The organism is Streptococcus cristatus ATCC 51100 (assembly GCF_011612585.1).
Classification (GTDB): Bacteria; Bacillota; Bacilli; order Lactobacillales; family Streptococcaceae; genus Streptococcus; species Streptococcus cristatus_H.
The window spans coordinates 978,582-1,093,924 of sequence record NZ_CP050133.1; the positions used below are offsets into that span (position 1 = coordinate 978,582).

Annotated in this window: 114 protein-coding genes, 1 tRNA gene and 1 pseudogene (2 of these 116 cut by a window edge); 66 read left to right on the forward strand and 50 right to left on the reverse strand. The window is 41.5% G+C overall.

From position 1 onward, the window contains the following. The 29 genes from HBA50_RS04815 to HBA50_RS04955 form a co-directional block, all read left to right on the forward strand. A protein-coding gene (locus tag HBA50_RS04815) for a galactokinase (RefSeq protein WP_045497214.1) crosses the window boundary here: on the forward strand, nucleotides 1-33 show its end. The gene continues 1,146 nt to the left of window position 1, outside the view; only the last 33 of its 1,179 coding nucleotides appear in the window; its start codon lies off the left edge, out of view; its stop codon occupies nucleotides 31-33. A gap of 11 nt (nucleotides 34-44) precedes the next feature. After that, a complete protein-coding gene (locus HBA50_RS04820; RefSeq protein ID WP_045497216.1) occupies nucleotides 45-704 on the forward strand; it encodes an HAD family hydrolase in 660 nt (219 codons plus the stop codon). After that, a complete protein-coding gene (gene galT, locus HBA50_RS04825; protein ID WP_045497218.1) occupies nucleotides 701-2,185 on the forward strand; it encodes a UDP-glucose--hexose-1-phosphate uridylyltransferase in 1,485 nt (494 codons plus the stop codon). The genes HBA50_RS04820 and galT overlap by 4 nt, the downstream gene beginning before the upstream one ends. Nucleotides 2,186-2,260: 75 nt before the next feature. Beyond that, nucleotides 2,261-3,262 carry a UDP-glucose 4-epimerase GalE gene (gene galE / locus HBA50_RS04830; RefSeq protein ID WP_045497221.1) on the forward strand — a complete coding sequence of 334 codons (1,002 nt, stop codon included), beginning with the start codon at nucleotides 2,261-2,263 and terminating at the stop codon, nucleotides 3,260-3,262. A gap of 133 nt (nucleotides 3,263-3,395) precedes the next feature. Continuing rightward, nucleotides 3,396-4,319 (forward strand): bifunctional riboflavin kinase/FAD synthetase, encoded by a 924-nt coding sequence (locus HBA50_RS04835; RefSeq protein ID WP_306452455.1) that lies wholly within the window; start codon nucleotides 3,396-3,398, stop codon nucleotides 4,317-4,319. A gap of 119 nt (nucleotides 4,320-4,438) precedes the next feature. Further along, nucleotides 4,439-4,837 carry a Spx/MgsR family RNA polymerase-binding regulatory protein gene (locus HBA50_RS04840; protein WP_045497227.1) on the forward strand — a complete coding sequence of 133 codons (399 nt, stop codon included), beginning with the start codon at nucleotides 4,439-4,441 and terminating at the stop codon, nucleotides 4,835-4,837. 3 nt (nucleotides 4,838-4,840) lie between these two features. Beyond that, nucleotides 4,841-5,119, forward strand: a complete 279-nt coding sequence (locus tag HBA50_RS04845) for a UPF0223 family protein (protein WP_045497230.1) — start codon at nucleotides 4,841-4,843, stop codon at nucleotides 5,117-5,119. Then, on the forward strand, nucleotides 5,109-5,879 hold the full coding sequence (locus tag HBA50_RS04850; RefSeq protein WP_045497233.1) for an inositol monophosphatase family protein: 771 nt from the start codon (nucleotides 5,109-5,111) through the stop codon (nucleotides 5,877-5,879). The genes HBA50_RS04845 and HBA50_RS04850 overlap by 11 nt, the downstream gene beginning before the upstream one ends. Before the next feature lies 1 nt (nucleotide 5,880). Beyond that, complete coding sequence (locus HBA50_RS04855) at nucleotides 5,881-7,194, forward strand: RsmF rRNA methyltransferase first C-terminal domain-containing protein (protein WP_045497236.1); 1,314 nt, start codon at nucleotides 5,881-5,883, stop codon at nucleotides 7,192-7,194. Between the two features lie 97 nt (nucleotides 7,195-7,291). After that, the gene (locus HBA50_RS04860; RefSeq protein WP_045497239.1) at nucleotides 7,292-8,176 is read left to right on the forward strand and encodes a phosphate ABC transporter substrate-binding protein PstS family protein; all 885 of its coding nucleotides are present in this window, start codon (nucleotides 7,292-7,294) and stop codon (nucleotides 8,174-8,176) included. Beyond that, on the forward strand, nucleotides 8,173-9,090 hold the full coding sequence (gene pstC / locus HBA50_RS04865) for a phosphate ABC transporter permease subunit PstC (RefSeq protein WP_045497242.1): 918 nt from the start codon (nucleotides 8,173-8,175) through the stop codon (nucleotides 9,088-9,090). The genes HBA50_RS04860 and pstC overlap by 4 nt, the downstream gene beginning before the upstream one ends. Next, on the forward strand, nucleotides 9,080-9,964 hold the full coding sequence (pstA, locus tag HBA50_RS04870) for a phosphate ABC transporter permease PstA (RefSeq protein WP_045497245.1): 885 nt from the start codon (nucleotides 9,080-9,082) through the stop codon (nucleotides 9,962-9,964). The genes pstC and pstA overlap by 11 nt, the downstream gene beginning before the upstream one ends. 10 nt (nucleotides 9,965-9,974) lie before the next feature. After that, nucleotides 9,975-10,778, forward strand: coding sequence for a phosphate ABC transporter ATP-binding protein PstB (gene pstB, locus HBA50_RS04875; RefSeq protein ID WP_045497247.1), 804 nt, complete (start codon nucleotides 9,975-9,977; stop codon nucleotides 10,776-10,778). Between the two features lie 27 nt (nucleotides 10,779-10,805). Then, nucleotides 10,806-11,564: a phosphate ABC transporter ATP-binding protein PstB gene (gene pstB / locus HBA50_RS04880; protein ID WP_045497249.1), complete on the forward strand. Its 759-nt coding sequence runs from the start codon at nucleotides 10,806-10,808 to the stop codon at nucleotides 11,562-11,564. A gap of 11 nt (nucleotides 11,565-11,575) precedes the next feature. Next, nucleotides 11,576-12,229, forward strand: coding sequence for a phosphate signaling complex protein PhoU (phoU, locus tag HBA50_RS04885; RefSeq protein ID WP_045497252.1), 654 nt, complete (start codon nucleotides 11,576-11,578; stop codon nucleotides 12,227-12,229). Nucleotides 12,230-12,451: 222 nt separating this feature from the next. After that, nucleotides 12,452-14,992: a M1 family metallopeptidase gene (locus HBA50_RS04890; protein WP_045497255.1), complete on the forward strand. Its 2,541-nt coding sequence runs from the start codon at nucleotides 12,452-12,454 to the stop codon at nucleotides 14,990-14,992. Between the two features lie 660 nt (nucleotides 14,993-15,652). Continuing rightward, nucleotides 15,653-15,733: a hypothetical protein gene (locus HBA50_RS10530; RefSeq protein ID WP_367302639.1), complete on the forward strand. Its 81-nt coding sequence runs from the start codon at nucleotides 15,653-15,655 to the stop codon at nucleotides 15,731-15,733. Then, entirely contained in the window at nucleotides 15,730-17,253 is a 1,524-nt protein-coding gene (locus tag HBA50_RS04900; protein WP_045497258.1) for a TM1812 family CRISPR-associated protein, read from the forward strand. The genes HBA50_RS10530 and HBA50_RS04900 overlap by 4 nt, the downstream gene beginning before the upstream one ends. Before the next feature lie 12 nt (nucleotides 17,254-17,265). Further along, nucleotides 17,266-18,462, forward strand: coding sequence for an FRG domain-containing protein (locus HBA50_RS04905; RefSeq protein ID WP_045497261.1), 1,197 nt, complete (start codon nucleotides 17,266-17,268; stop codon nucleotides 18,460-18,462). Nucleotide 18,463: 1 nt separating this feature from the next. Then, nucleotides 18,464-20,041 carry a Cas10/Cmr2 second palm domain-containing protein gene (locus HBA50_RS04910; protein ID WP_045497264.1) on the forward strand — a complete coding sequence of 526 codons (1,578 nt, stop codon included), beginning with the start codon at nucleotides 18,464-18,466 and terminating at the stop codon, nucleotides 20,039-20,041. Next, on the forward strand, nucleotides 20,042-22,138 hold the full coding sequence (locus HBA50_RS04915; protein ID WP_045497267.1) for an RAMP superfamily CRISPR-associated protein: 2,097 nt from the start codon (nucleotides 20,042-20,044) through the stop codon (nucleotides 22,136-22,138). It abuts the gene before it with no gap. 1 nt (nucleotide 22,139) lies between these two features. Continuing rightward, nucleotides 22,140-23,504 (forward strand): RAMP superfamily CRISPR-associated protein, encoded by a 1,365-nt coding sequence (locus HBA50_RS04920; RefSeq protein WP_045497270.1) that lies wholly within the window; start codon nucleotides 22,140-22,142, stop codon nucleotides 23,502-23,504. Then, the gene (gene csx19, locus HBA50_RS04925) at nucleotides 23,476-24,021 is read left to right on the forward strand and encodes a type III-D CRISPR-associated protein Csx19 (protein ID WP_045497272.1); all 546 of its coding nucleotides are present in this window, start codon (nucleotides 23,476-23,478) and stop codon (nucleotides 24,019-24,021) included. Before HBA50_RS04920 ends, csx19 begins: the two co-directional genes overlap by 29 nt. Beyond that, nucleotides 24,011-25,807, forward strand: a complete 1,797-nt coding sequence (locus HBA50_RS04930) for an RAMP superfamily CRISPR-associated protein (RefSeq protein WP_166492634.1) — start codon at nucleotides 24,011-24,013, stop codon at nucleotides 25,805-25,807. Before csx19 ends, HBA50_RS04930 begins: the two co-directional genes overlap by 11 nt. A 353-nt stretch (nucleotides 25,808-26,160) precedes the next feature. Beyond that, entirely contained in the window at nucleotides 26,161-26,598 is a 438-nt protein-coding gene (locus HBA50_RS04935; protein WP_045497276.1) for a hypothetical protein, read from the forward strand. 120 nt (nucleotides 26,599-26,718) lie between these two features. Then, on the forward strand, nucleotides 26,719-27,393 hold the full coding sequence (locus HBA50_RS04940; RefSeq protein WP_045497279.1) for a response regulator transcription factor: 675 nt from the start codon (nucleotides 26,719-26,721) through the stop codon (nucleotides 27,391-27,393). Further along, nucleotides 27,383-28,762, forward strand: a complete 1,380-nt coding sequence (locus HBA50_RS04945; protein WP_045497282.1) for a sensor histidine kinase — start codon at nucleotides 27,383-27,385, stop codon at nucleotides 28,760-28,762. The genes HBA50_RS04940 and HBA50_RS04945 overlap by 11 nt, the downstream gene beginning before the upstream one ends. A gap of 74 nt (nucleotides 28,763-28,836) precedes the next feature. Then, nucleotides 28,837-29,223 carry a lactoylglutathione lyase gene (gene gloA, locus HBA50_RS04950; RefSeq protein WP_005590267.1) on the forward strand — a complete coding sequence of 129 codons (387 nt, stop codon included), beginning with the start codon at nucleotides 28,837-28,839 and terminating at the stop codon, nucleotides 29,221-29,223. 89 nt (nucleotides 29,224-29,312) lie between these two features. After that, a complete protein-coding gene (locus tag HBA50_RS04955) occupies nucleotides 29,313-30,710 on the forward strand; it encodes a polysaccharide deacetylase family protein (protein WP_045497284.1) in 1,398 nt (465 codons plus the stop codon). A gap of 82 nt (nucleotides 30,711-30,792) precedes the next feature. Here the strand turns inward: HBA50_RS04955 and HBA50_RS04960 are convergent, their stop codons facing one another. Together HBA50_RS04960 and HBA50_RS04965 are read right to left on the reverse strand one after the other, a co-directional pair. Beyond that, on the reverse strand, nucleotides 30,793-31,881 hold the full coding sequence (locus HBA50_RS04960) for a DEAD/DEAH box helicase (protein WP_306452456.1): 1,089 nt from the start codon (nucleotides 31,879-31,881) through the stop codon (nucleotides 30,793-30,795). Then, the gene (locus tag HBA50_RS04965; protein WP_045497289.1) at nucleotides 31,874-32,854 is read right to left on the reverse strand and encodes a Gfo/Idh/MocA family protein; all 981 of its coding nucleotides are present in this window, start codon (nucleotides 32,852-32,854) and stop codon (nucleotides 31,874-31,876) included. The genes HBA50_RS04960 and HBA50_RS04965 overlap by 8 nt, the downstream gene beginning before the upstream one ends. A 104-nt stretch (nucleotides 32,855-32,958) precedes the next feature. Here HBA50_RS04965 and udk point away from each other — a divergent pair, with 104 nt between their 5' ends. From udk to HBA50_RS05060, 19 genes are all read left to right on the forward strand, one after another. Then, the gene (gene udk / locus HBA50_RS04970) at nucleotides 32,959-33,594 is read left to right on the forward strand and encodes a uridine kinase (protein ID WP_005591973.1); all 636 of its coding nucleotides are present in this window, start codon (nucleotides 32,959-32,961) and stop codon (nucleotides 33,592-33,594) included. Between the two features lie 40 nt (nucleotides 33,595-33,634). After that, on the forward strand, nucleotides 33,635-34,303 hold the full coding sequence (locus HBA50_RS04975; RefSeq protein WP_045497291.1) for a YoaK family protein: 669 nt from the start codon (nucleotides 33,635-33,637) through the stop codon (nucleotides 34,301-34,303). Between the two features lie 510 nt (nucleotides 34,304-34,813). Next, nucleotides 34,814-36,379, forward strand: coding sequence for a 2-isopropylmalate synthase (locus HBA50_RS04980; protein WP_045497293.1), 1,566 nt, complete (start codon nucleotides 34,814-34,816; stop codon nucleotides 36,377-36,379). Nucleotides 36,380-36,391: 12 nt separating this feature from the next. Further along, a complete protein-coding gene (leuB, locus tag HBA50_RS04985; protein WP_045497295.1) occupies nucleotides 36,392-37,429 on the forward strand; it encodes a 3-isopropylmalate dehydrogenase in 1,038 nt (345 codons plus the stop codon). Continuing rightward, on the forward strand, nucleotides 37,426-37,692 hold the full coding sequence (locus tag HBA50_RS04990) for a DUF1294 domain-containing protein (RefSeq protein ID WP_045497298.1): 267 nt from the start codon (nucleotides 37,426-37,428) through the stop codon (nucleotides 37,690-37,692). The genes leuB and HBA50_RS04990 overlap by 4 nt, the downstream gene beginning before the upstream one ends. A gap of 1 nt (nucleotide 37,693) precedes the next feature. Continuing rightward, nucleotides 37,694-39,076, forward strand: coding sequence for a 3-isopropylmalate dehydratase large subunit (gene leuC / locus HBA50_RS04995; RefSeq protein ID WP_045497301.1), 1,383 nt, complete (start codon nucleotides 37,694-37,696; stop codon nucleotides 39,074-39,076). A 9-nt stretch (nucleotides 39,077-39,085) separates the two neighbouring features. Beyond that, nucleotides 39,086-39,676 carry a 3-isopropylmalate dehydratase small subunit gene (gene leuD / locus HBA50_RS05000; protein WP_045497304.1) on the forward strand — a complete coding sequence of 197 codons (591 nt, stop codon included), beginning with the start codon at nucleotides 39,086-39,088 and terminating at the stop codon, nucleotides 39,674-39,676. A 99-nt stretch (nucleotides 39,677-39,775) separates the two neighbouring features. After that, nucleotides 39,776-40,555 (forward strand): L-threonylcarbamoyladenylate synthase, encoded by a 780-nt coding sequence (locus HBA50_RS05005; protein ID WP_005590290.1) that lies wholly within the window; start codon nucleotides 39,776-39,778, stop codon nucleotides 40,553-40,555. 188 nt (nucleotides 40,556-40,743) lie between these two features. Continuing rightward, nucleotides 40,744-41,187: a MarR family winged helix-turn-helix transcriptional regulator gene (locus tag HBA50_RS05010; RefSeq protein WP_045497308.1), complete on the forward strand. Its 444-nt coding sequence runs from the start codon at nucleotides 40,744-40,746 to the stop codon at nucleotides 41,185-41,187. A 3-nt stretch (nucleotides 41,188-41,190) separates the two neighbouring features. Then, a complete protein-coding gene (locus HBA50_RS05015; RefSeq protein ID WP_045497311.1) occupies nucleotides 41,191-41,955 on the forward strand; it encodes a nuclear transport factor 2 family protein in 765 nt (254 codons plus the stop codon). Nucleotides 41,956-41,969: 14 nt separating this feature from the next. After that, a complete protein-coding gene (locus HBA50_RS05020) occupies nucleotides 41,970-42,932 on the forward strand; it encodes a zinc-binding dehydrogenase (RefSeq protein WP_045497314.1) in 963 nt (320 codons plus the stop codon). Then, nucleotides 42,929-43,657, forward strand: coding sequence for an ATP-binding cassette domain-containing protein (locus HBA50_RS05025; RefSeq protein WP_045497316.1), 729 nt, complete (start codon nucleotides 42,929-42,931; stop codon nucleotides 43,655-43,657). Before HBA50_RS05020 ends, HBA50_RS05025 begins: the two co-directional genes overlap by 4 nt. After that, on the forward strand, nucleotides 43,650-45,170 hold the full coding sequence (locus tag HBA50_RS05030; RefSeq protein WP_045497319.1) for an ABC transporter permease/substrate-binding protein: 1,521 nt from the start codon (nucleotides 43,650-43,652) through the stop codon (nucleotides 45,168-45,170). Before HBA50_RS05025 ends, HBA50_RS05030 begins: the two co-directional genes overlap by 8 nt. Before the next feature lie 137 nt (nucleotides 45,171-45,307). Then, entirely contained in the window at nucleotides 45,308-45,625 is a 318-nt protein-coding gene (locus HBA50_RS05035) for a TfoX/Sxy family protein (RefSeq protein WP_045497322.1), read from the forward strand. A 96-nt stretch (nucleotides 45,626-45,721) separates the two neighbouring features. Then, nucleotides 45,722-46,387, forward strand: a complete 666-nt coding sequence (locus tag HBA50_RS05040; RefSeq protein WP_045497326.1) for a SatD family protein — start codon at nucleotides 45,722-45,724, stop codon at nucleotides 46,385-46,387. Next, on the forward strand, nucleotides 46,384-47,121 hold the full coding sequence (locus HBA50_RS05045) for a DUF3307 domain-containing protein (RefSeq protein WP_045497329.1): 738 nt from the start codon (nucleotides 46,384-46,386) through the stop codon (nucleotides 47,119-47,121). The genes HBA50_RS05040 and HBA50_RS05045 overlap by 4 nt, the downstream gene beginning before the upstream one ends. A 73-nt stretch (nucleotides 47,122-47,194) precedes the next feature. Beyond that, nucleotides 47,195-47,776 carry a GrpB family protein gene (locus HBA50_RS05050; protein ID WP_045497332.1) on the forward strand — a complete coding sequence of 194 codons (582 nt, stop codon included), beginning with the start codon at nucleotides 47,195-47,197 and terminating at the stop codon, nucleotides 47,774-47,776. A gap of 180 nt (nucleotides 47,777-47,956) precedes the next feature. After that, nucleotides 47,957-48,808, forward strand: a complete 852-nt coding sequence (locus tag HBA50_RS05055; RefSeq protein WP_045497335.1) for an alpha/beta hydrolase — start codon at nucleotides 47,957-47,959, stop codon at nucleotides 48,806-48,808. Nucleotides 48,809-48,977: 169 nt separating this feature from the next. Continuing rightward, entirely contained in the window at nucleotides 48,978-49,958 is a 981-nt protein-coding gene (locus HBA50_RS05060) for a DUF1002 domain-containing protein (RefSeq protein WP_045497338.1), read from the forward strand. A 60-nt stretch (nucleotides 49,959-50,018) separates the two neighbouring features. On the opposite strand, the gene guaA is transcribed toward HBA50_RS05060, so the two are convergent. Then, nucleotides 50,019-51,578, reverse strand: a complete 1,560-nt coding sequence (gene guaA, locus HBA50_RS05065) for a glutamine-hydrolyzing GMP synthase (protein WP_045497341.1) — start codon at nucleotides 51,576-51,578, stop codon at nucleotides 50,019-50,021. 241 nt (nucleotides 51,579-51,819) lie between these two features. On the opposite strand from guaA, the gene HBA50_RS05070 reads away from it, so the two are divergent. The 6 genes from HBA50_RS05070 to xerS all read left to right on the forward strand — a co-directional run bounded on the left by HBA50_RS05070 (nucleotide 51,820) and on the right by xerS (nucleotide 57,191). Beyond that, complete coding sequence (locus tag HBA50_RS05070; RefSeq protein WP_045497347.1) at nucleotides 51,820-52,518, forward strand: GntR family transcriptional regulator; 699 nt, start codon at nucleotides 51,820-51,822, stop codon at nucleotides 52,516-52,518. A gap of 118 nt (nucleotides 52,519-52,636) precedes the next feature. Continuing rightward, nucleotides 52,637-52,969, forward strand: coding sequence for a putative DNA-binding protein (locus tag HBA50_RS05075; RefSeq protein ID WP_005590307.1), 333 nt, complete (start codon nucleotides 52,637-52,639; stop codon nucleotides 52,967-52,969). Nucleotides 52,970-53,024: 55 nt separating this feature from the next. Then, nucleotides 53,025-54,593: a signal recognition particle protein gene (gene ffh / locus HBA50_RS05080; protein ID WP_045497350.1), complete on the forward strand. Its 1,569-nt coding sequence runs from the start codon at nucleotides 53,025-53,027 to the stop codon at nucleotides 54,591-54,593. 60 nt (nucleotides 54,594-54,653) lie between these two features. Continuing rightward, entirely contained in the window at nucleotides 54,654-55,442 is a 789-nt protein-coding gene (locus tag HBA50_RS05085) for an alpha/beta hydrolase (RefSeq protein WP_045497353.1), read from the forward strand. A gap of 54 nt (nucleotides 55,443-55,496) precedes the next feature. Then, complete coding sequence (locus HBA50_RS05090) at nucleotides 55,497-55,940, forward strand: MepB family protein (protein WP_045497355.1); 444 nt, start codon at nucleotides 55,497-55,499, stop codon at nucleotides 55,938-55,940. 180 nt (nucleotides 55,941-56,120) lie between these two features. Beyond that, nucleotides 56,121-57,191 (forward strand): tyrosine recombinase XerS, encoded by a 1,071-nt coding sequence (xerS, locus tag HBA50_RS05095; protein ID WP_045497357.1) that lies wholly within the window; start codon nucleotides 56,121-56,123, stop codon nucleotides 57,189-57,191. A 75-nt stretch (nucleotides 57,192-57,266) separates the two neighbouring features. Here xerS and HBA50_RS05100 read toward each other — a convergent pair whose 3' ends face one another. The 36 genes and pseudogenes from HBA50_RS05100 to HBA50_RS05275 form a co-directional block, all read right to left on the reverse strand. Beyond that, complete coding sequence (locus HBA50_RS05100; protein WP_045497359.1) at nucleotides 57,267-57,899, reverse strand: ABC transporter ATP-binding protein; 633 nt, start codon at nucleotides 57,897-57,899, stop codon at nucleotides 57,267-57,269. Between the two features lies 1 nt (nucleotide 57,900). After that, nucleotides 57,901-59,910: a DUF1430 domain-containing protein gene (locus HBA50_RS05105; protein WP_045497362.1), complete on the reverse strand. Its 2,010-nt coding sequence runs from the start codon at nucleotides 59,908-59,910 to the stop codon at nucleotides 57,901-57,903. 148 nt (nucleotides 59,911-60,058) lie between these two features. Beyond that, nucleotides 60,059-61,048, reverse strand: a complete 990-nt coding sequence (gene lplA, locus HBA50_RS05110; RefSeq protein ID WP_045497365.1) for a lipoate--protein ligase — start codon at nucleotides 61,046-61,048, stop codon at nucleotides 60,059-60,061. Nucleotides 61,049-61,106: 58 nt separating this feature from the next. After that, the gene (gene lpdA / locus HBA50_RS05115; RefSeq protein WP_045497368.1) at nucleotides 61,107-62,810 is read right to left on the reverse strand and encodes a dihydrolipoyl dehydrogenase; all 1,704 of its coding nucleotides are present in this window, start codon (nucleotides 62,808-62,810) and stop codon (nucleotides 61,107-61,109) included. A 46-nt stretch (nucleotides 62,811-62,856) separates the two neighbouring features. Then, complete coding sequence (locus HBA50_RS05120) at nucleotides 62,857-63,900, reverse strand: dihydrolipoamide acetyltransferase (RefSeq protein ID WP_045497371.1); 1,044 nt, start codon at nucleotides 63,898-63,900, stop codon at nucleotides 62,857-62,859. Between the two features lie 352 nt (nucleotides 63,901-64,252). Beyond that, nucleotides 64,253-65,245, reverse strand: coding sequence for an alpha-ketoacid dehydrogenase subunit beta (locus tag HBA50_RS05125; RefSeq protein WP_005590327.1), 993 nt, complete (start codon nucleotides 65,243-65,245; stop codon nucleotides 64,253-64,255). Nucleotides 65,246-65,265: 20 nt separating this feature from the next. Continuing rightward, nucleotides 65,266-66,234 carry a thiamine pyrophosphate-dependent dehydrogenase E1 component subunit alpha gene (locus HBA50_RS05130; RefSeq protein WP_045497374.1) on the reverse strand — a complete coding sequence of 323 codons (969 nt, stop codon included), beginning with the start codon at nucleotides 66,232-66,234 and terminating at the stop codon, nucleotides 65,266-65,268. Nucleotides 66,235-66,626: 392 nt separating this feature from the next. Then, entirely contained in the window at nucleotides 66,627-67,793 is a 1,167-nt protein-coding gene (locus HBA50_RS05135; protein WP_045497376.1) for an ATP-grasp domain-containing protein, read from the reverse strand. Between the two features lie 27 nt (nucleotides 67,794-67,820). Next, nucleotides 67,821-68,561, reverse strand: a complete 741-nt coding sequence (locus HBA50_RS05140) for an esterase family protein (RefSeq protein WP_045497377.1) — start codon at nucleotides 68,559-68,561, stop codon at nucleotides 67,821-67,823. A gap of 26 nt (nucleotides 68,562-68,587) precedes the next feature. Next, nucleotides 68,588-69,412 (reverse strand): alpha/beta hydrolase, encoded by an 825-nt coding sequence (locus HBA50_RS05145; RefSeq protein WP_045497379.1) that lies wholly within the window; start codon nucleotides 69,410-69,412, stop codon nucleotides 68,588-68,590. Between the two features lie 115 nt (nucleotides 69,413-69,527). Further along, complete coding sequence (gene trmFO, locus HBA50_RS05150; protein WP_045497382.1) at nucleotides 69,528-70,862, reverse strand: methylenetetrahydrofolate--tRNA-(uracil(54)-C(5))-methyltransferase (FADH(2)-oxidizing) TrmFO; 1,335 nt, start codon at nucleotides 70,860-70,862, stop codon at nucleotides 69,528-69,530. Nucleotides 70,863-70,958: 96 nt separating this feature from the next. Next, on the reverse strand, nucleotides 70,959-71,450 hold the full coding sequence (locus HBA50_RS05155; RefSeq protein WP_045497385.1) for a hypothetical protein: 492 nt from the start codon (nucleotides 71,448-71,450) through the stop codon (nucleotides 70,959-70,961). Nucleotides 71,451-71,520: 70 nt separating this feature from the next. Then, nucleotides 71,521-73,614, reverse strand: coding sequence for a type I DNA topoisomerase (gene topA, locus HBA50_RS05160; protein ID WP_125381931.1), 2,094 nt, complete (start codon nucleotides 73,612-73,614; stop codon nucleotides 71,521-71,523). 84 nt (nucleotides 73,615-73,698) lie between these two features. After that, on the reverse strand, nucleotides 73,699-74,541 hold the full coding sequence (gene dprA / locus HBA50_RS05165; RefSeq protein WP_045497389.1) for a DNA-processing protein DprA: 843 nt from the start codon (nucleotides 74,539-74,541) through the stop codon (nucleotides 73,699-73,701). 104 nt (nucleotides 74,542-74,645) lie between these two features. Then, a pseudogene (locus HBA50_RS05170) lies at nucleotides 74,646-75,209 on the reverse strand (sugar O-acetyltransferase). Nucleotides 75,210-75,238: 29 nt separating this feature from the next. After that, a complete protein-coding gene (rnhB, locus tag HBA50_RS05175; protein ID WP_045497392.1) occupies nucleotides 75,239-76,006 on the reverse strand; it encodes a ribonuclease HII in 768 nt (255 codons plus the stop codon). Then, complete coding sequence (ylqF, locus tag HBA50_RS05180) at nucleotides 75,993-76,844, reverse strand: ribosome biogenesis GTPase YlqF (protein ID WP_045497395.1); 852 nt, start codon at nucleotides 76,842-76,844, stop codon at nucleotides 75,993-75,995. The genes rnhB and ylqF overlap by 14 nt, the downstream gene beginning before the upstream one ends. Nucleotides 76,845-76,949: 105 nt before the next feature. Continuing rightward, nucleotides 76,950-77,864, reverse strand: coding sequence for an MBL fold metallo-hydrolase (locus tag HBA50_RS05185; RefSeq protein ID WP_045497398.1), 915 nt, complete (start codon nucleotides 77,862-77,864; stop codon nucleotides 76,950-76,952). A gap of 3 nt (nucleotides 77,865-77,867) precedes the next feature. Further along, entirely contained in the window at nucleotides 77,868-78,980 is a 1,113-nt protein-coding gene (locus HBA50_RS05190; RefSeq protein WP_045497400.1) for an acyl-CoA dehydrogenase family protein, read from the reverse strand. A 12-nt stretch (nucleotides 78,981-78,992) separates the two neighbouring features. Further along, complete coding sequence (locus HBA50_RS05195) at nucleotides 78,993-79,907, reverse strand: LysR family transcriptional regulator (protein ID WP_166492635.1); 915 nt, start codon at nucleotides 79,905-79,907, stop codon at nucleotides 78,993-78,995. Nucleotides 79,908-80,091: 184 nt separating this feature from the next. Continuing rightward, a complete protein-coding gene (locus tag HBA50_RS05200; protein WP_005590348.1) occupies nucleotides 80,092-80,745 on the reverse strand; it encodes a 3-oxoacid CoA-transferase subunit B in 654 nt (217 codons plus the stop codon). Between the two features lies 1 nt (nucleotide 80,746). Then, nucleotides 80,747-81,472 (reverse strand): CoA transferase subunit A, encoded by a 726-nt coding sequence (locus tag HBA50_RS05205; RefSeq protein WP_045497406.1) that lies wholly within the window; start codon nucleotides 81,470-81,472, stop codon nucleotides 80,747-80,749. Nucleotides 81,473-81,488: 16 nt separating this feature from the next. Beyond that, nucleotides 81,489-82,268 carry an enoyl-CoA hydratase/isomerase family protein gene (locus tag HBA50_RS05210; RefSeq protein WP_005590351.1) on the reverse strand — a complete coding sequence of 260 codons (780 nt, stop codon included), beginning with the start codon at nucleotides 82,266-82,268 and terminating at the stop codon, nucleotides 81,489-81,491. Nucleotides 82,269-82,551: 283 nt separating this feature from the next. Next, entirely contained in the window at nucleotides 82,552-83,730 is a 1,179-nt protein-coding gene (locus HBA50_RS05215) for an acetyl-CoA C-acetyltransferase (RefSeq protein ID WP_045497409.1), read from the reverse strand. 18 nt (nucleotides 83,731-83,748) lie between these two features. Further along, nucleotides 83,749-84,597, reverse strand: a complete 849-nt coding sequence (locus HBA50_RS05220; RefSeq protein WP_045497412.1) for a 3-hydroxybutyryl-CoA dehydrogenase — start codon at nucleotides 84,595-84,597, stop codon at nucleotides 83,749-83,751. 94 nt (nucleotides 84,598-84,691) lie between these two features. After that, nucleotides 84,692-85,900, reverse strand: coding sequence for an acyl-CoA dehydrogenase FadE (fadE, locus tag HBA50_RS05225; protein WP_005590354.1), 1,209 nt, complete (start codon nucleotides 85,898-85,900; stop codon nucleotides 84,692-84,694). A 301-nt stretch (nucleotides 85,901-86,201) separates the two neighbouring features. Continuing rightward, entirely contained in the window at nucleotides 86,202-86,540 is a 339-nt protein-coding gene (locus tag HBA50_RS05230) for an ATP cone domain-containing protein (protein WP_015604984.1), read from the reverse strand. A gap of 15 nt (nucleotides 86,541-86,555) precedes the next feature. Further along, a complete protein-coding gene (locus HBA50_RS05235; protein ID WP_045497417.1) occupies nucleotides 86,556-87,056 on the reverse strand; it encodes a GNAT family N-acetyltransferase in 501 nt (166 codons plus the stop codon). Nucleotides 87,057-87,292: 236 nt separating this feature from the next. Beyond that, nucleotides 87,293-87,880, reverse strand: a complete 588-nt coding sequence (locus HBA50_RS05240; RefSeq protein ID WP_045497420.1) for a hypothetical protein — start codon at nucleotides 87,878-87,880, stop codon at nucleotides 87,293-87,295. A 54-nt stretch (nucleotides 87,881-87,934) separates the two neighbouring features. Next, entirely contained in the window at nucleotides 87,935-88,870 is a 936-nt protein-coding gene (gene dapA, locus HBA50_RS05245) for a 4-hydroxy-tetrahydrodipicolinate synthase (RefSeq protein ID WP_045497422.1), read from the reverse strand. A 79-nt stretch (nucleotides 88,871-88,949) separates the two neighbouring features. Further along, a complete protein-coding gene (locus tag HBA50_RS05250) occupies nucleotides 88,950-90,026 on the reverse strand; it encodes an aspartate-semialdehyde dehydrogenase (protein ID WP_045497424.1) in 1,077 nt (358 codons plus the stop codon). A 628-nt stretch (nucleotides 90,027-90,654) separates the two neighbouring features. After that, nucleotides 90,655-91,128, reverse strand: a complete 474-nt coding sequence (locus HBA50_RS05255; protein WP_235285260.1) for a GNAT family N-acetyltransferase — start codon at nucleotides 91,126-91,128, stop codon at nucleotides 90,655-90,657. A 47-nt stretch (nucleotides 91,129-91,175) separates the two neighbouring features. Then, nucleotides 91,176-91,829, reverse strand: coding sequence for a DNA alkylation repair protein (locus HBA50_RS05260; RefSeq protein ID WP_045497427.1), 654 nt, complete (start codon nucleotides 91,827-91,829; stop codon nucleotides 91,176-91,178). Nucleotides 91,830-91,832: 3 nt separating this feature from the next. After that, nucleotides 91,833-92,444: a DUF5052 family protein gene (locus tag HBA50_RS05265; protein WP_142322405.1), complete on the reverse strand. Its 612-nt coding sequence runs from the start codon at nucleotides 92,442-92,444 to the stop codon at nucleotides 91,833-91,835. Continuing rightward, entirely contained in the window at nucleotides 92,441-92,983 is a 543-nt protein-coding gene (locus HBA50_RS05270) for a hypothetical protein (protein ID WP_045497430.1), read from the reverse strand. The genes HBA50_RS05265 and HBA50_RS05270 overlap by 4 nt, the downstream gene beginning before the upstream one ends. 135 nt (nucleotides 92,984-93,118) lie before the next feature. Then, on the reverse strand, nucleotides 93,119-94,789 hold the full coding sequence (locus HBA50_RS05275) for a formate--tetrahydrofolate ligase (protein WP_045497433.1): 1,671 nt from the start codon (nucleotides 94,787-94,789) through the stop codon (nucleotides 93,119-93,121). 207 nt (nucleotides 94,790-94,996) lie between these two features. On the opposite strand from HBA50_RS05275, the gene HBA50_RS05280 reads away from it, so the two are divergent. From HBA50_RS05280 to HBA50_RS05300, 5 genes are all read left to right on the forward strand, one after another. After that, nucleotides 94,997-95,689 carry a phosphopantothenate--cysteine ligase gene (locus HBA50_RS05280; protein ID WP_045497435.1) on the forward strand — a complete coding sequence of 231 codons (693 nt, stop codon included), beginning with the start codon at nucleotides 94,997-94,999 and terminating at the stop codon, nucleotides 95,687-95,689. After that, nucleotides 95,686-96,237, forward strand: coding sequence for a phosphopantothenoylcysteine decarboxylase (gene coaC / locus HBA50_RS05285; RefSeq protein ID WP_045497437.1), 552 nt, complete (start codon nucleotides 95,686-95,688; stop codon nucleotides 96,235-96,237). The genes HBA50_RS05280 and coaC overlap by 4 nt, the downstream gene beginning before the upstream one ends. Further along, the gene (locus HBA50_RS05290; protein WP_045497440.1) at nucleotides 96,221-96,784 is read left to right on the forward strand and encodes an ECF transporter S component; all 564 of its coding nucleotides are present in this window, start codon (nucleotides 96,221-96,223) and stop codon (nucleotides 96,782-96,784) included. The genes coaC and HBA50_RS05290 overlap by 17 nt, the downstream gene beginning before the upstream one ends. A gap of 194 nt (nucleotides 96,785-96,978) precedes the next feature. Beyond that, complete coding sequence (locus HBA50_RS05295; protein WP_045497443.1) at nucleotides 96,979-98,697, forward strand: phospho-sugar mutase; 1,719 nt, start codon at nucleotides 96,979-96,981, stop codon at nucleotides 98,695-98,697. 111 nt (nucleotides 98,698-98,808) lie between these two features. Then, nucleotides 98,809-99,156 (forward strand): DUF6568 family protein, encoded by a 348-nt coding sequence (locus HBA50_RS05300; RefSeq protein ID WP_045497446.1) that lies wholly within the window; start codon nucleotides 98,809-98,811, stop codon nucleotides 99,154-99,156. 43 nt (nucleotides 99,157-99,199) lie between these two features. Here the strand turns inward: HBA50_RS05300 and mutY are convergent, their stop codons facing one another. Genes mutY through yjbM form a run of 5 tightly spaced genes read right to left on the reverse strand, consistent with a single transcriptional unit; the run spans nucleotide 99,200 to nucleotide 103,774 of the window. After that, entirely contained in the window at nucleotides 99,200-100,360 is a 1,161-nt protein-coding gene (mutY, locus tag HBA50_RS05305) for an A/G-specific adenine glycosylase (RefSeq protein WP_045497449.1), read from the reverse strand. Between the two features lie 56 nt (nucleotides 100,361-100,416). After that, the gene (pta, locus tag HBA50_RS05310) at nucleotides 100,417-101,391 is read right to left on the reverse strand and encodes a phosphate acetyltransferase (RefSeq protein WP_045497452.1); all 975 of its coding nucleotides are present in this window, start codon (nucleotides 101,389-101,391) and stop codon (nucleotides 100,417-100,419) included. Between the two features lie 19 nt (nucleotides 101,392-101,410). Then, nucleotides 101,411-102,304 carry an RluA family pseudouridine synthase gene (locus HBA50_RS05315; RefSeq protein WP_045497455.1) on the reverse strand — a complete coding sequence of 298 codons (894 nt, stop codon included), beginning with the start codon at nucleotides 102,302-102,304 and terminating at the stop codon, nucleotides 101,411-101,413. Continuing rightward, nucleotides 102,301-103,119, reverse strand: coding sequence for an NAD kinase (locus HBA50_RS05320; protein WP_005590379.1), 819 nt, complete (start codon nucleotides 103,117-103,119; stop codon nucleotides 102,301-102,303). Before HBA50_RS05320 ends, HBA50_RS05315 begins: the two co-directional genes overlap by 4 nt. Next, entirely contained in the window at nucleotides 103,103-103,774 is a 672-nt protein-coding gene (gene yjbM, locus HBA50_RS05325; RefSeq protein WP_037585978.1) for a GTP diphosphokinase, read from the reverse strand. Before yjbM ends, HBA50_RS05320 begins: the two co-directional genes overlap by 17 nt. A gap of 95 nt (nucleotides 103,775-103,869) precedes the next feature. Between yjbM and HBA50_RS05330 the strand changes: the two genes are divergently transcribed. The 6 genes from HBA50_RS05330 (at nucleotide 103,870) to HBA50_RS05355 (ending at nucleotide 108,436) form a co-directional block, all read left to right on the forward strand. After that, complete coding sequence (locus tag HBA50_RS05330) at nucleotides 103,870-104,430, forward strand: CYTH domain-containing protein (protein WP_045497459.1); 561 nt, start codon at nucleotides 103,870-103,872, stop codon at nucleotides 104,428-104,430. A gap of 78 nt (nucleotides 104,431-104,508) precedes the next feature. Beyond that, on the forward strand, nucleotides 104,509-105,465 hold the full coding sequence (locus tag HBA50_RS05335; protein WP_080940858.1) for a ribose-phosphate diphosphokinase: 957 nt from the start codon (nucleotides 104,509-104,511) through the stop codon (nucleotides 105,463-105,465). Between the two features lie 11 nt (nucleotides 105,466-105,476). Continuing rightward, the gene (locus HBA50_RS05340; protein ID WP_045497463.1) at nucleotides 105,477-106,589 is read left to right on the forward strand and encodes a cysteine desulfurase family protein; all 1,113 of its coding nucleotides are present in this window, start codon (nucleotides 105,477-105,479) and stop codon (nucleotides 106,587-106,589) included. 1 nt (nucleotide 106,590) lies between these two features. Then, complete coding sequence (locus tag HBA50_RS05345; protein WP_045497465.1) at nucleotides 106,591-106,938, forward strand: DUF1831 domain-containing protein; 348 nt, start codon at nucleotides 106,591-106,593, stop codon at nucleotides 106,936-106,938. Between the two features lie 133 nt (nucleotides 106,939-107,071). Further along, nucleotides 107,072-107,719 carry a redox-sensing transcriptional repressor Rex gene (locus HBA50_RS05350; RefSeq protein WP_005590387.1) on the forward strand — a complete coding sequence of 216 codons (648 nt, stop codon included), beginning with the start codon at nucleotides 107,072-107,074 and terminating at the stop codon, nucleotides 107,717-107,719. 24 nt (nucleotides 107,720-107,743) lie between these two features. After that, nucleotides 107,744-108,436: a gamma-glutamyl-gamma-aminobutyrate hydrolase family protein gene (locus HBA50_RS05355; protein WP_045497467.1), complete on the forward strand. Its 693-nt coding sequence runs from the start codon at nucleotides 107,744-107,746 to the stop codon at nucleotides 108,434-108,436. Here HBA50_RS05355 and radC read toward each other — a convergent pair. From radC to gyrA, 3 genes are all read right to left on the reverse strand, one after another. After that, nucleotides 108,433-109,116: a RadC family protein gene (radC, locus tag HBA50_RS05360; RefSeq protein ID WP_045497468.1), complete on the reverse strand. Its 684-nt coding sequence runs from the start codon at nucleotides 109,114-109,116 to the stop codon at nucleotides 108,433-108,435. The genes HBA50_RS05355 and radC overlap by 4 nt on opposite strands. Nucleotides 109,117-109,270: 154 nt before the next feature. Beyond that, on the reverse strand, nucleotides 109,271-110,017 hold the full coding sequence (locus tag HBA50_RS05365; RefSeq protein WP_045497470.1) for a class A sortase: 747 nt from the start codon (nucleotides 110,015-110,017) through the stop codon (nucleotides 109,271-109,273). Between the two features lie 7 nt (nucleotides 110,018-110,024). Next, complete coding sequence (gene gyrA, locus HBA50_RS05370; protein ID WP_045497473.1) at nucleotides 110,025-112,475, reverse strand: DNA gyrase subunit A; 2,451 nt, start codon at nucleotides 112,473-112,475, stop codon at nucleotides 110,025-110,027. Between the two features lie 206 nt (nucleotides 112,476-112,681). Between gyrA and HBA50_RS05375 the strand changes: the two genes are divergently transcribed. Next, nucleotides 112,682-113,668, forward strand: a complete 987-nt coding sequence (locus HBA50_RS05375) for an L-lactate dehydrogenase (protein WP_005591942.1) — start codon at nucleotides 112,682-112,684, stop codon at nucleotides 113,666-113,668. Between the two features lie 89 nt (nucleotides 113,669-113,757). On the opposite strand, the gene HBA50_RS05380 is transcribed toward HBA50_RS05375, so the two are convergent. From HBA50_RS05380 to HBA50_RS05395, 3 genes are all read right to left on the reverse strand, one after another. Continuing rightward, on the reverse strand, nucleotides 113,758-114,126 hold the full coding sequence (locus tag HBA50_RS05380; RefSeq protein ID WP_045497476.1) for an NUDIX hydrolase: 369 nt from the start codon (nucleotides 114,124-114,126) through the stop codon (nucleotides 113,758-113,760). Between the two features lie 57 nt (nucleotides 114,127-114,183). Continuing rightward, nucleotides 114,184-114,255: transfer RNA gene (locus HBA50_RS05385), tRNA-Arg, on the reverse strand. 272 nt (nucleotides 114,256-114,527) lie between these two features. After that, nucleotides 114,528-115,343, reverse strand: partial view of a peptide ABC transporter substrate-binding protein gene (locus HBA50_RS05395; protein WP_045497479.1) — the final stretch only. It continues 1,149 nt past the right edge of the window; only the last 816 of its 1,965 coding nucleotides appear in the window; the start codon falls outside the window, past its right edge — the gene reads right to left on this strand; the stop codon is at nucleotides 114,528-114,530.

Sequence of the window (115,343 nt, forward strand, 5' to 3'; positions counted from 1 at the left end):
GAAGTTGCAGGTGGCAGTCGAGTTTTAGACTAGGAGAGAAGTAAATGGACGCTGTAATATTTGATTTAGATGGCTTATTAGCTGATACTGAGATCATTTCTCTAAAAGTTTATCAAGAATTGCTTAAAGATTTTGGAATTCCTTTCACAGAAGAAACATATTCTAGAGAATACAGTGGACATAGGGAAGAGGAGAATGTTCAACGATTTTTGGCTACCTATGATTTACCTTGGAACTTTGACCAAACCTTGGAAAAAGTTTATGAACTGGAAGCTCGAATATTAGCCAAAGGTGTAAATTTAAAAAAAGGTGCTAAAAATTTGCTTGCTTTTTTGCAAAGAGAAGGTATTCCGATCGCCTTAGCAACTTCAAGTGTTGAATCTCGAGCGAGAATGATCTTGGATAGCAATGGTATACTGTCCCTATTTGACCATCTAGTTTTTGCAAAAGATGTAAAGCGAAGCAAACCTTACCCTGATATATTTTTAAAGGCCTGTAGAGATTTGAACGTTTTACCAGAGAATTGCTTAGTACTAGAGGATAGTGAAGCAGGGATTGAGGCAGCGTATAGAGCTGGGATACCAGCCATTTGTATTCCAGACTTAAAAATACCAGCGCAGTCTTTCTTAAATAAAACAGAACAAGTTTTTCAGGATTTAGACGCTGTCAGAGACTATTTAGAATGTAAGAAGGAGAATCAATGAGTCAGGGAGTTCTAGATGCATTTATCACAGAAGTCATTTCTGAAAGTTCATTTGAGGAAATGGATCGAATCTACCTGACCAATCGTGTTTTGGCACGAGTGGGAGATGGTGTTTTAGAAGTTGAGACTGAGTTGGATGACTTGATTGACCTCAAGGACCAGCTGGTTGAGGAGGCAGTTAGATTAGAGACGATTGAGGATAGTCAGACTGCGCGTGAAATCCTTGGTGCTGAGCTTATGAACTTCATCACACCAGCCCCTAGCCAGCTCAATCGGGACTTTTGGACGACTTATGCCTCCAATCCCGAGCAAGCTGTGGCTGATTTTTACCAGCTTAGTCAAAAGAATGACTATATCAAGGTCAAGGCCATTGCTAAAAACATTGCTTTCAAAGCACCGACTGAATATGGAGATTTGGAAATCACCATCAATCTCTCTAAGCCAGAAAAGGATCCCAAGGAAATTGCGGCAGCTAAAAAGGCTAAGAATAGCCATTATCCAGCCTGCCAGCTTTGCATGGAAAACGAAGGCTACCAAGGTCGCTTGGACCACCCAGCTCGCGCCAATCATCGGATTATCCGCTTTGACTTGGCTGGACAGGAGTGGGGTTTTCAGTATTCGCCCTATGCCTACTTTAATGAGCATTGCATCTTTCTGCACAGTCAGCACCTTCCTATGGCTATCAGCCGGCTGACCTTTGAGCGCCTGCTGGACATCGTTGAGACCTTTCCAGGCTATTTCGCAGGTTCTAACGCCGACCTGCCGATTGTTGGCGGCTCTATCCTGACCCACGACCACTATCAGGGCGGACGTCATACCTTCCCTATGGAAATGGCAGAGCTGGATTGCAGCTTTACTTTTAGCGGATTTGAAGAGGTGGAAGCAGGTATTGTCAAGTGGCCCATGTCTGTCATTCGTCTGAGGTCTGAGAAGAAAGAACTCTTGATTGAGTTGGCTGACAAGATCTTGCAAATTTGGCGAACTTATTCTGACCCAAGTGTGCAGGTGTTGGCAGAGTCTGAGGGTGAGCCGCACCATACCATCACACCGATTGCCCGCAGAAAAGATGGAACTTTTGAGCTGGACTTAGTCTTGCGGGACAATCAAACTTCCCCAGAATATCCGGACGGCATTTACCACCCTCATAGAGATGTTCAGCATATTAAGAAAGAAAATATCGGCCTGATTGAGGTTATGGGGCTGGCTATTCTGCCGCCTCGGCTCAAGGAAGAACTCAAGCAGGTGAAACTTTTCTTGCTGGGAGAAGACTGTCGGGTCGCTGCCTATCATCAGGAGTGGGCCAATCAACTCAAAGACCAGAATCCAGATGTTACCGCTGAGACGGTGGAAGGAATAGTGCAAGCATCGGTTGGACAAATTTTCAGCAGTGTACTGGAAGATGCAGGAGTTTACAAGCGAACAGAGGAGGGCAAGGAAGCTTTCATGCGCTTTGTCCAATCTGTTGGTTTGAATGAGGAATAATTGCAGGAGAGTTTTCATTTGTCCCTATTTTTGATAGAATAGTTAAATAAAAATCAAGACAAGAAAGAGAGAAACATGGCAATTTTAGTATTAGGTGGAGCTGGTTATATCGGCTCGCACATGGTAGACCGTTTGGTAGAAGCAGGTAAGGAAGAGGTAGTCGTCGTTGATAATTTGGTGACTGGCCATCGCGCAGCCGTCCATCCTCAAGCAGTCTTTTATGAGGGGGATTTGGCGGATAAGGACTTCATGCGTGATGTCTTTGCTAAACATCTATCCATCGATGCAGTCATTCACTTTGCTGCCTTTTCACTGGTCGCAGAGTCTATGGTTGATCCGCTCAAATATTTTGACAATAACACAGCCGGTATGGTTTCTCTTTTGGAGGTCATGCAGGAATGCGGCATTAAAAACATTGTCTTTTCTTCGACTGCGGCAACTTATGGCATTCCTGAGGAAGTTCCGATTCTGGAAACGACTCCGCAAAAGCCGATTAATCCTTATGGTGAGAGCAAGCTTATGATGGAGACCATTATGCGCTGGGCAGACCAGGCTTATGGCATTAAGTTTGTAGCCCTGCGTTATTTCAATGTGGCTGGTGCCAAGCCCGACGGATCGATTGGCGAGGACCATGGACCAGAAACCCATCTCCTGCCCATTGTGCTCCAGGTGGCTCAGGGCAAACGTGAGAAGATTGCCGTTTTTGGAGACGATTACGATACTCCAGACGGAACCAATGTCCGCGATTATGTCCATCCTTTCGACTTGGCTGACGCCCATATTCTGGCTGTTGAGCATCTGCGTGCAGGACAGCCTTCAGATGCCTTTAACCTTGGCTCTTCGACTGGTTTTTCCAACCTGCAGATTGTAGAAGCAGCACGCAAAGTGACCGGACATCCTATTCCTTTGGAAATAGCAGAGCGACGCCCAGGGGATCCAGATACGCTGATTGCTTCCTCTGAGAAAGCAAGAGAAGTTTTGGGCTGGCAGCCGAAATTTGACAATATCGAAACCATTATCGAAACTGCTTGGAAATGGCATTCCAGTCATCCAAATGGCTATGATGATCGCCAGTAATCAGTGTAGTTTAAAATATTTACAGAGACACTTTGTTAGAGATAGCAAGGTGTTTCTTTGGAGTGTTAGAAGTTCTTTTCATGAGATTTAATTTGTTGTAAAAAAAGCGGATACATAGTAAAATAGAAAAATGATGAAAATAAGACGAATAAATAATGAATTAGAGATAAATCAGGAAGAAGATACAGTCTTGGTTCTGGGCTATTTTGACGGCCTGCATAAGGGACATCAGACACTTTTTAAGGAAGCTAGGAAAATAGCGGATGAGCAAGGACTGAAGATTGCGGTACTGACCTTTCCTGAGTCACCAAAATTAGCTTTTGTCCGCTATCAGCCAGAGTTGATGTTGCATTTGAATCATCCGGAGGAACGAGCTGCTCACTTAGAAAATTTGGGTGTGGACTACCTTTACTTGATTGACTTTACTAGCCATTTTTCTAAGAACACGGCCCAAGAATTTTTTGATAAGTACGTTGCTGCGCTTAAAGCAAAGGCAGTTGTAGCAGGTTTTGATTACCATTTTGGATCTGACAAGAGAAAGGCAGAGGAGCTTGCAGACTATTTCGGTGGTCAGATTGTCATCGTTTCATCAGTCAATCAAGATGAGGAAAAAATCTCTTCTACTCGGATTAGAGAGACCATCCAAACTGGTGATGTTGCCAAGGCGCATCAGCTATTAGGCTATCCTCTCTCTACGCGGGGCATTGTGGTTCATGGCAATGCTAGAGGGCGTACCATTGGCTATCCAACGGCCAATCTAGCCCCTTTGGATCGCGTGATTTTGCCAGCAGATGGTGTTTATGTAGTAGATGTTGAGCACAATGGCAAGTTTTATCGAGGCATGGCTAGCGTTGGCAAAAATGTGACCTTTGAAGGAGATGAGCTTCGTTTTGAAGCCAATCTATTTGACTTTGCGGAGGAAATCTATGGCGATACGATTCGAATTATCTGGCTGGATAAGATTCGTGATATGGTCAAATTTGATGGTATTGAAGAACTGGTTGCTCAATTAAAGAGTGATGAAGAAGTGGCAAAAAACTGGGAATGTTCGGAATAAATGTCGATTTTTGATATTTTTCTTAGTATTTCGAGCCGATTCTCAAAAATATCTAGTCAAGAGAGATAAAATTTAGTATAATAGAGTTAGTTACTATATAAAAATAAGAAGAGAACAGCATGATTACATTATTTTTATCGCCTAGCTGCACTTCCTGTCGCAAGGCGCGTGCTTGGTTGATTAGTCATGAAGTTCCATTTACGGAGCATAATATCATGACGAGCCCTCTGTCTGCTCCAGAATTGCAACATATTCTTTCATTGACAGAAAATGGCACTGATGACATCATCTCAACCCGCTCAAAAATTTTTCAAAAACTAGATTTAGACGTAGAGGATTTATCGATTTCAACACTCATTAAGCTGATTGAGGAAAATCCTAGTCTTTTGCGTCGCTCAATTATCCTTGATGGTAAACGAATGCAAATCGGCTTCAATGAAGATGAAATCCGTGCTTTCTTGCCTAGAGGATATCGGAAAGAAGAACTCAGAGCCGCAACTATGCGTGCTGATATTTAAAATATGGAAAAAAATTATAGTTACCCACTAGACTTATCGTGGAGCACTGAAGAGCTTGCTTCAGTGCTTTCTTTTTTTAATGATGTAGAGCAAGCCTATGAACAGAAGATTCAAGCGGAGAAACTGCTCCAGTCCTATACAGTCTTCAAGAAAGTTGTTCCCAGCAAGGGAGAAGAGAAGCGACTCGGCCGTGAGTTTGAGACGGTCAGTGGCTACTCTCTTTATCGCGCTGTTCAGGAGGCAAAAAGGAAAGGGAAAGGAATGATTTCTCTTGGAAAATAAATTTCATTTTGCGAAAGAAATAGTTTATCAGGCAGGTGCCTTTTTAAGAGACCATCTCTATGATGACTTGGATGTCCTACAAAAGAGCAGTCCGACTGACTTGGTGACTCAAATGGATCGGATCATCCAGGATGACTTGGTTGGGAAAATTTTAGCTCAGTATCCGAACGACGCGATTTTGGCTGAGGAAAATGACCTGCGACACGACATCGCGGACGGCAATGTCTGGGTGATTGATCCCATTGATGGCACCAATAATTTCATTACCCAGCGGGCTGATTTTGCTATTATGTTGGCTTATTTTGAAAATGGGCAGGGCAAGTTCGGTTTGATCTACGATGTGACAAGGGACCAGCTTTTTCATGGAGGCGGGGCTTTTGATGTTTACTGCAATGACAGAAAGTTGTCTTCTTTTATCGATAAGCCCTTGCAGCAATATTTGATCGCTTCAAATGCATGTATGCTTGAGCATAATCACTGGGGAGTGGCTGACTTATCTCGTACTTGCCTAGGCGTGCGTGTCTATGGCAGCGCTGGGATTAGTTTTGGCAAGGCTCTGGCGGGTGGTTTGGCGGCCTATTTCTCTTATAATTGGCCTTGGGACTACGCTGCTGCCTATGTGATGGCTGACAAACTAGGCTTCGTCATTCAGACTCTAGATGGCAATCATCCAAATTTTCAGACTCAGGAGCCGATTATGATTGCACCAAAGTGTAAGTTAGACGAATTACAAGAGTATTTACGAAAGGGAAAAGGCTAGTATGGACTTTCCAGTAGGTTTTAAGGAAAAGTATGAGGAGCTCTTGGGGAAGGAAGCAGAGGCTTTTTTTGCGACTTTTGAACAAGATCCGATTTCAGCCTTTCGCAGCAATCCTTTAAAAGAAAATCAGAAAGATTTTGTGAATGCTATCCCGAACACAGACTGGGGACATTACGGAAAAGCGTCTGGGAAGTCGGTAGAACATGTCACGGGACTAGTTTATTCTCAGGAGCCAGCTGCGCAAATGGTCGCTCAGGTTGCAGCACCACAAAAAGGCATGAAAGTTCTGGACTTGGCCGCCGCACCAGGTGGAAAATCTACTCATCTACTCTCTTATCTAGATAATACAGGTGTGCTAGTTTCTAACGAAATCAATGCCAAACGCAGTAAAATTTTGGTGGAAAATATTGAGCGTTTTGGAGCGCGAAATGTCCTTGTCACCAACGAATCTGCGGATCGATTGGCTAAGGTTTATCAGGGCTATTTTGACCTCATCGTTCTGGATGCTCCTTGCTCTGGCGAAGGGATGTTCCGCAAGCAGCCAGATGCTACTCAGTATTGGAGTCCGGAATATCCTGCCCAGTGTGCGCGTCTCCAGCGAGAAATTCTAGAGGACGCTGTCAAGATGTTGGCGACAGGCGGGCAGTTGCTTTATTCAACTTGCACTTGGGCACCTGAAGAAAATGAAGAAATTGTTGCTTGGCTTTTAGAGAATTTTCCTTTGGAATTGCTAGAAATAGCAAAAGTCAATGGTATGGTAGCGGGGATTAATTTCCCAGAAACAGCTCGTATGTATCCCCACCATTTCAAGGGAGAAGGGCAATTTGTAGCGAAATTTCGCTTTACAGGAAGTCAGTCTGCTAAAAAAATCAAGGCAGCCAAAAATAAATTGACAGCAGAGCAGAGAAAACTCTGGCAAGATTTCCAGAAAAAGCATCTGAAAATTGAGCTAGAAGGACATTTAGATACTTTTGGGGACAATCTATATCTGCTGCCAGCTGGACTGCCAGATGTCTCCAAGCTGAAAATTGCTCGCAATGGCCTGCATCTGGGTGAATTTAAGAAAAATCGCTTTGAACCGAGCTTTGCCTTAGGTTTAGCCTTGAGGCCTAGTGAAGTCGTCTCAGTCCTTGAGATTGATGATGAGGCCTTTAGTAAATATGTAGCAGGTGAGACGGTTCAACTCTCTCAAAATTGTCCAAATGGCTGGTATCAAGTGCTTGCCCAAGGAAACGGTTTGGGTTTTGCAAAAATTACTGGAAATACCTTGAAAAATTATTTCCCAAAGGGGCTTCGCTTTCGTTCAAAAGACTAGGCAAAGCCCTCTTTCTATGTTATAGTGGATATAGTGGGATTTTCAGTTTCTTTCAAATAGACATTCCACTATCATTCTCAAGATTTCGAGGAGAAAAATGGTAAAGAAAAAATATAAGCTGATTTTGTCAGCGATTCTAGTTCTAGTTGCAGTTAGCCTCTCTGCTTGCTCCAGCTGGATTGACCGAGGGGAGTCCATGACTGCCGTTGGTTCGACAGCTCTTCAGCCGCTCGTTGAAGCTGCAGCGGATGAGTTTGGTTCAGCCAATATTGGAAAAACGGTCAATGTTCAAGGTGGCGGATCAGGTACGGGCTTGTCTCAGGTTCAGTCTGGTGCGGTTGAAATTGGCAACTCAGATGTGTTTGCTGAGGAAAAAGAAGGGATTAATGCTTCAGCCCTTGTTGACCACAAGGTAGCCGTCGCTGGAATTGCCGTGATTGTCAATAAAGAAGTATCCGTCGATAATTTAACAGCGGAGCAGCTGCAGAAGATTTTTACTGGTGAAGTGACCAACTGGAAGCAGCTGGGCGGTAAAAATCTAGAGATTTCCATCATCAACCGTGCGGCAAGCTCTGGTTCTCGAGCAACGTTTGACAGTGTCATCATGAATGGTAAATCAGCCGTTCAAAGTCAGGAGCAGGATTCAAATGGGATGGTTAAGTCCATTGTTTCTCAAACACCGGGAGCCATCTCTTATCTGGCCTTTGCTTATGTGGATGATTCTGTCAAGACTTTGAAGCTCAATGGCTACGAGCCTACGGCTAAGAATGTTGCGACCAATGCTTGGCCACTCTGGTCTTATGAGCATATGTATACATTGGGCAAGCCGACTGGTCTTGCAGCAGAGTTTTTGGACTACATGCTGTCAGACGAAGTTCAGGATGGGATTGTCTCAGGAATGGGCTATATTTCCATCAAGGAAATGCAGGTCAGCAAGGATGCTGATGGAAATGTTACGACTTTAAAAGGAGATAGCAAATGAGAAATGAAGAATTAGCAAAAAAATTACTATCCCCTTCGAAAAACTCTCGTCTGGAAAAATTTGGTAAATATATCACCTTTGCCTGCCTGGCTTTAATCGTCCTGATTGTAGCCATGATTTTAATCTTCGTAGCACAAAAAGGGCTGTCGACCTTCTTTGTCAACGGAATTAATGTATTTGAATTCTTGTTTGGCTCCACTTGGAATCCGTCAGGTAAGGAATTCGGTGCCCTTCCGATGATTTTGGGTTCCTTTATCGTTACCATTCTGTCAGCATTGATTGCAACTCCCTTTGCTATTGGAGCAGCCGTCTTTATGACTGAAGTATCGCCTAAAGGAGCTAAGATTCTTCAGCCTGCGATCGAGCTCTTGGTCGGGATTCCGTCTGTTGTGTACGGATTTATCGGCTTGCAGGTTGTTGTTCCCTTTGTTCGGACTGTTTTTGGTGGTACCGGATTTGGGATTTTGTCTGGTATTTTTGTGCTCTTTGTCATGATTTTGCCGACAGTAACCTTTATGACGACGGACAGTCTTCGTGCTGTGCCGCGTCACTACCGTGAAGCTAGTCTAGCTATGGGCGCAACGCGCTGGCAGACAATTTGGCGGGTAACACTCAAGGCTGCTCGCTCAGGTATTTTTACAGCAGTGGTCTTTGGAATGGCACGTGCCTTCGGTGAAGCCCTAGCTATCCAGATGGTCGTTGGTAACTCTGCGGTGATTCCAACCTCTCTGACAACACCTGCGGCGACCCTGACTTCTGTCTTGACCATGGGTATCGGAAATACCGTTATGGGAACAGTGGATAATAACGTTCTCTGGTCTCTGGCTCTGGTGCTCTTGATGATGAGCTTAGCCTTTAACAGTGTCATTAAACTGATTACAAAAGAAAGAGGTAAGAAGAACTATGCACGCTAAGAAATTAGATAAATTGGCGACTGGTATCCTCTACACGATAGCTGGTATCATTGTTGCCATCCTTGCCTCTCTGATTCTTTATATTCTGGTAAGAGGATTGCCGCATATCTCTTGGTCTTTCCTGACTGGAAAATCTTCTTCTTACCAAGCTGGCGGTGGTATTGGGATTCAGCTCTACAATTCCTTCTTTCTGCTGGTGATTACTCTGATTATCTCTGTTCCTCTCTCTATGGGGGCTGGAGTTTATCTGTCAGAGTATGCTAAGAAAGGCCCAGTGACCAACTTTGTCCGTACCTGTATTGAAATCCTGTCCTCGCTGCCATCCGTAGTAGTCGGACTCTTTGGCTATTTGATTTTCGTTGTCCAGTTTGAGTATGGATTCTCAATCATTTCTGGTGCTTTGGCGCTGACTGTCTTCAATCTGCCTCAGATGACTCGTAACGTCGAGGATAGCTTACGCCATGTTCACCATACACAGCGTGAAGCAGGACTGGCACTCGGAATTTCTCGCTGGGAAACCGTGCTACATGTAGTCATTCCTGAAGCTTTGCCAGGGATTGTGACAGGGATTGTCCTTGCTTCTGGTCGGATTTTCGGTGAAGCAGCTGCCTTGATCTACACTGCGGGTCAATCCGCGCCAGCTCTGGATTGGTCTAATTGGAACATTTTTAGCATTACCAGCCCGATTTCGATTTTCCGGCAGGCGGAGACTCTTGCTGTCCATATCTGGAAGGTCAATAGTGAAGGAACCATTCCTGATGGCACTGTGGTGTCAGCAGGATCAGCAGCGGTGCTTCTGATTTTCATCTTGATTTTCAACTTTGGAGCCCGCAAACTCGGTTCTTACTTGCACAAGAAATTAACCTCTGCATAAAGGAGAAGCAATGACAGAATATAATTGGAATGAAAAACATATCATTACTTTTCCTGAAGAAAAGGTAGCCCTTTCGACCAAGGATTTGCATGTTTACTACGGTAAAAAAGAATCCATCAAGGGCATTGATATGCAGTTTGAAAAGAATAAAATCACAGCTCTGATTGGTCCGTCTGGTTCAGGGAAATCGACCTATCTCCGTAGTCTCAACCGTATGAATGATACGATTGATATTGCCAAGGTAACAGGGCAAATTCTTTACCAAGGAATAGACGTCAATCGTTCTGATATCAACGTTTACGAGATGCGTAAGCACATCGGCATGGTTTTTCAACGGCCTAATCCATTTGCCAAGTCTATTTATCGCAACATTACCTTTGCCCATGAACGTGCTGGTGTAAAAGATAAAAAGATTTTGGATGAGCTTGTTGAAACTTCGCTCAAACAAGCCGCACTTTGGGACCAAGTCAAGGATGATCTTCATAAGTCAGCCTTGACCTTGTCAGGCGGTCAGCAGCAACGGCTCTGTATTGCTCGAGCTATTTCGGTCAAGCCAGATATCTTGCTTATGGACGAGCCAGCTTCTGCGCTGGATCCGATTGCAACCATGCAGCTAGAAGAGACCATGTTTGAGCTCAAAAAGGACTATACGATTATCATCGTGACGCACAATATGCAGCAGGCTGCCCGGGCCAGTGACTACACCGGCTTCTTTTATCTGGGAGATTTGATTGAGTACGACAAGACTGCTAATATCTTCCAAAATGCCAAACTGCAGTCGACCAATGACTATGTTTCTGGTCATTTTGGTTAGAGGTGAAGAAACTAAAGGAATGAATTTATGACAGAACCTATTTTGCAAGTCAAGGACTTGTCGGTTTATTATAATAAAAAGAAAGCACTCAATAGTGTCTCCTTGGACTTTATGCCTAATGAAATCACTGCCTTGATTGGACCGTCCGGTTCAGGGAAATCTACCTTGCTCAAGGCTATCAACCGTATGGGTGATTTGAATCCAGAAGTAACAACGACTGGCACGGTCATCTATAACGGACACAATATCTACAGTCCTCGGACAGATACGGTGGAGTTGCGTAAGGAAATTGGCATGGTCTTCCAGCAGCCTAATCCCTTCCCAATGACCATTTATGAAAATGTTGTCTATGGACTGCGCATCAACGGTGTCAAGGATAAACAAGTCTTAGATGAAGCGGTGGAGCGTTCCTTGATTGGGGCTTCTATTTGGGACGAAGTGAAAGACCGTTTACATGATTCCGCTATCGGTCTCTCTGGTGGTCAACAGCAGCGGATTTGTGTAGCACGCGTTTTGGCTACTAGTCCGAAAATCATCCTCTTGGATGAGCCTACATCGGCTCTAGATCCAATCTCTGCGGGTAAAATTGAGGAAACTCTCTATGGACTTAAGGACACCTATACCATGCTCTTGGTGACGCGCTCCATGCAGCAGGCTTCTCGGCTTTCGGATAAAACGGGCTTCTTCTTGGGTGGTGATTTGATGGAGTTTAATGATACTAAGGAGATGTTCCTCAACCCACAAAATAAGGAAACAGAAGATTATATTACAGGAAAATTTGGATAAGGAGTTGAATGATGTTACGATCTCAATTTGAAGAAGATTTGGAGAAATTGCACAATCAGTTCTACGCAATGGGACAAGAAGTGCTCTCACAAATCAACCGCACCGTGCGTGCTTTTGTCACACATGACCGTGACTTGGCAAAGGGAGTCATCGAAGATGATGCAGAAGTAAATGAATATGAAGTGAAATTGGAAAAGAAATCATTTGAAATGATTGCCCTCCAACAACCCGTTTCTCAAGATCTTCGCACTGTCCTAACCGTTCTCAAGGCCGTTTCAGACTTAGAGCGTATGGGAGACCATGCGGTATCCATTGCAAAAGCAGCCATTCGTATGAAGGGCGAACAGCGTATTCCAGCTGTCGAGGACGAAATTAAAAAGATGGGCCGCGATGTGAAAAATTTCGTTGAAGCTGCCCTTGATCTCTACCTGAATGGTTCTGTAGATCAAGCCTATGAAGTAGCAGCCATGGATGAAAAAATCAACCATTATTTTGATAGCATTCGTGATCTGGCTACGGAAGAAATCAAGAAAAATCCTGAAGCCATCGTTACAGGCCGTGATTATTTCCAGGTTATTTCTTTCTTGGAACGTATCGGAGATTATGCCAAAAATATCTGCGAATGGGTCGTTTACTTTGAAACGGGTAAAATTATTGAATTATAATATATGTTAAAGAGACAGGCTAAGCTTGTCTTTTTTGTTTGGGGAGGAGAAAAGCTAGTGACAGGATGGCTTTAAAATGATTACTTTATGTTTGAAGATGAAAATCAATTTTGAGTCAGTTAGGATGAGTATAAAGTCACTAAATATGGTAAAATAGTAAGAGATGAATCTTGATGGAGGTTGGGTTAATACCAGCCCCTTCAATTAGATGAGGAGAAAAACATGCAAGCAGTTGCACATTTTATTGATACTTTTGTTCCAGAGCACTATGATCTCTTTTTGGATTTAAATCGTGCGGATAAGACTTTCTCAGGGAAAGTTACCATTACCGGTGAAGCCAAAGCTGAGAAAATTTCCTTGCACCAAAAGGATTTGACGATTGAGACCGTAGAAGTGGCTGGACAAGCTCGCCCCTTCACTCTTGATAATGACAATGAAGCTCTTTATGTTGAGTTGGAAACAGCAGGCTCTGTGGGAGTAACCTTGACCTATACAGGTAAGATTACTGACAATATGACGGGGATTTACCCATCTTACTATACTGTGGATGGAGTGAAAAAAGAAATTATTTCTACTCAGTTTGAGAGCCATTTTGCCCGCGAAGCCTTTCCAAGTGTGGATGAGCCAGAAGCTAAGGCAACTTTTGATCTGGCCTTGAAATTTGACCAAGCAGAAGGCGAACTTGCCTTGTCTAACATGCCTGAAATCGACGTTGAAAACCGGAAAGCAACTGGCATTTGGAAGTTTGAAAGAACGCCTCGCATGTCTTCCTATCTCTTGGCTTTTGCTGCAGGTGATATGCAAGGAATTACTGCTAAAACTAAAAACGGCACTTTGGTCGGTGTTTATGCAACCAAGGCTCACCCAGCTAGCAACTTAGAATTTGCTTTGGACATTGCGGTTCGCTCGATTGAATTTTACGAAGAGTATTACGGTGTTAAATACCCTATTCCTCAGTCGCTGCATGTTGCCCTGCCGGACTTTTCATCTGGTGCTATGGAAAACTGGGGTCTGGTGACCTACCGTGAGATTTATCTCTTAGTAGATGAAAATTCTACGGTATCCAGCCGTCAAGATGTAGCACTTGTCGTTGCTCATGAGTTGGCTCACCAATGGTTTGGAAACTTGGTCACTATGAAGTGGTGGGATGACCTTTGGCTCAACGAAAGTTTTGCCAACATGATGGAGTATGTCTGTGTCAATGCGATTGAACCAAGCTGGAATATCTTTGAGAATTTCCAAACAACAGGTGTGCCTTTGGCGCTTAAGCGGGATGCGACAGACGGAGTTCAGTCTGTCCATGTGGAAGTGAAGCACCCTGACGAAATCAATACCTTGTTTGATCCGGCTATCGTTTATGCTAAGGGAAGCCGCCTTATGCACATGCTTCGTCGTTGGTTGGGTGATGAGGCCTTTGCTAAAGGATTGAACGCTTACTTTGCTAAACACCAGTATGGAAATACCATCGGTCGTGATCTCTGGAATGCCTTGGGAGCTGCTTCTGGTCGTGATGTAGCAGCCTTTATGGACTCTTGGTTGGAACAGCCAGGCTACCCTGTTTTGACAGCTACAGTAGAAAACGATACCCTCAAACTCTCTCAAAAACAATTCTTTATCGGGGAGCACGAAGATAAGAAACGCACTTGGGTCTTGCCTTTAAATAGCAACTGGAAAGGTTTGCCAGATACGCTGGAAACAGAAACGTTGGAAATTCCAAATTATTCTGCCTTGGCTGCTCAAAACCACGGTGTCCTGCGCTTTAATACTGAAAATACAGCCCACTATATCACGGACTATCAAGGTATCTTGCTTGAGCAGATTTTAGATACCATTACAGACTTGGATAGCACCAGCAAGCTTCAAGTAGTGCAAGAGCGGCGTCTCTTGGCTGAAGCAGGCAGCATTTCATTTGCTGATTTGGTTCCAGTTATTGAAAAACTAACAGAAGAAACCTCTTATTTGGTTGTCTCAGGAGTCAAAGCCGTTCTGAATGGTCTCAAGCTGTTTGTGGACGAAGGAAGCGAGTGCGAGAAAGCCTATCATGAATTGGTAGTTAAACTTAGCAAATTCAACTTTGATCGCCTTGGCTTTGAAGCACAAGAAGGCGAAAGTGATGAAGATGAGTTGGTTCGTCAGATTGTTGTAGGAAGTTTGATTGCAGCTGACGATCAAGCAGCAAGTCAAGCAGCAAGTCGCATTTTTGCTGCTCATCAAGAGAACTTGGAGAAATTGCCTGCAGCTATTCGCTTACATATTCTCATTAACCAAATCAAGCATTTTGAGAGCAAAGAATTGGCCGACCAATACTTGAATGATTATGTTTCAACAGTTGACGGTAGCTTCAAACGCCAATTGGCAGCTGCTTTGGCTTACACTAAGGACGCAGAGACACTTGCTCGTATCTTGGAATCTTTGAAAAACAAGGATATCGTAAAACCACAAGATTTGGCAATGAGCTGGTATTTCCCTCTCTTAAATCATCAGTTCACTCAAGCAACTGCTTGGATTTGGGCGCGTGAGAATTGGGATTGGATTAAGGCTGCTCTGGGTGGCGACATGAGCTTCGACAAATTCGTCATTTATCCAGCTAATGCCTTCAAGACAACAGAAAGACTAGCAGAATACAAGGCCTTCTTTGAACCACAGCTAGACGATATGGCTATCAGCCGTAATATCAGCATGGGAATTAAGGAAATCGCAGCGCGTGTTGCCTTGATTGCCCGTGAAAAAGTAGCGGTTGAGAAAGCTATTCAAGAAAGATAATAAATAATTAGGGAACTATATAGTTATAAAAGGCGAATATCTGCTCATCCTGAGTACTAGATATTCGTCTTTTTCTTATTCTCAAAACATATTTAAATTGGAAACGCTAACATTTTGTGCTATAATATAACTAAAAATAATTTAATTTATTTGTATAATAATATCGGAAGGAGTTTTAGAATAGATGTTAGATGGAGTGCCAAGTCCCTATTCCTACTTTAATATCAGTAAAACTAAATTTTAGAAATGTAGTTAAGGAAACATATCGTTAGATAGCAGGTATTAGGAAGTTTTATGTTTCATCTTCAGTTTTTTATTGGGATATTTTAGTATCCATAGTTCAAGTCAGATTATAATTTTTTGAAACTTATATTTTACGTTTCTAATCCCAATGAGTGATTGAGATATACTCTTAGGAAGAGTTTACTATATGGTATTCTCTTTTATGAAGAAAGCTTTACATGTCAGCTGAGTTTATAGAAGGAGGGTTGGCTCCTGTAAGATCAGTCAAAATAAGATTAGACAACAATTGAGGTTATAAGCTTTATGCAAGTTATATATCACTATTTCCTAAGAATTAAAAGAATAAACTAATTGTATAAGAAAACTTCTATCAAGGCTTATATGAGAAATATTCACCTGTTTGCCAGTCCTGAACCTATGCACTTGCTTTATAATATCAGTCTTGGTGAAAAGAATTCTCGAGATTTTGGAATATTTAGAATGGAGGAAATGAAATGACAGAGGGAATTTTAGTTGCTTTTTTAGGTGCGATTAGACCCACAGAAGATCAAATTAAAGATGAAGACTCTATTAAAGACAATAAGTTCGGTTACACTAAAACGAATTATTATGACCCTATCTCAAAAAAAGAAGTGACATCAAAATTTACTTATGAATACTATCTCACAAAGTGGACTGAAATCAATGTCAGTAAGGTTTTGTTGGTTGGAACTGCTACATCTTCTTGGGAAGAGATATATAGACATTTTGCTATAAAAAATGGATCTTTTTCAATGAAGGATTATCAGGATTTTCGAAATGAGTTCTCCGACACCAATAAAGTCAGTCTAAAGGAAGATTTACTAAAAAAAGCTATTGAACCAGCAACTGACTATTTCACAAAGTTAAGAGGTAACTCAGTCACATTTCATCCTGTTATAATAACTCTTGGTTCAACTAACCAAGAGTTAAACCAAACATTTGAAGACATTAAAACAAAGTTAGTTAAGGAGGCAGCTAATCTTTTCGATAATAAGCAAAAAAACAAAATTATTTGTGATATTACAAATGGATTTCGTTCGTTTCCTATCTTTACCTATATGTTGTCAAACTATGTATCTAATGTCTTGAATTGGAAGGCAGAGTTTGAAGTGTTTTATGGTATGTTTGAGGATAAAACATACCCAGGCAAGACACCGATCGTCAATCTTAATAGCGTAGATAATCTAATGGCATGGATCAATGCAGCTAATGAATTTCGTTCCTATGCAAGTGTCAAAACTCTTCTGGAACTATTAGATAAAAGGGCTAATGATCCGAACTACGAAAACCTAAGAGAAAGCTTCAACCAGTTTGAGTATGGAACAAATCGTAATGATCTTTACCATTTGCACCAAGCAATTACACGCTTAGTGGAAGATACTAATCTTTTACAAGGAATTGAGGATCCAGCAGTAAAATTTATAAGGGATGAAATTGCGAAAGATTTAGGAGTGCATTTTAAGGAATCTTTATCTATTTCAAAAGATGAAGAAAAAATGAAACGCCTTGCCTACTTTCAATTTGAATTAGGGAAATGGTACGCTAGACAAGGACGTATTGGTCAAGCAGCTGTGACAACACAAGAAGCTTTAGTAACACTATTAATCTGGTTAGTAAATAATGATATCAAAGAAGATGATTTATTTAAACATAAGTTTAGAAATTATTTTAAAAATACTGTCATAGGAGAAATGGAATCCGAAATTTATGAACCGATAAAAAAAGCTGAAGAAAGTGTTAGAACAAAAATCTGCAATACCTTTTCTCATTGTAATTTCAACATATCTGGAGATATAGACAATTTACAGGAAAAAATAACAGAGCAAGAGAGTTATTTAATTAAGCTTCAAGAAGAGATTGAGAAGCTACTAAGCCACGATGAATCTATCAAAAATATTGTAGTTGATATTAAAGAGCGTCTAGCAAGACTGTTTTCAAATAATGAGAAATCTACAAAATTTTTTGAAGCACTAATTTTTACTTCTAGCAATGATTGAGAGGATTAAGAAATGCCAAATGAAATTAGAATTACAAACTTCAGAGATTTTGTCGAAAAAGTTCAAATGCTAGAAGCGGATACCTATCGTCATCGATATGTTTTTCGTGGAGAAGGAAAATATCCTGGCTTTGAAAAATGGAAGCTCACCCCCAAGATTTTTCGTCAGATGAAAGATAGTTGCGGAGATAAACAAATTTATCGGGAAAGTGATCTAATTGATGCTGTTATAAGTCGCTATCCAAATATTTTTAAAGAATGTAAAAGTAATCTAGAAATTTTACTCCTCATGCAACACTATGGTTTGCCAACAAGACTCTTAGATATTAGTTTTAATCCCTATATAGCTTTATTTTTTGCCTTGTCTGGGGACTCCAGCATAAAGGAACACTATGTCTATGTTATTGATACAGAAAAGATTAATGAAGAGAATAATAAATCTGAATCTAAGCTGGGAGCAAGACAGAATAAAGGCTGGGATGCTCAAAAAAGTGTTTTTGACAATACCGTTGCTGTTATAGCTGCATTATCAAGATTATCTACAGCAGAACAGGATGAAATTAAAAATTTAAAAAATAACTATGAAGCTATGAAGAAAGAGCTTCAAAAATTTGTAGAGGGTAATTCATCAATCAAACCAAGCACTTATACGAATTTGATGAACTTTATAAACAGCAAAAGAAATAATATAGATCCAATTCCTTATATTAATAATTATAAAAATATGCAAGCGGCCTTTAATGCTAAAACATTAAATAAAGAAGCGTGGGATTTAATCCTCATAGATGTCCTAAATTCTGTTATTGAGAATTATGATGTTATGAAAAATCTAGCTAATAAAACCAAGTATTATAATCCCGGATTTGATCAAAAGATAAAATTTGAAGATTTAGATAATGATTACATTATTCGTCCTCATTTTTCGAATGATCGCATTAAAAATCAAAATGGAGGATTTTTGCTATTAAATGCTCTAGATAAATCAAACAATAATAATGTACCAGAGAAATACATAGATACTGTTTGGATAATAGATTTGGAAAAAGGAGATGATGATAAAGCTTTTGAAGTATCTCGTCAGGAATTTTTAGAGCAGTTACGCTACATGGGGATTGATCAGAGTTTTGTTTATCCCGAATTAGAAAATTTTATTTGTACAGATTATCTTGAAGTAGTAGATAGTACTTTAAAGAATGCAAAAGGAGAATAGTATGACACAGTGTATTGCAATTTATGACATTAGTGGTATTCAGAGCTTCATATTCTCAACAAATAAGCTACGTGAAATGGTAGGCGGATCGAAAATTGTACACAAGATACTGTTTGAACTACTACCTAAAAAATTAAGATATGATAACGATAATTGGGAAAATGAAGATTTTTCAAAAGAAATCCCTAAAGGACGTTTTGGGAATGTTATTTACATTGGTGGTGGTAATGCTCTTGTACTGTACGAGAATGAAAAAAGTTATCAATCAGTAACTATTGAATTACAAAAAGAAGTTTTTGAACTTTCTGGTGGAGGTATCCGTCTTTGCCATGCCAAAATTGAAATAGACCATTTAAATCAAAAGGGAAGCTTTGTAGAAAAAATTCAAAAACCATTAATGCAAGCTTTAACAACCTACAAACAAAACACAGCTCCAATTCAGACTGCTCGCGGTTTTGCATTTGGTGCTCAGGATAATGAAACTAAAGAGCCGATAGTATCAGTTCCAACATCGAAAGACAGTCCTTGCAAGTATGCTAGTTATGGTCGATTTAAAAAAAATGAAATATTTTATTCAACGAGAGATGAAAAAAGCAGCGAGAGAATTAGCAAATATTATGCGGATAATTTTGAGCAGTTCCGAGATGAGGGAGAGAAAAGTTTTGTTGCTGTGATCCACATTGATGGAAACACTATGGGGAAACAGATAATTGATTTTGCAAAGAAGAATGAAGAGAATGCGACATTATTTGACCAACTGCAAAATATGCGTGAGCTCTCTAAAGAAATTAGCAAAATATACAGAGATACTTTAGATAGCACGGTTAATGAGATATTCAAAAAAGAAATTAAAACTGAAAAAGCTTACAGGGCAGCTCAGCAATTGACTAAGAATATACCTTATCGAGAAATTATCGCAGATGGAGATGATATTACTGTTATAATAAAATCACAGAAGGCCTTACAATTTTGTGATTTATTTGTGAAAACATTAGAAAAGGAAAAAGAAGGTGGAAACTATTCTCATCTCAAAGATTTTCATATTTCTGTTGGGATAGGTATTGCCTTTGTTCACGATAAATTCCCTTTCAGCACGGCTTATGACATAGCAGAACAGCTATGTAAGAATGCTAAAAAACGAGGATTAGAATATCCATTTAGTAAAAACAATATAGATGTTACTCATTCGAGCATGGATTTTCAAATTATCAAAAGTGGTATGCCTACAGACATAAAAAATTTCCGTGCCTCTAATTACTATTTGGACAAAAATAATCAAAAGCCCAAATGCTTATTAAGAAGGCCATATTTGTATATAAAAGAAAATGATAAAAATATTCCTAAAGAATATACTTATACAAATTTTATAGATACCTATGAGGAATTAGTCAATCTCGGAATTGCTAATAATAAGCTTAAAGCTTTGCAACACGCCTACGCAACGAGCGAGATGGAAATTGATTATGTGATACAAATGATTAAGGCTAGGAAAAAGTGTGAGTTGCAACCTTGGATGGGAAATAAAGCGACATATTTTGATATATTGGATGTTTGGGATTATTTAAAAGGGGGCAAATAGATGAAAATCTTACAACTGACGATTGAGTTAAAATCTGATATGTGCTGTGGTACAGGTACAGGTGATGGTGTCCAATTTGATACAGTTTCTGCTTATAATGATTATGGATTGCCCTACATTCCGGCTAAACGTCTGAAGGGGTTGCTGCGAGAACAAGCAGAATTTCTGATAGCTTGTGATCCTGAAAATAAGAATTTTGTTGAAATATTGTTTGGAAAAGGAGAACAGGCTGGTGCTCTCATCGTCAATAACGCAGAGATTAAAGATGTGAGCAATCTAAAAGAGGATTTAGATAAGCTTTTTAAGAGTCAGCCGTCCTTATATAATCCGTCCGCGGTTGCTGAGTATTATACAGTAGCTAGACACGCTACTCAAATGAAAAATGGTGTTGCTAAACCCAAATCTTTACGAACAATTGGAGCTGTACCAAGTGGCACAATATTTGAAGCGACACTATACTTAGATGATAGTTCAAGTAGTGAAAAAGTAGAATTTTTGAGAAAATGTGCCAAGCTTCTTCGACATATCGGACTCAATCGTACAAGAGGTTATGGGGAAGTCGTTTGTACTTTAGAGGAACAGGAAAATGCTTTGAAGGAATATACCAATGATTCATATGGAGAACGTCAAACATCTACTATTTTTCGTTATAATATTAGCTTGGAGACAGATTTAGTCTCAGAGAAAGATTATATTACAGGTACAGCTTTGCAAGGCTGGTTTGCCGGTAGAATTGAACAGGAAAATATTCAAGAGTTACTTACTAAAGTAAAATTTAGTAACGCTTATCCTTGCATAGATGACAAGTTTTTTTACCCAATGCTTTTAAGTTATATCAATGTGAAGAATGAAGAGGAAATTTACTCTCAAGCAGATGGTTATAGAAGATGTGAAGGGAAGCAATACACCCAAAAAACAGGTTTTGCTTATTTTGGCTATGAAAAGTCCAAAGAGGGTACGAACATTCTGTCTTATGATTCTTATGAAATGCAAAAGAGCATTAGTTACCATGTCACAACAAAAGGAGATAATGACCTTTTCACTCTTCCTTTATTGAAAGCTGGACAGTCTTTCGCAGGCTTTATTGAAGGCGATCAGAGCATATTAAATAAATTGAAAGAGATTCTTGCCAAATATAACGGAGAAATCCGTCTGGGAGGCTCAGCTAATATTCAGTTTGGAAAATGTGTTTTGACGCTTGTACCTAACAGAAATATGGAAGGTGACTTGAATAATAACACTAGTAAGGATGCTAGCCCATCAGGCGAAGAAACACACGTTTATATTGTCAATCTCTTATCAGATACCATTCTCTGTGATGAATATGGCTTAAATTCTGTCTCGCTAGATGTTCTAAAAAGATCCGTTGAAAAATTGTTTAATATAGATGAGGGAACTGAACCTAATAAAAGTAAGAAACCAATCATTGGTGACATCTATACAGGCACAACAACGACAGGAGGCTATAATGGTAAATGGAAGATGCCACGCCGTCGGTTTAGTGCCTTTTCAATGGGAACACAAATATGTGTTGAATCAAAGATTGAGCCCAAGCGTTCTGAAGGCTTTATGGGTTTACTTCAGGCAGAAGGCTACGGACAGTACCGTATACAAAAAGTTAATCCTGAGTTGTCCAATATAGGATTTAAAAAGTCTGAAAACCAAGAAAAAAATGTAGAAGGTGAAGTTGGATTTGAACTCACTTCAGCTGGTAAAGACTTAAAAGATCAGATTGATTTCAATCATCTGCTTAAAGAGCTGGAAAAGTCAGCCTATGAGATAATAGAAACACAGTCCTTCCTTTTGAAAAAAACGAGTAGTTCGTCACTCATGCGACTCAATGCCGTCTATCAAAACTTAAATAGAGAGGGTGGTGAAGCTACACTTGAAGTTTTAGGCTCTGTTTTTAAAAACAGCAATGATAAAAATAACAACGAACAGAAGATTTGTGAGGCAATTCTTAAAAGGTTTAAAGAGTTTAAAATGGATGACATTGTTGACACAGACAAAAAGGTCAGAGCTTCTCTACACTATTTGCAATATATTCTAACAGCTATCAAGTTCTGGTATAAAAATAATAAGGGGAGGGAGAACTAATATGGGCGATAGTATCTATTTGTTTAAGGGGATCTTGAAAGCTGAAACTCCTTTTATGATTGGTAATGGTGACGATACTTATTCTGATATGGATTTGCTGAGGAATCATAAAAAAGAACCTTTTATACCTGGTACGGCTTTAGCAGGAGTTTGTAGAGCCTACTTGGAAAAAGATGATAACTTTAAAGATAAGGTGAAGAGCTATTTTGGTGAAGGTAAGAAGGGACATGAATCAACGAAATATAGGCAGAGTCAAGTCATTGTCTACGATGGACAATTAGAGGGAGCTGAGAAACCGCCCACTCGTATTCGTGACTCTGTAAAGTTGGAAAATAAAGTAGCAGTTGATGAAAGTAAGTTTGATTTTGAGATTGTTGAAGCAGGAGCTGCCTTTTCCTTCCGACTAGAATTTAAAGTAGATAAGGGAAAAAGGGATGAAGTAGAGAACCTTGTAAGAGCCTTGATTGCAGGTTTTCATCATGGAGAGATTCGAATCGGTGGAAAAAGCAATCGAGGATATGGCTATTTTAAACTCCTTCCCTCTCTAGATTCAGATACAGCGGGAGTAAAAAGCAAATATTTTAATTTAACACAGCAAGATGATTTGGAGGAGTATATTATTTGGAAATGGTCTGATACTGAATTTACAGAAAAACTGCTGTTAGGACCACAAAATGATGACTTTTTGAAGACACTGCTTCAGTTGCATAGTTTTCTTTTCATTCGTGACTATGCTCACAATGAGCAGTATGATGAGGGAACAATTGATGCAGTCCCTCTTAAAAACAGTAAAGACGAAGTAGTGATTCCAGGTACAACTTGGGCAGGAGTCTTCCGACACCATATGGAGCGAATATTAAATCAGTTAGATAGGGAAGTAATTGGTGACATTTTTCCTAAATGTGACATCAATAAAGAATCTTGGCCTAAAGCGCTTATAGACTATTTATTTGGCTATGTTCATGAGAAAAAAAGTGATAAGAATGACGGGCCTCAGGCTTCTAATAATCAGGCTTCACATATTTTTTTCAAAGAGAGTCATTTTGAAAAGGGAAACGTTTCAGAAATATTAAGAACCCGAACAGCTATAGATCGCTTTACTGGTGGAGCTTCAAAAGGTTTGTTATTTAATAACAAACTAGCATATACTCAGGGGGATAGATCTAGTTGCTGTTTAGAGATCGTCCTATCGCAAGAGTTGAAAGATGAACAAGAACAGTATGATTTTGTAAAATCCTTACTTGATGTCTGTTTTGAGGATTTACAGGAGGGATATCTAGCTGTTGGTGGTCAAACTGCAGTCGGAGGGGGAATTTTTAGAAAAGGAGAGGTGAAAGATGACGAAGTTTCAAACGATAAAGAGTAAGATAACGCCTTTAACCCAGTTTGATAGCCTATCCCTATCAGGCTATACTTATGCTGTCTATTATTGGAGTGATGGAGTCGAAATAAAGGAATGCTCTTCGGAGAACAAGATCGAAACGAGTAGAACGGGAGCCTATCTTCTAGAGCTGCGTGCTTTTAATGAAAATAAAGAACTCTATCTTATCCGAGTGGAAGATGGTGAACATGCTTATCAAGGTCGTATCAGACAAGATAAGACGGGGGATGATATTCTTATTTTCGATGAAGAACATAAGATTTGGGGAGATCCAGAGAAAAACTGTAGCGAAAATGGTAGTACCACTCTAAAAGAAGACCGTGGCATTGAAGTTACTCTGCCTATTCCTGTTGACAAAGGAGAGACTGCCTTTATCACTGTACGGAATTATTTCAATACCGCTGATGGAGACTTACAGTCAGTCGACTGGCGTTTTGTTGCTTTTAGTACAAAAGAAGCAACTCCTTACCTATCAGAAGTTAAAGGAGAAAATGATGCCTGACAATACATATAAATTTATCAATCCCTATACTTTCTTGTCTATCAAAGATGAAGCTCCTAATCGAACCAATCTGCGAAAAGGCTCCCTATCAGGAAGGATTCACTGTAAACTAAGCATAGAGTCTCCGACTTTTATTCCTAATACCAGTAAGACTTTTGAAGAAAAATTCGACAAAGATACTTTAAAAGGGCAAGATTTCTTTTCTTACCAAGACTTGAGCCAAGAAAGTAAATTCCCTTTAAAAGCTCCAGAACAACCCCGGATTCCAGGGAGCGAAATCCGAGGCATGATTCGCAATGTCTACGAACAATTAACCAATTCGTGTCTATCAGTTATTGATGATAAAAATCTGACCCATATGCGGATCAGCTTATCCAAGGAGCCAGGATTATGGAATAGAAAAGAGAATACTTTAATTGGCTGCGAGAGAAGAAAGATTTCAAAAGCAGAAATAAAAAGCAAATACTATAAGAGTGGAGAAAGAATTTGTTATGGTAACTCCTATAAAGTAGGTCATGTGATAGTTGGAGAATACTTTTCTAAAAATAAAAAGAAATCAGAATCACTTTTCTACCCGAAAGAAATTTATCAGAAGTTTAAGCATAATGAACAAGAAATAAATTTGTATGAGGCTACTTATCAGGAAATAGAAAGCATTACAAAAGATAGCACTGCTGCATGCTTTCTTATACAGCCGAATGATATTGTAAGATTTGAAAAGGTATTGGAAGAATATGGAAAAAAGAATGCGCATAGAGATTATGCAAAAGCATATTTTAATGTAGATAAGAATCCGATACTACCAGTATTTTATACACAAGTAGATGGTGTCCTATATATGTCCCCTGCTTGTATCACGCGTGAAGTTTTTAATCATACGATTTCGGAGATACTCCGAGACAATCATTCTGGGCACCAGCCTTGTGATGGAGCTGGCGACCAGTGGTGTCCAGCCTGTTGTCTGTTTGGTAAGATAGGGCAAGATGGAGAAGGGCATGCTCTAGCTTCACGTTTGCGTTTTTGTGATAGCGAGCCTATCAGGGAAGCAGAATTTGAAGCCCCCTTGGTTTTACCGATACTTGGTGAGCCCCACTATTCTGCGACCGAATTTTATTTACAACCTCCTAAAGATGGGAATACACGTTTTTGGAATTACGACTACCACATCAAAGGTCGTACAGCGGATACTAATATTTCGCATGCGGATCGGGAAAGCTACACTCCTCGCTTAACGGGACGTAAGGTTTATTGGCTCGGCCAAGATACACATGCTAAGGATAAATATAATAAAAACAATTACAAAATGCGCAATAAGGTTCGTTGTTTAACAAAAGGGAATTGTGAATTTGACATTTTTTTTGAGGATGTGACCGAAGAAGAGCTGAAGCTCTTACTCTGGTGTATAAGACTTGAACCTGATTCTGATTGCTTCCATAGGATTGGGCGTGGTAAACCATTCGGTATGGGGAAGGTTAAGATAATTGTTGAAGGGCTGGACGAAATCACTTATAGCTTAGATGAGAATCATAAATTAAAAAGAAACACTCGCGATATTAAGTCGGATTATGAAGGAATAAGCTACTCCGACGAACAAAAGGCTATCATGAAGCATCTTTCTAGCTATATGAAAGTGATTAATGACACCATTGACTATCCAAGGCTTGAGGAAAACGGACCAATTTACGAATGGTTTGCTAACAATAAAGGTAAGAACTTAGGAAAAGTCTATATTCGAGAAATTTTGGCTCCATATCCTGAAACGGGGGTTGTTAGTCGAGATAACTAGCTACAATAAACTGATCTTAGGTAGTCGTGAGCTATCCATGATTGGTTCTTGTTTGAATAAAAAAAGACGAATTGCATCAGCAATCGTCTTTTTCGTTCTCTTGCTAATGCACTACCGTTTATTCCTATTAGTTTCCCTTCTAGCGAAACCTATTATTTAGCCGGAGCACTCTCGAGTGTATTTACCCCTCCATAGTTTCAGCCTTCTTTAAGAAAAAATTCAGTCCCGTTTAAGCAAAACTCCCTATAATAACCCTAACACGTGAAAAGATGTGAACTTGTGTAATCAAAATTTATATTGCTTCATAGTGTTAAAATCCATGAAATACAAAATTTAGAAAGAGGAAAACTTTAATGGATATGGAAAAAATGATTGTAGTTAAAAAGAGTACCAAATGGTGGATAACAGCAGTAGCTAGTGCCTCCTTAGCTGTCGGAGCAATTGGTGGCTATGGAATTGGTGCTTTGACCCAGAAAAGCCCGCAACAGAGCTCAGTGCAAGCCACTATGCCTCAGCAAAACAAGCAAGATGGCAGGATGCCAGGTCAAGGTGGACAAGCTCCTCAAGGTCAGGGGCAGGGAAATGAAAATGGTATGCCACCACAGATGGGGGGACAAAACGGTCAAGATGGCCAAGGCGGTCCTGGAGGTGGAGGTCAGCCACCACAAGGAAATGGTCAGCCAGGGGGACCCCAAGAAGGAAATCAATCAAAAAAGAAGCCATCAAACGCTGACGGCACAACAAAAGATGATAAGAATAGCGAAAATAACTCGAAAACAACAAATTCTTAAAGCATTTTCGACAAGTCATGATATAATAGAAAAAGATGAGTGAAGATAGAATGAGAAGTGTTTGCCATGTCTTTATTTAAACTACACAGCATAAGCTTTTTCTAGAAAGGGAGGAACAGGATGATTAAGATTCTATTAGTGGAGGATGACCTCGGTCTGTCAAATTCAGTATTTGATTTTTTAGATGATTTTGCAGATGTTATGCAGGTCTTTGATGGCGAAGAAGGTTTATACGAAGCAGAAAGCGGTGTGTATGACCTGATTCTACTGGACTTGATGCTTCCTGAAAAGGACGGCTTCCAAGTACTCAAAGAATTGCGTGAAAAAGGGGTGAGCACTCCTGTCCTCATTATGACTGCCAAGGAAAGTATCGATGATAAAGGCCATGGTTTTGAGCTCGGTGCTGACGATTACTTGACTAAGCCTTTTTATCTGGAAGAGCTGAAGATGCGGATTCAAGCCTTGCTCAAACGATCTGGTAAGTTTAATGAAAATACCCTTTCCTATGGTGATGTGACGGTCAATCTTTCGACCAATTCGACCTTGGTAGATGGAAAGGAAGTTGAGTTGCTGGGTAAAGAGTTTGATCTGTTGGTCTACTTCCTTCAGAATCAAAATGTCATTTTGCCCAAGACTCAAATCTTCGACCGTTTGTGGGGCTTTGACAGCGATACGACCATTTCTGTGGTGGAGGTCTATGTATCTAAGATTCGGAAAAAATTGAAAGGAACGGCTTTTGCGAATAATCTTCAAACCCTTCGCAGTGTCGGTTACATTTTAAAGAATGCTGAATAAACTCAAAAAAGCCTTATATGCGGATGATTTTTCTTATTTCATTCGCTATTTTGGTGTATTCACCCTGATTTTCTCGGCCATGACGCTCATTATTATCCAAGTCATGCGCTCTAGCCTCTACACGACCGTTGATGATAATCTCAAAAGTCTCAGTCAAAATCCCGCCTGGGTAGCCAATCTAGCCTATCGGACGACGGGGCGGCAATACCAAGAGCCAGAGAACAAGGATTCAGAGCACAAAGATTCAGAGTCTGTGCAAGCTCATGATATCAAGATTGAGGAACCGGGCAGGGTCAATGTCAGTGCCAATACCTCAGCCATTCTTTTGAATGATGATTATCAGAATGTATCTGCAAAAAATAGCTTTTTGAACTTTGATGCGATTAAATTTAATAAACGATTTCTTAATCAAATCAAGCAAATTCAGCTGACCAATAGCTATGGACAGGTCGAGAGTTATCGGGCCTATATGTTCGACATTGATCCAGATGATGAAATTGAAAATGTCAAATACGCAGTTGTCATGACCAGTATCAGCCAGCTGGAGCAGACTAGCGAAAAGCATGAAAAGCTGATTGCCATTGTCATGATTAGCTTCTGGGGTATTTCTTTGATTGCTAGTATCTATCTGGCGCGGATGAGTGTCAAGCCTCTCTTGGACAGCATGCAAAAGCAGAAGTCTTTTGTTGAAAATGCCAGCCACGAATTGCGGACGCCTCTGGCCGTGCTGCAAAATCGTCTGGAGTCTCTCTTCCGTAAGCCTGAGGCCACGATTATGGAGTCTAGTGAGAGTATCGCATCTAGTTTAGAGGAAGTGCGAAATATGCGCCTATTGACGACCAATTTACTCAACCTAGCTCGGCGCGATGACGGTATCAAGCCAGAATACGGTGAAGTCACACCAGACTTCTTCACAACAGCTTTTTCTAACTATGCTATTATTGCGGAGGAAAGCGATAAGGTCTTTGATTTCAAAAATCTGGTTTCAAAATCAATCACGACAGACAAAGTCTTGCTCAAGCAGGTAATGACCATCCTTTTTGATAATGCCATCAAATACACAGAGGAGGATGGAGAGATCTATTTCGTGGCCTCCGCCAATGATCGGATCTTGACCTTGCGTATTTCTGACAATGGTCCAGGGATTGCGGGCGACGACAAGAAAAAAGTCTTCGATCGTTTTTATCGGGTGGATAAGGCTCGGACTCGTCAAAAAGGTGGATTTGGACTAGGACTTTCCTTGGCGAAACAAATCGTGGACGCCTTAAAAGGAACCATCACAGTCAAAGATAACAAACCGCGTGGAACCATTTTTGAAATCAAAGTTCCCCTTAGGTCAGATATTAGAAAACGAATTAGCAAAAGCTGAAAAACTTTTCATATTATTTCAAATTTGACTGCTTTTGCGGTATAATAAAAGAAAGAAATGAGAGAGGTACAACCATGACATCAAAAATGTTGCATACTTGTTTACGAGTGGAAAATTTAGAGGCTTCGATTGCCTTTTATGAAGACGCGTTTGGTTTTAAGGAATTGCGCCGCAAGGACTTTCCAGAGCATGCTTTTACCATTGTTTATCTTGGTTTGGATGGCGATGATTATGAGCTTGAATTGACTTATAATTATGACCACGGACCTTATGTAATCGGTGATGGCTTTGCTCATATTGCTCTTAGCACGCCTGATTTGGAAGGTTTGCACGCTGAGCATGCTGCTAAGGGCTATGAAGTGACTGAGCCAAAAGGGCTGCCTGGAAACCCACCAAATTATTATTTCATCAAAGATCCTGATGGCTACAAGGTCGAAGTGATTCGAGAAAAAAGTCTTTAAAAATAGGTGAAACTTGTATTTTAGCACTTGTAAGATACAGGTTTTTTAACATTAGAATCATTTTATGACAATAGCTTAGGGGATAATAAATGAAAAGACAACATAAAAGGAAGCGTAGACGAAAATATAGACTGATTCTCAGTCTTCTGAATCTGCTTCTCTTAGGATTTCTTGTTTTTGGCGGACTACGAATCTATGAAATGTTTCAGGAAAGGGAATTCCAGAAAAAGGTTACAGAAGTGATCGCCAAGGAAGAGCAAAAACATGCTGACAATGCCGAAAAGCAGGCTGGGAGAATTGGTAGCCATTATGTGGCAGCTTTTTATCCTCTGATGAATGGACAGCCTCTTCAAAGTGTCAAAGATAAAATGTTGCAGGACAGTCAGAGCATTTCAGATGACAAGAAGCAGAAGGAAAACTTGACGGCTTTGACTTTTTACTACACGGAAGAAAAGTCTACTAGTCTGGCCAATACCAAGGAAGTGGTCATTCAGCGAAAAGATTACAGCATCTCAAAAAGAGACATCAAGTCTGAAGAAGCAAGAGAAGTAGCCTCGACTTATATCAATCAAGAAGGGGCAGCGGTGACTTTGGACAAGCTGTTTCAAAATCCAGAAGCTGCCAAGGAAATTTTCCTGAAGGAGTTGACCAGTCAGCTAACCTTTAGACAGGTGGAGGAAAGTCAGCAAACAGCAGCTTTAAATGCCCTCCGAGAAATAGAGTTGAGCCAGTGGAATTTTCACTATGAGGAAAGTTTATTTTCCATTCATCTTCCCAAAGAAATCAACGGTGTGACGAGCTTGACAGTGCCTCTGTCTAGTTTTTATGATCTAATCCGTCCGGAATATTTGCAGGGGGCTGATTTGGAGGCTTACCAGCAGTATGAAACCAAGCGGCATGAGAAAATGGTTGCCCTGACCTTTGATGACGGTCCCGACAGTAAAACGACTCCTCAGGCCTTGGAAATTCTGAAACGCTACAATGCTAAAGCGACCTTCTTTATGGTGGGGCAAAATGTTGCTGCCAATCCAGAACTGGCTAAACGTGTCCTTGATGAAGGCCATCAGCTCGGCATCCATACATGGAGCCATCCAGATTTGACCAAGTTACCTCTGAATCAATCCAAAAAGGAAATTTTAGACACTCAGGAAGCCATTTATAAGGCGACTGGTATCCGACCTATGATTACAAGACCGCCTTACGGAGCCATTAACTCTACAGTTCAAAATGCTGTCGATCAGTCCTTTATCATGTGGAGCGTGGACAGTCTCGATTGGAAAACACGCAATACAAAGGCTATTATGCAGGAGATCGTGAAAACCCAACCGGGATCTATTATTCTCATGCACGATATCCATCAGACGACCATTGATGCCCTGCCAAGCGTTCTTGACTATCTGAAGAATAGCGGCTATACTCTGGTGACAGTTGATGAACTATTAGAAAATCAACTTCAACCACATCAGATTTATTACAGCAGAAATTAAAAAAAGCATTGGAAATTTAATATTTCCAATGCTTTTTGATTTGCTACCATCAAATAAAAATATTGATGACCGTAATTCTTGCTTAAGGACACACATACAGTTCTTGTTTTTTCAAGATGATTTCTCGAACAGAGGCATATTTTTTGAGAGCTTTTAATTCTTCTGGGTGGCTGATGAAGGTGATGACATAGCCTTCCTTGCCCATGCGACCTGTTCGGCCAGAACGGTGGGTGTAGGTTTCCAAATCGCGCGGCACTTCGTAGTTGACCACGCACTCTAGAGAATCAATATCAATGCCACGTGCAACTATGTCAGTCGCCAGCAAGAGTGTGATATCGTAATCTTTAAATTTCTCAAGAATGACCTTACGGAATTTTACATTAACATCGCTGGCTAGGGAGACCGCACTAGCTCCTCGGTACTGAAGCTTTTCTTCGGCGCTGCCCAAATCTGACAAGCTGTTGAAAAAGACTAGACCACGAAATTCTTCTACATTGGATAGCTTGCGCAAGAGTTCGACCTTGTCACGCTTTTCTACCTGCATATAGAAGTGCTGGATATTGTCCAAAGTCTGGTCGTCAATGCTGATACGTAGAGTATTTTCGGCAATCTTATCTTGATCGAACTTTGCCGTAGCACTCATATAAATCAGCTGGTGGTCACGCGGTGCATAATGCAGAATCTTGTCAACAAATGCATATTGGGAATCACTGAGAAGCTGGTCAAATTCATCTAGGATAATAGTATCAACATTTATCATCTTGATTTTCTTGAGCTTAATGAGCTCAAAAATCCGACCCGGTGTGCCAATCAGTATCTCAGGACCTTTCTTGAGTCGCTCAATTTGCCTTTTCTGGCTATTACCAGAGAGGAGGAGTTGACTGCTCAAGCCCAAGGGCTCCGCCCAAGACTTACAAACATCAAAAATCTGTCCCGCCAGCTCTGTATTTGGAGCTAAAATCAAAAGCTGCTGCGCTTTTTTAGGCTTCAATCTCATTAAGCTAGGAAAGAGATAGGCCAATGTCTTGCCCGTACCGGTCGGACTGATGCCTAGCACCGTTTCTCCCTGAGAAATAGGCTGGAATATTTTTTCTTGGATAGCAGTCAGTTCAGCAAAACCGAGCTGATTTAGCTGTTCCTGCCAAACTGTTGGAAATGTTTCTTTAATCATGGTCAACCTCAAATCTAATACCAGCATCTTTTCTCATGGCAAACAGACACTCATGCACAGCAGTAGCAGCCTGCAGATAGTCGCTATAAAGCTCTTCCTGGCCGCCTTTAAGGACACGAGCAAAAGCCTGAGCCTCTTCCAGCATTTGGTGGTCTGCTTGGCGGATAGCTAGACTTTCCGTCTCTCCATTGAGCTTTTGGAAAATAGCAGAGCGGATAAACTCGATACCGTCTAAGGTCAGAGTGCCTTGGTCCGTATAGATTTCAGCTGGAAGCTGGCTATGAATATTTTTTCCAGCTTGGATACGAACCTGAAAATCAGGATAAATCAGACTGCCTGAACCGTTGAGGTCAACGCTATTTGGCAGTTGTTGAGCTGTATAGCAGACGCTTTGTGGAGCACCAAACAATCGGACAGCTGCATAAAGCGTATAAACTCCCAAATCCATCAGAGCACCGCCTGAAAATTTAGCAGAAAAAACATTGGGTTCTTGTCCACTCAGCAGGGCTCCCGTCTTTGAGGAGTATTTAGCATAGGTGAAATTAGCTCCCCAGATTTTCTTGTCTTTGAGGAAGTCACGAATGACTGCAAAAGCTGCTTCGTGGTAGTTTCTGGCTGCCTCAAAGATATAAACCTGATGCTCAGCTGCCAGCTTGACCAATTCTCGCCATTCTTCAGGCCTTGATACAGCCGGCTTTTCAACAATGACATGTTTTCGAGCCAAAATGGCTACCTTGGCATGGTTGAAGTGGAGGCTATTGGGACTGGCGATATAAACTACATCTAGGTCGGCAGATAAGAATTCAATCATATCGGTGTAGAGTTCGACATTTCTATAATCTTGCGCAAAACGCTCCGCGGAACTCAAGGTACGCGAGTAAACAGCTGTTAACTGATACTCACCACTCAGTTGGGCTGCCTTGATAAACTCATGGGAAATGGATCCCGTACCGATGATACCGAGTTGTAACATACTTTCTCCTTTAAAATGATTTTCCTGAATTTTTCTTGATTCACCCTTTCATTATATCATGAATTAAGGTAAAATAGATAAGATAACAAGTAATGGAGAAAACAATGCAAAACAGACCTATTATTATTGGTGTTACAGGTGGATCTGGTGGGGGAAAAACCAGTGTATCTCGGGCTATTTTAGATCATTTTCCTAATGAAAAGATTTCCATGATTGAGCATGATTCATACTACAAGGATCAGTCTCATTTGACTTTTGAGGAACGGGTTAAGACCAACTATGACCATCCTTTTGCTTTTGATACAGACCTCATGATTGAGCAGATCAAGGAGCTTTTGGCTGGCCGTCCAGTGGACATCCCGACCTATGATTATACGGAGCACACGCGCAGCAATAAAACCTATCGTCAGGAACCGCAGGATGTCTTCATTGTAGAGGGAATTTTGGTCTTGGAAGATCAACGCCTCCGCGATTTGATGGACATCAAGATTTTCGTCGATACTGATGATGATGTGCGGATTATTCGTCGGATTAAGCGGGACATGGAAGAGCGCGGACGCAGTTTGGATAGTGTCATTGAGCAGTATCTGGGTGTCGTAAAGCCTATGTACCATCAGTTTATCGAGCCAACCAAGCGCTATGCGGATGTCATCATTCCAGAGGGCGCTTCTAATAAAGTGGCGATTGATTTGATTACCACCAAGATTGAAAAGATTTTGGAGGAAGCTAGAGAAGGATAGAAAGGAAGTCTGGTGTTACACTGGACTTTTTGGGTAAATTATGAGAAAGTTCGTCAAAAGGGAATTCCATTCTCGATCAAAGTTTTTTGCCTGTCTGCTGACTTTTTGCGCAGGTTTCGTGGATGCTTACACTTTCATGGAGCGCGGGGGTACATTGGTTGCGGGCCAGACAGGAAACGTCGTCTTTTTGTCCGTTGAGCTGATTCATCACAAGACTGGAGAGATTGAAGTCAAACTGGCTACCATGCTAGCATTTATGCTGGGGATTTTTCTGATAACAATTTTCCGCCCCTTTTTTGAGCAGTCAATATGGCGAGTAAGTAGCATTTCACCAATGGTGCTCATCTGTACTCTGGTAGGTTTTATGCCAAGTACTGTGCCAAATATGCTGATCGTTCCTCCGATTGCTTTCTGTATGGGAGTCGTTGCGACAGCTTTTGGCGAAGTAGATGGTATAGTCTACAACAATTCTTTTATGACAGGAAATATCAAGAAAACGATGGTGGCTTTTGGAAATTTTGTGCGAACGCAGGAAAAACCATACTTGAAAGAGGGCATTTTCTTTGTTGCTTTGTTAGGAAGCTTTGTCATCGGAGCCATTATTTCGACCTATCTGCTCCAATTTTACGCTTTACGAACGATTTGGATCGTTGCAGGAATTCTATTTGCCTTCATGATGTTCCGCTTGGTTCAGTATGTACGAAGATAAAGACGAAGCTGCTAAAGAATGAAGAAGCCTGATTGGTAAATTCTTAAAAGAAGAGAAATGAGAAAAATAATTATATTACTAAAGGAAGTAGGAGCTGGCCTGCTTCTTTTTCTTTTTCGCATTTATAGTAATAAGGCCACAAAATAATCCAGCATATTTAAAATTTTCAGAAAATATCGAATTATCTGTTGACAGCTGAATGATACTGTGCTAAAATACTAATCAATAACATTTCAAAAGGAGTCAGTCAAACATGAAGTCAACTCAATTTTCAAACTTTGCTTTGTTGTTGCGTTACTCGGGCTAGTGCGAAAGCATTAGTCCTGTTTGGCTTACCAAGCGGGAGTAAATCAACATCTCGCTTGGCTTCCAGCGAGATGTTTTTATTTTATTCTTCACGAAAATCTTTGCTAGGATATACTGAGAAAAGCGAACTAAAAGTTCATTTCATTGTTGTATCTCTCATTGATTTTTATAGCTGTTTTAAACGATAAAGAAAGAGGAAAGTCTATGCAAAAAGTTGAGTTTCTTGATACCAGCCTTCGGGATGGTGAGCAGACACCGGGAGTGAATTTTTCTATTAAGGAAAAGGTTACCATTGCTAAACAACTAGAAAAATGGGGAATTTCTGCTATTGAAGCTGGTTTCCCAGCTGCTAGTCCAGATTCATTTGCGGCAGTGCAAGAGATTGCTAAAGTCATTACTAAAGCTTCTGTCACTGGCTTGGCGCGTTCGGTTAAGTCTGACATCGATGCTTGCTACGAGGCACTCAAGGATGCCAAACATCCGCAGATTCACGTCTTTATTGCAACCAGTCCCATCCACAGAGAGTTCAAGCTGAAAAAGTCCAAGGAAGAGATTTTAGCAGCCATTAAGGAGCACGTTTCCTATGCTCGCTCCAAGTTTGAGATTGTCGAGTTTTCACCTGAGGACGCAACACGGACCGAGCTGGATTTTCTGCTTCAAGTTGTCCAGACTGCAGTTGATGCGGGGGCTAGCTACATCAACATCCCTGACACAGTGGGCTTTACCACGCCGGAAGAGTTTGGCAATATCTTCAAGTATTTGATAGACAATGTACAAACGGAACGTGAGATTATCTACAGTCCTCACTGTCACGATGATTTGGGAATGGCAGTAGCCAATAGCCTGTCTGCGGTCAAATACGGAGCTAGGCGAGTGGAAGGCACTATCAATGGTATTGGCGAGCGTGCTGGTAATGCTGCGCTGGAAGAAGTAGCGGTTGCCTTGGAAATTCGCAAGGATTATTACCAAGTTGAGACAGACATTGTCCTTAATGAAACCATCAACACTTCTGAGCTGGTATCCCGCTTCTCAGGTATTCCAGTGCCTAAGAACAAGGCGGTCGTTGGCGGCAATGCCTTCTCTCATGAGTCCGGTATCCATCAGGATGGCGTTCTTAAGAATCCACTGACCTATGAAATCATCACACCAGAGCTAGTTGGAGTCAAGAGCAATTCACTGCCGCTTGGCAAGCTGTCTGGTCGCCACGCCTTTGTTGAAAAACTCAAAGAACTGTCTCTGGACTTTGAAGAATCTGAAATTAATGAGCTCTTTGTTAAGTTTAAGGTATTGGCTGATAAGAAAAATGAAGTCACGGACGCTGACATTCGGGCTCTGATTGCTGGAACGACAGTTGAAAATCCAGAAGGCTTCCACTTTAATGATCTGCAGCTGACGACCAATGACGATCATACCATCACAGCAGATGTGCAGTTGGTTAATGGCGACGGCGAGACAGTCAACTGTGTGGCAGAAGGCAAGGGAAGTGTCGAAGCTATCTTTAATGCTATTGACCAATTCTTTAACCAATCTGTCCAGCTCTTAGCCTATAACATTGAGGCCGTGACGGACGGAATTGACTCTCAGGCTCGTGTTTTGGTAGCCGTTGAAAATACGGATACAGATACAATTTTCAACTCCTCTGGTATTGACTTTGATGTTCTTAAAGCCAGCGCCATTGCCTATATCCATGCTAACACCTTTGTGCAAAAGGAAAATGCAGGTGAAATCGGCCATCAGGTATCTTACCGCGATCTGCCTGCAAATAATTAGAAGGAAGCGACTATGACAAAAGAAATTGTAGCTCTGGCGGGTGACGGGATCGGCCCAGAAATCATGGAGGCTGGTCTCCAAGTGCTGGCTGCTGTTGCGGACAAGTTCGGCTTTACTTATCATATCACGGAGAAGGCTTTTGGGGGGGCTGGTATTGATGCGGAAGATCATCCTCTGCCTCAGTCAACTCTAGAAGCGGCCAAGGAGGCGGATGCTATTCTCCTAGCAGCTATCGGCAGTCCTCAGTATGATAATGCACTGGTTCGTCCTGAGCAAGGCTTGCTCGCTCTGCGCAAGGAACTTAAGCTCTATGCTAATATCCGTCCAGTTAAGATTTTCGATGCTCTGAAGCATTTGTCGCCTTTGAAGGCAGAGCGAATTGCTGGTGTGGACTTCGTTGTCGTACGCGAGCTGACTGGTGGGATTTACTTTGGTGAGCATATTTTAGAGGATAGATCTGCGCGAGATATCAACGACTACAGCTATGAAGAGGTGGAACGAATTGTCCGTAAAGCCTTTGACATCGCGCGTGGTCGCAGAAAGCGCGTGACCAGTATTGACAAGCAAAATGTGCTAGCGACATCCAAACTCTGGCGTAGAGTAGCAGATGAGGTGGCCAAGGATTATCCAGATGTGACCTTGGAGCACCAACTGGTGGACAGCGCTGCTATGCTCATGATTACCAATCCTGCTAAGTTTGATGTTGTAGTAACAGAAAATCTCTTCGGAGATATTCTCTCAGACGAGTCCAGTGTCTTGTCAGGGACGCTGGGAGTTATGCCATCAGCCAGTCATTCAGCTGCAGGCCCCAGTCTTTACGAGCCTATCCATGGTTCGGCTCCAGATATTGCGGGGCAGGGCATTGCCAACCCTATCAGTATGATCCTTTCTGTAGCCATGATGCTGCGGGATAGTTTTTCAGAGCTAGAAGCGGCAGAAGCGATTGAAGCAGCAGTTGAGAAGACTTTGGCTCAAGGGATTCTAACCCGAGATCTGGGTGGTCAGGCAGGGACAGCTCAAATGACGGAGGCCATTATCAATAACTTATGAAATGGATATTAACGGATATTTGCCTGCTATGGAACCTTGTCGTTTTCCTCCTTTATGGCTGGGATAAGCGTAAGGCTAAGAAAAATCACTACCGCATTCCAGAGAAGACTTTGCTCTTGTCAGCTTTGGTAGCCGGAGGTTTGGGCGCTTTATTAGGTGGTCACCTCTTTCACCACAAGACCAGAAAATGGTATTTCTGGTTGGCTTGGATTTGCGGAGTAATAGTGGAAATTGGAATTTTGTATTACATATGGAGAAGCTAGTATGGCTGGAAAATCAATTTTTGATAAGATTTGGGAAAGGCACGTAATAACAGGCCAAGAAGGTCAACCCCAGCTTATGTATGTGGATCAGCATTATATTCATGAAGTAACCAGCCCTCAGGCTTTTCAAGGCCTTCGAGATGCAGGGCGCAAAGTTAGACGGCCGGACTTGACCTTTGGAACCTTTGACCATAATGTTCCTACGGTCAATATCTATGATATTCGGGATGTGATTTCCAAGGCTCAGATTGATAAGCTTTCTGAGAATGTCAAGGATTTTGGCATCGAGCATGCGGCTCACGGATCAGAACTGCAGGGGATTGTTCATATGGTTGGGCCAGAAACGGGCAAGACTCAGCCGGGCAAATTTATCGTCTGTGGCGATAGTCACACGGCTACTCACGGAGCTTTTGGAGCTATTGCTTTTGGAATTGGTACTTCAGAGGTGGAGCACGTCTTTGCCACGCAGACCATTTGGCAAGTCAAACCCAAGAAAATGCTGGTCAAATTTACCGGAGTGCCACCTAAAGGTGTTTATTCCAAGGACTTCATCCTCGCTTTGATTGCCAAATACGGTGTAGCTGCAGGTGTTGGCTATGTGGTTGAGTATGCCGGTGATGCCATTGATCATTTGACCATGGAAGAGCGCATGACCATCTGCAATATGTCCATTGAGTTTGGCTCCAAGATGGGCATTATGAATCCTGATCAGAAGACCTATGATTACGTTCAAGGTCGGCCGGGAGCACCTAAGGACTTTGAGGCGGCAGTGGCTGATTGGAAGACTCTGGTCAGTGATCCTGATGCTGTCTATGATAAGGTCATTGAGATGGATGTTTCCCAGTTGGCACCTATGGTGACTTGGGGAACCAATCCTTCTATGGGAGTAGAGTTTGGCGCGGCTTTCCCAGCAATTCGCGATATGAACGACGAGCGGGCCTATAATTACATGGACCTCTCTCCGGGTAAGAAAGCAGAAGATATTGACCTAGGTTATATCTTTATCGGATCCTGTACCAATGCCAGACTCAGCGATTTGCAGCTGGCAGCTAAGTTCGTCGCTGGTAAGCACATTGCTCCCAATCTAACAGCTATCGTCGTACCAGGCTCTCGTCCGGTCAAGCGGGCTGCTGAAAAGATGGGACTGGATAAAATTTTCATGGATGCAGGCTTTGAGTGGCGCGATCCGGGTTGTTCCATGTGCCTGGGAATGAATCCAGACAAGGTGCCAGACGGAGTCCACTGTGCCTCAACCAGCAATCGGAACTTTGAGGATCGTCAGGGATTTGGCGCTAAAACCCATCTTTGCAGTCCTGCTATGGCCGCAGCGGCAGCTATTGCCGGGCACTTCGTAGACGTCCGCCAGCTACCGGAGGTCCAGTAAGGAAGTTTTATGGAAAAATTTACAATCTACACGGGGACAACAGTCCCCCTCATGAACGATAATATCGATACGGACCAAATTTTGCCCAAGCAGTTTCTCAAGTTGATTGATAAAAAAGGCTTTGGTAAGTACCTCATGTACGCTTGGCGTTATCTGGACAATCGATATACTGAAGATCCTGATTTCGTCTTTAATAGACCAGAGTACCGCAAGGCGACTATTCTGATTACAGGGGATAATTTCGGAGCGGGTTCCTCTCGGGAGCACGCTGCCTGGGCCTTGGCTGACTATGGCTTTAAAGTAGTTATTGCCGGATCTTTCGGGGATATTCACTACAATAACGAGCTGAATAACGGAATGTTGCCTATCGTTCAGCCACTGGAAGTCCGGCAAGTTTTGGCTAACCTGAAGCCGACGGATGAAGTGACGGTGGATTTGGAGCAGCAGAAGATTTTTTCACCGGTGGGAGAATTCTCCTTTGACATCGATGGAGAATGGAAGCACAAGCTCCTCAACGGTCTGGATGACATCGGTATTACCCTGCAGTATGAGGATTTGATTGCAGAATATGAAAAAAATCGTCCCTCTTATTGGCAGTAAAATTGTTTTCGATATATTAAGAAAATTCTGAAAACATCTTGTCTCCGATAAAAATATATGGTAAAATAAATCTTAATTTAATAGAAAAGGAAGAAACTTATGACAAAACACATTCAATGGAACGGAACTCTTTCACAAGAAGGTTATGACATCCTGAAAGGCGATGGCGGCTGTATCGTTTGCCCAACCAAGGTGGGTTACATCATTATGACCAGCGATAAGGCAGGTTTGGAACGCAAGTTCGAAGCTAAAGCTCGTAACCGTAACAAACCAGGTGTTGTCCTCTGTGGCAGTATGGATGAGCTTCGTGCTTTGGCTCAGCTAAATCCGGAAATTGAAGCTTTTTATCAAAAGCATTGGGATGAAGACATTCTCTTGGGTTGTATCCTTCCATGGAAGCCAGAAGCTTTTGAAAAGCTCAAAGCCTATGGCGACGGTCGGGAAGAGCTGATGACAGATGTTCGTGGCACTAGCTGTTTTGTTATTAAGTTTGGTAAGGCGGGCGAGCAGCTGGCAGCTAAGCTTTGGGAAGAAGGCAAGATGGTTTATGCATCCTCAGCTAACCCATCCGGTAAAGGAAACCGCGGCAAGGTCGAAGGAATTGGCGAGCGCATCGAAAACGCTGTTGACTTAGTCATTGAAGCAGATGACTATGTAGCCTCTATCCAGCCAGACAAGACCATTGAAACTCGCTATGAGCAAGGTGTTATGGTCTCTATGGTGGACAAGGATGGAAAACTGATTCCAGAACAAGGTGGGCAACGTTCCATCTCACCAGCACCAGTGGTCATCCGCAAAGGCTTGGACATCGACAAAATCATGATGCACCTGTCCGATACTTTCAACTCATGGGATTACCGTCAAGGTGAATATTACTAAGATAAACAAATAAGCTCAGTGTAAAAGGGGGACTTCCTCTTTACACTGGGCTTTTTTGTTTGAAGTTTTTAGTTTAAAATCTTTATTCAGTTTAAAATTATTTCCAAATAGAACAAAATTCTTGACAAGTGTAATGATTGGTGTTACAATAATAAAAAATATCGGTATAGAAATAAATTAGAGGTTTTATGAAAGATAGTCATTTAGTTGCCCATCATATTCGTTTGTTGAATGGGCGGATTTTTCAAAAGTTACTGAGTCAGGATCCTGAAGCCCTTTATCGCAGTGAGCAGGGCAAGATTCTCACAGTTTTATGGAATAGTGAAACGGGCTGCGCGACGGCGACAGATATTGCGCTGGAGACAGGACTAGCCAATAATACGCTGACAACTATGCTAAAAAAACTGGAAGAGCAGGGTTTGGTGACCTTTAGTCAGTGTGGTTCAGACAAGCGAAAAAAATATGTCAAGTTGACGGAGCAAGGTTGGTCCCAGAAAGAAGTTGGGCATCGTGTCAGTCAAAAGTTGGATGCGATTTTTTACAAAGGTTTCTCAGAAGATGAAATTCGCCAGTTTGAAAATTATCAGGAACGTATTTTAGCCAATCTGAAAGAGAAAGCAAATGAGGCATAAATCATGTCAAAACAAGTTGAAAATGCGCAAAATTTATATATTCATGCCATTCAAAACGGTCGTGTTGCCGAGGCTCAGGCTCAGTCTGTAGGAGATATCTACATTCAGCACTCGACAGGTGTGCCAGATGGGAAAGAAGGGTTTGCGGCTTTCTTTGCAAATTTCTTTGAGCGTCATCCCGAGCGTGAGATGAAAATTGTTCGCACCATTGAGGATGGCAATCTGGTCTTTGTCCACGTCCATCAATTTCTCAATGGTGGGGAAGCGCAATGGGTGACGACAGATACTTTCCGTGCGGATGAGAATGGCCGCATCGTGGAGCATTGGGATGTCATTGACTACTATCGAACACCTGAAAATGACCAATTAGATCAAATTTTTGGTGATTTTGAAATCACGGATTTGGATAAGACAGCAGAAAATAAAAAAATCGTTCGTCGTTTTTTGACAGAAATTTTCCAAAACGGTGAACTAGAGCAGTGGAATGATTATGTGGCAGAAGATTTGATTCAGCATAATCATGAGATTGGCCAAGGGAGTCAGGCTTATAAAAACTATGTTGCAGAGCATGGGGTTACTTTTGACTTTGTTTTCCAGCTTTTAGGACAAGGAAACTACGTGGTTAGCTATGGGCAGACTCAGATCGATGGGGTGGCTTATGCCCAGTATGACATCTTCCGTTTGGAGAATGGATTAATTGTTGAGCATTGGGACAATAAAGAAGTCATGCCTAAGGTAGAAGACTTGACGAATCGAGGGAAGTTTTAAAAGGAGATAATAAGATGAAAGCTGTGCTTGTCAAGGAAGCTGGAGGACCAGAAGTTCTGCAGGTTGTGGAAGTTCCAAAACCGACTGTTAAAGAGGGTTGGACCTTGGTCAAAGTACAAGGATTTGGAATCAACCATAGCGAGATTTTTACTCGTCAAGGACTATCGCCGTCCGGTCAATTCCCACGAATTTTAGGGATTGAATGTGTAGGACTTGTAGAGGAGACCAATCGTCCCGATTTGCAGGTCGGGCAGCAAGTTATCTCCATCATGGGAGAAATGGGGCGTACTTTTGATGGTGGTTATGCTGAGTATGTTTTGCTACCAGATGAACAGGTTTATCCTGTGAGGACAAAGCTTGCTTTGGAAAGTTTAATCGCTCTGCCTGAAACCTACTACACGGCATTTGGCTCTTATCTCAATCTCAAGATTGAGGAGGGAGACCGAGTTCTGGTTCGGGCGGCGACTAGTGGTGTTGGGATTGCTTTTGCAAAGCTTCTCAAAGGGCAATTTCCAAATGTCTATTTAGCGGGAAGTAGCCGTAGTCTGGGCAAGGAAAAGCAACTAAAAGAGGCAGGATTTGACCAGGTGATTTTGGATAAGAATGGCGTTTTGCAAACGGAAGAGCAGTTTGACAAGGTCCTAGATCTTGTCGGTCCGAGTGCTATTCTCGATACATTTGCTCGTACGGCAGATGGTGGTATTATCTGTTCTTGTGGCTTGCTGGGCGGTCAGTGGACTATTCCAGACTTTGACCCTATTGAACTGCTTTACCGCAATCTCTACTTGACTACCTTTGCTTCTGGTAATGTGTCTCAAGACAAGCTACAAGCTTTGGTGGACTTTGTGGAGTATTATCAGGTAGACGTACGACCTGAAAAAGTATTTTCTATTGAGCAAATCCAGGAAGCTCATGCTTATCTGGAAAGTAGCCAGTCTTTTGGCAAGGTTATCGTAAAAAATGAGGAGAAAGAATGATTGAATATAAAAATGTAGCGCTACGCTATACAGAAAAAGATGTCTTGAGAGATGTTAATTTACGGATTGAGAACGGGGAATTCATGGTTTTAGTTGGACCTTCAGGGTCAGGTAAGACGACCATGATAAAGATGATCAACCGTCTTTTAGAGCCAACAGATGGCAATATCTATATGGATGATAAACGGATTAAGGATTATGATGAGCGTGAGCTACGCCTCTCTACAGGCTATGTCTTACAGGCCATTGCTCTGTTTCCCAATCTAACGGTTGCGGAAAATATTGCCCTGATTCCTGAGATGAAGGGGTGGACTAAGGAAGAGATTGCTCAGAAAACAGAAGAGCTTTTGGCTAAGGTTGGTTTACCAGTAGCTGAGTATGGACATCGACTTCCTAGTGAATTATCTGGTGGAGAACAGCAACGGGTGGGCATTGTCCGGGCCATGATTGGTCAACCTAAGATTCTACTCATGGATGAACCTTTTTCGGCCTTGGATGCCATTTCGAGAAAACAACTACAAACTTTGACCAGAGAATTGCACAATGAATTTGGGATGACGACAATCTTTGTGACTCATGATACGGACGAGGCTTTAAAGTTGGGGAATCGGATTGCCGTTCTGCAGGACGGGGAGATTCGTCAAGTGGCGACACCTGAGGAAATCTTATCTGCACCTGCAACCAGCTTCGTAGCAGATTTATTTGGAGGTGTTCAACATGGCTAATTTAATTTCTACCTTTCAAGAGCGCTTTGGAGAATGGTTGGCAGCCTTAGGGCAACACCTCCAGCTGTCTCTTCTGACCTTACTAGTGGCCATCTTCCTGACCATTCCACTCGCTATTTATCTCAATAGTCACAAAAAAGCAGCTAATTGGGTACTGCAAATTGCAGGAATCTTTCAAACCATTCCTTCAATGGCCTTGCTGGGACTCTTTATCCCCCTCATGGGGATTGGCACACTGCCGGCACTGACTGCCCTGGTGATCTACGCTATTTTCCCGATTTTAGAGAATACTGTCACTGCTTTGAATGGGATTGATCCTAGTTTAGAGGAAGCTGGAATCGCCTTTGGGATGACCAAGTGGGAGCGACTCAAAAAGTTTGAACTGCCTCTAGCTATGCCCGTCGTCGTATCAGGAGTTCGGACGGCAACAGTTATGATTATCGGAACAGCAACTCTAGCAGCCCTTGTCGGAGCTGGTGGACTAGGTTCTTTTATCCTTCTAGGAATTGACCGTCGCAATGCCAGTCTAATCTTGATTGGAGCTATTTCATCTGCAGTTTTGGCAATTCTTTTCAACAGTCTTCTTAAATGGATGGAAAAGGCTAAGCTTCGGACGATATTTACAGCTTTTGCGGTCTTAATCCTCGGGCTAGGCGCTTCTTACACACCTAGTCTGCTTCCCAAGCAGGAGAAGGATCATCTGGTTATTGCTGGGAAATTAGGTCCAGAACCAGAAATTCTTATGAATATGTATAAACTCCTCATCGAGGAAAATACAGATATGACTGTGACAGTCAAACCTAATTTTGGGAAGACCGACTTTCTTTATCAAGCTCTGAAAAAAGGTGATATTGATATCTATCCTGAGTTTACCGGTACGATTACTGGAACTCTTTTGCAGCCTGCTCCAAAGGTCAGCACTGATGCTGAAGAAGTCTTTGAAGTAGCGCGTGATGGCATTAAGAAACAGGACAATCTAGTCTTGCTCAATCACATGGCTTATCAAAATACATATGCCATCGCAGTACCTAAGAGTGTCGCCAAAGAATACAATCTTAAGACCATCTCTGATCTTAAAGCAGTTCAAGACAAGCTCAAGGCAGGGTTTACCTTGGAATTTAACGACCGTGAAGATGGAAACAAGGGACTTCAGTCTGTCTATGGACTGAACCTCAATGTATCAACTATGGAGCCAGCCCTCCGCTATGATGCGATTAAATCAGGTGATATTCAGATTATGGAAGTCTATTCAACTGACCCTGAAATTGAGCGCTATCAACTTCAGATTTTAGAAGACGATAAACATCTTTTCCCTCCTTATCAAGGAGCGCCTCTCATGAAGGCTGAACTGCTAGAAAAACACCCTGAGTTGGAAGGTATTCTCAATAAGCTGGCTGGTAAAATTACAGAAAGCCAGATGAGCCAGATGAATTATCAAGTCGGCATTGAAGGTAAAAAGGCCGAAGACGTTGCGCGTGACTATCTGGTCAAGGAAGGACTTTTAAAAAAATAAGAAGTGAAAGAGTTAGACTTGTTAGGTCTAGCTTTTTTGCTTACCCGAGGATAGACAGACTACGGATTGAAGAAGATACATCAGCAATCTTCATACATTTTTGGTATAATAAGGTATCAATGCATGGAGGTGTTCCGATGGCATCTAGTCAAGAATATTTGGATTTTATCCTGAAGCAGCTGCAGGGCTTAGGCCAAGAAATTAGCTTTCGCAAGATGATGGGAGAGTATTTGCTCTATTATCGAGGTCGCTTATTCGGCGGGATTTATGACAATCGCTTGCTGCTGAAGGCAGTTCAGCCAGCCCTGGCTCTCTTAGAAAATCCAGTCTATGAAACTCCTTATCCAGGCGCAAAGCCAATGCTTCGTATAAAAGAAGTAGAAGATGCAGCCTTTCTCTGCAGTTTGATTGAGGCTGTCTATCCTGTCTTACCAGCACCTAAAAAGAAAGAATAGTCTTTCTGTTCTAATGGATATTTCTAAAATTTTCCGTTGTAATAGACATTTTAAGCATTTTCCTTTATAATGGACTTAAAGGAGGTTTGATCAGCTATGCTTTATATTGCTCTTATTGGAGATTTGATTGAGTCCAAACAGCTAAAAAACCGCAAGCAGGCGCAGCAAGAGTTGCAGGAATTGATGGCGGTGCTAAATCAGGATTATCGAGATTATCTGGTGTCGCCTTTTACCATTACGACAGGAGATGAGTTTCAGGCTTTGTTGCGCCCTAATCCTGAAGTCATGCGGCTCATTGATCAGATTGCCTTAGGCTTTCCTCACCCGATTCGCTTTGGTCTTGGTCTGGGTGAGATTGTGACGGATATCAATCGGGAGCAGAGTATTGGTGCAGACGGTCCAGCCTATTGGAGGGCACGCGCGGCTATAGATGCTATTCATGAGAAGAACGACTACGGCAGTAGCCGTATAGCTGTATCCTTGGGAGATGAAGAGCTCAGTCAGGCGGTCAATACGGTGCTGGCAGCTACTTCATTTATTCAGAGCAAGTGGAATGCTAGCCAGAGAGAGGTGCTCGAGCGGATGCTCACAGAATACATCTATGACGAGAATTTTTCTCATGGGGAAATAGCAGAGCTGCTGCAAATTAGTCCCAGTGCACTTAGTAAGCGGCTCAAGTCGTCTGGTCTGAAGATCTATCTGAGAAATCGCCGTTTAGCTATGAAAATGATTTTACAGGCAGCAAAGGAGGCTGAACAATGACAAATTTTATGGGATTTTCAGAATTTTTCATGCAGAATCCGATTCTTGTATTGACTTTGCTGGCCCATGTGCTAGCTGACTTTCAGCTTCAAAGTCAGAAAATGGCAGAACTAAAAAGCCGGCGGTTGAATTTTTTGATTCTCCACTTGGGAATTGTTCTCTTGCCCTTGTTGCTCTTGTGGTTCATCTTACCTAATTATCTGCTATATTTCCTCTTGGTCTGGCTCAGTCATGCGCTTATTGACTTCTTGAAGAATAGGTTGAATTCTTTGATTGTCCGGCATTATGCTCAAAAGTTTGCCTTTATATTGGATCAGCTCTTGCATCTGATGAGCATTTTTACTCTTTATTTTCTCTTAGGACAGCAGTACATTCCAGCTCCTAATTGGCTGTCTGAACGTTATCTCATGTTGCAGGCTCTCTTTTTCTTCGCCCTTACTGGTAAGCCGGTCAATATCCTCTTTAAACTCTTCTTCAGCAAGTATCAGGCAGGAGAAGACAGCGGAGAGACTATCGCAGGAGCTGGTGCCATGATTGGGATTTTGGAGCGCTTGATTATGGGACTTTCCCTTATTTTCGGGCAGTTTACTGCCATTGGGTTAGTTTTTACAGCTAAATCTATTGCCCGCTATAATAAGATCTCAGAAAGCCAGTCCTTTGCAGAATACTATCTGATCGGTTCACTTTTTAGCATGATCAGCGTTTTACTGACTTATGGCTTGCTTTATTGGTAATAAAAACGAGACTGGGATAGGATTCCCGGTCTTTACTCTAATTCTCGTTTGATACAAGGTAAGGAGAAGTCACATGGCAAAATCCCTAGAAGATATGTCTTTAGAAGAATTATGGCAGTTGTTCCCGATTTTCTTAAAGGAGCATAATAAGGATTGGGCAGCTTGGTATAAGGAGGAAAGCAGAAGAATACAAAGTTTTTTGCCAGCAAATCAGTTGTATGAAATGCATCATATTGGCTCCACATCTATTGAGGGGATATGGGCTAAGCCGATTATTGACATTCTTTTAGAAATTCCTCGAAGTGAAGATATGGGGAGCATCAAGAGAGAATTGCTGGAGCATGGCTATCTGCTTATGTCAGAGTCAGAAGGCCGAATGACTTTTAACAAGGGCTACACACTGCAAGGTTTTGCTGAGCGCGTTTTTCACTTGCATCTGCGCTACTATGGAGACCATGATGAACTCTATTTCCGAGACTATCTGAAAGTTCATCCAGATGTCGCTAAGGACTACGAGCAGCTAAAATTGACCTTATGGAAAAAGTACGAGTACAATCGAGATGCATACACAGAAACTAAAACTGATTTCATCAGACGGTACACACCAAAAGCTAAAAAGCTTTATAAGAGAAGGTATGACGATAAAATTGAATAGCATGGTAGTTCTTGGTGCGATAATTGTTTATTCGATTTAATAAGAATAAAAACAAAAGAGATCCGATTTAATACATATAAAATTCTCATTAATTCTTTTTAAATAGAATAACGTTTTCTTTAGTTGTTTAAGGCTATTAGAAATGTTATAATACGATCCATACAAGATAGGAGGTGGAAAATGAATAAACGGTCCATCATAGCACTACCATCTTTTCTGTTCATTGCTCTTATTAGCTTATTTCTAATTTACAATCGGCAAACCAAAGGATTAAATAGTAGAGACTATATTCAGTCAAGCACACCGACTTTGTTTTTCCATGGTTATGGCTCAAGTGCTAATGCTGAAAAGCATATGGTAGAGGCAGCCAGACAAGCTGGAGTTACTCAGACAATCGTCACTGCTACAGTTGATCGTCATGCTCAAGTAACTCTTAAAGGAGAGATTCCGAAAGATGCCATTAATCCAATTGTCATGGTTGAGTTCGAGGACAATCGAAATCCCGATTATTCTCAGGATGGAGAGTATGCGGCAGCAGTTGTTAGAGAGTTGCAAGCAAGGTATGGCTTTAAAAAGATGAATTTTGTTGCACATTCTATGGGAAATATGTCTATCCTATTTTACCTATTAGAGCACGCTCAAAATGAAGAACTTCCACAACTACAAAAGCAGGTAAATATCGCCAATCATGTCAATGGTTTGGAGGGTATGGATCTGCCAGCTAATTTGACCATTCTAGATAACCATACAGGGCAGCCTAGCGCCATGAGTGATAGCTATCAAAAACTTCTGGGCTTGCGCGAAATTTATCCGCAAGATCAAGTGGATGTTCTCAATATCTATGGAGATTTTAAAAATGAATCGGATGGTTCCGTCTTAAACGTTTCTTCTCGCAGTCTCAAGTATCTTGTAATTGACAATGCCAAGTCCTATCAGGAAAAACGAGTGTCTGGTCCTCTGGCTCAGCATAGCCAGCTACATGAAAATCCAGAAGTCGATAGATTATTGATTGACTTTCTTTGGAGCAAATAATTTTAAGAAATGCAGGCTATTCTCTGTCTATAAGAAAACTTTAAGCATTTTATACTATTTTGTTCTATGGGAAGTTTTCCTTTCCTAATTTAGTATGACAGCGCAATCCGCTGACTATAATCGAAGCTTCTCTAAAACCTTATTGTTTAGAGATAGATTGAGGAGTTAAATGAAATTTAAGAAAACATTACTAACGGCAGGAGCTTTTCTAGCTACACTCTTTACCGTATCCACAGCAACTGCTGATACGAATGTCCAAAAAGTCATTGACGAAACCTATGTTCAGCCTGAGTATGTCTTGGGCTATTCCTTGGATGACAGCCAAAAAGAACAAACGCTTCAGCTCTTAGGCTACAATGCATCGAGTGATTCTAAACCTCTGAAGACAATGACACCTGATGTCTATTCAAAAATTATGAATGTGGCAAATGATCCTAGTTTACAGCTATATTCTTCTGTTAAAATCAAGAAGTTGGGCAACAAGAAGCCGCTTCAAGTTAAGATTGTCACGCCGCAAAACATCACCAAGGTTACAGAGGATATGTATCGCAATGCGGCAGTCACCTTGGGCGTACAGCATGCAGAAATCACAGTAGCAGCACCGATCCCTGTAACTGGAGAAAGCGCCCTGGCTGGTATCTATTACTCGCTGGAGGAAAATGGAGCAAGCGTTCCCCAGGAAAATAAAGATCTGGCTCAGGAAGAATTATCCGCACTTTCAAATATCAACGCTGAGAACCAGGGCAAGGAAGGTTACGATGCTGATAAATTGAATGTGGCCCTGACAGATATTAAAACAGCTGTTGCCAATGCTAAAAAGAATAACAGCAACTTGACAGAAGCTGATGTCCGTAAAATCGTTGAAGAAACACTGAAAAACTACGGTCTCAGCAGTTCCGTTACAGCTGATCAAATCAATCTGATTATTAACTTTGCGCTTAATCTTTCAAATAGCGGGGTCATCACAAACTCTGATTTCACAAAGACGCTCACCGACTTGAAAAACAGTATTGTTTCAAAGGCCGGTGACACATTCAATAATATCAATCTTAACTTTGACGCAAACGGACTTCTTGAAGATGGCGGCAATTTCTTTAGCAATATCTGGAATGCAATCGTTAATTTCTTTAAGGGGTTACTAGGTCAATAAGACTATCTTTAAAATATAACTAAAAAACCAGCTAGAATCTAGCTGGTTTTTGCATATTTGTTATTCCCACTCCACAGTTGCAGGTGGTTTGCTTGTAATATCGTAGACGATACGGTTAACATGGTCAACTTCATTGACGATACGAACAGAGATTTTTTGCAGAACATCCCAAGGTATCTTGGCAAAGTCAGCTGTCATACCATCGATAGAAGTGATAGCACGAATGGCAATTGTGTAGTCGTAAGTCCTACCGTCGCCCATAACACCTACTGAGCGAACGCCAGTGTTGACAGTGAAGTATTGCCATATGTCGCGGTCAAGACCAGCCTTGGCGATTTCTTCTCGGAGAATAGCGTCTGATTCGCGGACGGTTTCCAATTTCTCCTCTGTAATTTCACCCATGACACGGATAGCAAGACCAGGACCTGGGAATGGTTGGCGCCAGACAATTTCATCCGGCATACCAAGCTCGGTACCCAAGGCACGAACTTCATCCTTATAGAGCGTGTTCAGTGGTTCAATCAGCTCAAACTGCATATCTTCTGGCAGACCGCCAACATTATGGTGAGATTTGATCGTTTGAGCAGTGTCAGTACCAGATTCGATAACGTCTGTATAAAGTGTACCTTGAGCCAAGAATTTCACATCTTTCAGTTTGCTGGCTTCATCGTCAAAGACGTAGACAAACTCGTTTCCGATGATTTTACGTTTTTGCTCTGGATCTGATACACCAGCAAGTTTGTCAAGGAAACGTTTAGCAGCATCTGCCTTGACGATATTCAAACCAAATTTTCCGCCCAGCATATCCATGACCTGATCTGCTTCGCCTTTACGCAAAAGACCGTGATCTACAAAGATACAGATCAATTGATCGCCGATAGCTTTCTGCAAGAGGACACCTACAACAGAAGAGTCAACACCACCTGACAGGCCGAGCAGGACACGTTTTTCGCCGACTGTTTCACGAATTTTTTGAATCTGCATATCAATGAAATTATCCATAGACCAGTCGCCCTTAGCGCCACAGATATTGAGAGCAAAATTGCGCAAAATATCGTAACCGTACTCAGAATGACGAACCTCAGGATGGAACTGGATTCCGTAGATTTTCTTGTCAGGATTTTCAATAGATGCAAAAGGACAGTCTGCAGATATACCAGTACGGACAAAATCTGCAGGAATCTCTGTTACCGCATCACCGTGGCTCATCAGGACAAGCTGCTCATCTGGTGTGCCTTCAAAAAGAAGAGAAGTAGCACGAGTCAGCTTGGATTGACCATATTCACGATTGCCGGCATCACCTGCTGGCAATACTTTCCCGCCTAATTTATGAGTCAAAAGCTGCATACCGTAGCAAATCCCCAAAATTGGAATCCCCAACTCAAAAATCTCTGGGTCAATATCAAATGAACCTTCTTCATAAACCGAGTTAGGCCCACCTGAAAGGATAATACCAACAGGACGGATAGCACGGACTTCATCCGCTGTGATCTTGTGGCTCTTGAGTTCAGAAAATACACCAATTTCACGGATACGACGCGAAATCAGCTGGTTGTACTGGCTGCCGTAATCAAGCACGATGATTTTTTCAACATCTTGCAATTCAGTTGTAGTTGTCATCTTTTCCCTTTCTTAAAAGAAGTAATCTTTTTCCCTCATTCTATCACAAAAATCGAATTTTTCCAAGGTAATGGGACCAGCTGCAAGTAAAATAACTGAGAAATTAAAACATCTGTTCTAAAAAAATGATAATCAAATAGGATTTCCCTACATTGATTGATATTTAGTTTGACTTTTAAACTAATTGATAATACAATAAATGTATAAAAAAGCTGCTTAAAATCAGAAAAGAGGGCCATGGATGTTACCTGCTTATGTGAAAATACATGATCAAATAAAAAAAGATATTGACGAGGGTATTTGGGAGATTGGCGAGCGATTGCCAAGCGAACGTGATCTTGCTGAAACTTTCGAGGTCAGCAGAATGACCCTACGCCAAGCTATTACGCTTCTGGTGGAGGAAGGGGTGCTAGAGCGGCGAGTCGGTAGCGGGACTTATGTCGCAAGCACACGCGTGCAGGAAAAAATGCGCGGAACAACTAGTTTTACAGAAATTATGAAGTCTCAAGGGAAAATACCGTCCAGCCAGCTGATTTCCTACCGTCGGACGCTGCCTAGCGAGCGAGAAGTCGAGAAGTTGGGCATCCATAAGACAGAGAACATCATCCGCATGGAACGGGTTCGCTACGCTGACGATATCCCTGTAGTCTATGAGGTCGCCTCGATTCCAGAGAAATTTATAAAAAATTTCAAAAAAGAAGAAGTGACCAGCCATTTCTTTCAAACCCTGCAAGAGCACGGCTATAAAATTGGCAAGTCCCAACAGACCATTTACGCCCGTTTGGCCAAGGAAAAAATTGCAAAATACTTGGGAATCCCCCGTGGTCATGCCATTTTAGGCTTGACACAAGTTTCTTATTTTGATGATGGAACGGCCTTTGAATATGTAAAAAGCCAATATGTCGGCGAACGCTTTGAATTTTATTTAGAAAACAAATAATTACATAATTTAAATTATGTTGCTCAAAAACTGTCAATCGGCAGTTTTTTATAATTCTCTATTTTCAAACCTACCGAAAGAGTGGAGTTTAAATGGATTATTTGGTATAATATTCTTTATGGAAATTGAAAAAACAAATCGAATGAACGCTCTGTTTGAGTTTTATGCGGCTTTGCTGACCGACAAGCAGATGAACTATATTGAGCTTTACTATGCGGACGACTACAGCCTTGCTGAGATTGCCGAGGAGTTTAACGTGAGTCGCCAAGCTGTCTATGACAATATCAAGCGGACGGAGAAAATTCTGGAAGACTACGAAATGAAACTGCACATGTACTCTGACTATATCGTTCGAAGTCAGATTTTTGATCAGATTATGGAGAAATATCCTGATGATCCCTATTTACAGGAGCAACTTGCGGTTTTGTCCAGCATTGATAACCGAGAATAAAACGGATAGAAAACAGTCCATTTCCATCATTTGATAATTAAGAGGAGAAACATTTATGGCTTTTGAAAATTTGACTGAACGCTTACAGAACGTCTTTAAAAACCTACGCAGAAAGGGCAAAATTTCTGAGAGTGATATCCAGGAAGCGACCAAGGAGATCCGCCTTGCTCTCTTGGAAGCTGACGTTGCCCTGCCTGTTGTTAAAGACTTTATTAAAAAGATTCGTGAGCGAGCTATTGGACACGAAGTTATTGACACGCTCAATCCAGCTCAACAAATCATCAAAATCGTAGATGAAGAGCTGACAGCCATTCTAGGCTCTGATACTGCCGAGATTATCAAGTCCCCAAAGATTCCGACTGTTATCATGATGGTCGGTTTGCAAGGGGCTGGTAAAACTACCTTTGCAGGTAAATTGGCCAATAAACTCAAGAAAGAAGAAAATGCTCGTCCTTTGATGATTGCGGCGGATATTTACCGTCCAGCGGCTATTGATCAGCTGAAAACACTGGGCCAACAGATTGATGTGCCAGTCTTTGCCTTGGGGACAGAAATTCCAGCAGTAGAGATTGTCCGTCAAGGTTTGGAGCAAGCCAAGGCTAATCACAATGACTATGTCTTGATTGATACGGCTGGTCGCCTACAAATTGACGAAAAGCTCATGCAAGAGCTAGCTGATGTCAAGGCTTTAGCACAGCCAAATGAAATTCTGCTGGTGGTCGATACCATGATTGGTCAGGAAGCAGCAAATGTAGCCCGTGAATTTAACAATCAGCTGGAAGTAACTGGGGTTATCCTGACCAAAATTGATGGAGATACTCGTGGTGGTGCGGCACTGTCCGTCCGTCAGATTACCGGCAAACCAATCAAGTTTACTGGTACTGGTGAAAAGATTACCGATATCGAGACCTTCCACCCAGACCGTATGTCTGGCCGTATCCTCGGTATGGGGGATATGCTGACCCTGATTGAAAAGGCCGCTCAAGAGTACGATGAGAAGAAATCTCTTGAAATGGCTGAAAAGATGCGGGAAAACACCTTTGATTTCAATGATTTCATCGACCAGTTGGACCAAGTGCAGAACATGGGGCCTATGGAAGAATTGCTCAAGATGCTGCCAGGTATGGCCAATAATCCTGCTCTTAAAAACATCAAAGTAGATGAAAAAGAAATTGCCCGTAAACGTGCCATCGTATCTTCTATGACGCCAGCTGAGCGGGAAAATCCAGATCTGCTTAACCCAAGTCGTCGCCGTCGGATTGCAGCTGGTTCTGGTAATAGCTTTGTCGAAGTAAATAAGTTTATCAAGGACTTTAACCAAGCCAAACAGATGATGCAGGGCGTCCTATCCGGAGATATGAACAAAATGATGAAACAGATGGGGCTCAATCCTAACAATCTGCCTAAAAATATGCCGGGGGGCACGCCTGATATGTCAGCTTTAGAAGGCATGATGGGCCAAGGCGGTATGCCTGATTTATCTGCCCTAGGTGGAGCAGGTATGCCAGATATGAGTCAACTTTTTGGCGGTGTCCTCAAAGGGAAAGCTGGAGAATTCCTCATGCGCCGCAGCATGAATAAAATGGCCAAGCAAATGAAGAAAAACAAGAAAAAACGGAAGTAATTGTAAATAAGTTACATAATTTATTTTATGTAACTTGTTTTGTACATTTAGGAAAAAGAAATGAAAAAGTTTATTAAGTATCTAATTCGGCTTTATAACGACATACAAGCGAAGCTCACTTCCCATCCTATCAGCCATCTTCCCTTGAGCAAAGTTGATATTCAGCCAATCATCATGATTCCGGGCAGTTCAGCAACAGAGAATCGTTTTAACAAAATGGTTAGAAAGCTCAATCACGGCCAGCATCCTCACCATAGTCTCATTCGTATCAAAGTCTGGAATGACGGCCACATGACTTATCGTGGGCATTTGAAGCGAAAGGACAGAACCCCCATTTTTGTGATTGGTTTTCAGAATAATTGCGATGGTTACAAAAATATCAAGAAGCAGGCTGCTATGTTCAACGCTGCCATAACTGTTTTACGAGAGAAATATGCTTTTACAAGCTTTAAAGGGTTGGGGCATTCTAATGGAGGTCTAATTTATACAGTATTCCTGCAGCAATACCTAGCAAACCATTCTGGATTGGAGATGGAAAAGCTCCTGACTATTGGCAGTCCTTATAATCTGAACAAGAAAAATCTTAATCGTCGAGTCCCAATGTTAGATGACTTTGTAGCCAATCAGGAAAAACTGCCTAAGAAGCTGCAGCATCTATCGATTTTAGGAATATTTTTCCGGGATGGTGACGGAATTGTCCATAGAAGCAGTGTAGAAGCAGGGCGCCTGATTTACAAAGGCAAAATTGCTTCATACAGAGAGGCTATCATCGCAGGAAAGGATGCTCATCATTCATCTCTGCCGCAAAATGATCAAGCCATTGATTTAATCAGGGAGTTTTTATTCTAATAATTATATTACATAATTTTATTTTGGTAAAAAATTTAGAAAGACAATAAAACAATGAAAATGACAGACATTCTTCATAGGTATTATGGTAACTTTGATATGATAAATGAAAAATGGAATGAAGACTATGAAAGCATTTTGATTAAGCCAAAGGATGATCAAGAATATAAAAGATGCCGTTTGGCAAAGAAAACACCTAAAAAAGAAGGCTACTTTACAGTCTTTTGGAAAAAAGACCAAGACAATAAGAACATTCCATATACTGATAAAGACTTAGGTGATGAACTGGTAATTGTCGTTATCGACGACCGTCATTGCGGTATATTTATCATTCCCAAAGAGGTGGCTATTAGTAAAAAAATTCTTTCTACAAAGGATTGCAAAGGAAAAATGGCTATGCGGTTTTATCCGTCCTGGTGCACAAATTTAAATAAAACAGCTCAGACAACACAAAAATGGCAACTGGATTATTTTCAAAAAATTAAATTAGAAGAATAAGTTTAAGGTAAAACAAGACAGAGTTTAATTTCTCAATTTTGTCTTGTTTTTATATTATCTGTTTTGTAGTAAAGTTAACTTGTTTACTTCCCTCTATCATCTTTCCGAAAAACTATAATTTTCTTGAAAAATATATCTAGATATGCTATACTACTGTTATAGAAAAAACGGAGAAATGTGATGAGACGTGAACTGTTATTAGAAAGAATTGATAAACTCAAGGCCACCATGCCCTGGTACATTCTGGAATATTACCAGTCTAAGTTGGCAGTGCCTTATAGTTTTACAACCTTATACGAATATCTCAAAGAATATGATCGATTTTTTAACTGGGTGCTAGAATCTGGCATAACAAATGCTTCGCATATTGCTGAGATTCCTCTCTCGGTCTTGGAAAACATGAGCAAGAAAGACATGGAGGCCTTCATTCTGTATCTGCGCGAGCGACCGCTTCTAAATGCTAATACAACTCAAAACGGTGTTTCTCAGACAACCATTAACCGGACTCTTTCGGCTTTGTCCAGCCTCTACAAATATTTAACCGAGGAAGTTGAAAACGAGCAGGGTGAGCCCTACTTCTATCGAAATGTGATGAAAAAGGTTGCTACTAAGAAGAAAAAGGAAACTCTGGCTGCTCGTGCAGAGAATATTAAGCAGAAGCTCTTTTTAGGGGATGAGACGGAAGAATTCCTCCAGTATATTGATACGGAGTACCCTAAGAAGCTCTCTAATCGTGCCCTATCTTCTTTTAACAAGAACAAAGAACGAGATTTAGCCATCATTGCCTTGCTGTTAGCCTCTGGTGTTCGTCTGTCTGAAGCTGTCAATCTGGACCTGAAAGACATCAATCTCAAAATGATGGTCATTGAAGTGACAAGGAAAGGTGGAAAAAGAGACTCTGTCAATGTTGCTGCCTTTGCCAAGTCCTATTTAGAAGAGTATTTAAGTATTCGGAGCAAGCGATACAAGGCCGAAAAGACTAATACAGCCTTCTTTTTGACTGAATACCGCGGCACTCCTAATCGAATCGATGCTTCCAGTGTCGAAAAAATGGTGGCCAAGTATTCTGAGGACTTCAAGGTGCGAGTGACACCTCACAAACTCCGTCACACGCTTGCTACACGTTTATACGATGCAACCAAATCTCAAGTTCTCGTCAGTCACCAGCTGGGACATGCTAGTACACAAGTTACTGACCTCTACACCCATATTGTCAATGATGAGCAAAAGAATGCTCTGGATAAGCTCTAGTTTACAGAACTAAAATTATGACACATACAACAGGAAATGCTCTAGGATTTTTTTCATAGAGCATTTTTACTTAACTTAAATAGTATTTAACCGAATCACTTCATCGGCCTTTTCCCAAATCGCTGGGTTATGCGTCGCAAGAATCATCAAACGGTCGGGCTTTTTCAATGATAACAGTAAGTTCATAATTTCTTGTGAAGTTTCGGGATCGAGTGCTGCAGTCAATTCATCTGCCAAAATCAAGGTAGGATCCTTGAGGATGACTTTGGCCAAGGCGATACGTTGCGCTTCTCCGCCTGATAATTCATAGACTTTTTGACCGAGTGTGAGATAATCCAATCCCACCTTTTCTAAGACTTCTGCTTCTCGCTGCTTCTTCTCTTGTTTAGTCAATTTTTGACCAATCAACCCAAGTTCTAAATTGGCAGCTACGGTCTCGTTTTCAAGAAGACCGAAGTTTTGAAAGAGATAGCCTAATTCATTCTTGAAAAAGTGATGAGGTTTGATTTGCTTAAGCTCTTGCCCTCGATAGCTGATACTTCCCTTATCATAAGGTTCTAGTTTGGCTAGAATATTGAGTAGGGTTGTCTTGCCACAACCACTATTTCCGATTAGCGCATAGACCTTTCCTGCTTCAAATTGCAGATTGATATCCTGAAAGACAGTCCGTTCTCCAAATGATTTTGCCAGGTGTTCTATTTTGATCATATTAGGCTCCTTTCAGAATAATGGGTAAGAAATGCTCCTCTTTATGCGAGCGGTAAAGGAGAATCAGCCATGCATTGGTCGCAAATAATAAGAGCGTGACGAGAGCGATCCACCATTCCTGTGTGAGAAAGAAAATCAGTACACTACCTAATAGCAGCATGGTAATCTCCGATACGAGCATACTTTGGTGAATTTTCAAGAAGTCCATACCCGCAATCTTCTTCAGAAAGATCGGTTTTCTAAACTCTTCAAAATAGAGGAAATTCATGGTGTTAAAGAGTAGAATGGAGGTCGCCATTCCGAAGATACCGCCAGCAATGGCCATTAGGTTCTCTAATTGAATGGATTGCATCATCTGCTGATAGACAGCCGCTGCATAGTCGTATTGACTCACGTTTTTTTCAAGCCCATGCTCAGCTACTAGCTTCTTGCTTTTTTCAAGTCCATCAAAATACAGATAAGAATTGAGTTGAGAGAAATAAGGATTGTCGTAGCCACCAAAGCTTTTAGGTCGAACAACAACCAAAATCGGATCGGTCAAGAATTGCTGATAATTCACAGGTGTATTGTTGTAAATAAATCGTTTTTGGTTGTTAGGAAGATAGGTCACCCGTGCTTTCATAGGCAACTGACTCTTTCCTTGTTCATCATTAGGAGTCAGATAATCTTCATAGCGTTTTTTCAACTCCTCTTCTTGCCCTTTCAACTTTTCAGGGAGCAAGAGTCCAAATTCTCCAGCTTGCAAGTGATTCAAGCGCTCTTTTTCCTCAGGGGAAACTGAGATCCGTTGGATATCAAGGTAATTTGGAGTGACATACAGGGTATTGGCAAGAGGATCGTAATCTGTGATTGAAAAATTTCTACCTGTTCTGGGATCATTCATGAAGCCTTTTGAATTAAAAGATACGAGCTGATGATAGACCAAGAGACCACCTTTTTTGATGCCAGACTCGATGAGCTTAGACCATTTTGCTCTGTTCTCAATTTGCGTCTCTTTGTTTGTATTCTGTGAAAAATCCTCCCGATTTACACCAATTTGAACCCAATTCGTCTCTTTAGACCAAGCCACTTTCCCCTCTTGGTAAGTCTGCCAGACAGAACCATAGATACTGACCCGATGGATAGCAAGGCCAATGAGAGCAACAGCGAGAAATTGACAGGTAAAGAGAAAAACTAAAATCCTTTTTACTGGAATTTTCCCTTTTAAAAGGCTAACCAAGTGCACCGTCTGGATGCTGAAAGCAAATATAAAGGACAGGAGAGCAGATACGATGAGCAAGAGCGTATTATAAATGATACTACTTGAAATAATGAAGGAATAGGCAAAGGGGGTTAATTGTAAGCAATAAATCAAAATGGATCCTAAGGCACTGGCTCCAATACATCCTAAAAGCAGCTCTCTGCTGTCTTCCATGAGAGAACGTCCAAAGAGTTGGTACCGTCTCATCCCTGCAATATAACGAATCCCTGCACTCCTCAATTCAAGTGTTTTTTGAATAATGGCCAATGAGCAAAAACTGATCATAAAAATAACTAAAGACAAGGATTGGGAACCGGATCCAAAAAATGCCATAAAATTCTGCAAGGAATTAGGCTTATTCATGAAAGTATTTGAGAAACCAAGTTCGTGTAGTTTTTGATCCAGCTTTTCAAGTGGTAACTTCCCTGATAGGATATAGTAATTGGTAAGTAAGCTTTTCTTGGAAGCAAGTTCTTTACCCGCTTTTTTGATGCCCTTTGGCATCTCTCCCTTTCCGTAGAGATCGTAGGAGAACTTGACCTGACCTTGCGAATCCGTTTGTTGAATCTGACGAGCGATTAAACTATTATTTTCCTTTGCTAACTGATCTAAGTTGGACGAAAGCTCCTCATAGGTGACGTTCTTTTCTTGTTTGAGACCTCCTACCACAGGGAGACTTCGGTGGATGACCGTATTTGGTGAAATAAAGGCAATCCAAAGAAGAAAGCTGGTGACAAAAAGATTAGAAAAGATAATAAAGACTCGTTTCATAAGATCACACTTTCTAAAGAGAGATACTTCAAGTTTTTCAAACGACTTTATCCATCTATATAATACCATAAAAATAATATATTAGAAACTATTTATATGTAAAACTGAGTTCAAAAAAGAGATCCGCAAAAGCGAATCTCTTATAGTTTTATCCTACTACTGCTTCAGCGATTTCTTCACGGCTGATACCAGCAAAGTAGCGTGTAATATCAATAGTTTCTAGAGCCTTAAGGACATCTTCGCGTTCGTATTTCACTCCACGAAGGACATCTTCTACCGCTGCGACGTCTTCAATACCAAAGAAGTCACCATAAATCTTGATGTCTTGGATTTTTGATTCAATGACATTAGCGAAGACTTCAACCTTACCGCTAGGGAATTTTGTCCCACGACGGACGTTAAATTCAGGTGATTTACCGTAGTTCCAGTCCCAAGTTCCAAACTTGGTATCCTTGATGCGGTTGATTTCAGCCAATTCTTCTTCTGAGAAGACGTATTCAGTCATCTCTGGATATTCTTTTTTCATGTATTCCAATAGCAAATCACGGAATTCTTCAACTGTGATTTTTTCTGGTAATTCATCGATAATATTGGTTACACGGGCACGGACAGATTTCACACCTTTTGACTCAAATTTATCTTTTGAAACCTTGAGGGCATTGGCTAAGACCGACAAATCAACGTCAAAGAGCAAGCAACCGTGGTGCATGATACGCCCATTGATATAGGCTTGGGCATTTCCGCAGAATTTCTTGCCATCAATCTCAAGGTCGTTACGGCCTGTGAACTCAGCTTTAACACCAAGTTGAGCCAAGGTATTGATCACTGGAGTTGAGAAGCTCTTAAAGTCAAAGGCCTTGTTTTCATCTTCTTTTGAGATGATCGTGTAGTTAAGGTTGTTTAAATCGTGGTAAACAGCTCCACCACCACTGATACGGCGGACTACTTCAATGCCATGTTCTCGAACATAATCGCGGTTAATTTCCTCAATAGTATTTTGATGACGCCCGACAATGATAGATGGTTTATTAATCCAAAGAAGGAAGATTTGGTCCTCATCCAAAAGGTGTTTAAAGGCATATTCTTCCAAGGCAATATTAAAGGCAGTGTCGTTTGAATGATTGATAATATATTTCATGATATCCCTTTATACGATAGAGACTGGAAAATACCTTTCCAGTCTAATCTATCCTTAATTATTTTTTCTTAGGTGAATGGATGGCCATTCCTAGTACATCCGCAAATGCTTCGTACATCACTTCAGAGTAGGTTGGGTGTCCGTGGATAGTCTTCAGCATTTCTTCAACAGTGATTTCCATTTCGATAATGCTTGACGCTTCGTTGATCAATTCTGCAGCTGAAGGACCAATGATGTGAACACCAAGGATTTCTCCATATTTCTTATCGGCGATAACTTTTACGAAACCTTGAGCCGCATCTGATGCAATGGCACGGCCGTTAGCAGCAAAGTTGAATTTTCCGATGGCGACATCGTATTTTTCACGGGCTTGTTCTTCTGTCAAACCTACTGCTGCTACTTCAGGAAGAGTGTAGATGGCTGCAGGAGTCAAGTTCAATTTAGCAACAGCATGGTTTCCTTTGAGGGCATTTTCAGCAGCAACTTCACCCATGCGGAAGGCTGCATGAGCCAGCATCTTAGTACCATTGATATCACCTGGTGCGTAAATACCTGGAACAGAAGTTTCCATGTACTCATTGACCTTGATACGGCCGCGATCCAATTCGAACTCGACCTCACCAATACCTTCTAAGTCTGGTACACGTCCGATAGAAAGAAGGGCCTTATCTGCTAGAATATCTTCTTTTCCTTCAACCTTGATACGGAGTTTTCCGTTTTCTTCGATGATTTCTTCCAACTTGGTTTCAGTTAGAATTGTCATGCCCTTGCGCTCCAAGATGAGACGAAGGTTTTTAGAAACTTCTGCATCCATAGCTGGGACGATACGGTCCATCATTTCAATGACAGTGACTTTTGAGCCAAATGTCATGAAGGCTTGACCAAGCTCAATACCGACAACGCCACCACCGATAATAACCAGATTTTCTGGCACTTCGTTCATTTCAAGAATATCGTCACTGGTCATCACAAGTGAAGATTCCATACCAGGAACGTTGATCTTGCTGACTTTTGAACCACCGGCAAGGATAATTTTCTTGGTTTCAAGCAATTCAGAACCATTAACCAAGACATTCTTATCTTTAGTAATAGTACCAATTCCCTTATGAACAGTAACTCCGTAGCTACGAAGGAGACCAGCAACACCACCTACCAAGGTATTGACAACCTTAGACTTGGTTTCAAGGAGTTTGTCCATATCTACAGTGAAGTTTGGATTTTCGATGACGATACCACGGTTTGCTGCATGACCGATATTTTCGATGATTTCAGCGTTATGAAGGTAGGTCTTGGTTGGGATACAGCCACGGTTCAAGCAGGTTCCACCAAGTTCAGATTTCTCAACAAGGGCAACTTTACCACCAAGTTGGGCAGCTTTAATGGCTGCCACATAACCAGCAGGACCTCCACCAATCACAACGATATCAAAGGCATCATCGCTCTTGCCGTCGTCGTTTGAAGCACTAGCTGCAGGTGCAGGTTTTGATTCTGGCGCTGCCGCTCCAGCTGTTGGGATGTTTTCCCCTTCTTCACCAAGGTAACCGATAACTTCAGTAACTGGAACAGTTTCACCATCTCCTTTGAGGATGGCAATCAAGTAGCCGTCTTCTTCGGCTTCCAATTCCATGCTGACTTTGTCAGTCATGATTTCCAAAAGGATTTCTCCTTCTTTTACAAATTCTCCGACTTTTTTATTCCATTGGACGATTTGTCCTTCTGTCATATCCACGCCGGCTTTTGGCATAATTACTTCTAAGGCCATGTCTTACTTCCTTTATCTATATCTCTAAAAATAAATACTGTATTATTTAAACCAACATTGAGATTGGGTTCTCAATTAAGGCTTTCAAGTCTTTCATAAACTTAGCACCAGCCATACCATCTACGACACGGTGGTCAATAGTTAACCCTAGGCTCATGATAGGGCGAATGACAATCTCACCATTGACAACTACAGGTTTCTCTACTGTTGAGCTAACCCCGAGGATTGCTGAGTTTGGTTGGTTAATGATAGGACCAAAGGACTGAACACCAAACATTCCTAAGTTACTGATTGTGAAAGTTGAATTTTGGAGCTCACTTGGAGACAATTTGCCATCCAAGGTCCGTCCAATCACATCTTTAAATGCAACTACTAACTCCGAAAGACTTAATTTCTCAGCATTGTAAACAACAGGTGTCATCAAGCCATTATCCATTCCCACAGCCATAGCAAGGTTGACATAATTGTGAGTGATAATGGTCTTGCCGTCTTCGGTCAATGAAGCGTTGATGTATGGGTGCTTCATCAGTGTCTTAACAACAGCGAGAGAAAGCAAGTCAGTAACCGTAATTTTCTTACCAGTTGCTTCCATGATTGGCTCAAGAACCTTCTTACGAAGCGCCAACATTTCTGACATATCGACATCGTAGTTGAGCGTGAAGGTCGGCGCAGTTAGGTAGGATTCAACCATACGTTGGGCGATAACCTTACGCATTGGTGTCATTGGAATACGCTCAATCTCACCATAAGGAGTGATATTGTCTGGAACTTCTTCCACTTTTTCGATCTGGGCAGGAGACTTGATGGTATCGTTTTCGATATTTTCAGGAAGCAAGGCCAAAACGTCCTTCTTCATAATCTTACCACGATGACCTGTTCCTTGGATTTCCTGCCAAGCAATGTTATGTTCGAGGGCAATTCGTTTTGCAAGTGGCGAAATGCGAACCACGTTTGTGTCTTTATAAGTTTCCACGTCTTCTTTGTGGACACGACCGTTTGCACCTGAGCCAGAAACGTCGTAGAGGTTGATCCCTAAATCATCCGCTAACTTTCTAGCCGCAGGAGTCGCTCTTAGCTTATCATCAGCCATGACCTCTCCAATTCTATACTAAGATATTAAGGACGAAGAAGGCAAGGAAAAAATAGGAGATTGACGATGTGTTCGATGAACACAAGGAAATCTATCTTTTTTTCGCAGACCTCCGTCCGAATTCAATTACATGATACAAAGGGCATTAAAAGCGACTGAAAAATAGAAAATCGACACTGGCTTCGATGAAACCAAGGTAAATTATCTTTTTTCTGAGCTTTTAGCCCACACTAAATATAAATATTAAAAGTACTTATTAGGACCTCTACACAAGATTAGATTAGATTAGATTAGATTACATAAAATAATCTATGTAATCTAATCCATGAGAAAGCCTTTTCTTTATTATACCTTATTCTTTATGATATGTCTTCCGAATAGCGTCTTTGATGCTTTCAACAGTCGGAATCATCGCGTTTTCCAAGTTTTGTGCATAAGGCATTGGCACATCTTCACCTGCACAACGGCGGATTGGTGCATCTAGATAGTCAAATGCTTCAGATTCAGCAATAATCGCTGAAATTTCACCAATAAAACCGCTAGTTTTGTGGGCATCATTTACCAGAACAACCTTACCAGTCTTCTTAACAGAATTGATGATAATATCCTTATCAAGCGGCACCAATGTACGTGGGTCAACGACTTCTACAGAGATACCTTCTTCTGCCAATTCTTCAGCTGACTGCATGACACGGCGCAGCATTTTTCCGTAGGTAACAACTGTTACATCAGTACCTTCTTTTTTGATTTCGCCAACGCCAAGCGGAATAACATACTCAGGATCGACTGGCACTTCCCCTTTTTGGTTAAATTCAGACTTGTACTCAAGAATGATGACTGGGTTGTTATCACGGATAGAAGACTTGAGCAGTCCTTTCATATCCGCAGGTGTACCTGGTGCCACAACCTTAAGTCCAGGGATATGCGTAAACCAAGACTCTAGAGATTGCGAGTGCTGGGCTGCGGAACCCACTCCATTACCAGCCGCACAACGAATGGTCATCGGAACTTGCCCTTTACCACCAAACATATAACGTGTTTTAGCCGCTTGGTTGACGATATTATCCATAGCAATTACAGCGAAGTCCATGAAGGTCATATCAACAATCGGGCGAAGTCCTGTCATGGCTGCTCCTGCTGCTGCTCCAGAAATCGCCGCTTCTGAAATCGGACAGTCACGTACACGCTCAGGACCAAACTCTTCCAGCATACCAACAGATGTTCCGAAATCTCCACCGAAAACTCCGACATCCTCTCCCATCAAGAGTACATTTTCATCGCGACGCATTTCCTCAGACATAGCGAGGATAATGGTGTCACGAAATGACATAGTTTTAGTTTCCATTTTCTTTTTTTCTCCTCTCTTTAGTCTGCGTAAATATCTTCAAAAGCAGATTCAAGCGGTGGGAATGGGCTTTCTTCTGCAAACTTTACAGACGCCTCTACTGCTTCTTTGACACTAGCTTGAATAGCTTCTAGCTCCTCCTCGCTTGCAATGTCATTTTCTAGCAAGTAGTTGCGAAGATTTTCAATGGGATCTTTTTTCTTCCATTCGTCTACTTCTTCACGAGTGCGGTATTTACCCGGATCAGAAGATGAATGTCCTAACCAACGATAGGTTACACTTTCGATCAAGACTGGTCCTTTACCACTACGAACGTGCTCGACAGCCTTTTGGAAGCCTTCGTAGACATCCAGAACATTATTTCCATCTTCGATGAACATGCCTGGGATTCCATAGGCTGCGCTGCGCTCGTGGATGTGTTCCACATTGGTCATTTTCTTGATATCCGCAGAGATTCCATAACCGTTGTTAATGCAGTAGAAAATAACCGGAAGGTTCCAGATAGAAGCCATGTTTACTGCTTCGTGGAAAACACCTTCGTTGGTCGCACCGTCACCAAAGAAGCAGACAACAATCTTGCCTGTCTTCTGCATTTGCTGAGTAAGAGCCGCACCAACAGCGATTCCCATACCGCCACCTACGATACCATTGGCACCAAGGTTTCCAGCATCCAGATCGGCAATATGCATAGAGCCGCCTTTCCCTTTACAAGTACCATTGTACTTACCAAGGATCTCAGCCATCATACCATTTAGGTCAATACCTTTGGCAATGGCTTGACCATGTCCACGGTGATTAGAAGTGATTAAATCATCCGGATTTAAAGCTAACATTGCACCAACATTGGCCGCTTCCTCACCCACTGAAAAGTGAGTCATGCCTGGAACTTTCCCTTTTTTTACAAGTTGTGCAATTTTTAAGTCCATACGACGGATTTCTTCCATCTTACGAAACATCTCTAATAAGAGAGATTTATCTAAGGTTGCCATTTCTTTGCCTTTCTAAAACCCCATTCAATCGAGTGTACGGGCAGCTGCAACTATTTAAGTTGAACTAGGACACCATGAATATCCCAAGCGCTCTAGCTGTCCTATCATTCCGAATGATACAGGGTATAAGCATTATTTATTTCCCTTCTATTCTAACGAATATTGTAAGCACTGTCAAAGTTTTTGCTCAAATTTTTTCACAAAGAAAAATCAGCATATCCCATAGATACGCTGATTGATAAAACAAAAATAAATATTTCACAAACTATTATGTTTAATTTTTTTGAATGGTTCAATAGATTCAAAACTAGATTTTCATTCTATTTCCGCAACGCTATTATATATGCTGACTGGATGTTCACCGCTATAAGGAAGCTATTTACTATAAAAGATCACTCTGCTTTCTTTCCAAAGTCAGTGATCATCTCTTCCATCTGCTCCCGACTTGGAGTGGTCAGCATGTAGAGGTAGTCTCCTTGCAACTCTGCAAAGGCCGCTGGCATGTCTTTTTTGACTTTAAAGTTATCTTGATATTTCTCTAACAACTCCGCCTCTGAATAGGCATAATGCGAGCTTGCGCGACGAGACGTTGCCAAGCAGAATAACGGCTCCATGTCTGATTCAGGGAAAGGCTCACCCGCAACAATATTCGCGTATCCACGATAGAGATCGATTGAGTGAGCGTAATTATAAACATCGATGGTAAAACCACCTGCTGGACGATTATTGTATTCGATAGCTATGTAATCATAGTCTTTGCGGAAAAATTCGATATGGAAAAAGCGCTCTTTCATGCCAAATGCTTGGACGATGGCCTCGCCATAAGCACGAAGTTTTGGATCCATCTCCTTGAGGACATAGTAAGAATTATCCATTTTATAAAGCATGAGGTCTAGCGGTGTGTAGGCGTAATCAAAAGTTGTTGAAAAGACAATATTTCCTTCGGAATCAATCAGGCCATCAAACGTACAGATCTCGCTAGAAGTCACAAATTTTTCAAAGAAATAGACAGTCTCCTGATCCCATTCTTCTTTAAAATGCTCGACATCCGCAGCTGTCTCAATCTTAAACGTGGCTGCAGCCCCTACCCCGTTGTCTGGTTTAGCAATCAGAGGAAGGCCGATTTTTTTGACAGCCTGATCTACATCCGATAGTTTTTTGACAACCTGACCTGGAACGACTGGCACACCAGCTTTCTGGAAGAGTTTCTTCATTTCAGACTTGAATTTTGTCTTTTTCAGGTCATCCGGCTTAGCTCCAAAAACGTTAAATTGTTCCCGCAACTGGGCATCTTGCTCCAGCCAGTATTCATTATGAGATTCGATGCGGTCGATCGGTCCATGTTTGTAGAAAAGGAAGGCTACCGCACGTTTCACTTCATCCAGATTTTCCAAATTGTCAACACGGAAATACTCTATCAAAGCGTTCTGAAGGCCTGGGCCTAACTGCTCATAGGGCTCCTGTCCGATACCAAGCACTGTAATGCCCTTGTTAGCCAGCTCAATCGTAAACTGCTGGAAATTTTCTGGATAATAAGGTGAAATAACAATATAATTCATAGTAAGACTTCCTTTCCACTTAACATTTTAGAGATTTAACTGGCTCAAGAAATAAGGCATCTGCTTGCGCCACCAAATCCAATCATGAGACACATCGTGACCCCATTCAGCAAACCAGGCTGGGATATTTTTGTGTTCGCAAGCTTCTTTCAGTGTGTAGAAGGAAGGCAGGCCATCCTGCTCCCAGTCGCCCAAACCGGTACAAACAATAATATCAGCTTGTCGATAGCGGTCAATAAACCAACCATCATTTTGGTTCCAGATATAGTCAGCTGGCGAGTTTTGATAAATGACTTCGTCGTTCAAGTTGTCACCGACAAAGAAACGTGCATCATAGACACCACTGAGGGCAATCACTTTATTGAAAACATCTGGATGCTGGAGGAAGAAATTGACGGCATGATAAGCGCCCATAGAGCAGCCTGTCGTCATCATTGGATCAAACCAGCCTGTCTTGTGTTTGATAAAAGGAATCGCCTCTTCAATAACATAACGCTCATAAGCACGGTGCATCTCAGCGCGGTCATGAGGATGTTTCCAGTCCGCTAGCCAGCTTTCACTATCCACGCTGCTCAAGGTGAAAAATTGAACCTTCCCTGTCTCGATGAACCAAGAGCAGGCCTCAATCATGCCAAAATCAGCATATTCATTGTGAGAACCACCTGACGAGGCAAATACTACCACTGGAACGCCAGCATGACCGTAACGATTGATATACATTTCACGGTTCAAATGACCGCTCCAATGACTTAAAAATTCTACATGCATTTGTTTTCTCCTTTTAGCTTCTTTTCCTACCACTTTTCACTGATAAAGCGGAAACAGTCAGGTAGATTTTCCGCCCAGTCCACTTCATTGTGAATCGCTCCAGATTGGATTTTAATGTGCAGATTGTCCAGCACCACACCAGCAGCAATCAGCTGACGGTAATAACTGAGTGAAGAATCAATATAGGCTTGTTTGATATTGCCTGCCATGAGGGTCTTGTCAGTATCATCAGCTTCCTCTGTTCCAACATAGATGAAAACTCGCTGGTCTGGATGCAACTTCTGACGCTCTATGTAACGGTCAAAAGCTTCTTGGTGGAGCCAGTTGGCCGATGAAAAAACACCTAGACAGCCGACCTGATCCTGATATTCAATGCCGATAAACTGGGTAATATTGCCCCCCAGTGAAGAACCAATCATAGCCGTATGCTGGCGGTCAGGCTTAGTCCGATAGTTTTCGTCAATAAAAGGTTTGACGACATCCATGACAAACTCTGCGTACTCTGTGCCCTTGCCGCCAAACTGGACACCAGGAATATTGGACTCCTGAAACTTCCAAGCGGAATACTCATCCATCCGTCGTGGTCCATCATTATCAATGGCCACGACTATCATTTTTTCAATATCGGGATTGCGCTTGATTGTTGGAATCACTTTCCAAGAATGCCCACTGAAAGACTCCTTGCTATAGAGGACATTTTGTCCATCGTGAAAATAGACGACAGGATAGGTTTTTTTAGTATCTTGTTCATAATTTTTAGGGAGCAGCACTCGCACGCGCCGTTTTTGTTTGGTGTAAGGAACTACCAACTCATGAGTTTTCATATCAAGATAGAAATAGGATTTATTCATTTTCAGAAAACTTTCTATTTTCAAAATTTTTATTTATTATATCACAAATTAAGCAAAAAAGTTAGGAAATTCCTAACTTTTTAATGATTTTTATTAGATAATGATAGAAAATAGATTATTTATCCAAATAAGGCTGTAAATCCTTCAAGGCGCGTTCAGCAATCTTCTCATAGCGCTCTTTCTTATCACGAATCCGAGGGCCATCTAGCTCTTTGATAATACCGAAATTGACATTCATCGGTTGGAAGTGCTTGCTATCAGCGTGAGTGATATAATGCGGCAGACTGCCGATAGCCGTTGTTTCTGGAAAAACAAGTGCTTCTTCTCCTTTGAAGAGTCGAGCAGCATTGATACCAGCAACTAGACCAGAAGCTGCTGATTCAACATAGCCTTCAACACCTGTCATTTGACCTGCAAAGAAAAGATTGGGCTGTTTCTTAGAGCGGAAAGTCTGTTCCAGCAGATTTGGAGAGTCCATATAGGAGTTGCGATGCATGACGCCATAGCGGACAAATTCTGCATTTTCAAGGCCAGGAATCATTTGAAAGACACGCTTTTGCTCTCCCCACTTGAGATGAGTTTGGAAACCGACAATATTGTAAAGACTGCCCGCTGCATTGTCCTGACGAAGCTGCACCACAGCGTATGGAGTCTTAAAATCTCCGTCGCGAGGGCCTTGGTAGTCATCTGGGTATTCCAAGCCAACCGGCTTCATCGGACCATAAAGCATGGTTTTAATGCCTCGCTTAGCCATAACTTCAATAGGCATGCAGCCTTCAAAGTATTTCTCTTTTTCAAAGGAATTGAGCGGTGCTTCCTCCGCATTGACCAAAGCATCATGGAAATCCATAAATTCTTGCTTGGTCATTGGCGCATTGAGATAGGCAGCTTCGCCCTTATCATAACGAGATTTGAGATAGACCTTAGTCATATCGATGGTATTGACATCAATGATTGGCGCTGCCGCATCGTAGAAATAAAAGCCGTCGCCACCGTTGAGCGCGTGGATTTTTTCTGCCAAAGCATCGCTAGTCAGCGGACCTGTCGCAATGACTGTGATGGCATCCTCCGGAATTTCTGTGATTTCTTCACGAATGACCTCAATCAATGGATGATTGGTCACCAACTCCGTTACCATCTGAGAAAAACCTTCTCTATCAACCGCTAGAGCACCACCTGCTGGTACCCGGGTCGCCTCTGCTGACTTTAAAATGACCGAGTCCAAGCGTCGCATTTCTTCCTTGAGCAGACCGACTGCATTAGCCAGCGCATCTCCTCGCAGAGAGTTAGAGCAGACCAGTTCTGCAAAGTCTGCAGTTTTGTGTTGAGGCGTTGATTTGACACCTCGCATTTCATAAAGTTTAACTGGGATTCCACGCTTAGCAATCTGGTAAGCTGCTTCACTGCCAGCCAGACCAGCACCGATAACATTGATATAGGATGATGACATGATACTCTCCCTTGGATATTTCTAGATTTTCACTCTGACCATTATAACAAAAAGAAAGTAAAAAAGACAGACAGGAGGATTCCCGTCTGTCCATTATTATGTCATTTTTTCTAAATAAGCAATCTTAGCAAAATCCTTATGATTGTTATTATCATTTCGATAAGAATCTTGGGAAGAGGCGCGGTAGATAGCTAAAAATTGCTCTGCAGTTGGCAGTAGAAACTTAACACCTTCAACTTCTTTTCGAGACAGCTCCGCTATTGGTACACCTGAAAATGCCTCCAAGGTTTCCATGACCCCGAATTCAACAGACAAGTCTTCTTTTTGAAATTCGTGCTCGTGCAGATCGACCAAACGATACCCCAAGCGCTCCATCATGGGCCCAATCTTGTCCATATCATAAATCCGCTCTTCATCTGGCGCTTCCCAGCCACGCTCATCACCATGAACATGAATGTCGATATCACGCGCCTGCCAGTCCTGACCAGTAACCTGTTCCAGCCCCAAAGAGCCCATTAGCAATGGAACGAGTCCCATCTTGTTCAGTTGAGACGCGATTTTTAGAAATTCTGCAAATTTATCTGTCATAAAGGTACCTACCTTTTATAAAAAAATCTTTTTACATAATATAAATTATGCAAAAAGATTACTAAGCTAATTATTTCACTTTTTCTTCTTGATAGTCGCCATTACTGCAGACCACTTGCTTGCCGCCACCACGGACTTTCTTTTCAACTAGATAATGGTCACATTTTGGACAGTTACGCCCAACAGGCTTGTCCCAAGATGTGAAATCACAGTCTGGATAACGATCACAGCCATAGAAAATGCGATTTCGCTTAGTCTTACGCTCGATAACTTGCCCTTTCTGACACTGTGGGCAGGTCACGCCAATTTCCTTGACAATGGCCTGAGTGTGACGACAGTCTGGGAAATTGCTGCAGGCATAGAACTTGCCAAATCTTCCCAACTTGATGACCATTGGACTGCCACAGACTTCACAGTCAAAACCGGCTGGCTCATCCTTGATTTGGATTTTTTCCATCTCGGATTCAGCTTTAGCCACTTCCTTTTCAAAAGGCTTGTAAAACTCATCAATAACCTTCTGCCACTGTTCTTTTCCAACTTCTACATCATCCAGTTTTGCTTCCATTTCGGCTGTAAATTTCACATTTACGATGCCTGGGAAGAATTCGACAATCAGCGCATTAACTATTTCACCCAATTCTGTCGGTTCAAAGCGCTTGGAAACCAATTTGACATAGTAGCGTTTCTGAATGGTTTCAATGGTCGGTGCATAGGTAGACGGACGACCAACGCCATTTTCTTCCAAAGTTTTGATGAGAGTCGCTTCAGAATAACGAGCTGGCGGCTGGGTAAAGTGCTGTTCTGGATTGGTATTGACACGTTTGACGGTATCACCCTTTTCCATGTCTGGCAGCATTTTATTCTTGTCAGAGTCATTATAGATAGCCAGATATCCATCAAACTTGACCTGACTGCCGTTAGCTGCAAATTGGACACCGTTTTGCTCTAATTTGACATTCATGGTGTCAAAGACCGCTGCTGTCATTTGGCTGGCTACAAAGCGATTCCAGATTAGCGTATATAGCTTAAGCTGATCCTTATCCAGATATTTTGCAATGCTTTCTGGTGTATTGAAAACACTGGAAGGACGAATGGCCTCGTGGGCATCTTGGGCACCCGAAGCATTTTTCACCTTACTGCCATGTTTAGAATATTTAGCACCAAATTTATCAGTAATAAAGCTAGCCGCTTCATTCTGCGCTACTGGGCTGATCCGAGTCGAGTCGGTACGCATATACGTAATCAGACCTTGCACGCCAGAACCGATATTAATGCCCTCATAGAGCTGCTGAGCTACCATCATGGTCTTACGAGTCCGGAAATTAATCTTATTAGCAGCATCCTGCTGCATAGAGGAAGTCGTGTAGGGCAGTGGAGCATTGCGTCGACGCTCTTTCTTTTCAACACTGTCGACCGTAAAGTCATCTCCCTTAAGATGAGACAAGACTTCTTTGACATCCTCGTTGTTGGTCAGCTTCATCTTCTTGCCATTCATGCCATAGAAGCTGGCTTGAAACTGACGAGTCCCTTTCTTGAAGGTACCGTCAATTGTCCAGTATTCTTCCGGTTTGAAGGCGTTGATTTCATTTTCACGGTCGATAATCAGCTTGAGAGCAACGGACTGCACCCGACCAGCTGATAGTCCTTTTTTGACTTTCTTCCAAAGAATAGGGGAAATGGAGTAACCAACCAAGCGGTCCAGAACCCGACGGGCTTGCTGAGCATTGACCAAATCCATATCAATCTGACGTGGCTCTTTAAAAGCATTCTTGACCGCATCCTTGGTGATTTCATTGAAGACGACGCGGTTTTTTTCTTTCTCATCCAGATTAAGAATGTGGGCCAGATGCCAAGAAATAGCTTCTCCTTCGCGGTCCGGGTCACTTGCCAGAAAGACTTGCTTGGCTTTCTTTGCTTCCTTTTTTAAGTCATTAATCAAAGGCCCCTTACCACGAATATTAATGTATTGCGGCTCATAGTTGTTCTCAAAATCAATGGACATAGTGGACTTTTTCAGGTCACGAATATGCCCGACACTAGCCAGGACCTTGTAGTTTCGTCCCAGATATTTTTCTATTGTTTTTGCCTTGGCAGGCGACTCTACGATGACAAGATTTTTCTTGGTCGTAGACTTTTTCTTTGTTTTTGTTACCAAATTAGACACCTTCTATAAGAAATAAATCTCATAGAGTGTAAACTATTTTTTGATAGATGTCAACTCACAACATTCTCTATAGGAAAACTTGTTTTAGAATTGGAACTCAGATAGGACGTCAGAGCCTGATGTAATGCACTTTGCGCCCTCTTGAATCAAATGATGACAACCGTCAGATTTTCCATCTAAAATTGACCCCGGAATAGCAAAGACATCCCGCCCTTCTTCCATGGCTCGCTCACAAGTAATCAGGCTGCCTGAGCGCATCTTGGCTTCCGCCACAATGACTCCTCGGCAAAGACCAGCGATGATGCGATTTCGCTCTGGAAAATGGAATTTCAAGGGTTGCTCACCTGGACCATACTCTGTCATCAATAAATGATTTTTGCCAATATAAACCTGCAGTTTTTGATTAGCCTTGGGATAGAAGACATCTAGTCCCGTCCCAATGACAGCAATAGTTTGGCCACCATTTTGCAGGGCAGCCATGTGGGCCACGGTATCAATCCCACGAGCCAAACCGCTGACGATAACCAGCTCATTATTCAACTCCTTAATGATTTTCTGCACAGCAGCATTGCCCTGCTTACTGCTGTCTCTACTGCCAACAACCGCTATCTTGGGCATTTCTAGCAAGTTTAGATTTCCTTGATAAAATAGCAAAGTCGGTGCATCGTAAATCTCGCATAGATCCCAAGGATACACATCATCCAAGATTGAAAAGGACGGAAAACGTTCAAATTCTTCTTTCAAGGCTGGTAAATCAAGTCGCTTGTATTTTTCCATAAAGAGTGCGGGATTGCGACACTCAGAGACGACGGCCTTGTCTCGCAAAGATAGCTCTCCCTCTTTATTTTCTGCATATCTCAAGATATTTAAGACCTGTTGATTGGTTAAGCCAGCTTTTTTCATTTTATAAATTTCAAAATTATTCATTTTTATCACCTCACTTTCTTATTCGTAAAAAAGTTCAAAAAAAGAACTGCAATACAGTTCCTTGTTTCTTATCGATTAATTATTGAGAAAATGGTTGAGTTCTTCTATTCTTCATGAACAGGAATTTCCTTAATAATCTTAGCAGGATTGCCGGCTAAGACAACATTATCGCCGAATGATTTAGTCACCACTGCACCAGCTCCAACTACGACATTATCTCCTAGCGTCACGCCCGGTAGAATGGTTACGCCGCCACCAGCCCAGAAATTGTCACCAATCTTAATAGGCGCCCCGTATTCAATACCGGAATTTCGTTCCACTGGATCAAGCGGATGCAGCGGTGTCAAAAACTGGCAATTGGGCCCCAGCATGGCATTCTTTCCAATGGTAATAGGACAGACATCCAGCATGGTCAAATTCCAGTTGGAATAAAAATTCTCCCCCAAGTGAATGTTTACTCCATAATCACAGACCAAATCTGGATGCAACCACAGATTCTCCCCTGTACTGCCGAACCACTCCTTGGCGATAGAGCTGCGTTTTTCAATATCTCGTTCTTAGTTAAAACGATACTGAAACTCTCTCGAGCGAGCAGCCAATGCTCTCAATTCAGGATCCTGAGGGCTGTAGTTCTCTCCTGCAATCATTTTTTGGTATTCGCTAGTCATACTTGTCTCCCCATAACGATTAGGATTTCTTATAAATTTGTCATGGATTTGATCGGTTCAAAGCTTCTGCGGTGAATCGGTGTGACACCGTATTTGTCCAGTCCTTCCAGATGTAGCTTGGTGCCATAGCCGGCATTTTGGGCAAAGTCATAGCCTGGATAAATCTGATCAAATTCCGCCATCATCTTGTCCCTCGTCACCTTTGCTACGATAGAAGCCGCAGCGATGGATAGAGAATTAGCATCACCCTTGATAATGGACTGCTGGGGCAAGGGCAAGTCTAACTTCATCGCGTCAATCAAAAGGTAATCCGGCTTTATCTTGAGCTGAGCTACCGCTTCTGTCATAGCTAGCTTAGTCGCTTCATAGATATTGACTCGGTCAATCGTTTGATTGTCCATAATGCCTAATCCAACGGCTAAAGCCTGATCTAGGACTGCTTGATAAATTTCCTCATGCTTTTTCTTAGGAATCTTTTTACTGTCATTCAGCCCTTTTATTTTGCAGTTAGGAGGCAGAATGACTGCTGCCGCGACTACTGGACCAGCTAAGGGACCTCGTCCGACCTCATCAATGCCAGCAATCGCCTGAAATCCTTGACTATAGAGTTCTTTTTCATAGAGCAGCATGTACTCTAGGCGTAAGTCTTCATCTAGCTCTGATTGGATTTCTTTTTGGCGCTTGAGTAATAGCTTTTGAACACCGCTCCGCTCATCCTGCTTTAAAGCTTGAAAAAGCGGATCCTGCAAGTCAGATACTTGAGCCAACTGCTCTTGGATTTCCTTAATCGTGGCCATCCAATTCCTCCAACGTATCCAGTGTATAGCGACCTAAGCGCCCATCACGCACTTCCTTGACAAAGAGACTGTAAAAGCGATCATAGTCCTCTCTAAAGCCCAATTTCTGGGTCATATCCATAATCATGTCTGGCGCTTCCAGCTCTAAATCCAGCTGCTTAAAGCGCTCCTGCAGTGCCTTAGGATAATGCTCTTTGAAATAATTGAGTCCGAAAATCGTGACCTCATCCATGGGTAGCAAATTATCCTTGATAGCGCCCGTCAAAGCGAGTTTCAAAGCCACCATTTCATCTTCAAATTTTGGCCAAAGAATCCCCGGTGTGTCTAGAATTTCCAAATCCTTATTGGACTTGAGCCACTGCTGACCTTTGGTGACCCCTGGTTTATTGCCGACTATCGCGATTTTCTTACCAGCCAGTCGGTTCATAAGCGTTGACTTTCCAGCATTGGGAATCCCGATAATCATGGTCCGCAGAGTCTCGATTTGAATTCCTCTTTCCCGCTGGCGAGCGAGCTTATCAGCCATTAATTTCTTAGCCGCTTCGGTCACTTTTTTAACTGCAGATTGTTCCTTAGAGTTAATAGCCAAGGTTTTGATTCCCTGACTTTCAAAATAGGCCTGCCATTCCTTGGTTAAGTTTGGATCCGCTAAGTCGGCCTTATTTAAAATCAACAACTTAGGCTTGTCCCCAACAATTTTGGTCAACATGGGATTTTGACTGGACAAGGGCAATCTCGCATCCACCAAAATCGTCACAAAATCTACAAATTTAATACTTTCTTGAACCTGTCTCCGAGCCTTGGACATGTGCCCTGGAAACCATTGAATCGTTGCCATTAAAAACCTCTTTCTTACAATCTTCTAGTATCTCATTATACCAAAAAAATAGAGAATAAAATAGTAAAATCGCTCCCTCAAACTGACAGAAGCGATTCTCTATTCTTATAAAAATGACGGTTTGCGATCCTGTTTATCCGTGAATGGAACTCGTGGTTCACGAATCCTAGTCACATAATCAACAAACTCCTCGCCAGTCTGATCAAACTCAGCAACTGCGAAAAATTGATCGTGGTAAAAGAAAAATTTATAGTGGTTTTCAAAAGCTTCTTTGAGCCATTTGTCTTTGGCAACAATTGAGCGCATCGGATAATCATCTACCGCAGCAACCCATAGAGGTTTCCGATGGGCATGTGTCAACACCAAATCAGCCATATGAATCATGGTTTCCTCGCCCTGTTTGAGTAAGATGATGCTGTGACCATTACTGTGACCGCCTGTATGAACCATTTGAATTTCTGGAATGACGTTCAGATATTCAGTAAAAGTTTCAACCTGATCCTGGATTGGCTCCCAATTTTCCTTCAGATAAGTTCCCCTTGTCCGACTATTGGGATTTCGCATTTCGTACCATTCCATCTCATTTACAAAAATCTTTGCATTTGGGAATTTTGAAACAAGCTGATTGTTCTCATCTAGTCTAGTCAAACCGCCAGAGTGATCATGGTGCATGTGCGTCATTAAAATATGGGAAATATCTTCTGTTTTTAATCCCAAAAGTGCCAAGCTTTCTTCAACACGGCTCTCAGAAAGAATACCGAGATTGCGACGTTGTTTATCAGAAAGCTTAGCCGTATCAAAACTCGCATCAATTAAATAATTCTGCCCCTTGTATTGAATCAAAATCGGGTCCGTCAGTTCAGCCATCATATTTTCTTCTGTTGTTGGATAATAACGCGACCAAACAACCTTTGGTACCGGGCCAAACAAGGTGCCTGCATCTGTGAGCTTATCCGCTCCACGCAACCAAGTCAGCTTCATTTCTCCAAACTGATACTCTTGTAATTTGAGTTCTGTCATCTTTTACTCCTTTAACCATCTTTCTGCGATTTCTTTTCTGATCGAATTTCCTGACCGTCCATAATTCTCAATAATTTCAGCATCTTTAAAATAGCGTTTGATATTCACATGATCAAATTTTTGTAGAGGGCCGATCAGACGGAGAATTTCATCTGTAACTTCTAGCGCTACCTTAGTCATATATAGCTTTATCCGTGCAACAAACTTGGAATCTTCTTCTATTTGATTAGGATAGGATGAGAAATAAGCATCTGCAGCACAAATTTTATTGTATAGATCTGCAAACTTGTACTGATGCAACTCAACATCCATCAGTCGCTTACCGAATCCTCTTTTTACACGTGCAAACTCAAGGCCCTTATTAAAAGCGCCTTCAGCAACTCCTAAAGCAACCGCACTCAAGCCAAGTTGCATATTCTTTATGATATCATTAAATTGCTCATTTCCAGCCAAGACTCCGCCTAATAAGGCAGTTTCCGACAGGTGTACATTATCTAAGGTAACAGAACTTAGTGGAAGTCCTAGTAAACCTTGCTTTTCTATCTGCTCACCAATGAGCACACCCGAAGCGTTCGTCTCCACAATGAAGAAGCCGTAGGAATCAGGCTTTCCAGCCTCCCTTACTTTGGCTAATACCAAGAGAATATCCGCAATGCTGCTATTTGACACTTTGGCCTTTTCTCCCGAAAGTTGCCATCCTGTCTCTGTCTTAATCGCATAGGTCTCCAAATCTGCCAAACTATTTAGATGCTTAGACTCAGAAAATCCAAGACCTGCTTTACAAGTTCCCTTTACCAACTTGTCCAGATAACGCTCTTTCTGTTGCCCCGTACCAAACTTCAAAATAGGATAAACACCATAACAACCTTGGGTCAGCAATATAGTTGAAAGAGCTGGAAATTCATTCGAAATCATTCGAATAGAGCTGATAAAATCAGAAGCCAAAGCCTGATCGCCTTCTGACAAAATCGGTGAAAAAATATCCAAATCCGTCGTCATTACTTCCCAAATCTCCTGAGGAAAGTCGACTGACTCATCATGATTTTTCATGTAGTCTCTAATGGCTGTATTTACATATGAACTCAATGCTGCTGTTTTGGTACTGGACTTCATCATCAATTCTCCCCCCTATGGATGTGGCTCAGAAAGAGGCTGATAATAACCTTTTAAAAGCTCTTCATATACGTATGCTTCTACCTCATTGTAGCTTGCTTTATAAGGCCGGCAGAACCAAATATTGAAAGGCACCGGGTCCTTAAAGCGCACAACCTTGAATTTATTCTTATCGACAAAATACTCTAAAGGACGAGGTAACAGTGCAATCATATCGTTTTGATAAGTTGACTCTATCAAGAAATCCCATGTCGATGATAAATAGGCAAAATTTGCTTTTATCTTTTTACTCTTTAATTTTTCAGTGATTAAATCGTAGGTGGTAAATGATTTATTAAAGGTCGCTAAACCGTACTGAGCGATATCTTTCCATTTCAACAATTCTTTGTTTGCCAAGGGATGATTCTTGTCCATATAGGCCACGTATTCATCAACTTGAATGATATACTGTTCATATTTTTTAGGATCCAGATTGGTAGGTTCGATTAGTACTGCAAAATTCAGATCCCCTGCAACCAGCTTTTGACGTAATTCATTACTTCCATCCTCAGTAACCTGAATGTTGACTTGCGGATTGTCTTGTAAAAACTTTGGTAAAATACTAGAAAAATATACACGTAAAATCAATGACGGAATGCCCAAGTTAAAGGTACCTTTTTGTTTAAGAGCTTCCATATGAATCATTGACTGCATCTCTTCATGCCGGTTGACAATCTCTGTGGCAAAACGGTAAATCTTACCACCAGCTTCCGTCAGACTCTCTAATCTTCCATTTCTGCGATTGAAGAGCTGGATTCCTTCCGTTGATTCAAAATTTGTGACAAACTGACTCAAGGCTGACTGGCTGATATGAATTTTCTTAGCTGCGATAGAAAGATTGCATCCACATTCGACGATATTGATAAAGTAAGTCATTTGAATTATATCCACTTTTCGTCTCCCATCTTTCAAATTTCACGAGGTAATTTGCCATAAATAAAACAGCAACTGGCCCTCGAAACCATGATGACCAGTTGCTAGTATTCTGATTAAAAACTAATCATCGCTCAAGTTGTTATAAACACATAGTAACACACTTTCAGAGAAAGAGGAGATTAATTGCTTACTAACCTTATTAGATTGACATCGTTTTCAAGTCTTCTGAAACAATTACTTCTCCTGCTGTCTTTTCAAGAACTTCCTCTAGGGTAACACCAGGAGCAAGCTCTTTCAAGAGGAACTTACCATCTTGGAAACCAAAGACAGCCAACTCTGTAATGACTAAATCAAGAACTCCTTTGGCAGAAAGTGGCAAAGTACACTCTGGCAGAAGTTTAGATTGGCCATCGGCAGTAGTATGCTGGATTGCACCGATAACACGCTTCGCTCCAACCAACAAGTCCATCGCTCCACCCATTCCTGGGGCAAACTTCCCTGGAATAATCCAGTTAGCAATACTACCATCTTGACTGACTTCCAAAGCTCCTAGCACGGTCGCATCAACGTGTCCACCACGGATGATCGCGAAGGAAGTCTGTAAGTCAAATAATGCTGCTCCAGGCAAGAGAGTGATTGGCGCTCCACCAGAGTTTGCTAGGTTTGGATTGTAAGTATCTTTCGTTGGTGTTTCACCAAAGCGAAGCGCTCCATTTTCAGCCTGAAGAATAACGTTTACTCCCTCAGGAATATAGTCAGCAGATGCGTTTGGAATACCAAATCCTAGATTGACAACATCTCCATCTTTAAATTCTTGTGCAACACGTCTTGCAATAATTTCTTTTGCTTTCATATTAGTTCACCCCCGCCAATTTTTTAGTCTCTGTCCAAAGATCACCCATCATTTTATGGTGTTCTTCTGGAGTCAAGCTTTGGACGACATAGTCAACAAGGATGCCCGGAATATAAATATCGTTCGGATGAATTTCGCCAGCTTCAACAATTTCATTCGCTTCAACGATAACAGTATCTGCTGCGAGAGCTAATTGCAAGGAAATGTTTTTCGTAGTGCCATCGATATACAAGTTGCCGTATTTGTCAGCTTTAGTCGCTTTGATTAAGGCAACATCAATTTTAAGTGGATCATAGACCAAGTATTCACGGCCATTACGCTCTACTTTTTCATAATCTTTTTCTAAGATTGTTCCGACTCCTGTCGGGGTCAAGACAGCTCCTAAGCCAGCTCCAGCTGCATGGAGACGCTCGACAACAGTTCCCATCGGTGTAAATTCGACTTCCATCTTCTTTTCAAAATACTCACGTTGAGCTGCTGCAGATGTTCCTATGTGGGCTGCAATATATTTTTTTACTTGGTGATTTTCACAAAGTCGTCCAACCCCAACTTCTTTACCAGGATGAGATGTTACCACCGATACCAAAGTCAAGTCTTGCTGGTTTTGTTTTACTAATTCTTCAATCAATTCAAAAGGTTCACCGACACCGAGGAATCCAGAAATTCCAACGATATCACCCGATTTGACCTTAGAAATAGCGTCTGATAATGATACAACTGATTTCATGCTGATACCTCCTCTTTTACTTACGATTGAAAACAGCTTTGCGTTTTTCAACAAAAGCACGCATTCCTTCTAGTTTGTCTTCTGTAGAGAAGAGCAAGGCTTCTGCTTCTGTTTCCAGACGGATTGCATTTTTAAGAGGAAGTTCCGCACCAACTTGAATGACATGTTTTGCTTTTTCAACAGCTAACGGTGCATTCTTCATGATGGCTGCGGCTAATTCTTCAGCTGAAGACAACAATTCTTCAGCAGGAACCAGTTTGTTAAGAATACCTAAGTCATAGGCTTCTTGACCTTTCACTGTACGAGCAGTGAAGATAAGTTCTTTGGCACGGCTAGTTCCAATCAAGCGAGACATCCGTTGAGTACCAGCAAATCCTGGAATAATACCCAAGCCAACTTCTGGGAAGCCAACCACTGTTTTTTCAAATCCAATACGGATATCTGTTGAAAGTGCTAGCTCCATACCACCACCGAGTGCATAACCATTGATGACTGCAATCGTTGGTTGGCGTAAATCTGAAAGGCGAGTAAATGTATCATTTGCAAATGTCATGTATTCAAAGGCTTGAATAGGTGACATCAAATCCATTTCCTTGATGTCTGCTCCAGCGACGAATGCTTTTTCTCCTGCTCCAGTTACGATGACAACGCGAATTTCTTCGCTTTTCTCAACTTGATCAAGAACTTCATTCAAATCAGCCAAAACTTGAGAACTCAAGGCGTTCAAAGCTTCAGGACGGTTGATAGTGATATATCCAATCCCATTTTTAACTTCTAATAAAACAGTTTTACTCATTTTTATGCTCCTACTTATAAAATTGAATGACTAAGTATGGTGTCAACAAATACTTAAACTACAAATGTAAGAGCTTACATTCTTATGATATACCATTTCTCACACTTCGTCTACTTAATCATCATTTATACATCAATAAGCTAAACTTATAGTTTTGATATTCAAATTAATTTTTCAAAAAATAAAACAAGCCCTATCAAGGCTTGTTTTCAAAAAACAGCTCATCAATAGGACTTGTTTATATAGTAGAAGCAAACGGAAAACTTCAAAAATGAACTAGGTTTTAGCGTTCTACGATGACCGCTGTACCCATACCGCCACCGATACAAAGGGTAGCAAGACCACGTTTAACATCACGTTTTTGCATTTCGTGCAAAAGTGTTACCAAAATACGGCAGCCTGAAGCACCGATTGGGTGACCAAGAGCAATCGCACCACCATTTACATTGACTTTTTCAGGATCAAGATTCAGTTCTTTACCAACGGCACATGCTTGCGCTGCAAATGCTTCATTGGATTCAACCAAATCTAAATCTTCCACTGTAAATCCGCCCTTTTCAAGGGCTTTGCGAGATGCGTAAATCGGACCACAACCCATAACTTTTGGATCTAATCCAGCGCTTGCGTAAGATTTGATCGTTGCCAAAACTGGAACGCCCAATTCTTTAGCCTTATCAGCACTCATAACAACAACTGCTGCTGCACCGTCGTTGATACCTGAAGCATTACCAGCAGTTACGGTACCATCCTTCTTGAACACTGGACGCAATTTTCCCAATCCTTCAAGAGAAGCATCTTTCCTTGGAAATTCATCTGTATCAAATACGATAGGATCACCCTTACGTTGTGGAATTTCAACAGGAACAATTTCTTCTTTGAAACGACCAGCTTCGATCGCTGCAACTGCACGTTTTTGAGATTGCACAGCAAAGTTATCTTGGTCTTCACGTGTAATGCCATATTGTTCAGCAACGTTTTCAGCTGTAATTCCCATATGGAAGGATTCAAAGGCATCTGTCAAGCCATCGCGAAGCATAGTGTCTACTACTTGAGAGTCTCCCATACGAGCGCCCCAACGTTGGTTTGGAAGGACATAAGGAGCTTGGCTCATGTTTTCGGCCCCTCCAGCTACAACGATATCAGCATCTCCACACAATACAGCTTGAGCCGCCAATTGAACTGCTTTCAAACCAGAGCCACAAACTTTGTTAATAGTGAAAGCTGGAGAAGCTACTGGGACACCTGCGTTAACACTCATTTGACGAGCTACGTTTTGACCAAGTCCTGCCCCCAGAACATTCCCCATGATAACTTCATCAACTTGTTCTGGTTTCAAATTTGCTCGTTCAATAGCACTTTTAATAACTAAACTACCTAGATCAACAGCCGAAACATTTTTTAAAGTTCCACCAAAAGAACCTAGAGGTGTGCGGACTGCTGCTACAATAACTGCTTCTTTCATTTCTTGCTCCTTATTATCTTAGTATTTAAAGAATCCTTCTTTAGTCTTGCGACCAAGCTTACCAGCTTCAACCATCTTCTTCAGAAGTGGAGCAGGACGATACTTAGGATCTCCAAATCCATTGTTTAACACTCCCATGATAGCCAAGCAGACATCAAGACCGATCAAGTCAGCCAATGCCAATGGGCCAATTGGGTGATTAGCACCTAGTTTCATTGCTTCGTCAATTTCTTCCGCTGAAGCAATTCCTTCTCCTAAGATGAAAATAGCCTCATTGATCATTGGAATCAAGACACGGTTCACAACAAAACCATAAGAATCTTTCACGTCTACAGCTGTTTTACCGATTTTTTCAGTCAATTCACGGACAGCTTTTACAACTTCATCTGACGTTTGAAGCGCACGAATAACTTCAACCAATTTCATAACTGGTGCTGGGTTGAAAAAGTGCATACCAATAACACGTTCTTGATGAACTGTCGCAGCTGCAATATCAGTAATAGATAGAGATGAAGTGTTTGAAGCCAAAATAGTTTGAGGGTCAGTCAACTCATCCAACTGTTTAAAGATGCTCAATTTGATGTCGCGATTTTCAGTAGCCGCTTCAATAACCAATTGAGCATGTTTAGCATCTTCATAAGAAGTAGAAGGAATCAGATTTGCCAAAATGCTGTTTTTATCTTCTTCTGACAAACGACCTTTTTCAACAGAACGAGACAATTGCTTAGTAATACCATCCAGCCCTCTTTGAACAAACTCTTCCTTGATATCATTGAGATAAACTGTGAAACCTGATTGAGCAAAGACTTGTGCAATACCGCTTCCCATTTGACCTGATCCGATAATCATCACTTTTGAAATACTCATTTTTTTCTCCTATTTACTATCAAAATATAAACTTCAAAAAGAAAGAATCGGAACGATTACTAGCAAATGCTGAGCAATCGTTCCAAATTCATTATTATACAAATGCTCCAATACCAGTAATTTCACGGCCTACAATCAAAGCATTCACTTCATGAGAACCTTCATATGTGTAGATTGCTTCAGCATCTGCAAAGAAACGAGCTACATCAGTTTCAAGAGTGATTCCGTTACCACCACATGTTTCACGTGCAAGTGCAACTGTTTCGCGCATTACCAATGAGTTGTGCATCTTAGCAAGTGCAGAGTTCAACATCAATTCGTTACCTGCTTCTTGCATTTCTGCAATACGAGCTGAATATGAAAGTACTGCCACTGCGTTAGCTTGCATTCTAGCCAATTTTTCTTGTACGATTTGGAATGCAGCAATTGGACGTTTGAATTGTTGACGATCTTTAGCATATTTAAGAGCTGCTACGTATGAACCACAAGTGATAGCAGTTGCAATGTGAGCAACGTCAGCACGAGTGAATGTCAAGATACGAGCTACATCTCCAAATCCATTGATGTTTACCAGACGGTCTGAATCTGGAACTTCAACGTTCTTCATAGTAATGTGGCCATTACGTACGCAACGAAGAGCTGTTTTGTGAGGGATTGGTTCTGCATGATATCCAGGAGCGCCTTTACGAACGATGAAACATTTTACTTTTCCATCTTCAACGTCGCGAGCAAATACTGGAACCACATCAGCTGTATCTGATCCACCGATCCAACGTTTTTCTCCGTTCAAAATCCATTTATCGCCAACACGCTCAGCTGTTGTCGCAAGACCTCCAGCAATGTCAGAACCTGACAACGGCTCAGTCAAAGCGAAACATCCTTGCCAGTCAAATGCAGCTAATTTAGGAAGGAATTCTTTTTGTTGACGCTCGTCACCACCAAGCAAGACTGTGTTGTAGCAAAGTCCACCATGAACTGTGAAGAAAGTCGCTATAGACGCATCGAAACGGCCTAATTCCAAATACAAGAATGCGATGTAAAGTTCTGATGGTTTGTAGTTTCCTTCGCGACCTTCGAACAATTTAGGGTTGTTCATGATTTGAGCGCCTTTAGCAACTGCATAGAATTCTTCAAATGGGAAATCAGGTGCTTCCCAATATTCATTAATGACTGGACGAAGATGCTTTTCAATCAAACGACGAGTTTCTTGTAATACTTCCGCTTCTCCCAAAGTCAAGCCATCAGCATAGTGGAAAAGATCCTCAGGGTATAGTTCACGTAAAATTTCTTCTTTAGTTGCCATTTTATTGACTCCTTTTGTATAGTTTTTATTTGTATAAGAGCGCTTTCATTTTTATAGCTCAGTATTTGTTGACGCTTTCATTTTATATCTAATATGTCCTAGTGTCTACTTAAGAAAGATTAAGAAGAGCATAAGTCCAGATTATACATATTGATTTAACTGGCTTTGAAAGGCCTTTTTCTAATAAAAACAAGGAAAAACTTTGAATACGATTACAAATTTTAAAGAAAAATCTACTTTGAACTGAATTTTTATATTGAGTATTGAAAAAGAAAAAGCCCATCTGGGCTTTTCAGCATTATTATCGGATTTGCTCAAAATGCAGATGGACAGCGATATGGTCACCGTAACCACTGCGTTCCAAATCACGCTGCAAGCGGTAGGAAATATAATGCTCAGCAATAGTGATATAGCCTGCTCCCAAGAGACGGTTTTCAACCATAGACTGAATCATACTGATAGTGGCACGCTCAACCTTGGCTTCTTCCAAATCTAACACGACTTTTTTTGTGACCAAGGCTAGATTTTGACGGAGGTCGTCTGTCAAGACATAAACAGTTTGAGCTGCTTTTAATACCGCTTGATAGATTTTATCTGGGTCAAAGTCAACGACTTCCCCACTGCGTTTAATAACTTTCATAAGATACTCCTTTATTTATATATTTCTGATATAGTGTAAATCTCTGGCTTGACTGCTATCAATCCAATTTTCAGTGGAAAACTCAAAGACAAAACCTTCTTTTTCATAAAATGGAAGACCGATAACATTTCCTTCAGTTACTGTAACGGCTTGCTCTCTAGCCTGATATTGTGATTTTTGGTAACTTGTCAAGATCTCCAGTAATGCATGGCCGATTCCCAAACGTTGAGCCTGCGGCAAGACGTAGAGAACATAAACATTGGCTCTGCCGTCCTCACTCATTCCACCACCAATACAACCAAGCACCTGCCCATTCATTTCTGCCAGCCAATAACCATTCCATTCAGGAGAAAGTTCAGTCAAGTCCTTCAGCAAACGTTCTTGGCTATAGAAAATGTCAAAGACTCGCTCTATGTAGGAAGAAGAATAAATATTTTTATAGGTAGTCAACCAAGTTTCTCTACATATTTTTTGGATTAGTTGCCAATCAGCCTTGCTTGCCTTACGAACCTGCATTATCATCACCTCTCAAGAGATAACTTACCCTATCATTATACAATTTTTTCTTATTTTTTTCAAAAAGAATGAAACATTTAGAAAAAGGACTGCAGAAATGAACCGAACCTCTGTTCTTAGAATTCTATCTAACTTTCGAGGCGCCATCAACTGCAATCCTTTTGAAAATAATTTCAGAGAACTATAAATATTAGTCCTTTTAGTTCAAGCTAATAATACATATACTATATATCACTTTACTCTAATACAATGTCTTGTTTCTTGTAACGATATTGCATTTTCCAATGATTTTCAGATACTTCTTCTAATTTCAGAGTTTTGTTAATCTTATTAAAAGGCAATTTCTCTTCCTCAACTTTCCTTAGGAGCTCAACTAATAAATCACCCCCAGCGTTTAGAGAAATTAAACTATCATCCTCACTATCGTATTGAAGTAAAACTTTCTTTGTCGGTTTGTCGATGACATTATACAGATTGAAAGCCCTTTTAATGTCAAAATTCTTCTCTTTGTCTGCTATCATTGACACAGTATGTAACTCTAACCGACCAATTTTAAAAGCCCTGAAAAGACTGACAACAATCCCTAATCCAGCAAGTGTTTCCCAGATAAGAGAGAAAAGTTTTAAATCCCAGTCTGTTATAAGGTTAAGAAGTAGATAAAGAGCCCCCAAACCAAACCCTAACAAAATTAGACCTGCACCATAAAAACTTGCCTTATCACCAGTTCGAATAATTGGCTTGTCGTAAACTCTCTTCCCCTCAAGCTTTTCCAGACTACGCTTTGCCTTATACTCCTCGATTCGTTGACTATGCTTTTCTGTCATATTATTTCATCACACCTTACTTACTCTATATAAAATCTAAAGCAAATTTGCCGATCAATAATCTGGTCTCAAGACCCCTTTAACAGTCTCTTTAGTCGCTTCATAGTCGCCATCAACTACGACCTTAATAATTCGCTTAGCATCTTCCTCAGGAGCTGGAACGAGCGGTAAGCGGGTTGGACCAGCTGCAAAGCCCATGTAATTAAGTACAGCCTTGACTGGTGCTGGACTTGGATAAGAGAACAGGGCATTGACCTTAGGGATGAACTTCCGTTGGATAGCTGCTGCTTTTTTGATGTCATTGTGTTCAATAGCATCCAGCATTTCAAACATTTCATCACCGTTTGTGTGAGAAGCAACAGAAATAACCCCATCAGCCCCCAGATTCATAGCATGAAAGGCATCGCCATCCTCACCGGTATAAATCAGAAATTCCTCTGGACGATGTTCGATCAAATAAGCCATATTCGCCAGACTCGTACATTCCTTCACACCGATAATATTTGGGTATTCTGCCAGTCTTAACATGGTCTCAGGCGTCATTTCAACCACTACCCGTCCTGGGATATTGTAGATAATGATCGGCAGGTTTGAAGCATCCGCAATGGCTTTAAAGTGCTGATACATGCCTTCTTGAGACGGTTTATTGTAATAGGGAACAATAGCCAAACCAGCCGCAAAACCACCAAAGGCATCTACTTCTTTGACAAATTCAATGGAGTCGCGCGTTTCGTTGGTACCGACACCAGCTATCAAAGGAACGCGCCCCTTGACAACATTTTGAACAGCCGCAAAAAGCTCCAATTCTTCATCGTGGGTCAGGGTTGGACTCTCTGCAGTCGTTCCAGCTAGCAAAATCCCATCTGTATGATGAGCCAAAAGGTGCTCAATCAAATCTGGAATGGCCTCAAAATTGATGGAGCCATCTTCATGAAAAGGCGTAATGAAAGCTGTGATGATTTTACAATTCTTCAAATCTGCGTATGCCATAGACTTACCTCTCTTTGTATGAAAAGAGGATTGAATGACAGATATTCAATCCTCGACCTGTCACGTATTTTTAGACAGCTTATTTTAATTCAAAAACGACTTCTTCTGTTGGACGAACCAAGCCACGCTCATGAAGAGTTTCAGCGATTTGGACAGAATTCCATGCCGCTCCTTTAAGAAGGTTGTCTGAAACGACCCACATATGGATTCCTTTTTCTGCATCCAAGTCTTTACGAATACGACCTACAAAAGTATCGCGTGAACCAACTGCGTTAATTGCTTGAGGATAGATTTGGTGAGCTACATCATCCTCAAGAACGGCACCTGGGAAAGCTGCAATGGCTGCTTTGACTTCTTCAATCGGAGCCACTTCTTTCGTTTCGATGTAAACAGACTCAGAGTGAGCTGACAGGACTGGAATACGTACACAGGTGGCAGATACTGCAATGCTGTCATCTTCCATGATTTTCTTAGTTTCCTTAGTCATCTTCATCTCTTCGTATGTGTAATCATTGTCAGTGAAGACATCGATTTGTGGAAGAGCGTTAAAGGCGATAGGATAATGTTTCTTATCACCACCTGAAGGCAAGATTTCCGCATGCAAATCACGTGGGGCAACACCATCATTCAACACTTCACGAAGTTCACGTTGCGTTTCGAGAATGGCTCCCATACCAGCACCAGAGACTGCCTGGTAAGTTGAAACAATGATACGGTCCAAGCCCCATTGCTGACGGACAGGCTCAAGAGCCACCATCATTTGGATTGTTGAACAGTTAGGGCAGGCGATAATCCCTTTATGCTGATCTAGTGCATGAGCGTTTACTTCTGGAACAACCAGAGGCACATCAGGATTTTGGCGGAAATATGAAGTATTGTCTACTACGACTGCACCAGCTTTGACTGCATATGGAGCATATTTTGCTGAAGTAGAGCCACCAGCTGAGAAAAGAGCGATGTCTACGCCTTCAAAGGCAATTTCTGTTGTTTCTTCGATGGTGACATCTTGTCCTTTGAACTGAAGAACCTTACCAGCTGAACGAGCAGAAGCCAAATAACGGATCTTATCAATTGGAAGTGTTGATTCTTCCAGCATTTTAATCATTTGAGCGCCAACAGCACCTGTCGCGCCGACTACAGCAACTGTATATCCCATACAATCCACCTCTGAATTTTCTAAAAATTTTGTATATTCTAGTATTATACTATTTTTAAGGAAAAATGCAAATATTTCTAAAGAATTATGGACTTATTTTGTTACAATACTCAGCCGCTCACGATGCTGTTCTTCTCAATATCAATCTCTCTAAGATCAGCTTCGACCAGCGGTCTTGCCTCTCTAAGAGAACTACCAAGGTTTACAGATTTTGTCCATACGGACAAAACTGCATCCACTGCTCTAAGATTCAACTGCCTTCTACGAAGTTGTTTCATCAAGAACAATAGCACTCACGACGCTAATCGTCTCAGTATCAATGCCTCTAAGCTCGGCTGCGACTAACTGTCTTGCCTCTATTAAGATAAGTTTCAAGGTTTACAGATTTTGTTCTCACGAACAAAACTGCATCCATTGCTCTAAGACTTAACTTCGTCAAGAGCAATAGAAAATCCCCAATCCGTAGACTGGGGATAAGGGCACTTTCGTGTGATCAGCAGGTTCACACAACTGATCAAGGTCCGCTCCTGCGTTATGACCTCCCATGCTTCAATTTGCAGAAAAACTGCATATCGACTCATCGCACGAAATATAGTTTACCTTATTTTTTTCCGTTTTGTCAAGGTATTTACTCTAAAGTATAAACAAAAACTTGCCTATATTTCCACTCTTGGCCTTCTTTTTGGAATTGTTTCCGTACTCCTTCAAGATAGAAATCAGCTTGTTCTAGTAATTTTTGCGAAGGGATATTCTGTAGATCAACATGTGCTTCTAAACGATGAAATCCTAGTTCGCAACTGACTTTCTTGAGTTCTTCTAGCATAGCTCTGGCGTAGCCCTGACGCCAAAATTGATTATGTATCGTATAACCTATTTCTGCCCATTGAAAATCATCTCTAGCTAGCACAAATAAATTAGCCATACCTACATGTTTTCCTCTTTTTGCATCATAAATTCCCCAAATATACTGCTGGTCTTTCTCTAGAAAATCGCGGTGTTTAGCCACCAAATCCGAAAACCAACTTTCTGTACAAATTGTCATATCTAAAAGTCCATCATCAAATGGTGATTGGGATGGTAGTCTATTTGAAAATCCTTCCAGCCAAACTAAGTAATCCTTCTCTTACAGATATTTTAAATAAATATCTTTCATAAATACTTACTCCCCTCTCGGATACTAAGCGCAGCCATTTCTGTCTGATGCCGCTCAATAAAATCTCTGACCCAGTCTGGATTGGTTTTTGAATAGTCTCTCAGTGCCCAGCCGATGGCCTTGTTAATGAAGAATTCCGTTTGACCTAAATTATTCACTAAAATTTTCTCCAATAGTTCTGTGTCAGTATCTTCTTTTCGCAGCAACTGATGGTCAATAGCCAGGCGCCGCAACCAAAAATCTTGGTCACAGCTCCAAGATAGAATAATCTCTTTGGTTTCTGGAAATCGGGCAATGATGGATCCGACCAAGCGGTCCAAAAAGTCAATGGTATCCCACCAAGACTTAGTTTGAGCTAGTTTCTTCAAACGTGGCAAGTCAGATGGGGTCAAGAGCTTCTTGCGAATTTCCAGATAATCTAGCGCGGCATACTGCAATTCTCGATAGGGATTGTCCCAAGATTCATTTATAAAAACCCAATCAATGACGGAGTCAGTCGGCTGTTTAAAAAAAGCCTTTGCTAGTTTCCGTCTGACTGGAGTCTTGACTCCTAGAAACTCAAATTTGTTTTTCATATAGGCTTTCATAGCAACCGCATCATCCGGTTTAGCTACTGCTTTTAGATTTTCAAGTAATTCTTCTACATCCATAACTTACTCCAGCAATTCACGGTCATAAATAGTGTAGTCGCAGCGGTAAATCACGAGGCGCTTGCCGTCAATCAGCAACTCAGAAGTTTTGGGAGCATCAGATTTATCAAGAGAGACACGATCGCCAGCATAGGCAGCCAACGGAGTGCCGTTTTGAGAGCGAATCAGAATAACCTTTTTCTTGCCGGTAAAATCGTTTTTAAAAGCTGAAATCATGCGATTTAAAACAGGGACAGAATGGCTGTTCTCCTCAACATCTGCAGTCTTTTGATACTGGGTAAAGACATCTTTCAAGCCCTTTTCTTCTGCAATCAAGGAAGAGCCCACATGGTCAATCTCATACTTACCCAAGGTGATTTTGAGCACAGATGAGTCTTCTTTGGAATTCCCTTCCGAATCGACTGAGTCAAACTCCTCGTTACGCGAGATGGACAAGGACTTCCCTGACATCTGGTCTATGAGTTGGGAATTCTCATCATAGGTGCGAACCGTCATCTCCAACCCCAACCATTCCTCTTTGGCATTTTTGAACCAATTTTCAACGGCCTGACAACCGGTCAAAGTCAAAAGACCAATACTCAAAAGAGCTATTAATAGGTATTTCTTTTTCATCATTTATGCTCCATATTTTTTTCGTATAAGGAAATTTCTTTTGCAATTTGGGATTTGGCTGCTTTTCCCGTCAACAGTAATTTGATAGGTCTCATCACTTGCAGTCCTAGGCCACCCATTGCATAGTAAGACAGGCGATAGTAAAAATAATTAACAAATTCAATGATGGCAAACAACCAAAGTAAAACTCCAATAATGATATTACTGCTACTACTCACTCTAAAAGACCAGATCCAAATCGGTATATATGCAAGCAGCATCATAAAATTCAGAACTTTTAGTCCTTTATAAAGAGGTGCAAGTAGTTGAGTTCCCAAGGACTTCTTCTTTTGGATTCGTCTTAAACAGTTAAGCCAATAGAGGGAACCTTGAACCAATATCAGATTAAGAATTAACAGTGGAAAATAAAGGACGGCGCTGGATGTAGCAAATCGAGTCTCTGGTTTCGTATACAGAACATACACGATACAGAACAACACGACACTTATCGATTCTCCTGAGGCCAAATAAATTAATTCCTGTTTGAGACTTCTTTTTTTCAATGTTCATCCTCCTATGAGCAAAAAATAGGTGATTGGAATATGGCTTTATTATATCAAAACATCTGGAATTTAAGTCTAAAAAAAAGAGAGGTCAGACTCTGTTCAGCCCAACCTCTTCTTATATCTTAAATTCAATTAGAACAAACCAATCGCTGTACCATCGGCTGCCACATCCATATTGAGTGCTGCAGGACGTTTTGGTAGACCTGGCATGGTCATGACATCTCCTGTCAAAGCCACGATAAAGACTGCCCCAAGTTTTGGTACCAATTCACGAATGGTAATTTCAAAGTTTTCTGGTGCACCAAGAGCTGTAGGATTGTCAGAAAAGCTATACTGCGTTTTGGCCATACAGATTGGCAGCTTGTCCCAGCCATTCTTGACAATTTCACGAATCTGAGTCTGCGCTTTTTTCTCAAAGTTTACTTTTGAACCGCGATAGATTTCAGTGACAATTTTCTCGATCTTCTCTTCGATAGTTGAATCATTGTCATAAAGACGAGTGTAGTGTGCTGGTTTTTCGTCAATGGTTTTGACTACAGTTTCAGCTAGAGCCACACCGCCTTCAGCGCCATCAGCCCAGACACTGGCAAGCTCAACTGGTACCCCGATTTCTGCACAGAGTTCCTTAAGAGTCGCAATTTCAGCTTCTGTATCAGAGACAAATTCATTGATGGCTACGACCGCTGGAATACCGAACTTACGGATATTTTCAACGTGGCGTTTAAGGTTAGCAAAACCTACACGAACTGCTTCTACATTTTCTTCTGTAAGTGCATCCTTAGCAACGCCACCATTCATCTTAAGAGCACGAAGTGTTGCGACAATTACCACTGCATCTGGAGAAGTTGGTAAGTTCGGAGTCTTGATATCGAGGAATTTCTCAGCGCCAAGGTCTGCACCGAAGCCGGCCTCTGTCACTGTATAATCAGCCAAGCGTAGCGCTGTGCTAGTCGCCAAAACAGAGTTACAGCCATGGGCGATATTGGCAAACGGTCCGCCATGAACAAAGGCTGGTGTCCCGTAAATAGTCTGAACTAGATTTGGCTTAATCGCATCTTTCAAGACTAATGCCAAGGCTCCTTCTACCTCAAGGTCACGAACATAGACTGGTGTGCGGTCATAACGATAACCGATAACAATGTTTGCCAAGCGATTTTTCAAATCTTCAATATCTGTTGCCAAGCAAAGAATCGCCATAATTTCAGAAGCCACCGTGATATCAAAGCCATCTTCTCGCGGAATACCATTGACTGGACTTCCTAAGCCAACGGTCACATGACGAAGAGCCCGGTCATTCAGGTCAACCACCCGTTTCCAGATAATGCGACGCTGATCGATTCCCAACTCATTTCCCTGATGCAGATGATTGTCGATAAGAGCAGACAGAGCATTATTAGCAGTCGTAATGGCATGCATGTCGCCAGTAAAATGTAAGTTAATATCTTCCATCGGTAGGACTTGCGCGTGACCACCACCAGCTGCTCCTCCTTTGATACCCATCACTGGCCCCAAAGACGGTTCGCGGATAGCAATCATGGTTTTCTTGCCAATCTTATTAAGCGCATCAGCCAGTCCAATGGTAATGGTAGACTTACCTTCGCCAGCTGGCGTTGGATTGATTGCTGTTACCAAAATCAGCTTGCCGACAGGATTTTTCGTTACCTCACGAATTTTGTCAAAACTGAGCTTGGCCTTGTACTTTCCGTACAGCTCCAAGTCGTCATAATCAATGCCAATCTTTTTTACTACATCCACAATAGGCTGTAATTCAACACTCTGAGCAATTTCGATATCTGTTTTCATTAAGGAACTCCTCTAATTTGATAAAACTATTATAACAAATATGATACAAAACTGCACATTTAAACTCCAATAGCAACATAATGTTCGGTAATTACTTTAAATATTTTTGCATGATGCATCTTTTCTAGTAAAAAAATAAGTTTGGCTAAATTGAGTATTAAGTTAATTTTATTTTACTAAATTCATTTTTTCTTGTAGAATAAAGCTATGAATATATTGATTACCTCTGGCGGAACTAGTGAAAAAATCGACCAAGTCCGCTCTATCACTAATCATTCGACGGGTCAACTTGGAAAAATGATAGCCGAGCATTGCTTGGCCGAGGGGGCTTCGGTGACTCTGTTGACAACGGCTAAAGCTGTCAAACCTGACCCGCATGAAAACCTAACGATTAAGATCATTGAAGATACGGAGCAGCTCCTGACAGCTATGGAAGGACTGGTGCCAGCTCATGATGTGCTCATTCATTCAATGGCTGTTTCTGACTATAAACCAGTGTATATGGTAGGATTTGAGGAGGTTCTTGCCAGTTCAGATTTGGCAGAATTTCTGGAAAAAAGTAATTCTGAAAGTAAGATTTCGTCTGCTGATGACTATCAGTTACTTTTCCTCAAGAAAAATCCTAAAATCATCAGCAAGGTCAAGGAATGGAATCCCAATATTCGATTGATTGGCTTCAAGCTCTTGGTTGGCGTTTCTAAAGAAGAGTTGCTGGCTGCTGCTAGAGCTAGCCTTGAAAAAAATCAGGCTGAATTAATTGTAGCCAACGATTTGACTGAAATTTCTAGCGGGCAACACCACGCCTATCTCCTAGGAGCAGTCACTATCACAGAAGCTTTCTCCAAGGCAGAAATTGCTGAACAATTGTTAAGGCATATCCAGAAAGGAGACAGTTCATGACCCATGTTACTCTCGCTGTCACGGGCAGTATTTCGGCCTATAAGGCAGCAGATATTACGAGCCAGCTAGGTAAGCTAGGCTATGGTGTGTCTGTTCTCATGACGGAAGCTGCTAGTCATTTTATCACTCCGCTTACCTTACAGGTTTTATCAAAGAATCCGGTCGCCCTCGAGCTTATGGACGAGCCAAGGCCAGACAAAGTCAATCATATTGAAATCGGCAAAGAAACGAATCTTTTTTTAGTCGCTCCTGCCACAGCCAATACTATCGCTAAACTGGCTAACGGTCTGGCAGACAATATGGTAACCGCTACAGCCCTTGCCCTTCCATCTCATGTCAAAAAAGTCATTGCGCCAGCCATGAATACCAAGATGTATGAAAATCCACTGACTCAGCACAATTTGGAAAAATTAAAAGAATTTGGCTGGGAGATTATTGAACCACGTGAAGCTATTCTGGCTTGCGGAGACCATGGAGCTGGCGCTCTAGCTGATGTCAATATTATTATAGAAAAAGTAAAGGAAATTATAAATGAGAAAACAATCTAGTATCGCGCAAATTGCTATCTTTTTTGCTATTATGTTAGTGCTCCATCTGCTGAGCTCTATTATTTTCAACCTACTACCAGTTCCGATTAAACCGACCATTATTCATATTCCAGTCATTATTGCTAGCATTATCTATGGACCGCGAATTGGAGCTATTTTAGGAGCTCTGATGGGAATAATTAGTGTTGTAACTAATACTGTTGTCCTGCTGCCGACTAGCTACCTCTTCAGTCCTTTTGTAGAAAACGGAAGCATCAATTCATTGATGATTGCTATGGTTCCACGTATTCTAATCGGAATCACCCCGTATTTTGTCTACAAATGGATGAAAAACAAGCCAGGTTTAGTTTTAGCTGGTGCCGTGGGCTCAATGACTAACACCATCTTCGTTCTCGGAGGAATTTTCATTCTATTTTCATCTGTTTACAATGGAGACATCAGAGCCATGCTTGCATTGATTTTTTCAGCTAATGCAATCTCAGAAATGATTATTTCTGCTATCCTTACAGTTGCAATCGTTCCAGCACTTGAAAAACTTAAAAAATAATCACCTAGCGTGATTATTTTTTTGATCCAAGCATGTTCATTTTTTCAAAGTATTTCACTATTTTTTAGGTCGGTACTTTCAAAAAATATGAAAATATGTTACAATGAAAGCGATTGAACAAACAAGGAAATCTTGTGCCCTTTCTTAAAAACACACAGTGATTTTCTATCTTAAATATAAAGGAGACTCTACCTATGACCTATCAAGATAACTTCCAAAAATGGCTTGATTTTGCTGAACTTCCTGATTATCTTCGGAAAGATTTAGAAGGTATGGACGAAAAAACTAAGGAAGATGCCTTTTATACAAACCTTGAATTCGGTACTGCTGGTATGCGTGGTTTAATTGGCGCTGGTACCAACCGTATTAATATTTATGTTGTCCGTCAGGCAACGGAAGGTTTGGCTCGTTTGATTGACGAAAAAGGAGATGAGTTCAAAAAACGTGGTGTAGCAATCGCCTACGACTCTCGCCACTTCTCACCAGAGTTTGCTTTTGAATCTGCTGCTGTTTTGGCTAAGCACGGCATCAAGTCTTATGTCTTTGAAAGCCTGCGCCCAACTCCAGAACTTTCATTTGCGGTACGTCACTTAGGAACTTTTGCTGGTATTATGATTACAGCCAGCCACAACCCTGCTCCATTTAACGGCTACAAGGTATATGGTGAAGACGGCGGACAAATGCCTCCGCATGATGCAGATGCATTGACTGACTACATCCGTGCGATTGAAAATCCTTTTGCTATCGAGGTTGCTGATGTGGAAGCTGAAAAAGCTTCTGGCTTGATTGAAGTTATCGGCGAAGCTGTCGATGTAGAATACCTCAAAGAAGTTAAAGATGTCAATATCAACCAAAAACTGATTGATGAATACGGCAAGGACATGAAGATTGTCTATACTCCTCTTCACGGTACTGGTGAAATGCTGGCTCGTCGCGCTTTGGCTCAAGCAGGATTTGACTCTGTGCAAGTCGTTGAAGCTCAAGCTGTAGCCGACCCTGACTTCTCAACCGTTAAATCTCCAAACCCTGAAAGCCAAGCAGCCTTTGCCCTTGCTGAAGAACTTGGTCGGCAAGTAGGTGCTGATGTTCTTGTCGCAACTGACCCTGACGCTGACCGTGTCGGTGTAGAAGTTCTGCAAAAAGACGGAAGCTACCTCAACCTTTCTGGCAATCAAATCGGTGCCATCATGGCTAAATATATCTTGGAAGCTCATAAGAGTGCTGGAACTCTGCCAGCTAACGCAGCTCTCTGCAAGTCTATCGTTTCTACTGACTTAGTGACTAAGATTGCTGAAAGCTATGGCGCAACCATGTTCAACGTCTTGACTGGTTTCAAATTTATCGCAGAGAAAATCCAAGAATTTGAAGAAAAGCACAACCACACCTACATGATGGGATTTGAAGAAAGTTTCGGTTACTTGATCAAACCATTCGTACGTGATAAAGACGCTATCCAAGCTGTTTTGGTCGTGGCTGAGCTAGCTGCCTACTACCGCTCACGTGGCTTGACTCTGGCCGACGGTATCGAAGAAATCTATAAAGAATACGGCTACTACGCAGAAAAGACTATCTCTGTAACCTTGTCTGGTGTTGACGGTGCTGAGCAAATCAAGGCTATCATGGCTAAATTCCGTGACAATGGTCCGAAAGAATGGAACCAAACAGCTATTACTGTCGTAGAAGACTTTAAGGCTCAAACTGCTACTGCTGCAGATGGTACTGTTACAAACTTGACAACTCCTCCAAGCGACGTCTTGAAATACACACTTGCGGATGGTTCATGGATTGCTGTCCGTCCATCCGGAACAGAACCAAAAATCAAGTTCTACATTGCCGTTGTCGGCGATAGCAATGAGGATGCGCAAGCTAAGATTGCAAATATTGAAGCGGAAATCAATGCTTTTGTAAAATAAGCAATTATAAAAGATGAGACGAACCAATCTCATCTTTTTTTCGTATCAAATCTAAGCAATTTTAGAAACTTTATGGCATACTAGTTTTATCAAAAGAAATGAGGATTATTTATGGAACAATTTGCTCAAAATATTAAAGACTTGGAAGTCACAACTGTTGACCGTACTCGTCAAGCGATTGCTGACAAAGAGACTGCAACTTTCTTCGTCGGTCGTAAAACTTGCCCTTACTGCCGTAAATTCGCAGCTACTCTTGCTGGCGTTGTCGCTGATACCAAGGCGCATATTTTCTTTATCAATAGCGAAGAATCTACCGAATTAGAGAAACTGCAAGCCTTCCGCTCTGAATACAGCATTCCGACAGTCCCTGGTTTTGTTCATGTTCAAGACGGTCAAGTATCTGTTCGTTGTGATTCTTCTATGACTGCAGATGAAATTAAAGCTTTTGCAAACTTGTAAAATTGATTCAAAAAAATCTGAGACCAAATTAGTCTCAGATTTTTTATTTATTTCTAACATCTTGAAAAGCCTCCCACATCTTCTGCTGGGGCTTGGCAAAGGGGTAATTGCCAAATTCTTCTGGATCAAGCCACAAGACCTCTCCGTCTGCTGCGTGCTGGCTATCTTTGACTCGACCGTAAGCCAGCTGTATATGCCACTTGCGATGACTGAATACATGTTGCACCTTTGGAAAGGACTTCTGCTGCCAATCGACAATCAACTCATAATCCTGCTCAAAGCTTTCTTGAGGAGACAGATCCAGATTGGGCTGATTTTCAGCTACCTCAAAGAGAGACATCTGATTATCTGATTGAAATTCTTCGACTTCAATCAAGGGAAAATGCCAAAAACCAAATAACAAGCCAGCAGCCTCATTTTTTTCAAGCAAGAATTCTCCTTGCTCATTTTCGATAATCAAGCCTTGAAGATAGACCGGAACTGGCTTCTTTTTAGGTGCTTTAATTGGATATTTATCCATGGTCCCGTGCAAATAGGCTGCACTGAACTCCTTTACAGGACTGTCTTCTGGATGAGGATTGACAGGAGCTTCGATATCCGATCCCAGATCCATCAGCGCTTGATTAAAATCTCCAGGTCTATCTGGATCAATCAGAATCTCCATCATAGCCTGAAAGACCTTGCGATTGCTGGGTTGGCCAATATCTAAATCAACTTCAAACAATCGACTCAGCACCCGCATGACGTTGCCATCCACCGCAGGCTCAGGAAGCCCAAAGGCAATACTAGCAATGGCACCAGCCGTATAAGGTCCAATTCCTTTGAGGCTAGCAATTTCTTCATAGCTATCAGGAAATTTTCCAGCGAAATCCGTCATTATCTGCTGGGCTGCTTTTTGCATATTTCGCACCCGCGAATAATAGCCCAAACCTTCCCAAGCTTTGAGCAGTCTCTCCTCTGGCGCTTGCGCTAAGTCGGCCACAGTTGGAAACCAGTCAAGAAAGCGCTCATAGTAAGGAATCACAGTGTCCACCCGAGTCTGTTGCAGCATAATTTCAGAAACCCAGATATGATAAGGATTGTTTGTTCTGCGCCATGGCAGATCACGTTTGTTTTCATCATACCAAGTTAATAATTTCTCGCGAAAAGAGGCAATCTTCTCCTCTTCCCACATTTCAATTCCAAATTTTTTAAAATCTAACATTTCTCTCATACTTAAACAGACTAAAAAAGATGAATTACTCATCTTTTTTAGTTATTTTATTGGTCAACACTTTGTGCAGCTGTAATCAGTGTTAAGTTATAAACGTCATCTGAATTACATCCGCGTGAAAGGTCATTTACTGGCTTGTTCAATCCTTGAAGAACTGGACCGACAGCTGAGAACCCACCTAAACGCTCTGCCATTTTATAGCCGATATTTCCAGCTTCAATACTTGGAAAGACAAAGACAGTCGCTTTACCTGCAACCTTGCTTCCTGGAGCTTTCAGGGCTGCTGTGCTTGGTACAAAGGCAGCGTCAAATTGCAATTCCCCATCAACTTCTAAGTCTGGGCGCAAGTCATGGACCAACTTAGTCGCTTGAACCACTTTATCAACGCTTTCTCCAAAGCCAGAACCTTTCGTTGAATAGCTCAGCATAGCAATCTTAGGATCAATGCCAAACATTTTAGCTGTCACAGCTGAGTTAATCGCAATTTCTGCCAAGGCTTCTGAGTCAGGATTGATATTAATGGCACAGTCGCTGAAAAGATAACGTTCTGAACCACGCACCATGAGGAAGGCACCTGAAGTTCTTGTTACATTTGGACGTGTTTTAATGATTTGCAATGCTGGACGCACTGTAGCAGCTGTAGAGTGGATAGAGCCAGAAACCATACCATCTACGATACCGAGGTAGACTAGCATCACCCCAAAATAATTAACGTCTGTTCTTAAAAGCTCAAGAGCTTCTTCTTCACTGACTTTGCCCTTACGACGTTCCACAAGAGCAGCTACCATTTCTTCCATTCTGTCATAGTTTTTAGGATCTATGACTTCATATCCGTCCATGATATTTTCGATTTCCAAGTAAATACGGATCTTATCTGGATTCCCCAAAAGAACTGGTGTAACTTCTGATTCTTTTACTATGCGTTTAACCGCTTGAAGAATACGCGGTTCTTGCCCTTCTGGCAATACAATACGAACATTTTTACCAACAACTGAGTCTCTTAGACTTTCAAAAACTTCCATGAGTTTCTCCTTTAAAATTTTAATTATTTTTTGTTAACGATGTAATAGTATTTTGGAAATCAATCGGCAACTGGGATTCCAATTGGAGCTGCTTTTCCAAAAATGGATTATAAAAAGATAAAGAGTGACAATGCAAGGCCTGACGTGTAATTCCCGCTTCCAATGTCCCACCATAAAGATCATCTCCGAGGAGAGGAAATCCAAGATGGGCGAAGTGCACACGAATCTGATGGGTCCTCCCTGTATGCAGACGAATGTCGACCAGATAGATATCGCCAAACTGCTCCACAACCTTGTAGCTGGTATGTGCATACTTGCCATCCTTTGTCACACATCTAGTAATAATGCTGTCAGGATCGCGCCCGATTGGCGCAATTATATCTCCTTCCAGTTTAAGCTCACCGCTCCCCTGAACGAGCGCGTAATAGCGCTTTTCAATCATTTTTTTCTGCAATTGCTTATCCAGTCTTGCATGGGCATATCCATGTTTTGCAAAGAGCATGAGTCCACTGGTATCGCGATCCAACCTCGTCACAATATGAACCTGCTGATTTTCATAATCTTGCCGAATATAGTAAGCCTTAACAAAGTTTGCCATCGTATTCGAATGGTTGACACTAGGGATACTAGCTACTCCGGCAGGTTTATCTAAAACTAGAAAGTGCTCATCTTCATATACGATCGACAACTCACGATCCACGGCTTCTAGGCTTTCAAAGCCTTTCTCAGAAGGGATATCTACTGTCACCTTATCTCCAATATCCAGCAAATAAATGGCATTTTGAGATTTACCATTGACAAGAATATTCCCACCTGCAAACTTCACTTTGGCCAAAAGGGCTTTTGAAATTTCATGCTTTTTCAAAAAAGTTTTGACTTTGACATGCTCATCCGCAATAAACTCAAATCTCATTCTTGACACTCCTCGATAAAGGAGTCTCTCACGCGATTCCAAAAGCTGGTATGACTAGGCGAAGCTACAAAGTTAATCTTATGATTATCGATTTGGTACTCGATACGGACAATATTTTTATAAGAAAACGTTTGATTATCGACCGCTATGGTATAGTAATCATTACGAGTCGGCAATAGCTCAATTTTATCCTTTTTAGGAACGATAACTGAGGAACCCAAAGTGCGATACACACGATTATTCAGACTAGCAATTTCTGTCACTTGCAAGGCTTCAATCGTTGGGTGCAGAACAGCTCCTCCCAATGATTTATTGTAGGCTGTGCTTCCAGTAGGCGTTGAGACAGAAATTCCATCACCTCTAAAACGCTCAAAATGAACATTATTGATGACCACATCAACTACCATGGTTCTGTCGGAGCGTTTAATCGTTGCTTCATTGAGTGCGCGAATCGTCCGCGTTTCCCCATTTTCAAAGGTCAGCTTGACATTTAAAATCGGATAAGAGACCTTGGCACCTGTGTCCAATTTCAGATTTTCCACTAATTTATCGATTTCAAAGTCTCGGTAATCTGTATAAAAACCCAAATGTCCGGTATGGACACCGACAAAGCGCACTTTATCCAGCTGCTCTTCATACTTGTGAAAGGCTGATAGCAGCATCCCATCACCACCGACAGAAATCACGATATCTGGATTTTTGGGTGTCAGAATAAAGCCTGCTTTCCGCAATTTTTGCATCAGAGTTTGAAATACTTCCTCACTCTGCCTTTTGCGATTGCGGATTATCGCTATTTTTTTACCTGTATTCTTCATCTGTATCGTCACTATTTCCAACACCGTCATTTAGCTTGCGGTGCAGAGGATCAAAGAGCGCTTGTGCTTCTTGGATGGCATCGCGAATGGCTCCCATCTCTTCATCTAGCTGATAGGCGAGATTAGCTGTTGTCTCCAAGCGCCGTTTGATTTCCTCTGGAAATTCTCCTTTATACTTGTAGTTTAAAGAGTGCTCAATCGTTGCCCAAAAGTTCATGGACAAGGTACGAATCTGAATTTCTGCCAAGATAACTTTATTTCCATTAATCGTATCTACTGGATATTCAACAATGGCATGGTAGCTACGATAACCACTGTCTTTTTTGTTTTTGATGTAATCACGTTCCTGGACGATACGCATATCTGTCCGATTTCGTAAAACTTCTAAAACTTCATCCACATCGTCTACAAATTGAACCATAACACGCAAACCAGCAATATCCTGCATCTCTTGGGCTAAGTTTTCCTCAGTTATCCCGCGAAGTTCCATTTTTTCCTTGATGCTTTCAATATGTTTTACGCGACCGGTTACAAACTCGATCGGTGAATGGCGTTGCTGTTTGCGATACTGTTTGCGAATGCCACGAAGCTTTATTTTCAACTCACCAACCGCCTGAATATATGGATCCAGAAAATCTTCCCAATCTATTGTCATATACATACCTTGTCATCTATTCGTTTTTTGTATAAAATAAACACAGTTGTTATTATAACATAAAATCGCTTTCAGATAAAGAAAAGGATTTAAAAATGAACCATTTAGAAATTGAATACAAAACAATGTTAACAGAAGACGAACATAAACGACTTCTGACCTTCTTTGATCATGTCCAGCCAATTTTCCAAGTCAACTATTATATTGATTCGGCTGACTTTACTCTTCGTGAAGATCGTATGGCTCTGCGAGTCCGAACCACTCCTGACGCTGCTGAGTTTACTCTAAAAATTCCTCAAAAACTTGGAAATTTCGAATACAACCAAGCCTTGTCCGAAGATGAATTTAAGGAAATTACAGAAAATTTGCAATTTCCTCAGGGAGAAATCCTAGATAAACTCCAAGAAAAAGGAATCCCCGTTGACAAACTGACAATCCTTGGAACCCTTGAAAATATTCGCTATGAAAAACAAGATACACTCGGTCTTTTTGCCTTAGACGAAAGTCGTTACTTTGGTAAAAAAGATTTCGAGTTAGAATTAGAGATCAATGATATTGAAGAGGGTGAACAAAAGTTCAAAGACTTTTTAAACGAAAATCAAATCCAATATAAGCCTGGTAAAAGTAAGATTGCCAGATTTGCCGAAAACTTGTAAAAATGCTGAAATAATCTCATTTTTTTGGTAAAATAATATTTATAAATCTAAAGAGACAAAAAGAGGATGGTCATTCTAATGTCAGACAAAAAAAATATGAAGCTTTTCTCCCTCAATTCCAATCACTCAATTGCTGAGAAGATTGCTGAAGCTGCCGGAGTACCTTTAGGCAAGCTTTCTTCCCGCCAATTTTCTGATGGCGAGATTCAGATTAACATTGAGGAGAGTGTTCGTGGCTATGATATCTATATCATCCAGTCTACCAGCTTCCCAGTCAATAATCACTTGATGGAGCTATTGATAATGGTTGACGCTTGTAAACGAGCAAGTGCCAATACCGTAACTGTGGTTATGCCCTATTTTGGTTATGCCCGCCAAGATCGGACAGCCGCTCCTCGCGAGCCAATTACTGCAAAACTCGTGGCCAATATGCTTGTTGGAGCTGGCGTAGACAGAGTCATCTCACTTGACCTTCACGCTGTCCAAGTACAAGGCTTCTTTGATATTCCTGTTGACAACCTCTTCACTATTCCATTGTTTGCTGAGCATTATTGCAATATGGGATTAACTGGCGAAGATGTTGTCGTTGTTAGCCCGAAAAATTCTGGCGTGAAACGCGCTCGTAGCTTGGCGGAATATCTCGACGCTCCAATCGCCATCATCGACTATGGTGAAGATGAAGCAGGACGCTCCGAAGGATATATCATCGGTGAGGTTGAAGGCAAAAAAGCAATTTTGATTGACGATATCTTAAATACTGGTCGTACCTTCTCAGAAGCTGCTAAAATCGTTGAACGTGAAGGGGCTGTCGAAATCTATGCTGTCTCAAGTCATGGTTTATTTGCAGATGAAGCTGCAGACTTACTAGACAGTGTTCCTATCCGAGAAATCTTGGTGACTGACTCTGTTGATACAAAAGAAAAGACTCCGAAGAACGTTCACTATACCACAGCTAGCGAGTTGATTGGCGATGCTATCGTGCGTATTCAAGAAAGAAAACCAGTCAGCCCACTTTTTGCTTTTCAAAAGAAATAAGGGATAAATTTGTGATTTATTTAGATAATGCTGCTACGACTGCCTTGTCACCTGCTGCAATTAAGTCTATGACTCAGGCAATGACAATCTTCGGCAATCCATCCAGTACCCACAGCCACGGTCGAGAAGCTAAAAAACTGCTCCGACAAGCTCGCGAAGATATTGCTAAAGTTCTACACACACAGAGCAAAAATATCCTCTTCACCTCAGGTGGTACTGAAAGTAATAACACTGCAATCAAGGGATATGCCCTACGCCATCAGAATCAAGGCAAGCATATTATCACTACGGCCATTGAACACCATGCTGTTTTGGAGCCTGTTGAATACTTGGTGGAACACTTTGGCTTTGAAGCGACTATTATTCAGCCAGTGGATGGGCAAATCCGAACGGAAGATATCAAGAATGCTCTCAGACCAGATACTATCCTTGTCTCAGTCATGGCTGTCAACAATGAAACAGGCTATATTTTGCCGATTCAAGAAATTGGGGAATTACTAAAGGAGCATCCTGCTGCCTTTCACGTTGATGCAGTCCAAGCCGTCGGCAAGCTCCCCATCTATCCTGAAGAATTGGGAATCAATTTCCTGAGTGCATCAGCTCATAAATTCCATGGTACAAAAGGGGTGGGATTTCTCTATGCTGACCATATGGATTTTGATAATTTCATGCATGGCGGCGATCAAGAAAACAAACATCGAGCAGGTACAGAAAACCTCGTTTCCATTGTTGGGATGGCAACTGCCCTTTCTGAAAGTTTCGCCCACTTAGAGAAAAATCTTGAGCATGCCCTGCAGTTAAAAGAGGCTTTACTGAACAACCTAGCGGATATAGACTACTACCTAAACGAAAGTCAGCCTAGCCTGCCTTATGTTGTCAATATTGGATTTCCAAACCAAAAGAATGATCTTATCTTGCTTCAAATGGACCTTAATGGCTTTTCAATCTCGACTGGCTCTGCTTGTACAGCTGGTGCTGTTCAGCCCAGCCATGTCCTTCAAGCCTTATATGGCCCAAACTCTGAGCGCCTAAAAGAATCCATTCGCATCAGTGTGTCAGATCAAACTAGCATCCAAGAAATCAAACTATTCAGCCAAAAACTAAAAGAAATACTAGGAGGATAAGATGGCTTTTCAAACATCTGTTAGCTTAGCAAACTGCGACTTCACCTATTCACTCCATCCAAATGTCAAGAAATTTACCTTGCGAGATAATACATTTGCTGAAACAAAAGTTGGTAATTACGAGCTTTCTCGCTTACTCGAAGCTGTTCCTAATAGTGGCGATGGATTCTTGCTTAAGATTATCGTCAATAAAGATCTAAGCGGAGTAAAAATCAATATTACGGACAAGTATGGTTTAAGATTGGTTAATATCTTCAAATCAGAAAAACACCATATTATTCAGCAAAAATTCTATTTCCTGATGGATAGTTTAGTTGAAAGAGATATTTTTGAGAAAACACCCCAATAAGCGAAATTCTAAGAATTTTGCTTATTTCTATTATTTTATCTATCTTTATTAGTATAATAATATTTTGTTCATCAAATTAGTTGATTTTTTCACAAGCTTTCTATAGAATAGAAGATAGAAAGGTCGTGATTTTGTGAAAACTGAAAAAAGCAATTCTATTCCACGTGCTACTGCTAAGCGGCTCTCCCTCTACTACCGGATTTTCAAACGATTTAACGCGGAAAATATTGAAAAGGCCAATTCAAAACAAATCGCAGAGGCGATTGGAATCGACTCTGCGACTGTTCGGCGTGACTTTTCTTACTTCGGTGAGTTAGGTCGTAGAGGTTTTGGCTACGATGTCAAGAAACTAATGAATTTCTTTGCCAATCTTCTCAATGACAACTCAATTACAAATGTCATGATTGTTGGTGTCGGAAATATGGGCCGTGCTCTTTTACACTACCGCTTTCATGAACGGAATAAAATGAAGATTGTAATGGCCTTTGATACAGATGATTATTCTGACGTCGGAACCACCACAAATGATGGAATTCCTATTTATGGAATTTCTCAAATAAAAGAAAAGGTCCAGGAAGGAAACGTAAAGACTGCCATTCTGACAGTTCCGAGCGTTAAGGCACAAGAAGTCGCATCCGTCTTGGTTGATGCTGGTATCAAGGGAATTCTTTGCTTCTCCCCAGTGCACCTATCTGTCCCCAAAGATGTGGTTGTACAATATGTGGACCTAACCAGCGAACTCCAAACCTTACTCTACTTCATGAGAAAAGATGATGAGTAAGGTAAGAAAGGAAACAGACACTTTATGAAAAAACCGATTATCGGTATAACAGGAAACCAAAGGGATATTCCTAACGATCAATTTATTCATATTAGTTATACTTCAACTGGCTTTATCGAGGGAGTCAATAAAGTTGGAGGAATCCCAATTATCTTACCAATTGGTGATGAAGCCTTAGCTCACACCTATATCACTATGATCGATAAACTGATCCTTACCGGTGGACAAAATGTCCATCCTCATTTCTACGGCGAGGAACAGACTATCGAAAGCGATGATTATCTGCTTCAAAGGGATCTATTTGAACTGGCTCTCATCCGAGAAGCACGGAAGCAAAACAAGCCTATTTTTGGTGTCTGTCGCGGTACTCAGCTTTACAATGTTGCTATGGGTGGCACACTTCACCAAGACATCGAGAATCACTGGCAAGATAGCACTGCTCAATACACTACACAGACTATGGTCACTAAAAATGGCTCCATCCTCCACGAATTATACGGACCTACTTGTCAAATCAACTCATTTCATCACCAAAGTATCAAGGATCTAGCGAAAAATCTAGAAGTTATAGCTTACGATCCTCGTGACAAGGTCATTGAGGCTGTTACCTCGACTGATGGGAGTCCATTTCTTGGTGTGCAGTGGCATCCAGAATTTCTATTTCCCACAAGAACGGGGGATTTAGCCTTGTTTGATTATGTGGTCCACAAACTTTAGATCAAATCCGTTTTTTCACGATAACTATAATAATCATTTTTTGAAACAATTAAATGATCTAAAAGAACCAACCCCATTAGCTCACAAGCTTCTTTCATATGTTTGGTGACCTCGTCGTCATTCTTACTTGGTAAAGTCACTCCAGAAGGATGATTGTGTACAAGTATAATAGATGTCGCCAAGTGTTTGAGCGCATAATGCAAAATCTCGCGCGGCTCAGCAATGCTTCTAGTTACCGTTCCTACAAAGATTGTCTGCTGATGGATAATCTGGTTTTGACTGTTGAGATAAATAGCGACCAAACACTCCTGCTTTTTATCTCCCAATTCGACCTGCATTTTGCGAGCTAGTTTTTGACTTCCAAGAATTTGCTCTCTCTCCAGCACTTCAGCTTTGTTGATACGACAGCCAAGCTCAATAATGGCCTGCAACTCAACAGCCTTCACAGGGCCAATTCCTGAAATTGTCTGTAATTCTTGCAAAGTCAGATATTTTAAATCATTCAAACTAGAAATCGATGATAAAATCCTTTGAGAAACTTGAAAAACAGTTTCTTTTTTGCTGCCTGTTCGCAAAAATATAGATAGCAATTCCTGATTACTAAGTTTATCCGCCCCTTCTCTTATCAGCCGTTCACGCGGCATCATACTTATGTCATCCTGCAATGAAATACGATACATATCAACCTCCTTACTTATTAATTCGCTATTAAGTAAAAAAAAGATTAAATTCTTACACAGCATTTCAAACATTAGATATCATAGGAGTCATTTGCAAATTCCATCAATCAAAAAACGAAGTAACTCTTGTTACTTCGTTTTACAATATTTCTTATTATAGCTGCATTTGATTATAAGATCGACTGAAAGCATCTAAAATATCTTTTGGTGCCTTGTCATAGTCAATCGTACTTTCAAGCGTTCCTTTAACAATGGTTCGACTGGTTGCTGCCGCATCTTCGCATGTTACTAAAGTGATCTCAGCAACACCCTCCGTATCATTGATGACATCAACACGCTCTGGTGCGACACTTTCTATACTAGAAATCGTATAGGTATAGATCTTATCCTTATCCGTGATATAGATTTTCATCCCTATTTTGGCACGATCTAGCGGTGAAAAGAGCATATCACTAGCTCCAGTAATTCCAAAGACATGGTGGCTGGCTAAGGCATAGTTTCCTTGTCCCATTTGTTGATCTTCTTTCATGGTGCCAGCGCCATAGTATAGTCCAACGTTATCCAAACCTTTGAAAATTGGCAAATTCATCGAAACTTCAGGAATCGAAATACCACCGATAACTGGTAGTTTTTGAGCCTGCCACTGAGCATTGATGACCGCTTCTGTTGAAAGAGATTGGACTTCGCTAAACTCAAAACTCGACTCGACTGCCTTATTTTGCTTAATTTCTTCCTTGGAAACCTTGCTAACCTGGTATTGGTTTGTGTGCCAAACCATGATCATATTTCGGATAGAGGAGTTGAAAATCAGAGCTAGGGCAACTAGAAATAAAAGCAAAACTGCACAGTTAATGATGAAATTTCTGAGCTTGAATTTCTTCTTAGATTTCTTCACATTCATCCTCCTCTTATTCTACTTCTTCCTCATCGTCTTTTGCATCAGGCGCAACCGTTGTAAAGGTGACAATCTGTGCATTTTGGTCCAGACGCATGACCTTAACTCCCATGGTTGAGCGGCCGGTCTGAGAAATATTAGCCACACTGGTCCGAATGATGACACCAGTATTAGTGATAATCATCAAATCTTCCTCTCCAGTAACAGTCATCAGACCAGCGAGAGGTCCATTCTTATCAGTGATATTGGCTGTTTTAATCCCTTTACCACCACGGCCCTTGGTTGGATACTCACTAGCAAGAGTTCGCTTACCATAGCCTTTTTCTGTGATGACAAGCACTTCGTCACCCTCAGTAATCACACCTGCTCCAACGACTTGGTCGCCGTCACGCAGATTGACCCCACGAACACCAGTCGCACTACGGCTCATGCTCCGAACAGCTGTCTCATTGAAACGGACTGAATAACCAAACTTAGTACCAATGATAACATCTGCAGCACCGTCCGTCAGAAAGACATTGATAAGCTCGTCTTCATCTTTCAAATTCAAGGCCTTGAGACCGTTTTGACGGATATTAGCAAATTCTGTTACGCTGGTTCGTTTAACTACACCCAAACGGGTTGTAAAGAAGAGGTAGGAATGATCGCTACTGTCCTGCTGGACGTTAATAATGGTCTGAATGGTCTCTCCTTCATCCAGTTTCAAGAGATTGACCACTGGCAAGCCCTTGGCTGTACGGCCGTACTCAGGGATTTCATATCCTTTGAGCCGATAGACTCGGCCTTTATTGGTAAAGAAGAGCAATCTATCGTGGGTACTCGTTGAAACCAGCTCTTTGACGAAATCATCATCTTTAACACCCGTTCCTTGAACACCGCGGCCACCGCGTTTCTGAGCAGTGAATTCAGCCTGATTCAGACGTTTGATATAGCCTTTATTAGACAGGGTAATCAAAACATCCGCTTCCTCAATCAAATCTTCATCTTCAAGAGAAAGAACTTCTCCCACCATCAGCTCAGTTCTGCGGTCATCCGCAAATTTACGCTTGACCTCGTCTAACTCTTCCTTGATAATAGCGACAACTCGCTCTGGCTTGGCTAAGATATCAGCCAAGTCCGCAATCAAAGCAATCAGTTCGTCGTATTCTGACTGAATCTTATCGCGTTCCAAACCAGTCAGACGACGCAGACGCATGTCGAGGATAGCTTGACTCTGGCGCTCAGACAGCTCAAATTTAGCCATCAATTCAGCCTGTGCTTCTGCATCTATCTCGCTATTACGGATGATGCGAATCACTTCATCAATATGATCCAGCGCAATCAGCAAACCAGCTAAGATGTGTGCTCGCGCTTCCGCCTTTTCTTTATCAAAGGCAGTCCGTCGAGTCACCACTTCCTTTTGGTGCTCAATGTAGGCCAACAAAATCTCACGCAGAGACAGAATCTTCGGCACACCATTTTGAATGGCCAGCATATTGAAGCTGAAATTGGTCTGCATCTGAGTCAGCTTGAAAAGATTGTTTAGAATGACATGAGCAGAGGCATCACGACGAACCTCAATGACAAAACGAACTCCTTCACGGTTGGACTCATCACGAACAGCAGTGATACCGTCAATGCGTTTTTCCTGCACCAGACGAACAATATGCTCATGGACCTTAGTCTTATTCACCATGTAAGGGAACTCGGTTACGACAATTCGCTCGCGGCCATTTTTCATCTCTTCGATTTCAGTGCGCGAACGAAGAACAATCGAACCCTTCCCTGTTTCATAAGCCCGGTGAATCCCAGACTTACCCATAACCAGTGCACCTGTAGGAAAATCTGGTCCAGGCAGGACTTCCATGATATCGCGAGTTGTTGCTTCCGGATTGTCCATGACAAGTTTAACTGCATCAATAGACTCACCGAGATTATGTGGAGGGATATTAGTCGCCATCCCAACAGCAATCCCTGTCGCTCCATTTACAAGCAAGTTAGGGAAGCGAGCAGGAAGAACCATAGGCTCTCTCTCGCTGGCATCATAGTTGTCAATATAATCAACAGTATTTTTGTTAATATCACGAAGCATCTCCAGAGCAATCTTACTCATACGTGCTTCTGTATAACGCTGGGCAGCGGCACCGTCTCCGTCCATCGAACCGAAGTTTCCATGGCCGTCTACCAGCATGTAGCGATAGCTCCACCATTGTGCCATCCGCACCATTGCTTCATAAATAGAGGAGTCGCCATGCGGGTGGTATTTACCCATGACATCCCCTGTGATACGAGCTGATTTCTTGTGAGGCTTATCAGGCGTAACGCCTAGCTCATTCATGCCATAAAGAATCCGGCGATGAACCGGCTTAAGACCATCGCGAACATCTGGAAGAGCCCGAGCCACGATAACACTCATTGCATAATCGATGAAACTGGTCTTCATTTCGCTGGTCAAATTGACATCTACTAAGTTTCTATCTTGCATTAAAAAATGCCTCATTTCAATATTAAATCACTATCTCATTATACCACATTTTAGCTATATTTTCAGTATTTAAAACCGAATATAAAAACGTTTACATAGCCTTTTAGGGGTCAAAATACCACGGTGAGCCGTGACAAACTGTATCAAAAGTGGTAGAATGTAATTGTATGGGGAAAACCCCAAAAATAATAAGGAGATGTTTAGAAATGACTGCTACTAAACAACATAAAAAAGTCATCCTTGTCGGTGACGGTGCCGTAGGTTCATCTTACGCTTTCGCGCTTGTTAACCAAGGAATTGCACAAGAGCTTGGAATTATCGAAATTCCACAATTACACGAAAAAGCTGTAGGTGATGCGCTTGACCTTAGCCACGCCCTTGCCTTCACTTCACCTAAAAAGATCTACGCAGCTCAATACTCTGACTGTGCAGACGCTGACCTTGTTGTTATCACTGCGGGTGCGCCTCAAAAACCAGGTGAAACTCGTCTTGACCTCGTTGGTAAGAACCTTGCCATCAACAAATCAATCGTAACACAAGTTGTTGAATCAGGTTTCGATGGTATCTTCCTTGTTGCTGCTAACCCAGTTGACGTTTTGACTTATTCAACTTGGAAATTCTCAGGCTTCCCTAAAGAACGCGTTATCGGTTCAGGTACTTCACTTGACTCAGCTCGTTTCCGTCAAGCACTTGCTGAAAAATTGGATGTTGATGCTCGTTCAGTTCACGCCTACATCATGGGTGAACATGGCGATTCAGAATTCGCTGTTTGGTCACATGCAAACATCGCAGGTGTAAACCTTGAAGAATTCCTTAAAGATACTCAAAATGTTCAAGAGTCTGAATTGATAGAATTGTTCGAAGGCGTTCGTGATGCTGCTTACACAATCATCAACAAGAAAGGCGCTACATACTACGGTATCGCTGTAGCCCTTGCTCGTATCACAAAAGCTATCCTTGACGATGAAAATGCTGTACTTCCACTTTCAGTCTTCCAAGAAGGCCAATACGGTGTGAAAGATGTCTTCATCGGTCAACCAGCAGTTGTTGGTGCTCACGGTATCGTTCGTCCAGTAAATATCCCATTGAACGATGCAGAAACTCAAAAGATGCAAGCATCTGCTAAAGAATTGCAAGCAATTATTGATGAAGCATGGAAGAATCCAGAATTCCAAGAAGCATCTAAAAACTAATCAAAAAAACATCTCCTGATAAAAGGGGATGTTTTTTTGTTTTATGTGGATCTGTCGGCAAAAATATCAATCAAATAACGAACAATCAGCTACCCCTCTAAGTCCTCCAAAGAAGAAAGCCAAATAAAGTTTGTATGCTCTTCTGGATCCAATAGGATATCGCGCTGTTCTATAATCCTAGCCCCATAAACCAAGCGTGTAAAAACAGTATTTTTACTTGTGTCAAACTGACTATCTTCATGAACAATCTTATCAATCCGAATCTTTTGATTGACCTCTTCCATAGCCTCACGTAGAGCTGCTTCTCTGGGTAGTTCGTTCTCTTCTACGCTTCCGCCAGGAATATCCCAATAGCATGGATAAACATTAGGAAGCCCACGCTTTATTTTTGAGCGTTTGATCAGCAGATACTTTCCGTTTTTCTCAATCAAGGTATGAGCGATTAACTTCACTGCCATAGTAGTCTCCTCTCTTAGAAAACAAAAAAGGACTCTAACGAGTCCAAGCTTTAGTCATCCACCCTGAGAGAATCGAACTCCCATCTCAAGAACCGGAATCTTACGTGATATCCATTACACTAAGGGTGGCAACTTACTTATTATAACTAATTTTTCGCAAAAAAACAAGCCTAAATGGCTCCTTTTATGAAATTTATAATCTAGATCAAATCAAAAGAGAGTGGGACAGAAATCGGTCATTCGTTAGAGTTCGATTTCGTCGTCCCACCTCCGCACAGTTGAGTAGGGCTGTAAAAGCTAATGAAATCAGCCTAGTAGAGCCCACTCAACCACTGCGTCTTGCTCGACACTCCAAAGACAATTGAGAGGCTAGGACTTTTGTCCCAGCCTCTTTATATATTTTATTTCTTTTCGATATGATCTGCTAGCTCTTCTTGGGCTTTTTTGTTAGATTCTAACGTTTTTTCTTGCCATTTCTTCTTAGCTTCTTCATATTCCTTGGTCGTTACAATCTCGCTTCTGAGCTTTGTATATTTAAAGTTGAAGCCAGATCCCTTAATTCCAACGAGTGAATAGGCACGACTGAAAGGTTTGGACTTACTTACAGAAGGACTACCGCCTCCTGAAATGGTCGGCATGATAATCCCACTATCCAGCAACCAAGCTTGTGCATCCGCATATTTTTCATAGCGAACTTTAACATCTGTTGTTTCAGCATTTGCCTCTTCCAACATCTTAGTATAAGTGTCCAAGCCCAGCTCTTTCATCTTGTCCATATCTTGGCCTGGCTCAAAACCAAAGTTTTGCAAGCTAGCGCCATTATTTACATTTAGAGTATCTAAGTAGGTAGATGGATCTTGATAGTCAGCTGACCAACCACCTGTGTAGAAGTCATAGTCCTTTTGAGCTGCGGTGTTGGCAAAATAGGTGATGTTGTTCAAATCATCCACACTAATCTTCTGCAGGTCAATCACTACATTTTCTGCACCCAAGGTTGATTCAATTGATTGTTTTACTGAACTTGCCCATTGGATACTCACCTTGTCAGCCTGGTCTACAGGAAGGTCCAAATGAATTGGGAATTGAACTCCCTTAGACTCTAAAGCTTCCTTAGCTTTAGCAAATCTTGCTTTGGCTTTTTCTGGATTATAATAAGCATCTTGAGCATCTGTCAGGTCGATATTCGCCCATTCTGTGCCATAATTTACTAATTTAGA

Excerpts from the sequence above, each read along its gene's own strand:
- coaC (WP_045497437.1), top strand. The coding sequence starts at position 95,686 with ATGACCCATGTTACTCTCGCTGTCACGGGCAGTATTTCGGCCTATAAG.
- HBA50_RS05155 (WP_045497385.1), bottom strand. The coding sequence starts at position 71,450 with ATGACAGATAAATTTGCAGAATTTCTAAAAATCGCGTCTCAACTGAAC.
- HBA50_RS05260 (WP_045497427.1), bottom strand. The coding sequence starts at position 91,829 with ATGGATGTAGAAGAATTACTTGAAAATCTAAAAGCAGTAGCTAAACCG.
- HBA50_RS05355 (WP_045497467.1), top strand. The coding sequence starts at position 107,744 with ATGAAAAAACCGATTATCGGTATAACAGGAAACCAAAGGGATATTCCT.
- ylqF (WP_045497395.1), bottom strand. The coding sequence starts at position 76,844 with ATGGCAACGATTCAATGGTTTCCAGGGCACATGTCCAAGGCTCGGAGA.
- HBA50_RS05120 (WP_045497371.1), bottom strand. The coding sequence starts at position 63,900 with ATGGCTGATGATAAGCTAAGAGCGACTCCTGCGGCTAGAAAGTTAGCG.
- HBA50_RS05200 (WP_005590348.1), bottom strand. The coding sequence starts at position 80,745 with ATGAAAGCAAAAGAAATTATTGCAAGACGTGTTGCACAAGAATTTAAA.
- dapA (WP_045497422.1), bottom strand. The coding sequence starts at position 88,870 with ATGGCATACGCAGATTTGAAGAATTGTAAAATCATCACAGCTTTCATT.
- HBA50_RS04940 (WP_045497279.1), top strand. The coding sequence starts at position 26,719 with ATGATTAAGATTCTATTAGTGGAGGATGACCTCGGTCTGTCAAATTCA.
- HBA50_RS05290 (WP_045497440.1), top strand. The coding sequence starts at position 96,221 with ATGAGAAAACAATCTAGTATCGCGCAAATTGCTATCTTTTTTGCTATT.
- HBA50_RS05215 (WP_045497409.1), bottom strand. The coding sequence starts at position 83,730 with ATGAAAGAAGCAGTTATTGTAGCAGCAGTCCGCACACCTCTAGGTTCT.
- udk (WP_005591973.1), top strand. The coding sequence starts at position 32,959 with ATGCAAAACAGACCTATTATTATTGGTGTTACAGGTGGATCTGGTGGG.
- HBA50_RS05190 (WP_045497400.1), bottom strand. The coding sequence starts at position 78,980 with ATGATGAAGTCCAGTACCAAAACAGCAGCATTGAGTTCATATGTAAAT.
- leuD (WP_045497304.1), top strand. The coding sequence starts at position 39,086 with ATGGAAAAATTTACAATCTACACGGGGACAACAGTCCCCCTCATGAAC.
- HBA50_RS05040 (WP_045497326.1), top strand. The coding sequence starts at position 45,722 with ATGCTTTATATTGCTCTTATTGGAGATTTGATTGAGTCCAAACAGCTA.
- HBA50_RS04915 (WP_045497267.1), top strand. The coding sequence starts at position 20,042 with ATGAAAATCTTACAACTGACGATTGAGTTAAAATCTGATATGTGCTGT.
- lplA (WP_045497365.1), bottom strand. The coding sequence starts at position 61,048 with ATGAAATATATTATCAATCATTCAAACGACACTGCCTTTAATATTGCC.
- gyrA (WP_045497473.1), bottom strand. The coding sequence starts at position 112,475 with ATGCAAGATAGAAACTTAGTAGATGTCAATTTGACCAGCGAAATGAAG.
- HBA50_RS05280 (WP_045497435.1), top strand. The coding sequence starts at position 94,997 with ATGAATATATTGATTACCTCTGGCGGAACTAGTGAAAAAATCGACCAA.
- HBA50_RS04955 (WP_045497284.1), top strand. The coding sequence starts at position 29,313 with ATGAAAAGACAACATAAAAGGAAGCGTAGACGAAAATATAGACTGATT.
- trmFO (WP_045497382.1), bottom strand. The coding sequence starts at position 70,862 with ATGTCATCATCCTATATCAATGTTATCGGTGCTGGTCTGGCTGGCAGT.
- lpdA (WP_045497368.1), bottom strand. The coding sequence starts at position 62,810 with ATGGCCTTAGAAGTAATTATGCCAAAAGCCGGCGTGGATATGACAGAA.
- HBA50_RS04905 (WP_045497261.1), top strand. The coding sequence starts at position 17,266 with ATGCCAAATGAAATTAGAATTACAAACTTCAGAGATTTTGTCGAAAAA.
- HBA50_RS04890 (WP_045497255.1), top strand. The coding sequence starts at position 12,452 with ATGCAAGCAGTTGCACATTTTATTGATACTTTTGTTCCAGAGCACTAT.
- HBA50_RS05085 (WP_045497353.1), top strand. The coding sequence starts at position 54,654 with ATGAAAAAGTTTATTAAGTATCTAATTCGGCTTTATAACGACATACAA.
- HBA50_RS04960 (WP_306452456.1), bottom strand. The coding sequence starts at position 31,881 with ATGATTAAAGAAACATTTCCAACAGTTTGGCAGGAACAGCTAAATCAG.
- HBA50_RS05035 (WP_045497322.1), top strand. The coding sequence starts at position 45,308 with ATGGCATCTAGTCAAGAATATTTGGATTTTATCCTGAAGCAGCTGCAG.
- leuC (WP_045497301.1), top strand. The coding sequence starts at position 37,694 with ATGGCTGGAAAATCAATTTTTGATAAGATTTGGGAAAGGCACGTAATA.
- galT (WP_045497218.1), top strand. The coding sequence starts at position 701 with ATGAGTCAGGGAGTTCTAGATGCATTTATCACAGAAGTCATTTCTGAA.
- HBA50_RS05210 (WP_005590351.1), bottom strand. The coding sequence starts at position 82,268 with ATGAGTAAAACTGTTTTATTAGAAGTTAAAAATGGGATTGGATATATC.
- HBA50_RS04900 (WP_045497258.1), top strand. The coding sequence starts at position 15,730 with ATGACAGAGGGAATTTTAGTTGCTTTTTTAGGTGCGATTAGACCCACA.
- HBA50_RS04840 (WP_045497227.1), top strand. The coding sequence starts at position 4,439 with ATGATTACATTATTTTTATCGCCTAGCTGCACTTCCTGTCGCAAGGCG.
- HBA50_RS05090 (WP_045497355.1), top strand. The coding sequence starts at position 55,497 with ATGAAAATGACAGACATTCTTCATAGGTATTATGGTAACTTTGATATG.
- pstB (WP_045497247.1), top strand. The coding sequence starts at position 9,975 with ATGACAGAATATAATTGGAATGAAAAACATATCATTACTTTTCCTGAA.
- HBA50_RS05105 (WP_045497362.1), bottom strand. The coding sequence starts at position 59,910 with ATGAAACGAGTCTTTATTATCTTTTCTAATCTTTTTGTCACCAGCTTT.
- HBA50_RS05250 (WP_045497424.1), bottom strand. The coding sequence starts at position 90,026 with ATGGGATATACAGTTGCTGTAGTCGGCGCGACAGGTGCTGTTGGCGCT.
- HBA50_RS05050 (WP_045497332.1), top strand. The coding sequence starts at position 47,195 with ATGGCAAAATCCCTAGAAGATATGTCTTTAGAAGAATTATGGCAGTTG.
- HBA50_RS05220 (WP_045497412.1), bottom strand. The coding sequence starts at position 84,597 with ATGAGTATTTCAAAAGTGATGATTATCGGATCAGGTCAAATGGGAAGC.
- fadE (WP_005590354.1), bottom strand. The coding sequence starts at position 85,900 with ATGGCAACTAAAGAAGAAATTTTACGTGAACTATACCCTGAGGATCTT.
- HBA50_RS05205 (WP_045497406.1), bottom strand. The coding sequence starts at position 81,472 with ATGAAATCAGTTGTATCATTATCAGACGCTATTTCTAAGGTCAAATCG.
- HBA50_RS05140 (WP_045497377.1), bottom strand. The coding sequence starts at position 68,561 with ATGCATGTAGAATTTTTAAGTCATTGGAGCGGTCATTTGAACCGTGAA.
- HBA50_RS05135 (WP_045497376.1), bottom strand. The coding sequence starts at position 67,793 with ATGAATTATATTGTTATTTCACCTTATTATCCAGAAAATTTCCAGCAG.
- pstA (WP_045497245.1), top strand. The coding sequence starts at position 9,080 with ATGCACGCTAAGAAATTAGATAAATTGGCGACTGGTATCCTCTACACG.
- HBA50_RS05185 (WP_045497398.1), bottom strand. The coding sequence starts at position 77,864 with ATGACAGAACTCAAATTACAAGAGTATCAGTTTGGAGAAATGAAGCTG.
- phoU (WP_045497252.1), top strand. The coding sequence starts at position 11,576 with ATGTTACGATCTCAATTTGAAGAAGATTTGGAGAAATTGCACAATCAG.
- HBA50_RS04990 (WP_045497298.1), top strand. The coding sequence starts at position 37,426 with ATGAAATGGATATTAACGGATATTTGCCTGCTATGGAACCTTGTCGTT.
- HBA50_RS04930 (WP_166492634.1), top strand. The coding sequence starts at position 24,011 with ATGATGCCTGACAATACATATAAATTTATCAATCCCTATACTTTCTTG.
- HBA50_RS04920 (WP_045497270.1), top strand. The coding sequence starts at position 22,140 with ATGGGCGATAGTATCTATTTGTTTAAGGGGATCTTGAAAGCTGAAACT.
- HBA50_RS05015 (WP_045497311.1), top strand. The coding sequence starts at position 41,191 with ATGTCAAAACAAGTTGAAAATGCGCAAAATTTATATATTCATGCCATT.
- HBA50_RS05020 (WP_045497314.1), top strand. The coding sequence starts at position 41,970 with ATGAAAGCTGTGCTTGTCAAGGAAGCTGGAGGACCAGAAGTTCTGCAG.
- HBA50_RS04845 (WP_045497230.1), top strand. The coding sequence starts at position 4,841 with ATGGAAAAAAATTATAGTTACCCACTAGACTTATCGTGGAGCACTGAA.
- HBA50_RS05240 (WP_045497420.1), bottom strand. The coding sequence starts at position 87,880 with ATGACAGAAAAGCATAGTCAACGAATCGAGGAGTATAAGGCAAAGCGT.
- HBA50_RS04820 (WP_045497216.1), top strand. The coding sequence starts at position 45 with ATGGACGCTGTAATATTTGATTTAGATGGCTTATTAGCTGATACTGAG.
- HBA50_RS04945 (WP_045497282.1), top strand. The coding sequence starts at position 27,383 with ATGCTGAATAAACTCAAAAAAGCCTTATATGCGGATGATTTTTCTTAT.
- pstC (WP_045497242.1), top strand. The coding sequence starts at position 8,173 with ATGAGAAATGAAGAATTAGCAAAAAAATTACTATCCCCTTCGAAAAAC.
- HBA50_RS04835 (WP_306452455.1), top strand. The coding sequence starts at position 3,396 with ATGAAAATAAGACGAATAAATAATGAATTAGAGATAAATCAGGAAGAA.
- HBA50_RS05230 (WP_015604984.1), bottom strand. The coding sequence starts at position 86,540 with ATGAAAGTTATTAAACGCAGTGGGGAAGTCGTTGACTTTGACCCAGAT.
- yjbM (WP_037585978.1), bottom strand. The coding sequence starts at position 103,774 with ATGACAATAGATTGGGAAGATTTTCTGGATCCATATATTCAGGCGGTT.
- HBA50_RS05055 (WP_045497335.1), top strand. The coding sequence starts at position 47,957 with ATGAATAAACGGTCCATCATAGCACTACCATCTTTTCTGTTCATTGCT.
- HBA50_RS04935 (WP_045497276.1), top strand. The coding sequence starts at position 26,161 with ATGGATATGGAAAAAATGATTGTAGTTAAAAAGAGTACCAAATGGTGG.
- HBA50_RS05130 (WP_045497374.1), bottom strand. The coding sequence starts at position 66,234 with ATGGCAACCTTAGATAAATCTCTCTTATTAGAGATGTTTCGTAAGATG.
- mutY (WP_045497449.1), bottom strand. The coding sequence starts at position 100,360 with ATGTTAGATTTTAAAAAATTTGGAATTGAAATGTGGGAAGAGGAGAAG.
- HBA50_RS04965 (WP_045497289.1), bottom strand. The coding sequence starts at position 32,854 with ATGTTACAACTCGGTATCATCGGTACGGGATCCATTTCCCATGAGTTT.
- HBA50_RS05235 (WP_045497417.1), bottom strand. The coding sequence starts at position 87,056 with ATGCAGGTTCGTAAGGCAAGCAAGGCTGATTGGCAACTAATCCAAAAA.
- HBA50_RS05145 (WP_045497379.1), bottom strand. The coding sequence starts at position 69,412 with ATGAATAAATCCTATTTCTATCTTGATATGAAAACTCATGAGTTGGTA.
- guaA (WP_045497341.1), bottom strand. The coding sequence starts at position 51,578 with ATGACAACTACAACTGAATTGCAAGATGTTGAAAAAATCATCGTGCTT.
- HBA50_RS05320 (WP_005590379.1), bottom strand. The coding sequence starts at position 103,119 with ATGAAGAATACAGGTAAAAAAATAGCGATAATCCGCAATCGCAAAAGG.
- dprA (WP_045497389.1), bottom strand. The coding sequence starts at position 74,541 with ATGAATAATTTTGAAATTTATAAAATGAAAAAAGCTGGCTTAACCAAT.
- ffh (WP_045497350.1), top strand. The coding sequence starts at position 53,025 with ATGGCTTTTGAAAATTTGACTGAACGCTTACAGAACGTCTTTAAAAAC.
- HBA50_RS10530 (WP_367302639.1), top strand. The coding sequence starts at position 15,653 with ATGCACTTGCTTTATAATATCAGTCTTGGTGAAAAGAATTCTCGAGAT.
- HBA50_RS05380 (WP_045497476.1), bottom strand. The coding sequence starts at position 114,126 with ATGGCAGTGAAGTTAATCGCTCATACCTTGATTGAGAAAAACGGAAAG.
- leuB (WP_045497295.1), top strand. The coding sequence starts at position 36,392 with ATGACAAAAGAAATTGTAGCTCTGGCGGGTGACGGGATCGGCCCAGAA.
- pstB (WP_045497249.1), top strand. The coding sequence starts at position 10,806 with ATGACAGAACCTATTTTGCAAGTCAAGGACTTGTCGGTTTATTATAAT.
- HBA50_RS05295 (WP_045497443.1), top strand. The coding sequence starts at position 96,979 with ATGACCTATCAAGATAACTTCCAAAAATGGCTTGATTTTGCTGAACTT.
- HBA50_RS05060 (WP_045497338.1), top strand. The coding sequence starts at position 48,978 with ATGAAATTTAAGAAAACATTACTAACGGCAGGAGCTTTTCTAGCTACA.
- gloA (WP_005590267.1), top strand. The coding sequence starts at position 28,837 with ATGACATCAAAAATGTTGCATACTTGTTTACGAGTGGAAAATTTAGAG.
- HBA50_RS05025 (WP_045497316.1), top strand. The coding sequence starts at position 42,929 with ATGATTGAATATAAAAATGTAGCGCTACGCTATACAGAAAAAGATGTC.
- HBA50_RS05070 (WP_045497347.1), top strand. The coding sequence starts at position 51,820 with ATGTTACCTGCTTATGTGAAAATACATGATCAAATAAAAAAAGATATT.
- HBA50_RS04910 (WP_045497264.1), top strand. The coding sequence starts at position 18,464 with ATGACACAGTGTATTGCAATTTATGACATTAGTGGTATTCAGAGCTTC.
- HBA50_RS05100 (WP_045497359.1), bottom strand. The coding sequence starts at position 57,899 with ATGATCAAAATAGAACACCTGGCAAAATCATTTGGAGAACGGACTGTC.
- HBA50_RS05300 (WP_045497446.1), top strand. The coding sequence starts at position 98,809 with ATGGAACAATTTGCTCAAAATATTAAAGACTTGGAAGTCACAACTGTT.
- HBA50_RS05335 (WP_080940858.1), top strand. The coding sequence starts at position 104,509 with ATGTCAGACAAAAAAAATATGAAGCTTTTCTCCCTCAATTCCAATCAC.
- rnhB (WP_045497392.1), bottom strand. The coding sequence starts at position 76,006 with ATGGCCACGATTAAGGAAATCCAAGAGCAGTTGGCTCAAGTATCTGAC.
- galE (WP_045497221.1), top strand. The coding sequence starts at position 2,261 with ATGGCAATTTTAGTATTAGGTGGAGCTGGTTATATCGGCTCGCACATG.
- HBA50_RS05375 (WP_005591942.1), top strand. The coding sequence starts at position 112,682 with ATGACTGCTACTAAACAACATAAAAAAGTCATCCTTGTCGGTGACGGT.
- HBA50_RS04975 (WP_045497291.1), top strand. The coding sequence starts at position 33,635 with ATGAGAAAGTTCGTCAAAAGGGAATTCCATTCTCGATCAAAGTTTTTT.
- HBA50_RS05045 (WP_045497329.1), top strand. The coding sequence starts at position 46,384 with ATGACAAATTTTATGGGATTTTCAGAATTTTTCATGCAGAATCCGATT.
- HBA50_RS05365 (WP_045497470.1), bottom strand. The coding sequence starts at position 110,017 with ATGAATGTGAAGAAATCTAAGAAGAAATTCAAGCTCAGAAATTTCATC.
- HBA50_RS05275 (WP_045497433.1), bottom strand. The coding sequence starts at position 94,789 with ATGAAAACAGATATCGAAATTGCTCAGAGTGTTGAATTACAGCCTATT.
- HBA50_RS05010 (WP_045497308.1), top strand. The coding sequence starts at position 40,744 with ATGAAAGATAGTCATTTAGTTGCCCATCATATTCGTTTGTTGAATGGG.
- HBA50_RS04855 (WP_045497236.1), top strand. The coding sequence starts at position 5,881 with ATGGACTTTCCAGTAGGTTTTAAGGAAAAGTATGAGGAGCTCTTGGGG.
- HBA50_RS05005 (WP_005590290.1), top strand. The coding sequence starts at position 39,776 with ATGACAAAACACATTCAATGGAACGGAACTCTTTCACAAGAAGGTTAT.
- HBA50_RS04980 (WP_045497293.1), top strand. The coding sequence starts at position 34,814 with ATGCAAAAAGTTGAGTTTCTTGATACCAGCCTTCGGGATGGTGAGCAG.
- HBA50_RS05030 (WP_045497319.1), top strand. The coding sequence starts at position 43,650 with ATGGCTAATTTAATTTCTACCTTTCAAGAGCGCTTTGGAGAATGGTTG.
- HBA50_RS05075 (WP_005590307.1), top strand. The coding sequence starts at position 52,637 with ATGGAAATTGAAAAAACAAATCGAATGAACGCTCTGTTTGAGTTTTAT.
- HBA50_RS05125 (WP_005590327.1), bottom strand. The coding sequence starts at position 65,245 with ATGGAAACTAAAACTATGTCATTTCGTGACACCATTATCCTCGCTATG.
- HBA50_RS05330 (WP_045497459.1), top strand. The coding sequence starts at position 103,870 with ATGAACCATTTAGAAATTGAATACAAAACAATGTTAACAGAAGACGAA.
- csx19 (WP_045497272.1), top strand. The coding sequence starts at position 23,476 with ATGACGAAGTTTCAAACGATAAAGAGTAAGATAACGCCTTTAACCCAG.
- xerS (WP_045497357.1), top strand. The coding sequence starts at position 56,121 with ATGAGACGTGAACTGTTATTAGAAAGAATTGATAAACTCAAGGCCACC.
- HBA50_RS04860 (WP_045497239.1), top strand. The coding sequence starts at position 7,292 with ATGGTAAAGAAAAAATATAAGCTGATTTTGTCAGCGATTCTAGTTCTA.
- HBA50_RS05265 (WP_142322405.1), bottom strand. The coding sequence starts at position 92,444 with ATGATGAAAAAGAAATACCTATTAATAGCTCTTTTGAGTATTGGTCTT.
- radC (WP_045497468.1), bottom strand. The coding sequence starts at position 109,116 with ATGTATCGTATTTCATTGCAGGATGACATAAGTATGATGCCGCGTGAA.
- pta (WP_045497452.1), bottom strand. The coding sequence starts at position 101,391 with ATGGAAGTTTTTGAAAGTCTAAGAGACTCAGTTGTTGGTAAAAATGTT.
- HBA50_RS05315 (WP_045497455.1), bottom strand. The coding sequence starts at position 102,304 with ATGAGATTTGAGTTTATTGCGGATGAGCATGTCAAAGTCAAAACTTTT.
- HBA50_RS05345 (WP_045497465.1), top strand. The coding sequence starts at position 106,591 with ATGGCTTTTCAAACATCTGTTAGCTTAGCAAACTGCGACTTCACCTAT.